Raw genomic sequence first — 110,761 nt, forward strand, 5'->3', positions numbered from 1 at the left:
CGAGGCGGTCCTGCGGTTCTGGTACGACCGGGGCGTCGCCGGGATCCGCATCGACTCCGCGGCCCTCATCGCCAAGGACCCCGACCTGCCCGACCTGGCCGAGCACCACGGGCCCGGCGAGCACCCGCACCTCGACCGCGACGACCTCCACGACGTCTACCGCGGCTGGCGCAAGGTCGCCGACTCCTACGCGGACGAGCGCGTCCTCGTCGGCGAGGTGTGGCTGGAGGACACCGAGCGGTTCGTGCGCTACCTGCGCGGCGACGAGATGCACATGGCCTTCAACTTCGACTTCATGACCCGCCCCTGGGACGCGGCCGCGCTCGCCGAGTCGATCCGCACCACCCTGGCCGCGCACGCGTCCGTGGGCGCCCCCGCCACGTGGGTCCTGTCCAACCACGACGTCACCCGCCCGGTCACCCGGTACGGCCGCGAGGACTCCTCGTTCGCATTTCTGTCCAAGCGGTTCGGCACCCCGACCGACCTCGCGCTCGGCGCCCGCCGCGCCCGCGCCGCCGCCCTGCTCACCGCCGCCCTCCCCGGCGTCCTCTACATCTACCAGGGCGACGAGCTCGGCCTGCCCGAAGTGGAGGACCTCCCCGAGGGCGCCCGCGAGGACCCCATGCACTTCCGCTCCGGCGGCGTCGACCCCGGCCGCGACGGCTGCCGCGTCCCCCTCCCGTGGGCCCCCGACGGCCTCACCTACGGCTTCAACACCACCGGCACCACCGCGTGGATGCCCCAGCCCGCCGGATGGGGCGCGCACGCCGCCGCCCTCCAGGAGGCCGACCCGGACTCCTTCCTCGCCCTCTACCGCGCCGCGGTCCGCCTGCGCCGCACCGAGCCCGCCCTCCAGGGCCCGGACTTCGCCTGGGACGACACCGCGCCCGGCACCCTCGCCTTCACCAGAGGCGCCGACGTCCGCTGCGTCGTCAACTTCGGCGCCGACCCCGTCGACCTGCCCGCCCACACCGGGGTGCTGCTCGCCAGCGCCCCGACCGACGGCGGCCGCCTCCCCGGCGACGCCGCCGCGTGGCTGCGGGTCTGACACCGCAACCCCTCCCGCACAACAGGAACCAACTAGGAGCAATGATGCAGACCTCTCGCACCGCCGCCGCCGTGGCGGCCGCCGCCCTCACCGTCGCGGGCCTCGCCGCCTGCTCGGACGACGGCCCCGACGACGGGAAGACCCACATCACCGTCACCATCGACGCCGGGCTGGAGCAGCCCGCCATCGACGCGTTCAACGCCCGCGTCGAGCAGTTCGAGGACGCCAACCCCGACATCGACGTGGAGACCCAGGAGTACACCTGGACCGCCGGGACCTTCACCGCCCAGCTCGCGGGCGGCACCCTCCCCGACGTGTTCGTCATCCCCTTCACCGACGGGCGCGGCCTCATCGAGCGCGGCCAGATCGCCGACATCTCCGCGTACACCGCCGAACTGCCCTACCGCGACGCGTTCAACCCGAACATCGCCGCCGCGGGCGAGGACGCCGACGGGAACCTGTGGGCCGTCCCGATCGCCGCCTACGGCCAAGGGCTCCACTACAACCGGACGCTCTTCACGGCCGCCGGGCTCGACCCCGACGCCCCGCCGACCACGTGGGCCGAGATCCAGACCGCCGCGAAGGCCATCAGCGAGGCCACCGGCGAGGCCGGGTACTCGGTGATGACCAACGGCAACACCGGCGGGTGGATCCTCACCACCGTCGTCGACGCGCTCGGCGGGCGCACCGAGGACGCCGGGACCGCCACCATCGACACCCCGCAGATGCGCGAGGCCCTCGCCCAGCTCCAGTCCATGCGCTGGGACGACGACTCCATGGGCGACACCCTCCAGTACGACTGGGCGGGCATCAACCAGGACTTCGCCGCGGGCCGCATCGGCATGTACGTCTCCGGCGGCGGCAACTACGGGAACCTGTTCACCCAGAACGGCCTCAACCCCGACGACTACGGCCTCACCGTCCTCCCGCTCGGCGACTCGCCCGACGCCGGGGTCCTCGGCGGCGGCACCCTCGCCGCCGTCAGCCCGGGCGCCGAGGCCGCCGAGCAGGAGGCCGCGGTCGCCTGGATCGACTTCTACTACATGGAGAAGCTCACCGACCAGGACGCGGCCGTCGCCGACGCCCAGGTCAAGGCCGAGACCGGCCAGCCCGTCGGCGCCCCCGAACTGCCCGTGTTCGACCAGGCCACCTACGACGAGCAGCAGTCCTGGATCGCCGAGTACGTGAACGTCCCCGTCGAGCAGATGGCCCCCTACACCTCCCAGGTGTTCGCCCAGCCGCTCGTCAACGAGCCCGTCACCGCCACCCAGGAGGTCTACGCCGTCCTCGACACCGTCGTCCAGTCCATCCTCACCGACGAGAACGCCGACGTCGACGCGCTCCTGGAGACGGCCCAGGCCGACGCCCAGGCCGCCATGGACGCCGCCGCGTAACCCGAAGGCAGACATGACCTCCACCGACACCCGCACCGCCGGTGTCGCGGACACCCAGGCCGGGCCGCCTCGCGCGGCCCGGCCGGGCCGACCGCGCGCCCGCCTCGCCCGCGCCCGCTCCGGGCTCCACACGCTCGTGTTCCTGGCGCCCATGCTCGTCGTCTTCGGCGTGTTCTCGTGGCTCCCCATCGGACGCGCCGTCGTCATGAGCTTCCAGCGCACCAACCTCGTCACCGACCCCGTGTTCGTCGGCTTCGCGAACTTCCAGCAGGTCTTCGCCGACCCGCAGCTGTGGACGGCGATCCAGAACACCGGGTACTTCGCGCTCCTGGCCCTGGTCTTCGGCTACCCCGTGCCCCTGGTCGCCGCGATCCTCATGAGCGAGGTCCGCAAGGCCCGCGGCCTGTTCTCCGCGCTCGCCTACCTGCCCGTGGTCGTCCCGCCCGTCGTGGCCGTCCTGCTGTGGAAGCTGTTCTACGACGCGGGGGAGGACGGCGTGTTCAACACCGTCCTGTCCTGGTTCGGCATCGGCCCCGTCGCCTGGCTCCAGGACGCCCAGATCGTCATGCCCTCCCTGGTCCTCGAAGCGACCTGGGCCGCCGCGGGCGGCACCGTCATCATCTACCTCGCCGCCCTCGTCGGCGTCGACCCCAGCCTCTACGAGGCCGCCGAGATCGACGGCGCGGGCGTGTGGCGCAAGCTCTGGCACATCACCCTCCCGCAGCTGCGCGGCGTCCTGCTCATCACCTTCATCCTCCAGATCATCGGCACCGCCCAGGTGTTCCTGGAGCCGTTCCTGTTCACCGACGGCGGCCCCGCCAACCGGACCCTGACGCTGCTGCTGCTCATCTACCGGTACGCGTTCACCAACTCCCTCGGCGGCGACTACGGCGCCGCGGCCGCCCTGAGCCTCATGCTCGCGGTCGTCCTCGCCGGGTTCTCCATGCTGTACTTCCGCCTCACCAGGAAATGGAGCAGCTGATGGCAGGCACCACCGACCGGGGCCTCCTCGCCCCCACCGACTGGAAGCGCCCCGGCGTCCGCTGGTCCACCCGCCTCCTCCACGGCGCCCTCCTGGCGGGCCTCGCCGTCGCCGGGCTCGGCCCGATGCTGTGGCTCGCCAAGGCCGCCGTCACCCCCACCCAGGACACTCTGCGCCACCCCATGTCCCTGTGGCCCAACGGCATCGACCTCGCCAACCTCACCGAGGCGTGGACCCGCGTCGAGATCGACAAGTACTTCTTCAACACGATCGCGCTCGCCGCCGGGTCCTGGGCCGTGCAGCTCCTCGTCGCCGCCACCGGCGGCTACGCCCTCGCCGTCCTGCGCCCCCGCCTGGGCCGCTACCTCTCCGGCGCGGTCCTGGCGACCCTGTTCGTCCCCAGCGTCGTCCTCCTCGTCCCGCTGTACCTGACGATCCTCGACCCGCCCGTGGTCGGCACCTCCATGCTGAACACGTTCTGGGCCGTGTGGCTCCCCGCCGGCGCCAACGCCTTCAACGTCCTGCTCATGCAGCGGTTCTTCGCGAACCTCCCCAGGGAGATCTTCGAGGCCGCCCGCGTGGACGGCGCCGGGCCCTACCGGCTGTTCTGGTCGATCGTGCTGCCCATGTCCCGCCCGGTCATCGGCGTCGTCTCGGTCTTCGCGGTCATCGCGTCCTGGAAGGACTTCCTGTGGCCGATGCTGGTCCTCCCGGACCCGGCCCTCCAGCCGCTGTCGGTGCGCCTGCCCGCGCTCCAGCAGTTCGTGGAGCTCGACGTGTTCCTGGCGGCGCTGGCGATCTCGTCGCTGATCCCGATCGCGCTGTTCCTGGTGTTCCAGCGGCTGTTCCTCTCCAGCGCCGGGCTCGGCGGCGCCGTCAAGGGCTGAGGTCGAGGGCGGGGGGGAGTACCTCCCGCCCTCACTCTCCGTGTCCCGCTTGCCCTATTGACAATGGTCTATCCCGATGTTAAAAAGATAGGACTATTTAGAGAGAGCGCTCTCTCAGCGTAGTCCCGCTGTGACACGCGCTCCTCCACGGAACGAGAGGACGCCTCCGTGAGACCACCCCGAGTCCGCAGACCCATCCGCAGAGCCCTCGCGATCGCCACCGCCGTCGTCGCGGCGGCCGCCGCGACCACGATCGGCATCGTCGCCGCGGGCGCCTCCGAGACCTACGAGCCGCAGATCCAAGAGCAGGTCTCGGCCCAGGCGCTGACCTGGAGCGACGAGTTCAACGCCGCCGCCGGCACCGCGCCGAACTCCGCGAAGTGGAACTTCGACACCGGCGGGGGAGGCTGGGGCAACAACGAGCACCAGTACTACACCAACTCCACGTCGAACGCCGCCCACGACGGCAACGGCAACATGGTCATCACCGCCCGCAAGGAGAACCCGGCCAACTACCAGTGCTGGTACGGGACCTGCCAGTACACCTCGGCGCGACTGCTCACCCAGGGCAAGTTCACGCAGGCGTACGGCACGTTCGAGGCGCGCATCCAGATCCCGAAGGGCCAGGGCATCTGGCCCGCGTTCTGGATGCTCGGCGACGACATCGGCTCGGTCGGGTGGCCGCAGTCCGGCGAGATCGACATCATGGAGAACGTCGGCTTCGAGCCGAACTCGGTGCACGGCACCCTCCACGGCCCCGGCTACTCCGGCGGCGCGGGCCCCAGCGGCACCTACACGATCGGCGAGCCGTTCGCGAACGGCTTCCACACCTTCGCCGTCAACTGGTCCCCGAACTCGATCTCCTGGTCGGTCGACGGCGTCACCTACCAGACGAAGACCACCGCCGACATCGGCGGCAACGAGTGGGTGTTCGACCACCCGTTCTTCATGATCCTGAACGTCGCGGTGGGCGGCAACTGGCCGGGCTACCCCGACGGGTCGACGCAGTTCCCGCAGACGATGAAGATCGACTACGTGCGCGTCTACTCCGGCTCGACCTCCTCGGGCGGGGCGATCACCGGCCTGGCCGGGAAGTGCCTCGACGTGCAGGGCGGCAGCAGCGCGAACGCGACCCCGGTGCAGCTGTACACCTGCAACGGGACCGCGGCCCAGCAGTGGACCGTCCCCGGCGACGGCACGGTCCGCGCGCTCGGCAAGTGCCTCGACGTCGCCAACAGCGGCACCGCCGACGGCACGAAGGTCCAGTTGTACCAGTGCAACGGGACGGCGGCCCAGCAGTGGGCGTTCTCCTCGGCGAACGACATAGTCAATCCACAGGCGAACAAGTGCCTGGACGTGCCATGGGCGAACTCCGCCGACGGCACCGACCTCCAGATCGTGACGTGCAGCGGCAACGCGGCCCAGAAGTGGTTCCGCTGACCTAGCCGACGATGAAGGGCCGGAGGGGATCCGCATTCCCTCCGGCCCTTTCCCGCGCCCCGCTAGGAGACCGGGTACCGCTCGTCGAGCGCGAGGTTGAGCTCGACGACGTTCACCGCAGGGTCGCCCATGAACCCGAGGAACCGGCCGGTCGTGTGCTCCTCGACCAGCGCCGCCACCTCGGCCTCGCTCGCGCCGCGCTCGGCCGCGATGCGCGCGGTCTGGAGCTCGGCGTACGCGGGGGAGATGTGCGGGTCGAGCCCGGAGCCCGAAGCGGTGACCGCGTCGGCGGGGACCACCGGCTCGGCCGGGGCGTCGCCCCGCACGGGCGTGATCATCGCTGCCGCGTAGTCCGCGCCGTACTCGGCGCATTCGACCTGCACGCCTTCGTACTCGGCGAGGAACGGCGCGTCGACCGTGCCGCACTCCTCGTTCAGGCTCACGACCCGGGTGACCGTGCCGCTCGTGCCCTCGGAGTAGTACACGCCCAGGACCGCGCCGACCGCGGAGTCCCCGGAGTCGGTGCAGTACGGCCGCGAGCCGTCCACGCCCTCGCGGGCGCCGACCGCGAAGGACCGCTCGCACACCTGCGTGAGCAGGCTCTTGGCGGCGTTCTCGTCGCCGTCCCAGCCGAGCGCGGGGTCCGGCAGGGCGTCCACGACGTCCTCGGGCCCCAGGTTCGAGGCGCCGGTGACGAGCGGGTCGTAGTCGCCGGTCTCGCCGACGGCCATCGACGGGCGCGACTGGAAGTACTCCAGGAGCGCGGTCCCGTCCTCACCGGTGAAGGACTGCCCGATGAGGGAGGAGCCGACGACGTTCCCGGCCTCGTCGTAGATGAGCGACCCCTCGGCCTTGTCGTCCAGGCCGGGGAGCTGCGCCACCGCGAGGACCGCGAGCGGGTAGAGGACGCCGGTGATCGCCGTGAGCACCAGCAGCGCGCGGAGCGCCGCGAGGTGGTGTGCGAGCCAGCGGGGAAGCCTAGCCATCATGCGACTCCGGGAATGAGCGCGACCAGCAGGTCGATCAGTTTGATGCCGATGAACGGCGTGACGATGCCGCCGAGGCCGTAGATCCACAGGTTCCGGCGCAGCAGCGCCGACGCGGACCCCGGCTTGTAGGCGACGCCCTTGAGCGCCAAGGGCACCAGGGCGATGATGACGAGCGCGTTGAACACGACCGCCGAGATGATCGCCGACTCCGGGCTGGCCAGGCGCATGATGTTGAGCGCGTCCAGGCCCGGGTAGATCACGGCGAAGATCGCCGGGATGATCGCGAAGTACTTCGCGATGTCGTTGGCGATCGAGAACGTCGTCAGCGCCCCGCGGGTCATCAAGAGCTGCTTGCCGATGGCGACGATCTCGATGAGCTTGGTCGGGTCCGAGTCCAGGTCGACCATGTTCCCGGCCTCCTTGGCCGCGGACGTCCCGGTGTTCATCGCGACGCCCACGTCGGCCGCGGCGAGCGCGGGCGCGTCGTTGGTGCCGTCGCCGGTCATGGCGACCATGCGCCCGGCGTCCTGCTCGCGCTTGATGAGCGCCATCTTGTCCTCGGGCTTGGCCTCGGCGAGGAAGTCGTCCACCCCCGCCTCGGCCGCGATGGCCCGCGCGGTGCGCGGGTTGTCGCCGGTGACCATCACCGTGCGGATGCCCATGGCGCGCAGCCGACTGAAGCGTTCGGCCATGCCCTCCTTGACGACGTCCTTGAGGTAGACCACCCCGAGGACCCGCGCGGCCTCGCCGTCGCGGTGCTCGGCGACCACGAGCGGCGTGCCGCCCTCGCCGGACACCCGGTCCACCAGCTCCCCGACCCGCGGGTCGGGGTCCCCGCCGGAGGCCCGGACCCAGTCCACGACCTGCGCGGCCGCGCCCTTGCGGATGCGGTGCACCCCGGCCTCCTCGGCCAGGTCCACACCCGACATGCGGGTCTGGGCGGTGAACTCGATCCACTCGGCGTGCGACAGCTCCCCGGTGGTGCGCTCGCGCAGCCCGTGGGCCTCCTTGGCGTACACCACGATCGAGCGCCCCTCAGGAGTCTCGTCGGCGAGACTCGACAACTGCGCGGCGTCGGCGAGCCGCTTGTCCGCCACGCCAGGCACCACCAGGAACTCGGAGGCGCGCCGGTTGCCGTACGTGATCGTGCCGGTCTTGTCCAGCAGCAGCGTGTCCACGTCGCCCGCGGCCTCCACGGCCCGGCCCGACATCGCGAGCACGTTGCGCTGCACCAGCCGGTCCATCCCCGCGATCCCGATGGCGCTCAGCAGCGCCCCGATCGTGGTCGGGATGAGGCACACCAGGAGCGACACCAGGACGATCCCGGTGACGCCGTTCCCGTCGATGACCGCCGAGTCCGGCGCCGCCGCCATGTAGTCCTTGGAGTACACCGCGACCGGCTGCATCGTGACGACCGCCAGCAGGAAGATGATCGTCATCGCCGACAGCAGGATGTTCAGCGCGATCTCGTTCGGCGTCTTGCGCCGCTCCGAGCCCTCCACGAGCGCGATCATCCGGTCCAGGAACGACCGTCCCGGCTCGGCGGTGATCTTGACGACGATCCAGTCCGACAGGACCTTCGTGCCGCCCATGACCGCGCACCGGTCGCCGCCGGACTCGCGGATCACCGGCGCGGACTCGCCGGTGATCGCCGACTCGTCCACGCTCGCGATGCCGGTGACGACGTCGCCGTCACCGGGGATCGTCTGACCCGCCTCCACGAGCACGTAGTCGCCGCGCACCAGCTCCGGCGCCGGGACCTCGTGCGTCTCCACCCTGGGGGAGGAGATCGCCGGGTCCTGCTTCGCGAGCTTCCGCGCGACCGTGTCGGTCTTCGCCTTGCGCAGGCTGTCGGCCTGCGCCTTGCCGCGGCCCTCGGCGATCGCCTCGGCCGCGTTCGCGAACAGCACCGTCAGCCACAGCCACACGGTGATGATCCACGCGAACACGCTCGGATCGACGATCGCGAGCACCGTGGTGAACACGGCCCCGATCTCGACGATGAACATGACCGGGTTGCGCCACATCCGGCGCGGGTCCAGTTTGCGCAGCGCCGACGGGGCGGACTTCACCCACTGCCCGGGGTCGAGCAGACCGCCCCGGACCTTCGGCGCCACAGAGGTCATTGCAGACATTGCGGGCATCTCCTATTGCAGCCCTTCGGCCAGCGGGCCGAGGGCGAGGACGGGAAGGAAGGTCAGCGCGATGAGCACCAGCGTCACGCCCACGACCATGCCGACGAACAGCGGCTTGTGCGTGGGCAGCGTGCCCGCCGTCGCCGGGACCGGCCGCTGCCGGGCGAACGACCCGGCCAGCGCCAGCACCAGCACGATCGGCACGAACCGACCGAACAGCATGCACAGGCCCAGCGCCGTGTTGAACCACGGCGTGTTCGCGCCGAACCCGCCGAACGCCGAGCCGTTGTTGTTCGACGCCGACGTGAACGCGTACAGCAGCTCCGAGAACCCGTGCGGCCCCGCCTCCTGCATCGAGTCCAGGTTCGACGGCAGCGCGAACGACAGCGCCACCCCCGCCAGCACCAGCGCCGGGGTCACCAGGAAGTACAGCGACGCGAGCTTGATCTCCCGCGCCCCGATCTTCTTCCCCAGGTACTCCGGGGTCCGGCCCACCATCAGCCCGGCCACGAACACCGTGATCACCGCGAGCACGAGGATCCCGTACAGGCCGCCGCCGACACCGCCGGGCGCCACCTCGCCGAACATCATGTTCAGCATGAGCATCCCGCCGCCCAGCGACGTGAACGAGTCGTGGAACGAGTTCACCGCGCCCGTCGACGTCAACGTGGTCGCCGCCGCGAACAGGCTCGAATCGCCGACCCCGAACCGGACCTCCTTGCCCTCCATGGCCGCCGCGACGGCCTGCGGGACCGTCCCGTCCGCCATGGACTCGAACCCGAACACCGCCGTGATCGACGCCAGGGCGAGCACGCCCATGACCGCGACGATCGCGTACCCCTGCCGGTTGTCCCCGACGATCCGCCCGAACACGCGCGGCATCGCCACCGGGATCACCAGCAGCAGGTAGATCTCGATGAAGTTCGTCCACGAGGTCGGGTTCTCGAACGGGTGCGCCGAGTTCGCGTTGTAGAACCCGCCCCCGTTCGTCCCCAGCTCCTTGATGGCCTCCTGGCTCGCCACCGCGCCGCCGGTGATCGACTGCGTGTCGCCCGCGACCGTGGCCGCCTGCGTCACGTCGGTGAAGTTCTGCACCACCCCGCCCACGACCAGGGCGATGGCCCCGAGCGTCGCGATCGGCAGCAGCACCCACACGGTGATCCGCACCAGGTCGACCCAGAAATTCCCCAGCTTGTCGGTGGCTTTGCGCGCGAACCCGCGCACCAGCGCCACCGCCACCGCGATCCCGACGGCCGCGGACACGAAGTTCTGCACCGCCAGCCCGCCGGCCTGCACCAGGTGGCCCATCGTGGACTCGCCCGAGTACGCCTGCCAGTTCGTGTTCGTCACGAAGCTGACCGCGGTGTTCCACGAGACGTACGGGTCCACGCCCGCGAAACCCAGGTTCAGCGGCAGGAACTCCTGGAGCCGCAGGAACCCGTACAGGAAGAAGACGCTCACCGCCGAGAACGCGAGCACGCTCCTGGCGTAGCCCGCCCAGTTCTGCTCGGTGCCCGGCCGCGCCCCGATGACGCGGTACACCCCGCGCTCCACCCTGGAGTGGCGCTCGCGGGTCACCACCCGGTAGATGTAGTCGCCCAGCGGCCGGTAGGACGCGGCGAGCGCGGCGACCATCGCCGCGATGAAGACGACGCCTGCGGTCGTGGAGCTCATCAGAACCGCTCCGGTTTCAGCAGCGCGACCACCAGGAAGACCCCCAGCAGCACGGCGAGGACGAGGCCGATGGCGTTGACGGCGCTCACAGCTTCTCCACCGCCTTCACCAGGAGTCCGAGGGCGATGAAGCACACCGCCGTCAGCGCCAGAAAGGCAAGATCGGGCATGGGATCCTTCTTCTCAGGAGGGGGCGCGGCACCCGCCGCACCGCCGGGACGGGGGAACGCGCACCCGGCGGAACCGAGTCAACGCCCGGCCGCGCCGATTGCACAGGGGACCTGACGCCATCGCTATGCCGCCGCCCGGCTTCTTGACGGGACGCTGACAGCGCCGCTCAGACCACCCATTCGGATCCCATCACGCCAAACGCCCCAAATCCGGAAACCAGGGCCGTAGAGTCCTCTCCATCGGCGCCTGCCGCGGCCGTCCGACCCGGTTTCCTGCCATGCGACCAGGCCGGACGGCCGCGGCGAACCCAGCGCCCCGCGTCCCCGAGGGAGTCCACATGAGGCGCACCGCCGTGCCCGCCGCCGTCGCCGTCCTCGCATGCGCCGCGCTGGCGGCCTGCGGCGCTGACTACGCGGGGAACGGCTCCTCGAAGGCACGGGCAGGCGTCACGGACGTCCAGGAGCGCGTGACCAGTGTGGACTGGGGCGCGTGCGACCTCCAAGGGATGTTCCAGGGCCGGGAGCTCGACGCGGCGCAGGCCGCGTGGGCCGAGGCCCTCGAATGCGGTGCGATCAAGGTCCCGGTCGACTACGAGGACCCCGGCGGGCTCCAGGTGCGCCTGGCGATGGTCCGCCACCCCGCCACGGCCGCCGACAAGACCGGGTCGCTGCTGGTGAACCCGGGCGGTCCCGGCGGCTCCGGTGTGGAGCTGGCCGCGCAGCCGTTCCTGCCGGACGCGGTGACCGCGGCCTTCGACGTCGTCGGGTTCGACCCGCGCGGGGTGGGCGCGAGCGCGAACCTCACGTGCGGTTCGGAGGACGCGTTCGACGCAGCTGTGACCGACGTGTACACCGACGACCCGTCCGCGATCACCGACGCCCAGGCCGAGGCGCTGAAGACCGGTGCGCAGGACTTCTCCGGCGAGTGCGCCCAGGAGGAGGACCCGGTGTTCCTCGACAACATCGGGACCATGAACGTTGCCCGCGACCTGGAGGTCATGCGCGCCGCGCTCGGCGACGACCAGCTCACCTACCTCGGGTACTCCTACGGCACCTACATCGGGCAGATGTACCTGTACCTCTACCCGCACAAGGTGCGCGCCATGGTCCTCGACGGGGTCATGCGCACCTCCGGGTCCGTGCTCGACGTCGCCGAGGGCCAGGCCACCGGGTTCGAGACCGCCTGGCGCGACTTCGCCGCGTACTGCCTCACCGTCGACGGCTGCCCGCTGTCCTCAGTCGACGCCGCCGACACCGAACTGACCGCGATCCTCACGCAGGCGCAGGAGCGCGTCGGCGGGGGCCTCACCGTCGCCGACATGCTCGACATGATCGCCCAGAGCCTCTACTCCGAGGCCAAATGGCCCGCACTGGAGAAGGTCCTCGCCGGGGTCGCCGCCGGGACGCTGGAGCAGTTCGTGCAGGACCTCCAGGACCTCGCCGGGGACGAGGGCTCGTCGCGTCCGCTGCGCCTGCCGCCGATCCCGCTGCCGCGGCGGGACTCCGACGCGGACTTCTACGGCGTCCAGTGCGCCGACCGCGACAACCCCGGCCACTTCGGGGCCTACCGCAACTCCGCGGAGGCCGCGTTCGGGAACTCGGCGCTGTTCGGCGCGGGGATCTCCTGGAGCTACCTGCCGTGCGCGACCTGGCCGGCCGACGAGCCGAACCCCTCGAAGGTCGACGGCCGCGGCGCCGCCACCGCCGTCCTGGTCGGCAACACCGGCGACCCGGCGACCCCGTACGCGTGGGCCGAGCAGGTCGCCTCGGACCTGGACGACGCCGTGCTGGTCACCTACGAGGGCTCCGGGCACACCGCGTACGCCCTGGGCCACGAGTGCGTGGACGCGCCCGTCACGGCCTACCTGATCGGCCTCACCGTCCCCGAGCAGGGCCTGCGCTGCCCGCAGGAACTCGGCTGAGACACCGCGCGACTACACTGTGGAGCGGCCGTCCGGCGCGTCTCACTCCCGGTCGTACACCGGTCGGTCACCCTGGTGCGTCTGGCAAGATGTCCCAGTCGCTCCGAGAGCCGCACGGCGGCGGGAGCGACGCCAGACCGTCGATGTGACGAAAGAAGCGCGAATGCACACTCTCCCCAGCACTGCTCGGACGGAGGCACCCGCATGGTCGACATGACCTGGTTCGAGGCGATCGTGCTCGGCGTCGTCCAGGGCCTGACCGAGATGCTGCCGGTGTCCTCCTCGGCCCACCTGCGGCTCACGTCGGCCCTGTTCTTCCAGGAGGACGCGGGGGCGTCGTTCACGGCGGTCACCCAGCTCGGCACCGAGACGGCGGTCCTGATCTACTTCTGGAAGGACATCGTCCGCATCCTCGTGGCCTGGTGGAAGGGCCTGTGGGACAAGGAGCAGCGGGGCGTGACCGACTACCGGCTGGGCTGGTACGTCATCATCGGGACGCTTCCGATCGTGTTCTTCGGCCTCATCTTCAAGGACGCGATCCGCGACGGCGCCCGCAACCTGTGGCTCGTGGCCTTCAGCCTCATCTTCTTCGGCCTCCTGCTCGCCCTCGCCGAGCTCGTGGGCCGCAAGACCCGCACGTGGGACGACTTCCGCATGAAGGACGGCCTCATCCTCGGCTTCGCGCAGGCCGGCGCGCTCATCCCCGGCGTCTCCCGCTCGGGCGGCACGATCACCGCGGGCCTGTTCATCGGCCTCGACCGCGCCGTGGCCGCGAGGTACTCGTTCCTGCTGGCGATCCCGGCCGTGTTCGGCGCGGGCATCCTCAGCCTCGGCGACGTGTTCGAGCCCGCCACCGAGGGCTCGGTGCCCTCCGGCGCGCAGATGCTGGTCGCGACCGTCATCGCGTTCATCGTGGGGTTCGGCGCGGTCCACTGGATGCTCAAGTGGGTCGCCAAGCACTCGGTCTTCATCTTCGTCTGGTACCGCTGCCTCCTCGGCGTCGCGGTGGTCATCATGCTGGAGACGGGCTTCCTCTCGGCCACCTGAGCCGCGGGACACGAGAGGGCCGGTCCGATCGGACCGGCCCTCTCTCGTACCCCGCCCTTGACGTTCTGACAAAAAAGTTGAATAATGTCAGGATGTCAGATCGAGCCGCCGCCGCGAAGGCCGCGATCACCGCGGCCGCGGGCCCGGTGTTCGCCCGCTACGGGTACCGGCGCACCACCATGGACCTCCTCGCGCAGGCCGCGGACGTCTCGCGACCCGCCGTCTACCAGCACTTCCCGAACAAGGCCGCGGTCTTCGGGGCCGTCGCCGAGCACATGACCGCCCACCTGCACGCCGCCGCCGAAACCGCTGCGGCGCAGCCGGGGACGACCGCCGAGCGGCTCTACCGCGCCCTCGCCGTCAAGCTCGACTACGCCGCCGAGACCATCGGTGCCGACTTCCGCGGCGAACTCGTCCAGGAGGCCGCGCGGATCGCCCCCGAGACCGTCACCGCCGCCGAGGCCCGCTACGCCGCGTTCGTCGCCGCGGTCCTCGAATCCGACCCCGGCCTCGACCGGCTCCCCGCCGCCGACGCGGCGGCCGTCCTGGTCGACGCCATGCTCGGCATCGCGCGCTCCGCGGGCGGCGCCGAGCAGATGCACGAGCGCCTGCGCCTCCTCGTCGACCTCACCCTCAACGGACTCCGGAAGGACTTGTCATGACCCTGCTTCTCACCCTCATTGCGGGACTGCTCGCCGGGAACGGCCTGCCGCACTTCATCAAGGGCATCACCAAGGAGGACTACCCGACGGTGTTCGGGAACGGTCCCGTCCCCAATCTCATCGCCGGATGGTCCTCCCTGACGATCGCCGCGATCGTGCTCATGCTCGCCGACCTGGGCGCGGCGCCCGTCGCCGCGACCGCCGGGATCAGCCTCGGCGTCCTCGCGATGGGCCTGTTCCACGCCCAGGTCGGCGCGTTCGGACGCTAACCGCGCCGCGTCTGTCCTCTCGACTCCGCAACGGCGAGGGCCGTGACGGACCCCAGCAGGATCACCGACCCGGCGACCGTCGCCGCCGTCAGCGGCTCGCCGAGCACGGTGACCGCCAGGACCGCGGCCGTGCACGGCTCGATGAGCATCATCACCGAGGCCGTCGCCGCCCGCACCCGGGCCGCGCCCGCGAAGTACAGCGGGTACGCCACGGCCGTGGTGAACACCGCCAGGTACGCCATGAGCGCCACGCCGTGCCAGACGTCGCCGCCCTGGGGGAGGAGCCCCTCGAACCACGCGGGCGCCAGCAGCACGAGCGCCCCGACCCCGAAGGACCACAACGTGATCGTGAACGCGTCCTCGCCGCGCTGACCGGCGGACCGGCCCAGCAGCGTCACGCCCGCGTACCCGGCCGCCGACAGCACCGCCAGGCCCGCCCCGGCCGGGTCGACGCTCGCGTCGCCGCCCACGAGGACCGTGAGGCCCGCGACGGCCCCGGCCACGGCGAGGAGCCCGCCGCGTCCGAGCCGCTCGCCGAGCCAGATGCGCGCGCCGAACGCGGTGAGCACCGGCCCGGACCCGAGTGTCAGGAGCGTCGCGACGGCCACGCCGGTGGCCTCCACCGACGCGAAGTAGGCGGTCTGGAACACCGCCATGCCGACCCCGGCGCCCACGAGGTGCCCGAGGCGCCCCCGCAGCGGCCGCACTTCGCGCGGCTGCGCCTTGGACCGGCCCGTCCGCCGGAGCGCGCAGAACGCGCCGAGCAGCACGAGGCCGCCGAGGTGGCGCCAGAACGAGACGGCCATGGGCCCGATGTCGGTGGCCGCGTAGATCAGGTCGGCGGCCGCGCCGGTGGTGCCCCAGGCGAGGCCGGTGAGCGTGAGGAACGCGAGCCCGCGCCGGGCCGACCCGGTCGCAGGGCGCGCTTCGATGACAGTGGACAAACGTCCTCCAGAGGAGAGTCATGGGAAAGGTCTCTCGTCTGCGGGCACGTCGCCAAGACGCGACCGGCCCGTGGCCGGTCGCGGAGTCGGGGGAGGCCCGCCTTAAGCGGCGGGCGGGGAGATGCCGAAGCGCATGGCCGCAACCCTACCCCGGCAGGTGCCGCCGGTAGGACCGCAGGAGCGCCGCCGCGCACACCACGCCCACGCCCACGACCCCCAGCAGCAGGCCCGCCGCCGGAGCCCCCGTCGCGGCCGCAATGGCCGACAGGAGCGCCGGGGACGCGAACCCCAGGTACGACACCGCGTAGAACACGCCCGTCAGCCCCGCGAGGTCCGCCGGGCCCGCGATCCGCTGCACCTCGAGCAGACCCGAGACCATCCCGGTCCCCATGCCCGCGCCCGCGGCCACCGCCGCGACGATCCCCAGGGGCCACGACTGCCAGTGCGCGGCCGCGGCCACCACCGCCACCCCGGCGACGATCATCGCGAGCCCGGCGAGCGCGCCGCGCGCCGAGTCCTTCTGGTCGATGTGCTTCGCCAAGGGCTGCACCGCCGCCGACGCCGCCAGCGCCACCACCGTCAGGAGCGTCGCGTAGGCGATGCCCCACCCGCGCGTCGCGTCCGCCAGGAGCACCGGCAGGTACCCGTACCCGATCGCCGAGGCCGCGAACACCCACGGCCCGGCCACGACCACGACCCGCGTGAACCGCTTGTGCCCGGCCTTGGGGACCCGCAGCTGCGCGCGCAGCGGCCCCGGCACGCCGCCCGTGGTCGCCGTCTCCGGCGCCTTGAGCACGAGCCACGCGAACGGGAGCGTCAGGGCCACATGGATGGCGAACGGCAGCTGCTCGGGCCACGGCCCCCACTGCGCGATGAGCCCGGCGACCCCGGCGCCCGCGAGCGACCCGAGCGAGAACGCCAGGGTCGCGCGCCTGGCCCCGGCGCCGGTGTCCGCCGCCGGGTCGTGCGGCCACTGCGACAGCTCCTTCATCCACGCCGAGCCCACGCAGGTCGCCGTCCCCACCGTGACCCCGGCGAGGAACCGGCCGAAGCAGATCATGAACGCCCCCGACTCGCCGAACGCGAGCGCCGTCGAGGCCGCGACCGCCGCGAGGACCCCGGCGAACATGACCGGGCGCCGCCCGTACCGGTCGCTCAGGGCCCCGGAGAGCAGGAACGCGGGGACCAGCCCGAGGACGTACACGCCGAGGAACCCGTTGACCGCGGCCGTCGAGTAGTGCTGCCGCTCCTGGTAGAGCAGCAGGAGGGGGCTGAACTGGTTCCCGGCCCAGCTGGTGAAGAACATGACGGCGAACAGGGTCCGCCACGGCCGCGTCTTCGGGGGAGCGAGCGGTTCCGGCGGCGCCGCGAGGGCGCTCACGCCAGGCCCTGGTGTCGCGAGAGGTGCAGGTCCAGGACCCGGCCGTACCCGGCGGCGTCGCCGCGGCCCAGGCACGCGGCCATCTCGCGGTGCTCGTCGAACGAGGCGTCCAGGACGACCTGGCTGCTGGAGAGCACGAGGTGCGCGAGGCGCAGCTGCCGGTCGCGCAGGAGGTCGAAGAAGTGCGCGGCGATCGGGTTGCCCGCCAGGCCGATCACGGCCGCGTGGAAGTCGCAGTCGGCCTCGACGTACGCGCCGAGGTCCCCGGCGGCCAGGGCCGCCTCCTGGCGCTGGAGCGGGACCCCCAGGGCCGCATCGATCTCAGATGCCGTCAGGCTCCGGGCGGCGACGCGGTCGACGGCGCTGCGCTCCAGGACCCCGCGCATCTCCACCACGTCCGCGGCCTCGCCGGGCGACACGGGGTTGACGGTGGCGCCCTGCCGCGAGGACAGTGTGATGAGCCGCTCGGCCGACAACCGGAGGAACGCCTCGTGGACGGGGGTGCGGCTGAGTTCGAGCTCGTCGCCGATCTGCCCCTCGGACAGCCTGGCGCCCCCGGCGAGGTCGCCGGTGATGATCCGCTGCTTGGTGTACGCGTACGCGCGCTCGGCCGCCGCCTGTCCCGTCATGGGTCAGGACGCTACCACTTGCATGCATCGTTGCATGCAACGATTCCCGGCGGCTGGGACTCAGTCCCCGTCGCGCTGGCGCACCGCGTACCCGGCGCGCTGGTTCAGGTCGCCGATCTGGCGGTCGAGCCAGTCGATCTCGGTGAGGTTGGTGGACCGGTGGATCTGCATGAGGCCCTTGCGGAACGGCGAGTCGAGCCGCTCGGGCGGGACGGGGGTCCCGTCGGCGTCGAAGAACAGCTGCGCGGGCTGGTCGAGGAACTCGCGGCGCCTAGCGAGCACGAGCGCCTGCTCCCGCGGGTTCTCCAGGTGGTGCAGGAACGCCAGCAGCACGTACCACTTGTTGTCGTCGGTGATGAACCCCGGCTCGGGGTCGCGCAGCCACCGCCGCAACTGGTCGGTGCCGATCTGCGTGATCTCCAGCATGTGCCGCGGCGCGGCCACCGACCCGGGCGCGGTGCGCCTGGTCAGGCACTGCGCGTCTTCGAGCTTCTTGATCGTCGGGTACAGCGTCCCGTCCGCGACGGGCCGCACATGCCCGGCCAGGCTCGCGACGCGGTTCTTCAGGTCGTACCCGTGCAGGGGAAAGTCCCGCAGGAATCCCAGAATCGCCATCTTCAGCATGTGTCCATTATGACACATCTATAGATATACATCGACACCGAGGTTAAAAAACCTCTTGTCAGTCAACGAAAGTGCCCGTCTCAAAGAACGAGCACGGGCTCCGCCCGCGCACTCACCAAAAAGGAAAGCCGCCCTCGAATCCCTTGCCTGAGCAGGGATCCGAGGGCGGCAGGGCCTCCGTCGAGGGGCGTCAGATGATGTGGAAGTACCAGAGGGCCAGGTAGGCGGTGGCGGCGAGGAAGGCGATGAGGGTGAGGAGGACGATCCAGCCGGCGGCGGCCTCGAAGACGCCGGGGCGGGCGGACTCGCCGGTGGCCGCGGCGACGGGCTCCCAGACGGTCTCGTCGATGATCCGCATGGGGGCGAGGGCCTTCGCGGGCGGGTACCAGGCGCGGGGCTGGACCTGGAGGGCGGTGCGGTTGGCGGCCTGGAGGCGCCCGCGCCGGTTGTACGCGAAGACGGCCACATCGGACTCGTCGGCGAGGGTCGCGAGGTCGTCGTCCAGGGGCATCGAGGTGTACAGGCGCCGCTTGCGGTCCGGGGAGCCGGTGCCGACGATCATGGGGACGTCCTCGGCGGTGACCGGCAGGCCCGGGGCCTTCACCGCTGCAACCGTGCGAGCCGACTCGACGGCGGCCTCCCACTGGGGCACCGGCAGGTAGTCGCCGTCGGTCTTGTCGAGGTGCCGCAGGTGCGCCTGGACCAAGCTGAGGAGTGCGTACGTCTGCGGCGGCACGTCGGACGGCATGTTCATGAAGTGAAGTGTCACATACGCCCGAGCCGGTCGCACCTGTCCGCGGCCGGGAGTGACCGGTTCAGAACGCCTCGATCTCGGCGCCGAGGAGCTGGAGCCGCTCGGCGAGGTGCTCGTAGCCGCGGTGGATGACGTTGACGTGCCGCAGTTCCGAGGTCCCGCGGGCCCGCAGCATCCCCAGGAGCAGCACGACGGCGGGCCGCAGCGCGGGCGGGCACACGACCTCGGCGCCGGTCCACCCGGCGGGCCCGGACACCTGGATGCGGTGCGGGTCGAGCAGGCGCACGTGGGCGCCGAGCCGGTTGAGCTCGGTCAGGTAGATCGCGCGGTTCTCGTACACCCAGTCGTGGATCATCGTCGAGCCCTCCGCGCACGAGGCGATGAGCGCGAAGAACGGCAGGTTGTCGATGTTCAGGCCCGGGAACGGCATCGGGTGGATCTTGTCCATCGGCGCCCGCAGCCGCGAGGGGTGCACCGTCAGGTCCGTGAGCCGGGTCCTCCCGTTCTCGGCGAGATACTCGGGGCCGGTCGCGTACTCCAGGCCCATCTCCTCGGCCAGCGCGAGTTCGATCTCGGTGAACTCGATGGGGACGCGGCGGACGGTGATCTCGGATTCGGTGACGATGGCGGCGGCGACGAGGCTCCACGCCTCGATGGGGTCCTCGGAGGGGGCGTAGTCGACGTCGGCGTCGATGTCCTCGCGGCCGTGGACGGTGACGGTGGTGGTGCCGACGCCGTCGATGCGGATGCCGAGGCGCTCCAGGTAGAAGCAGAGGTCCTGGACCATGTAGTTGCAGGAGGCGTTGCGGATGACGGTGACGGCGGGGAAGCGGGCGGCGGCCATGATCGCGTTCTCGGTGACGGTGTCGCCGCGTTCGGTGAGGACGATGGTGCCGGGCGGGTCGACGCGGTCCTTGACGGTGGCGCGGTAGGCGCCGCCGGAGGTCTCGACGGAGAGGCCGAAGCGGCGCAGGGCGACCATGTGGGGTTCGACGGTGCGGTCGCCGAGTTCGCAGCCGCCGGCGAAGGGGAGCTCGAACTCGGGGTAGTCGTGGAGGAGGGGGCCGAGGAACATGATGATGGACCGGGTGCGGCGGGCGGCGTCGGCGTCGATGCCGGTGAGGTCGAGGCGCTCGGGCGGGGTGAGGCGCAGGTCCTGGCCGATCCACTCGTGGTGGACGCCCATGGAGTCGAGGACGCGGAGGATGCGGTTGACCTCTTCGATGCGGGCGACTTTGCGGAGGGTGGTGGTGCCGCGGTTGAGCAGGCTGGCGCACAGGAGTGCGACGCAGGCGTTCTTGGAGGTCTTGACGTCGATCGCCCCGGAGAGGAGGGTGCCGCCGTGGACGCGGAGGTGCCTGGGCGCGTCGTCGGTGCCGTTGCAGCGGCCGGTACGCGTGTGTGCTCCTGCGGTGGCGTAGTCGAACATGCGGCCAGCGTAACGGACGTGAGTGTCCGATTAGGGGCGTTCGTGCGTGAAGGGTCCTCGGTTCAGGCGACGGGGTTGATGCCCTCGGCGGCGCGGATGCGCTCGTCGAGGAGGTCCATGACCGCGGCGACGGAGGGGCGGCGGGCGCCGCCGCGCAGGGTGACGGCGCGGAAGTGCCGGTAGGGCGTGTAGGGGCCGCCGATGGGGACGCGGACGAGGTCGAGGTGGTGGGGGAGGTCGACCAGGCGCGGGATGAGGGCGACGCCCATGCGGTGGTCGACCATGACGGCGATGACGGGCCATTCGCGGGCCTCGCCGGTGACGGTGGGCCGGAATCCTGCGTTGGAGCAGGCGGTGAGGACGTGGCGGCGGTGGATGGAGCCGGGGACGCCGATGATCCAGGGTTCGCGTTCGAGGTCGCGCAGGTCGGCCTTGTCGCCGCCGGCGGCCCAGTGGCCGGAGGGCACGACGAGGTCGAACGGGTCGTTGAACACGGTCTGGGAGTCGAAGCGGATGTCCTCGGGGGGCGGGTTGTCGGGGGTGGCCTCGACGAGGGCGAGGTCGGCGTCCCCGGCGAACAAGAGGTCGAAGCTCTCGGAGGCTTCGGCTTCGCGCAGGCGCAGTTCGAGGTTGGGGTAGCGGTCGCGGGCGGCGTCCACGAGGGGGGCGAGGAGGGTGGCGATGGCGGTGGGGAAGCCGCACAGGCGCAGGAGCCCGGACGGTTCGCCCTCGGTGGCCTGGAGTTCGGCCTCGGCGAGGCGCCACATGGCCTCGATGGCGTCGATGTGGGCGATGAGGATCTGCGCGGCCGAGGAGAGGCGCACGCCGCGCCCGACGGGTTCGAGCAGTGGCACGCCGAGGTCCTTGGAGAGCAGCCTGATCTGCTGCGACGCCGCCGAAGTCGACATGTGCAGGGACTTCGCGGCGCCGGAGACGGTCCCGTGGTGGGCGATGGCCCGCAGGACGTGCAGTCGGCGGAGGTCGATCACCGTGTGTCTCCGATCCCTTTAGCTTCTGCTTCACGATGAGTTTCGCAAACCATCGTCGCCGAAGTGTTGTAGCCCGGACGAATGGGACTCTAACCTCGATGATGAGCGTGATGCCGGCGTCTGTGCCGGCGGGTGGGCGCTCGACCCAATCTGCTTTCCGATGCCTTGTGAGGAGGACACGGTCATGCTCTGCTGCCCGTACTGCGGTTGGCCCGACGATGATCCGGTGACGACCGTGTCCCGGCACCGCAGCGCCGCCGGCGCGACGGTGTGGACGCGGTGCATCTGCGGGTCCCTCCAGACGCGGGTGCAGCGCGGCGCCGCGTCGGTGGTCTGCGCGCGGAGCAGACCGGTCGGCCGTCCGGCCGCGGCCCTGTAACGCACCTCCGCACTCCCTTCCAGCAATACCGCACGCGCCCGGTCCGGGCGTGCGCTCCTTCCTGCCTGCCTTCGTCCCGAAAAAAGGGTTTCCCATGCACGACTTCGACGTCCGCATCATGTTCCAGATCATCGGCGCGCTCCTGTACATCACGAACTTCCTGCTGCTCCAGACCCACCGCATCCACGCGACCAAGCCCGCGTCCCTGCTGCTGGTCATCTCGGCCTGCTCGATCCTGCTGACGGCGGCGATCATCGGCCGCGACTGGGGCCTGATCCTCCTGGAGGGGACCTGGCTGATCCTGGTCAGCTCCACGTTCGCCATCCGCCAGCGCGAGACGCGGCGGCGCCTGGTGCTGGAGCGCGAGGCGGTGGCGTCGGCGGTCGCGGTGGTCCGGGAGGTGCCGGTCGCGGTTCCGGCCGAGCCGGTGTCGGTGCCTGTGGTGCGCGAGCGTGAACTGGCGGGCGCGGCCGCGTAGTGTGCGGGGCCGGTTAGGCTCTGGGCGTGGCTATCCGAGTGCTCATCGCAGACGATCAGGAGATGGTCCGGGCGGGTTTCCGGGCCATCATCGACGCGCAGCCCGATATGGAGGTGGTCGCGGACGCGCCTGACGGTGTGGTGGCGGTGGCGGAGGCGCGGCGGTTGCAGCCGGACGTGTGCCTGTTCGACATCCGGATGCCGCGGCTGGACGGGCTGGAGGCGACGCGGACGCTGCTGGCGGGTCGGAACGGTGCTGGTCCGCGGGTGGTCGTGGTGACGACGTTCGACACGGACGAGTACGTGTACGGGGCGCTGCGGTCGGGTGCGACGGGGTTCCTGCTGAAGGACTCGGGTCCGACGCTGCTGGTGGAGGCGGTCCGTGCGGCCGCTTCGGGCGAGTCCCTGGTCTCCCCTTCCGTCACGGTGCGGCTCTTGGAGCGGCTGAGCGAGCCCGTGAAGGACGGCCCAGCGGCCGTGCGGGTCCTCACCGAGCGCGAGCTCGACGTGGTCGAGCTCGTGGCGCGGGGGAAGACGAACGCGGAGATCGCCGGGACGCTGTTCGTGTCGGTGTCGACGGTGAAGACGCACTTGGAGGCGGTGCGGGCGAAGCTGCCCGCGCGCAACCGGGTGGAGATCGCGGCGTGGGCGTGGGAGCACGGCGTCGTCGGTTGAGGCGGGGGTGCTGATGCGGGGTCTTGCGGTGGGGTCGTCGGTGACCGAGACGGTGGTGAACCGGTCCCGGTTCGTGTGCTCGCTGTACCGGGTGGATTCGGACGCGGAGGCGCGGGAGCGGATCGCGGCGCACCGGCGGGAGTTCTGGGAGGCGACGCACAACTGCACCGCGTACGTCCTCGACGAGGGGCGGATCGCGCGGTCGAACGACGACGGCGAGCCGGCCGGGACGGCGGGCCTGCCGATGCTGGAGGTGCTGCGCGGCCGGGGCCTGACCGATGCGCTGGCGGTGGTGACCCGGTACTTCGGCGGTGTGAAGCTCGGCGCCGGGGGCCTGGTGCGCGCGTACGGCGGGGCGGTGTCGGCGGCGGTGGACGCGGCCGGGGTCGTGGAGCTGGAGGTGTGGCCGCGGCTGCTGGTGCGCGTGGACTACGGGGTCGCGGGGAGCCTGGAGGGGCTGCTGCGGCTGCGTGAGGACGTGCGGCTCGCGGAGGTGTCGTTCACGGACGTGGTGACGTTCGACCTGGCGTGCGCGGATGCGGAGGTGCTGGCGGCGTGGGTGGCGGGCCAGTCGGCGGGTGCGGCGGAGGTGGAGCCGGCGGGTTCGGTGTGCGTGGAGCTGTAGGATCGGTGTTGTGACCGATAACAGTGCTTCGAGCCCGTACCCGAACCCGTTCATCCGCGAGCGCGCGGACCCGCAGGTCCTGCGGCACGGGGGCCGCTACTACTTCACGGCCACGGTCCCGGCGTACGACCGGATCGTGCTGCGCGGCGCCGACACCCTCGACGGGCTGCGCACCGCCGAGGAGACGACGGTCTGGGTGAAGCACCCCGAGGGCGCGATGGGCTCGCACATCTGGGCGCCGGAGCTGCACCGGGTGGGCGAGGGCTGGTACGTGTACTTCGCGGCGGGCGAGGCCGCCACCGCCACCGGGGACGTGTGGAAGATCCGCATGTACGTCCTGGAGAACCTGAACGACGACCCGCTGGCCGGCGAGTGGACCGAGAAGGGGCAGATCGCCACCCCGGTCGACTCGTTCTCGCTCGATGCGACGACGTTCGCGCACGGCGGCCGCCAGTACCTGTGCTGGGCGCAGCACGACCCGGACCTGAAGGGCTCCAACACGAGCCTGTACCTGGCCGAGCTCGCGAACCCGTGGACCCTCGCGGGCGACCCGGTGGAGGTCTCGCGGCCCGAGCTCGACTGGGAGACGGTCCGGTTCGCGGTCAACGAGGGCCCGTACGCGCTGGTGCGCAACGGGAAGGTGTTCATCACCTACTCGGCGTCGGGGACGGGCGCGGAGTACTGCGTGGGCCTGCTGTCGGCCGACGCCGACGCGGACCTCCTCGACCCCGCCTCCTGGGCCAAGAGCCCGGTCCCGGTGTTCACCACGAACGGGGCCAACGGGATCTACGGTCCCGGGCACAACGCGTTCACCACCGACGAGGACGGCCGCGACCTCCTCGTGTTCCACGCCCGCGCGTACGAGGAGATCACCGGCGACCCGCTCGACAACCCCGACCGGCACTGCCGCATCCAGCCCTTCGGCTGGCACGCCGACGGGACCCCCGACTTCGGCGAGCCGCAGCCCGAGGACTGAAGCGGCGCACCGGCGCGGACCGGGCCCCGGCCTCGGCCGGTCGGCCGAGGCGCCCGGGGTCCCTTGGGGACTACGGTGAGGGCACCAACCCCTGGAGGTGCCATGAAAGCCGTCGTCCAGGACCGGTTCGGCCCGCCCGAGCAGGTCCTCCGCGTCACCGACCTCGACCGCCCCGCGCCCGGCCCCGGCGAGGTCCTCGTCCGGATGCGGGCCACCAGCGTCAACACGCCCGACTGGATCGCTGTCGCCGGCGTCCCGTATGTGCTGCGCCTGTCGGCCCGCGCGAAAGGGGCCGTGCGCGGCACCGACGTCGCCGGGACCGTCGCGGCCCTCGGCGAGGGCGTCACCGCGCTCAGTGTCGGGGACGCGGTCGTCGGCACGAAGTGGGGCTCGGGGTTCACCACGGCGGGCACGTTCGCCGAGTACACGACCACCGCCGCCGACCGGCTCATCCCCAAGCCCGACGCGCTCTCCTTCACCGACGCCGCCGCCTCCGTCATGTCCGGGATGACCGCCTACGCGGCCATGACCGAGTCCTTCAAAGCCGCACCCGGCACACGGGTGCTCGTCAACGGGGCCTCCGGCGGGGTCGGCACGTTCGCCGTCCAGATCGCCAAGCACCTCGGCGCGCACGTCACCGCCGTCTGCGGCCCGAAGAACCTCGACCTCGTGCGCGACCTCGGCGCCGACGCCGCCCTCGACTACACCACCACCGACTTCACGGCCGGGCCCGACCGGTACGACGCGGTCCTCGACAACGTCCTCAACCACCCGCCCCGGCGGGCCCTGCGCGCCCTCGCCCCCGGCGGTGTGTACCTGCCCAACAGCATCGGGAACTCCGGCGGGCTCATCGCCGGGCTCGCGAAGATGGCGGGCGCGACCCTCCTCGGCGCCCTCGGCCGGGCCCGGGTCCGCTCGGTCGACGGGAACTTCACGCCCGAACGCCTCACCGCGGTCGCCGACCTGGTCGAGACCGGCGCCGTCACGCCCGTCATCGACCGCGTCTACCCCCTGGAGGAGGCCCCGGCCGCGGTCGCGCGCATGTACGCCCACCACGCCCGCGGCAACCTCGTCATCACCATGGGCGACTGAGGCATTCAGTCACTGGTGTCGCGGCGCAGCCGCTTGGTCTCGCCGCGGCGCCGCTTGTCCTCCAGGCGCCGCCGCTTCTGCCCCCGCGAGGGCTTCGTGGCCCGCCGCGCGGGCGGCGGCGCCGCGATCGCCCGGCGCAGCAGCTCCCCGAGCCGCTCGGCCGCGGCCTCCCGGTTGCGCAGCTGCGACCGGAACTCCGACGCCGCGATCACCACCGCCCCCTCCACCAGGCGCGACTCCAACCGCGCCAGCGCGCGCTCGTGCAGCGACTCGGGGAACACCTTCGTCGCGGCCAGGTCGAAGACCAGCTCCACACGCGAGTCGGTGGTGTTGACGCCCTGGCCCCCCGGGCCCGAGGAGCGCGAGAACCGCCAGCGCAGTTCGGCGTCGGGGATCTCGTACTGGGCGGTGACGGTGACGGGCATGGCGTGCTTCCAGATCGTGCGTTCAGGCGGTGAGGGCGGTGCGGGCCCAGCGGACGAGCATCGCGAAGATCGGCCGGCGACGCTCCATGACGGCCCCGTCCCCGGCGCCGTCGTAGTCGGCGCTGGCGATGGACCGCCCGGCGGCGAGTCCCTGGAGCATGGCGGGGGCGAGCCAACAGTACTTGGCGGCGCCCGCGGCCGCGACGGCATTCCTGACCGCCGCCTCGTCTGCGAACCCGGTTTCCTTGAGTCCTTGCAGGTAGGCGGCGGTGAGGGCGGTCTCGGCGTCGGCGAGGCGCTCGACGGGCTGGAGGCCGTCGAAGAACGTGTCGGCGATGAGGTTCGCGAGGTCCTCGCCGATCGCGCCCTGCCCGGTGAAGGCCCAGTCGAGGAGCACGAACTCGCCGTCGGGCCTGCGGCGCAGGTTCATCGGCCACACGTCCAGGTGGCAGACGGTCTGCGGCGCGGCCTCGGCGAGGGCGAACAGGCCGGTGCGCCGCTCCCACACGGTCCGCAGGCCCTCCCGCAGGTCGGCGGGCCAGTGCGCGGCCGCGATGGGGTGGTCCCAGTCGAGGGGCCCGAAGTCCCGGCGGCCCGCGTACCGGCGCAGGAACCCCCGCGAATGCCACGGCTCCACGGTTCCCTTGCGGCCCTGCACGGTCCCGAGCCGGTACGCGAACTCGGCGAGGTCCTCGACCGTGCAGTCGCGGCCCGCGGTGCCCTTGACGTGTTCGAGCCACAGCTCGACGCTCCCGTCCGGCCGCTCCCCGCACGCCAGCAAAGCCGGGGCGCCGATTCCGGCGTCGCGCCCGTACCGCTCTGCGAACCCGCTCGCATACGCGAGCGGTTCGCGGCGCCAGTAGTTCCAGTGGCCCGGGTCCTGGGAGGCCGCCCAGTGCGCCGGCCCGTCCCCGGCGGGCGTCAGGTGCTTGAGGACGGCGTCCCCGCCGGGCCCGGCGACGTGCCAGATCCCGCCGGTCGCCTGGTTCCCGGTGTTGTGCGCGAACGCCTCCACGGGACGGACGGGGGCGCCGACGGGGGAGTGGCGGGGGTCGGTGAGCACCCGGAGGATTCTGCCACCCCCGCCGCGGCGGTCAGCGGCGGTCGGAGAAGTCCTCCACGGCCATGACGGCGGTGCCGGTCTCGTCGGAGGCGTCGAGGTCGACGGTGAACAGCAGGGACCAGTCGCGGTCCCCGGCCGGGTCGTCGATCGTCTGGCGGACCGTCCAGGTCCGGCCCTCCTTGGCGATCTCCAGCAGGTCGGCGCCGCGGGCGGGCCCGGCGGTGCCGATGTCGTCGTGGGCCGCGAAGTACGCCTCCAGGGCCGTGTCCCACTTCGAGGACGGCCACCCGGTCTCCAACGCCGCGAGCGCGTCGGGGCGGTCGGCGGCGGCGAGTTCGACGTGGCGGAACGCGGCGTTGCGGACGGCGATGGTGAACGCCCGCTCGTTGTCGGTGAACGCCCGGGCGGGCCGCCCGGTGTCGATCTCCTCGTCGTCGGCGGGGTTGGTGAGCTGCTCCCACTCGTTGATGAGCGAGGAGTCGGTCTGGCGGATCGTCTCGCCGAGCCACGCGGTCAGGTCGTCCACTTCGGCGCCGCCGGTGTCCTCCGGGAGCGTCTGCACCAGCGCCTTGTACGCACTGGAGAGGTACCGCAGGAGCAGGCCCTCGGCGCGGGGGAGGCCGTAGAGGGCGATGTACTCCCCGAACGTCATGCGGCCCTCCCAGATCTCGCGGAGGATCGACTTGGGCTCCAGCTGGTAGTCCGCGGCCCACGGGTGGCTGGTCTTGTACGCCCCGAACGCCTCGTCCAAGAGCTCGGCGAGGGGCTTGGGGTAGTCGACCTCGGCGTCTTCGAGCTGGTTCATGCGGTCGTAGTAGTCGAGGCCGTCGGCCTTCATCGCGTTGATGGCCTCGCCCTTGGCCTTGCTGCGCTGCGCGGCGAGGATCTGCCCCGGGCCCTCCAGGGTGGCCTCGACGATGGAGACGACGTCCATCGGGTACGTCTCCGACTCCGTGTCGAGCAGTTCGAGGGCGGCGAGGGCGAACGGGGCGAGCGGCTGGTTGAGCGCGAAGTGGTCGGGCAGGTCCACGGTGAGCTTCACGGTCCCGCCGTCGATGACGATGATCCCCGCGTCCCGCAGCGTCCTGGCGATCGTGAGCGCGGTGCGGGCCATCTTCAGCTGGGTGGCCCGGTCGGCGTGGGAGTCCTCGATGAGGGTGCGCACGTGGTTGAACGTGTCGCCGCCGCGGCCGAGCAGGTTGATGAGCATCGCGTGGGTCATGCGCATCCGCGACGTCAGGGCCTCCGGGGCGGCCTCGGAGAGGCCGAGGAACGTCTCCTCGGACCAGCCGACGAAGCCCTCGGGGGGCTTCTTCTTCGCCATCTTCTTGCGCTTCTTCGGGTCGAGCCCGAACTTCTGCTGCGCCTTCTCGTTCTCGATGACGTACTCGGGGGCCTGGCAGACCACGAACCCCTCGACGTCGAACCCGGCCCGGCCGGCGCGCCCGGCGATCTGGTGGAACTCGCGGGCCCGCAGCCGCCGGGTGCGGCGCCCGTCGTACTTCGTCAGCCCTGTGAACACGACGGTGCGGATCGGCACGTTGATGCCGACGCCGAGCGTGTCGGTCCCGCAGATGATCTTCAGCAGACCCTGCTGGGCGAGGCGCTCGACGAGCCGCCGGTACTTCGGGAGCATCCCCGCGTGGTGGACGCCGATGCCCGACCGCACGAGGCGGGCGAGGGTCTGCCCGAACTTCGTGGTGAACCGGAACCCGCCCAAAGCGGCACTGATGGCGGCCTTCTGGTCCTTGTCCACCAGGTTCAGGGAGGCGAGGGCCTGGGCGGTCTCCAGGGCCGCGGCCTGCGTGAAGTGCACGATGTACGCGGGGGCCTTCTCGTTCTTGACGAGGATCTCCACGGTCTCGTGCAGCGGGGTCTTGCGGTACTCGTAGTGCAGCGGCACGGGCCGGGTCGCGGAGGCGACCAGGGCGGTCTCGCGGCCGGTGCGCCGCGTCAGGTCCTCCTCGAAGAACGCGGTGTCGCCGAGGGTCGCGGACATGAGCGTGAACTGGGCGCGGTGCAGCTCCAGGAGCGGGACCTGCCAGGCCCAGCCGCGGTCCGGTTCGGCGTAGAAGTGGAACTCGTCGGCCACGACCGAGTCGCAGTCCAGGGCCGCGCCCTCGCGGAGCGCGAGGTTCGCGAGGATCTCCGCGGTGCAGCAGATCAGCGGGGCGTCGGGGTTGACGGCGGCGTCGCCGGTGAGCATCCCGACGTTCTCGTGCCCGAACTGCTCGCACAGCTCGAAGAACTTCTCCGACACCAGGGCCTTGATCGGCGCAGTGTAGAACGACGTCCGCTGGTTCGCGAGGGCGTTGAAGTGCGCGGCGGCGGCGATGAGCGACTTGCCCGACCCGGTGGGGGTCGCGACGATGACGTTCTGCCCGGTGCAGATCGCCAGGAGGGCCTCTTCCTGGTGCTCGTAGAGGACGATCCCGGAGTCCTCGGCCCACTGGGCGAAGGCGGCGTAGACGTCGTCGGGTTCGGGACGGTCGGACTCGGGCAGGTAGTCGATGAGGCTCACGCGTACCAATGGTGCCCGCTCGCCCGGACCGTCCGCCAGCGGCCCCCGCTAGTGGTCGTAGGTGACCAGGACCGGCGCGTGGTCGGACCACCGCCGGTCGTGCGACGCGGCCCGGTCGACCCACGCCTTCGTGGCCTTCGCCGCCAGGCCCGCGGTCGCCACGTGCAGGTCGATGCGCCAGCCCGCGTCGTTGTCGAACGCCCGGCCCCGGTAGGACCACCACGAGTAGGGGCCCTCGACGCCCGGGTGCAGGGACCGGACCACGTCCACGAACCCGCGCGGCCCGTACACGTCGGTGAGCCAGTCGCGCTCCTCGGGCAGGAACCCCGCGGTCTTCTTGTTCGCCTTCCAGTTCTTCAGGTCGGCCTCGGCGTGCGCGATGTTCCAGTCCCCGCACACCAGCAGCTCCCGGCCGCCCGCGACCGCGGTCTTCCCGGTCGCGGTGAGGTAGTCGGCGAACGCGGCCATGAACCGCTCCTTCTCGACCTGCCGCGGCGTGTCCACCTCGCCCGAGGGCAGGTACAGGGACGCGACGGTCAGGCCCGGCAGGTCCACCTCCGCGTACCGCCCGGACCCGTCGAACTCACTGGACCCGAAGCCGATCCGCACCGCCTCGGGCTCCTCGCGGGTGAGGACGGCCACCCCGGCGCGGCCCTTCGCCGTGAGCGAGGGCGCCACGACCCAGTGCCAGCCGCCCGCGGCCGCGGCGTCGGCGGGGATCTGCGTGTCGTCCGCGCGGACCTCCTGGAGCAGCACCACGTCCGCGTCGACGTTCGCGAGCCAGTCGACCAGGCCCTTCTTGGCGGCGGCCCGGACTCCGTTGACATTGGCGGTGGCGATGGTGCGCATGCGCCCACCCTAACGCGCGCCGCCGACGCCCACCGGCAACGCCGCGACACCGTGATCACGGCCCCCGGGCCGGTCCGGGACGCCCCGGCCGGGGCGCGGGCACCCCATACACTCTGTGGCATGACACAGGCGAGGGAACGACGCGGCGCACGGGCGCGATGGGCCGCCGCGGCGCTGGCCGCACTCACGGCGGCGTTCGCCCTCCCCGGGACCGCCCACGCCGACGAGCCCGAAGCCGACGGTGTCGTCATCGTCGGCGTCCCCGGCCTCGCCTGGTCCGACATCGACGCCGACGCCACCCCGAACCTGTGGGACCTCGCCGGCACCGGCGCCTCCGCCGCCATGAGCGTGCGCACCCTCGGCTCCTGGACCTGCCCCGAAGCCGGATGGATCTCCCTCGGCGCCGGCGAGCGGGCCGGGGGCGTCGCCCCCCGCGACGCCCAGTGCTCCGCCCAGTCGCAGCTGCGGCCCCCGGTCGACACCGGCTCGGGCTGGACCGTCGAGGACTGGGACGCGTTCATCGAGGTGAACTCCGCCTACAACTACGGCGCCCGCCTCGGGTCCCTCGCCGACGCGCTCGCCGAAGCCGCCCTCGCCCAGGAGACCGCGGCCGCCGAGGCCGAAGGGGACGGCGAGCCCGCCCCCGAACCCAACCCGGGGTCCTGCGTCGCCGGGATCGGCGACGGCGCCGCGCTCGCCGCCGCCGACACCGAGGGCCGCATCACCTACTGGGCCCCGGGCCTGGACTCCCTCGCGGACGCGATGGACGCGTGCGACGTCGTCATCGTCGACCCGGGTGTCGTCATCGGCGACACCGCCGACCACGCCCCCGACACGAGCACCGACTACGACCAGCTCGGTGAGGACGACACCGAGGTCGGCACCGACGCCACCAGTGCCGAAGCCGACCCCGGCGAGATCGCCCCCGAGGCCGACCCGGTCCGCGACGCCGCCGTCACCGCCGCCGACACCGCGATCGGGCAGGTCCGCGACGCCCTCCCCGACACCTGGCGGCTCATCGTCGCCGGGGTCAGCGACGCGTCCGCGCCCGGCTCCCTCCACCCCGTCCTCTACTCCGGGCCCGGCGTCGAACCCGGCGACCTCACCTCCCGGACCACCGGCCGCGACGGGTACGTGCAGCTCACCGACCTGACCGCGACCGCGCTCGCGGTCGTGGGCGCCGACATCCCCGCCACCGTCGCCGGCGCCCCGGTCACCGTCCTCGCCGACGCCGACCGCACCGCCGCCGAAGCGGTCGCCCGCGGCGCGGACCTGACCGCCGCGTCGGCGGCGAACGCCGACGTCTCACCGAACTTCTACTGGACGCTGTCGTTCGTCGGCGTCGCCGTCATGCTCCTGGCCGCGCACCTCGCCGCCGGGCCGGACCGGTTCCGGCGCACCGCCCGCACCGTGTGCATCGCGTTCTCGGCCGTCCCGGTCGCCGGGGTCGCCGCCGGGATCCCCCCGTGGTGGCGCGCCGACCACCCCAAGCTCGCGTTCTGGGGCCTCATCCTCGCCGGGGTCGCCGTCCTCACCGTCGCCGCGTCCCTCCCCTGGACCCGCAGGGGCGTCCGGCCCGTGCTCGTCGTCGCCGGCGCCGCCGCGGCCCTGATCGCCGTCGACCAGGTCTCCGGCGCCACCTGGCCCCTGCACACCCCCATGGGCTACACCGCCCAGGCCGGCGCCCGGTACACGGGCCTGGGGAACTACGCGTTCAGCGTGTTCGCCGCCGCCGTGATCCTCCTCGTGTGCTTCATCCCCTGGCGGGGCCGCGCCCGCATATGGGGGCCGATCGCGCTCGGCGTGTGCGCGGTCGTCATCGTCGGCGCCCCGATGCTCGGCCGCGACATGGGCGGCACCCTCACCCTCGTGGCCGCCGGGATCCTCTGCTGCCTGAAACTGTGGGGCAAGCGCCTGTCCATCGGCGCGGTCCTCGCCGCCGGAGGCATCGCGTTCGCCGTGTTCGCGATCGGCGGGATCCTCGACTACCTGCGCCCCGAAGAGGACCAGACCCACCTGGGCCGGTTCGTCGGCTCCGTCCTCGACGGCACCGCCACCCAGATCCTCATCCGCAAAGCCTCCGCCGCCTGGGGCACCGTCGGCGAGTCCATGACGTGGATCTCCCTCGCCGCCCTCGTCGCCGCCGTCCTCATCTGGCGCAAGCGCGCCCCGATCCGCACCAACGCCGTCGCCGCCGCCGTCGTCGGACTGACCGCCGTCGCCGTCATCGGCGGCCTCGTCAACGACTCCGGGATGTCCGTGCCCGGGTTCACCGCCGCCCTCGGCTTCGGGCTCCTCGCCGTCGCCGTCGGCCCCCGCCACGACACCCCCGCCCTCCCCGCACCCGAACCCGCAGCCAAGGCCCCCGCCGCGACCTGACCCGCCACATGCCACACCCGCGCACCCCCGGTCCGCCCGGTCACGCACCGCAGCCGGGTAGGGTGAGGCCCATGCGCGTGGCGACCTGGAACATCAACTCGCTCAAAGCCCGGCTCGACCGGGTCCTCGCCTGGCTCGACGCCGCCGGCGCCGACGTGGTGTGCCTCCAAGAGCTCAAATGCGCCACCGCCGACGTCCCCACCGACGCGTTCACCGCCGCCGGGTACGAGACCGCCGCCTGGGGCACCGGCCGCTGGAACGGCGTCGCCATCCTCTCCCGCGTCGGCCTCGCCGACGTCCGCGAAGGCATCACCGGCCAGCCCCAGTTCGGCGGCGAGACCGAACCGCGCGCCATCACCGCCACCTGCGGACCCGTCCGCGTCCAGTCCCTGTACATCCCCAACGGACGCGACACGGCCGACCCGCACTTCCCCTACAAGCTCGCGTTCCTCCAGGCCCTCGCCGCCGACGCCGCCAAGGACGCCGCCGCGGGAGTCCCGTTCGCCGCCATGGGCGACTACAACATCTGCCCCACCGACGACGACATCTGGGACATCGACGCCTGGACCGGCACCACCCACGTCACCGCCGACGAACGCGACGCGCTCGCCGCCGTCCAGGCCGCCGGCCTCGACGAGATCCACCCCAGGGCCCTCAAATACGACCGGCCGTTCACGTTCTGGGACTACCGCAACCTCGACTTCCCCAAGAACCGCGGCATGCGCATCGACCTCGCGCTCGCCAACCCGGCGTTCAAGGACGCCGTCACCGACGCCTACGTCGACCGCAACGAACGCAAAGGCAAAGGCGCCTCCGACCACGCCCCGCTCGTGGTCGACCTCGACCTGTAAACCCACGCGCGGCCACCCCACCCCGACAGCGGGCCGCGCCCGATCCGGGAAGGGCTGACCTCCACCCGTGCGCAACAAGATCCTCTCCGCGCTCCTGCTCGTCGCGCTCCTCGCGCTGATCCCCGCACCGGCCGCGGCCGAACCCGACGAGGAGACCCTCGAAGCGGACCTCACCGAGGCCATCGCCGCCGTCAACGACGCCCAAGCGGCCGTCGACGACGCTAACGCCCGCGCCGCCGAACTGGAGACCCAGATCGCCGACACGCAGGCCCGCTTCGACGAGCTCCGCACCGACCTCGACGACTACGCCCTCTACCTCTACACCGAGGGCGACCTCCAGCAGACCAACGCGATCCTCTCCTCCAGCGACACCCGCGAGCTCATCGACGCCATGACCTACACCGGGTTCCTCGGCAACGAGCGCGCCGCGCTCCTCAACGAGGCCGGGGAGATCCTCGACCAGCTCGAAGCCGAGCAGGCCGCCCACGCCGCCGAACTCGACGACGCCGCCGCGGCCCTCAAAGACGCCGAGACCGCCCAGGAAGACCTCGAAGAGCAGCTCGACGAGCTGCGCGCCGAAGAGGCCGCCGGACCCGGCGGCGACGGCGGCGCCCCCGGCGCCGGCGACTACACCGGCGGCGACGGCGGCTGCACCGAGGACGACCCCACCACCTCCGGGTGCCTCACCCCCCGCACCCTGAACATGTACTACGAGACCAAGGACGCCGGCTTCGACCACTACGTGTCCTGCTACCGCTCCGGCGGCTCCGGCGAGCACCCCCTCGGCCGCGCCTGCGACTGGGCCGCGAACTCCTCGGGCTTCCAGGACGAGGACGCCTCCGGCTCCGACAAGGACTACGGCGACCGCCTCGCCGCCTGGTACGTCAACAACGCCTCCAACCTCGGCGTCGAGTACGTCATCTGGTACCGCCAGTTCTGGTCCCCGGGCTCGGGCTGGCGCTCCTACTCCGGACAGGACGGCACCCCCGCCGGCGACCACACCAACCACGTCCACGTCTCGATGCAGTAGGCAGCACCCATGACCGACCTGACCCGCCAGTACCTCGCCGCCGCCCGCACCGCCGCCGGGCTCCTCGCCCACCGCGCCGTCGCCGACCACTGGACCGAACCCTCCGCACTCGACGGGTTCACCGTCGGCGGCCTCGCCGCCCACCTCGCCGCGCAGATCACCTCCGGCGCCGCCGCCGTCGACGCCGACCCCGCCGGAAAACCCCTCATCGGCCTCTTCGAACGCTACGACCAGGCCGGATGGCTCGCCGCCGACATCGACAACGAGGACAACACCGCGATCCGCACCGCCGGAGAGGAAACCGGCGCCGCCGGACCCGACGCCGTCATCGCCGCCGCGGCCACCGCCCTCGGCCGCCTCGACCAGGCACTGCCCGGCCTGCCCGGCGACGCCCCCTCGGGCGACCCGCGCTGGCCCTACGCCACGACCCTCGACGACTTCCTGGTCACCCGGCTCATGGAGCTCGTCGTCCACGCGGACGACCTGGCCTACTCGGTCGGCGTCGACACCCCCGAGTTCGACCAGGACGCCTTCGACACCGCGACGTGGGTCCTGGCCCGCCTCGCGGCCCGGCGCCACGGCCGGCCCGCGCTCATCAGGGCCCTCGCCAGATCCGAACGGGCACCGGGGTCGATCAGCGCCCTCTGACCGCGCCGGGGCCGGGCGCGGTGTGCGCCACGGGCGGTGCGTATAGGGGATGCGCACGCCCCGGCACCGGGTAGGGTCGCCGCCATGGTCTCCCCGCCGGCTCCGACCGTCCGACGCGCCCTCCACGCCGCCGTGTGGCTGCTGGTGGTCCTCGCCGGGCTCATCGCTGCCGTGTGGGGCGTCGGCTGGGCCCTCGAAGGGGGCCCGCAGCCCTCGGCCGACGCCGTCGAGCAGGCCGTCCACCTCGAACTCCCCGACGGCACGGAGGTCGTGGACGCGGACCTGTCGCAGGCGCAGCCGCCGATGCCCGGCGACCGCGCCGAGGCCACCGTGCGCATCGAGCCCGACGCGTTCGGGGCGTTCATCGCCGACAACGACATGGACGCCCCGCTGCTGGCCGGGGTCACCCCGGCCGGGACGGCCTCGGGGATCATCCCGGCCGGGTGCACCGACGAGGTCTGCTACTCCGCGACCATCGTCGTCACCGACGACGCCGTCGAAGTCGCCCTCACCGTCACCCTCCTGTAGAACCTCAGGCGAACAGCGCGGGCTCGCCGCGCTCCAGGCCCAGCAGCCACTCCTTGCGCCACAGGCCGCCCGCGTACCCGGTGAGCTTCCCGTTCGAGCCGATCACCCGGTGGCAGGGGACGACGATCGCGATCGGGTTGCGCCCGTTCGCCAGCCCCACCGCCCGCACCGCCTTCGGGTCCCCGAGGTTCTGCGCCACGTCCAGGTACGACCAGGTCTCGCCGTAGGGGATGCGGACGAGCTCGGCCCACACCCGGTGCTGGAACCCGGTGCCCTCGGCCGCCAGCGGCAGGTCGAAGTCCTTCAGCTCGCCCGCGAAGTACGCCTCCAGCTGGTCCTGCGCCCTCGCGAGCACCGGGGTGGCCTCCTCGGGGCCCCAGACGTCCTTCATCTCCTCGACGCCCATGTGGACGTACGTCAGGCCCTCCTCGACCGCCGAGACCGCCATCAGGCCCAGGGGCGTCTCGAACTTCACATGCCTCGCGTCGGTGCGCATCACGCGTCCGCCTTCTCTCGTTGCGTCTCGTTCATCGTGTGGTCTGGTGTGCGGTTGGTGGGGTGCTCGGTGGAGGCCCACAGGTACTGGACGGCGTAGGCCCGCCAGGGCCGCCACGCCTGGGACCGGGCCTCCAGGGCCCGCCCGGCGCCGAGCCCGAGGGCTTCGGCGCCCTTGATGACGCCGAGGTCCTTGACGGGGAACGCGTCGGGGTCGCCCATGGCGCGCATGGCGACCATCTCCACCGTCCACGGCCCCACCCCAGGCACGGCCGCCAACTGGGCCCTCGCGGTGGGCCAGTCGGCGCCGGGCCCCAGCTCCACCGACCCGTCCGCCAGCGCCGCCGCGAGGGCGAGGACGGTGCGTTTGCGGCTGCCGGGCATCGGCAGGTGCGCGGGGTCGGCTCCGGCCAGCGCGGCCGGTTCGGGGAACAGCCTGGTCAGGCCGCCGTCGGGGTCGTCGACTACTTCGCCGTAGGTGTCGGCGAGGCGTGCGGCGATGGTCGCGGCGGAGGCGGTGGAGACCTGCTGGCCGATGACGGCGCGGATCGCGTACTCGTCGGCGTCGGCCTTCCGGGGGACCCGTCTGCCGGGGGTCTTGGCGACGAGGGGCGCGAGCGCCTCGTCGGCGGCGAGGGCCTCCATGGGGGCGTGGGGGTCGGCGTCGAGGTCGAGCATGCGCCGGCAGCGGGCGACGGCGGCGGTGACGTCGCGCAGGTCGGCGACGCGCAGCCGGGCCTCGATGTACCCGGGTCCGGGTTGCAATGCGACGATGCCGGGGCCGCCGGGCAGGCGCAGGGTCCGCCGGTAGGCGCCGTCGCGCCATTCCTCGACGCCGGGGGCCGCGGCGGCGGCGAGGTGCCCGAACAGGTTGGACGGCTCGAAGGGCTCGCGGTAGGCCAGGCGCAGGCTGATGGCCCCGCCCCCGGCCGGGCGGGTCCTGGTCTTGGCGCGCAGTTCGGTGGGGGAGCAGGCGAACACGTCGGCGACGACGCGGTTGAACGCCCGGATGGACGCGAACCCGGCGGCGAAGGCGACCTGGCCCATGGGGAGGTCGGTGTTCTCGATCAGGGTGCGGGCGACCTGGGCGCGCTGAGCGCGGGCGAGGGCGGCGGGTCCGGCGCCGACTTCGGCGATCAGGAGCCGCTCCAGCTGCCGGAGGGAGTAGCCGAGGCGCCGGGCGAGTCCGGCGGCGCCGTCGCGGTCGACGACGCCTTCGGCGATGAGGCGCATGGCGCGGGCGCACACGTCGGAGCGCCAGTCCCAGGCGGGGGAGCCGGGGGAGGCGTCGGGGCGGCAGCGTTTGCACGCACGGTACCCGGCGTCCTGGGCGGCGGCCGCGGAGGCGTAGAACCGCTGGTGTTCGCGTTTGGGTTTGACCGCGGGGCAGGAGGGCCGGCAGTAGATGCCGGTGGAGGTGACGGCGAGGAACACCCAGCCGTCGAACCGCGCGTCGCGTCCGGCGACCGCGGCCTGGAGCTGCTCCTCGTTGCCGAGTATCTGAAGATCCGCCATGCTTTAAGCGTGCCCCACGGGTCCGACAGGGTCTAGCCAGAAATCGACATCACGATTCGGGGAGCTGCAACCGGTCGACGGCCTCGCGCGAGCGCCGCGCCGGTCTGCGGTCGTACCTGGCGGTGGTGGCGGGGGAGGCGTGGCCGACGAGGGACTGGGTGATCGCCAGGTCGACGCCGGCGTCGAGGAGCTCGCCGATGAACGTGCGGCGGAAGTCGTGGGGGGTGTGGCGGCGCTGCCCGGCCTCCACGAGCCGCTTCGTCAGGAGGTCGGCGATGGCCTGCCCGGTCATGCCGGAGAGCCGGTTGCCGTCGAGTTTGAGCTTCCCGGCCTTGTTGATGGGGCAGAACAGGGCCCCGGGGGTGTTGCCGCGCACGGCCATCCACCGGTCGATGCGGGCCTGGGCGGCCTCGGTGACGTAGACGGCGCGCTCCTTGTTGCCCTTGCCGACGATGCGGATGGCCCGCTCGGCGGGGTCGTAGTCGGCCAGCCGCATCGACGCGATCTCGCTGCGCCGGCACCCCGTGGAGTACAGGGTCGCGAGGACGGCCGCGTCCCTCGCGCCGGCGGGGCCGGGGTCGGCGTCGCACGCGTACAGGGCCGCGCCGAGGGCCTCGCCGTCGACCTGCTGCCCGACCGGGAGGCGCTTGGCCTTCACCGGCTGGAGGTCGCAGGCCCGCTGGTAGTCCTCGGCGGCCATCAGGTCGAGGCGCCACGCCTCCTTCAGCACGCGCCGCAGGGCGGCGAGGTGCTTGTTGACGTACGCGCCGGACCAGCCCGCGTCGATCATCGCCGCCCGCAGGCGCGAGGTGTGCTCGTACCGGAGCAGGTGCCACGGCTGGCCCTCGCCGGAAGTGCCGGGGTCGCCGGAGAGGAGCTGCGCGATCCGGTCGAGGCACCCGCGCATCGTCCGCCGCGACTCGGCCGACCCCAACGAGTCCAGGTAGGCCCGGTACGGGTCGGCGCTGGAGGGGACCGCGACCGTCCCCCAGTCGACGCCCGACAGGTCCAGTCCCGCCAGGGCCTTCCCGGTGCCTTCCAACGATCTTCCCTCCGACGGCATGGCGTCCACCCTAGACGACGGCACCGACACCCGGGCCGGTGCGGCATGGCAGGATCGCGTCCATGAACTCGGCGTTCCACACCACGACCATCGAGGTCCACACCGGACGGCGCGAGGCCGTCCGCAACCTCACCGGCGACTGCGAGGCGTTCCTGTCCTCCATCGGCGCCCGCGAGGGCCTGCTCAACGTGTTCGTGCCCCACGCGACCGCCGGGATCGCGGTCATCGAGACCGGCGCCGGGTCCGACGAGGACCTCCTCGACGCCCTCGGGGACCTCCTGCCCCGCACCGACCGGTGGCGCCACCAGCACGGCTCCATCGGCCACGGCCGCGACCACGTCCTCCCCGGCCTCGTCGCCCCCCACGCGACACTCCCGGTGGTCGCCGGACGGCTCGCCCTGGGCACATGGCAGTCGGTGCTCCTGGTGGACACCAACCGCGACAACCCCGACCGGACCGTCCGGCTCTCCTTCCTCGGCTAAGCCGCCGCCGACAGCCGCCGCCACTGCTCCGCGTCCAGCTTCAACGCGACCCCGGCCGCGGCCTCCTCCAGCTGCGCCACCGACGACACCCCGACCAGGGGGACGATCGGCGCCTCGTGCGCGACCAGCCACGCCAGCACCACCTGGTTGCGCGTCGCACCCGTCTCCGAGGCCACCTCGTCCAGGACCGCAAGCCGCGCCTCGGTCCCCGGATGCGCGTAATGCTCCCCGAGCGGCTTCTTCACATACGCGCCCGACAGCAGCGAGGAGTACGCGAGCAGCGCCGACCCGGGCGTGTTCGCGATGAAGTCCAGGTCCGTCGGCTCGGCGTGGACGTGCCCGCCCTCGGGCAGCACCGCCCCCGGGCGCGGCTTCAGGTACGAGTACCGGTTCTGCATCGCCGTGTAGGCCGCCGCACCCGCCCCCGACGCCACGCCGAGGGCCTGCTGGACGCGCCACGCGGTGTAGTTCGAGGCCCCGACCATGCGGGCCTTCCCGGCCCGGACGGCGTCGTCGAACCCGGCGACGGTCTCCTCCAGCGGCGTGTCCCGGTCGTCGCGGTGGGCCCAGAACAGGTCCACCCGGTCGGTACCCAGCCTGGCCAGGGACTCCTCCAGCGCCGCACCGATCCTGGCCCGGCTCAACGGCTCCGAATGCTCCATCCCCCCGCCGGGGAACGAGGGCCGGCGCCCGGCCTTCGTCGCCAGCACCACCTCCTCCCGGGTGCCGCGCGCGGCGAACCAGCGACCCAGCAGCAGCTCCGACTGGTCCCCGGTCCCGTCCCCCTCCCAGAACATGTAGCAATTGGCGGTGTCGATGAAATTCCCGCCCAACTCGACGAACCGGTCCAGGATCGCGAAACTCGCCGCCTCATCCTGCTGCGTCCCCAGGGCCATCGCCCCCAGGCACAGCCGCGACACCCCGACACCGTCCGGCCCCAATGCGATCCGCTCCACAGCGGTCCCCTTCCACTCGTCGACTCACTGACACCGACGACGGTAGGACCTGGAGTGGACTCCAACGCAAACCCGCAGGCCGCACGCGTATCCTCGACCCACGTGGACACCTACACGATCGGCGAATGCGCCCGCCGCTCCGGCTTCACCATGGACACCCTCCGCTACTACGAGCGCATCGGCCTCATCGACCAGATCGGCCGCACCCCCACCGGGCAGCGCCGCTTCAACGACGACCACCTCGAATGGCTCAGCGTCCTCAAATGCCTCCGCGACACCGGCATGCCCGTCGAGCAGATGCACCGCTTCGCCACCCTCGCCCGCGACGGCGACCACACCATCCCCGAACGCATCGCCCTCCTCCAAGCCCACAAGACCGCCGTCGACGCCCGCATGGACGACCTCGCCGCCAAACGCGACTACATCCTCGGGAAGATCGACTACTACAAGTCCGTCAGCTAACCGACCGGGCCCAGCCCCACCAGGCCGCGCGCATAATTGACCGTCGACCGCTGGTACCGCGGCAGCGTCGGCGCCAGCGCCACCAGCGCCACCGACAGGCCCTCCCGGTCCCGGCCCAGCTTCGCCAGCGTCAGCGCCTCGCACATCGCCAGCGCCCCGTCATAGGAGTCCGAACCCCGGCCCTTCTCCTCCTCGATCATCACCAGAGCCTCCTCCGGACGACCCGTCTCCCGCAGCGACGACGCCATCTGGATCGACACCCGACGCCGCCGCACCCCCGACAGCCCCGCCTCCACGGCCCGGCCGTAGTAGCCCACCGCCTCCTCGGTGAACCCCGTCGAGTCGTGCGCACCCCCGACCTCGAACAACCCCACCGCCACATCGTCCGCCTCCGCAGCGAGGTCCTTCATCGCCTGCACGAACTCCTCACGGCCCATCGCATCGAGCCGCTCCCACAGCGCCGCACACCGCACTTCCCAAGCCTCATCAGTCATGGCGAGAAACATACGCCTCCCACCTCACGCCGCACCGAGCCCATCCGCCAGCGACCCCAGCAGCCCCAGGAACCGCAACCGCTCACCCGCGTCCAGCACCCCGTACACCGGCTCATCCAGCCGATCCGTCTCCACCTCGATCGCCTCCCGCTCCGCACCCGCCCCCATCTCCCGGATCCCCGCCGCCGTCAACCCCGCACCCCGCCACGCCGCACGATGCGCATCCGCCCGGTGATGCCGCAACGCCCCCAACCGCACCGACAACCGCGCCGCCGCACTCGCCCCCTCCGGCTCGAACCCCGGCGCCAGACCCAGGAACGCCGCACCACCCGACACCCGCCCCGACACCAGCAACCGACCCGCCAGAGCATTCAACTCGTCCAACGCCCCGAGCCCCGGCATCGTCGCGATCGGCCGCGCCGACCACAACCGCTCCGCCGCCTCACCGATCACCCGCAGATTCGCCAACGACACCTCCCGCCCCAGCTCCGTCAACGCCCACGACCCGTCCGCACCCCGCACCACCACACCCTGCGCCAACTCCACCGTCGGCTCCCGCACCGCATACGACATCGCATCCGCCAACGCCACCCCGGGCACCGGACCCGCCAGCAGCCCGTAGTAGTACGACGTCTCGAACCCCGGCTCCAACCCCCGCGCCCCGTACACCTCCCGCAACCCCGGCCGCGACGCCACCCGGATCGACAGATACACCCGGTCCAGCACCGGACGCACCACAGCCGCGAACGAGACCATCACACACTCCCCGGAAACGACGCCTACGATCCCCACATGATCCCACCGCCACCGCTCCCCGCACTGACCGCCGAGACCACCCGACTCGCCCACGCCCTCAACCACATCACCGACTGGCACGCCCCCACCCGCTGCACCCCCTGGGACGCCGCCGCCCTCACCGCCCACATCACCGGCGCCCTCGCCCGCCTCGACCCCATGCTCGACGCCCCCGAACCCCCGCGCGCCACCGTCACCGCCGCCGGCTACTACGCCCCCGACCACCGCTTCGCACCCGACACCAACACCACCCGCATCGACACCGCCACCCGAGCCGCCCAAGCCGGGGGACCGACACTCACCACCGCATTCGAGAACACCGCCGCCCGCATCCTCCACCGCTGCACCAGCGCACGCCCCGGCCGGCGCGTCACCACTCGCCACGGCGACCCCATGACCCTCGACGACTTCCTCACCACCAGAGTCGTCGAGACCGCCGTCCACGGCATCGACCTCGCCGACGCCACCGCGCAACCCCGCTGGACCACCCCCGAAGCCCAGCACCACATCGCCCACCTGCTCCTCGGCCACGACCACCCGACCGCGCTGGCCGCCCTCGGGCTCGACCCGCTCGCGTTCATCGCCAAAGCCACCGGACGCGACGACTTCACCGCACCCGAACGCGCCCAGGCCGACGCACTCGGCGTCACCTGGCTCACCCTCGGCTGATCAACCCACGCGCGCCCTAGCAGGCGCCGGCGTACTCCAGGAGCGACGCCTGCTCGGCCTCGTCCACGGTGAGGGACCACTCCTTCTTGACCTCGACCCACGCCCACACGTAGGCGCACCAGACGGTCTCGTCCTCGGGCATCCACTCGGCCGGGTCCTGGTCGGACTTGGAGCGGTTGGAGGAGGCGGTGACGGCGATGAGGTGCCAGGAGTTGCCGAGCCAGTTCGCGTACGACTGGCGGTCCTCGGTGGTCCAGTCGACCGCGCCGGAGCCCCACGCCTCCTTGAGCGGCACGAAGTGGTCGATGTCGAGGTCGCCGGAGGCGGTGACCGTCTCGGCGTCGTACATGGACACCCACTCGCCGGTCATGGCGCCGCCGCAGTCGGCCTCGGTGAGGCTCCCGGACCGGTCCTGGGCGACGAGCACGTCGTCGCGCGCGTCGCAGCCGTTCCCGTCCTCGTCCTTCCAGTGCGGGAACAGGGACCGGTCGTACCCCTCGTTCTGCTCCTCGGCGACGGTGAGCGCCTCGATGTCCGCGGTCAGGGCCGCCGCGTCCACCGTGACGGTGAACGGCGCGGTCGCGGAGAACTCCGCCGACACCTGCGAACCGGTCCCGTCCCCCGAGGCCGCGTCGGAGGAGGAGGCGTCGTCGATCGCGTCGGACAGCTCCTGGCAGCCGGTCGACAGCAGCAGCAGCGGGGACAGCAGCAGGGCAACACGGGAGGCGCGCATGTTCACTTGTCCTAACAGGATCGATCACGGGGCGGGCGGGGGCGCAGGTGCGCCCAGGGTGTCCGCAACGTAACACGAACGCACGCCCCGCAACAGGTCCGCCCCTGCTAGATTCCCCCGAATGATCGTATGGCTCAACGGCCCCTTCGGCGCCGGCAAGACCACGACCGCGCGCCTCCTCCAGGAGGCCCTCCCGGCCCGCGTCTTCGACGCCGAGCACGTCGGATACCTCCTGCGCGGCATCATCGGCGACCTCCCGCACACCGACTTCAAGGAATGGGCCCCCTGGCGCGCCCTCACCGTCGAGACCGCCCGCCAGGTCCTCGACTTCGCCGGCGGCACCCTCGTCGTCCCGCAGACCGTCCTCCAGCACCGGTACTGGACCGAACTCATGGACGGCTTCGCCGCGCACGCCATCCCCGTCCGCGCCTTCACCCTCCACACCGACCGCGGCACCTTCACCGACCGCGTCGAACACGACGCCGACGAGGCCACCGCCGTGCAGTGGCGCCTCGACCACCGCGGCCCCTACGAGACCGCCCTCGACACCTGGCTCGCCGACGCCACCACCGTCGTCGACAACACGCACCGCACCCCCGAGGAGACCGCCGGCGCCATCCTGGACCACCTCCAGGCGCGGACCACGCGGTAGGAAACCCCGGAACTGCCTGAAAACGTCACACCCGGGCGCGACGATGGGACCGACAGCCACAACGCACGGCAAAGGAGCCCGCCATGGCCTACCTCGTCCTCATCGGCACCCGCAAAGGACTCTTCACCGCCACCAGCGACGACCGCGTCCACTGGTCCGTCGACGGCCCCGCCAAACTCGACGCCGACGGCTTCACCGCCGTCGCCGAGATCTTCGCCGCCGCCTGCGACCCCGCCACCGGCCGCGTCCTCGTCGGCGCCAGCACCTTCTTCGGCCCCTCCATCTGGCGCTCCGACGACCACGGCCGCACCTGGGACGAACCCGTGAACGCCCCCATGGAGTTCCCCCAGGACCTCCCGTACCGGCCCCTCGACTACTCCGACACCGCCGGCATCGACCAGCCCGACTCCACCAAGACCAACACCGTCAAAAAGATCTGGCAGCTCGCCTTCGGCCCCGGCGAACGCGTCTGGGCCGGCGTCGAACCCACCAGCCTGTGGACCTCCGACGACTCCGGCCGCACCTTCGCCTTCAACCGCGCCCTCTGGGACCACCCCCAGCACACCACCTGGGCCTCCGGCGGCGCCGGACCCGCCGTCCACACCATCGTCCCCGACCCCGGCGACCCCGACGCGCTCACCGTCGCCATCTCCTCCGGCGGCATCTACCGCACCGGCGACGACGGGCGCACCTGGGACGGCATTGCCAAAGGCATCACCGTCGACTACGGCCCCGACCCCGAACCCGAGTCCGGCCAGTGCATCCACAAGGTCACCCGCGCCGCCGACGGCACCCTCTACGCCCAGAGCCACGGCCCCGCCTACCGCGCCGACGGCCCCGACGGCGGCTGGACCAACATCTCCCAGAACCTGCCCACCGACTTCGGGTTCGCGATCGTCGCCCACCCCACCGAACCCGGCACCGTCACCGCCTGGCCCGTCGGCGAGTCCATGGACCGCACCCCGCCCGGCCACCGCATCGCCCCCTGGCGCACCACCGACCGCGGCGACACCTGGACCGCCTGGGACGCGGGCCTCCCCGACGAGGACTACTTCGGCACCGTCATGCGCGACGGCGCCTGCACCGACGGCGCCGCCGACCCCGGCTGGTACTTCGGCACCCGCTGCGGCGACGTCTGGGCCGCCGCCGACGGCGGCGCCTGGCACCAGGTCGCCGCCCACCTCCCCGACGTCCTCTGCGTCCGCGCCATGGAGACCCCGTGACCACCGACGTCAAGATCCCCGCCGCACTCGCCTCCGAATGCGGCGGCGCCCGCCACCTCGCCGTCGACCTCGACGAGCACGCCACGCTCGCCGACCTCCTCGACGCCCTCGCCCGCACCCACCCGCGCCTGGCCAGACGCCTGCGCGACGAGTCCGGGCGGCTCCGCCGCTACGTCAACGTCTACATCGGCGACGACGAGTCCCGCCGCCTCCAAGGACTCGACACGCCCCTCACCGGCCGCGACGTCCAGATCCTCCCCTCCATCGCCGGAGGCTGAACACGCGAAAGGAGGGGGCGCCCCGCAAGGCACCCCCTCCAAAAACCAGGACTACTTCTGGCCGTTCACCGACACCACGTCGACCACGAACACCAGCGTCTCGTTCGGGCCGATCACGCCGCCCGCACCCGACGCCCCGTACCCGAGCTCCGGCGGGATCACGACCAGCCGGCGACCGCCGACCTTCGCGCCCACCAGGCCGTCGTTCCACCCCTGGATCACCGGGGCCGAACCCAGCGGCGACACCGTGAACGGCTGCGCCCCGCGGTTCCACGACGCGTCGAACTCCTTGCCGTTCGACCAGTTGAACCCTGCGTACTGCACCGCGACCGCGTCCCCGGCCTGCGCCACCGCACCCGAGCCCTCGACCACGTCGAACACCAGCAGCCCCGCCGGAGCCGCCGCGTCGGGCACCGTCACCTGCGGCCGCGACGCCGTGTCCGCGGACACCGACACCTCGACCCCGTCACCGATCTGCACCATTCCCGCAAACCCCTCTCGATCAGCCGCCCCAGGCGGCACCGCACAAACCCCAACAGCCTAAGCACCGCGCCCGGACCCACCGCCCAGACCCCCCGGACCCGGACCTCGCCTATCCTGAACCCCACCCGACCCGCCAGGAGCAGCCGCCGATGACCAGCAACGCCCACGACGTCACCGAACTCCTGCGCCACCTCACCGTCCAGCTCCGCCTGCTCAACCACCAGGTCTCCGACCGACTCGGCCTCCAAGACGTCGACCTCGAATGCCTCGACCTCATCACCCGCACCGGGCCCCTCACCGCCACCGCGCTCGCCCGCGCCGCCGACCTCCACCCCGCCACCGCCACCGGGGTCCTCGACCGGCTCGAAGCGGCCGGGTGGATCCGCCGCGACCGCGTCCCCACCGACCGGCGCGCCGTCCACCTCACCGCCGAGCCCGACCGCACCGGCGAGGTCCGCGCCCTCTACGAGCCCCTGCGCGGCGCCATCGCCGACATCTGCGCGGACTTCACCCCCGACCAGCTGGAGGCGGTCGCGGCGTTCCTCGGCCGGGCCGCCGACGCCGGACGCGCCGCTACCGACGACCTGGCCGCACGTCAGTAGGCCACGCCCAGGACCTTCCCGATCGACGCCGGGTCGACCGCCGCATCGAGCATCGCCGCCGCCAGGTCCGCCCGCGAGATCGTCGAACCGTTCCGCGGATTGCACCCGACCGCGGTGCGCCAGACACCCTTCGCGGGCCCGTCGGTCAGCCGCGGCGGCCGCACCACCGTCCACTCCAGACCGGAGTCGAGGACGGCGTCCTCCATCGCCGCGAGGTCCGCGTAGTGCCCGGCCAGCGCGCGCTTGACGATCGGCGTCACCAGCCGCAGCAGCGGCCCGTCCCCGGGGTCGAACCGGGGCTTGTCCGGACGCACCGCCGTCTTCACGGTGCCGATCGGCGCGGCCGACAGCACCACCAGGCGCCGTACCCCGGCCGCGCGCATCGCCGCGACGAGCGCCAGCGTCCCCGTGGTCGCGACGCCCGCATCGGCCTTGCCCGTGGCCCCGAGCGCGGAGACGACGGCGTCCGCCCCGCCCATTGCGGCCGCGAGGGCCCCGGCGTCGGGGGAGCTGAAGTCGATGCGCGCGTGGGGGACGCCGGGCGGGAGCTTCCCGGGGGAGCGGACCAGGGCGGTCACGTCGTGGCCGGACGAGCGCGCCCGGTCCAGGACCAGGCGGCCGGTCGCACCGGTCGCGGCGGCAAGTACGAGTTTCACTGGGGGTCTCCTCACCGAAGAAAGTATTACGAGAACCATACTATCCGAGTTCCGAAGCAACACGCGTGCGCGCGCACCGGCTACCCTTCACACCACCGACCGAATCCCAGCGAGGAGCCGCAGTGACCCTCCCCGTCCAGCCCCCGACCCCCCGCCCCGCGCACCCCCTCCGCCGCGCGCTCGCCACCTGGGGCGCCATCGCCGCGCTCCTGTGGGCGGTGCTCCTGGTCGACCTCGTGCTGCCCGCGCACCTGACGCAGTACGGCATCACCCCGCGGACCCTCGACGGCCTCGTCCCCGGCATCCTCGCCGCCCCGTTCCTCCACGCCGACGTTGCGCACCTCGCCGCCAACACCGTGCCCCTGGTCGTCATGGGCGTCATCTGCGCGCTGCGCGACCGCCGCGGCATGTGGACGGCCCTGGCGTTCGCGCTCGTCGTCTCCGGCCTCGGCGTGTGGCTCGTCTCCCCGGCGCACTCGGTGACCGTGGGCGCCTCCGGCGTCGCCTTCGGGCTCCTCGGGTACCTCCTCGCGCGCGGGGTCTTCATGCGCCGCATCGGGGACCTGCTCATCGCACTGCTCGTCTTCGCGGTCTACGGCTCCCTCATCTGGGGCGTCCTGCCCACCAGCCCCTACGTGTCCTGGCAGGCGCACCTGTTCGGGTTCCTCGGCGGCATCGCCGCCGCGATCACCGTCGCCCGCACCCGCCGCCAGGCGGCGCCCGCGTGAGCGCCGCCTCCGGGTTCTCCCACCGCGAGCGCGGGGACGGCACCGTCGTGATCCTCCACCGCGGCCGGGCCGCCGCCACCCTGCGCGGGGCCCGCGCCGCGAAGTTCCTCGCCGAGCTCGACGCCGGCGACCCGCAGCTCGTCATGGCCCGCTGGACCGGCGCCTACAAGTTCGGCAACGAGCGCACCGCCCGCAACCACCCCCGCAACCAGCGATAACACCGCGGGGGAGGACCCCGCGTTTGACAGTCCCATCCCCACAGCCCTATAGTGCTAACATCCTAGTGAAATAGAGAAAGTTGTGATCGACTTCCACCTCGAACCGCGCTCCGGCGTGGCCCCCTACATGCAGCTCGTCCACCAGGTCCAGCAGGCCCTCAGGCTCGGGATGCTCACCGTGGGGGACCAGCTGCCGACGGTCAAGCAAGTCGTGGCCAAAGTCGCCATCAACCCCAACACCGTCCTCAAGGCGTACCGCGAACTCGAACGCCAGGGACTCGTCGCACCCAAACCCGGGCGCGGCACCTTCGTCACCGCGACCCTCGCGGGCGACGACCTCGACGCCCACGCCGCACTCCGCGCGGGCCTCGACCAGTGGATCGCCCGCGCCCGCGCCGCCGGCCTCGCCGACGACGCGATCCGGGCCCTCTTCGACACCACCATGAGAAGGACCGCGCAGGAACCATGAACACCCCCGTCATCGCGACGAACGCGCTCACCAAGCGCTACGGGCCCCACGCGGCCCTCACCGACGTCACCCTCGACATCCCCGCCGGGCGCATCGTCGGCCTCGTCGGCCCCAACGGCGCCGGCAAGTCCACGCTCCTGGCCCTCGCCGCCGGGCTCATCCGACCCACCTCCGGCACCGTCGAAGTCCTCGGGAACCGGCCCGCCGCCGACGCCGAGCAGCTCGCCCGCGTCGGCTTCGTCGCCCAGGACACCCCCGTCTACGCGCAGCTCACCGTCGCCGACCACCTGAAACTGGGGGAGAAGCTCAACCCCCGCTGGGACCCCGGGCTCGCCGAGGAGCGCCTGCGCCAGACCGGCCTGGACCCCGCCAAGAAGGCCGGACGCCTCTCCGGCGGCCAGCGGGCCCAGCTCGCCCTCACCCTCGCCGCCGCCAAACGCCCCGAACTGCTCATCTTCGACGAGCCCGTCGCCGCGCTCGACCCGCTCGCCCGCCGCTCGTTCCTCCAGTCCCTCATGGAGTTCGTCGCCGACATGGACGTCTCCGTCGTCCTCTCCTCGCACCTCATCGCCGACGTCGAACGCGTCTGCGACCACCTCGTCATCCTCGCCGAGTCCCGCGTCCAAGTCGCGGGGGAGATCGACGACCTCACCGCCGCCCACCACCGCATCGTCGGCCCCCGCGGCAGCCTCGACGAACTCCCCGCGGGCGTCCAGGTCATCGCCGCCGAGCACACCCCACGACAGTCCACCCTCGTCGTCCACGACACCACCGGCGGGCGCCTCGACCTGCCCGGCGCCGAGCCGATCGGCCTGGAGGACATGGTCCTCACCTACCTCCACCGCGCCGAAGGCCCCGCCGCCCCGATCCTCCAGGAGACCGCCCGATGATCTGGCTGACCTGGCGCCAGATGCGCGCCCAGACCCTGTGGACCGCCGCCGTCCTCGCCGCGGCCGCCGCCTACATCCTCTACCTCGCCTGGGACATCAGGGACGCCTACCGCACCCTCGTCACCGAGTGCACCACCGAATGCGACCAGGCCGCCCACTACCTCAACGACGAGTTCGGCATGCCCCTGACACTCCTGGGCCTGCTCCTGCTCGCCGGACTCGCCGTCTTCGGCGCGTTCTGGGGCGCACCCCTGATCACCCGCGAACTCGAAGCGGGCACCCACCGCCTCGCCTGGACCCAGTCGATCACCCGCACCCGCTGGCTCACCGTCAAACTCGCCGTCGCCGGGGGAGCCGGCGTCGTCCTCGCCGGGTCCGTCACACTCCTGCTGACCTGGGCCGTCAGCCCCCTCGACGACCTCGCCGACTCCCGGTTCCACCCCATCGAGTTCGTCACGCGCAACGCCGCACCCTTCGGATACGCCGTCCTCGCCTTCACACTCGGCCTGGCGATCGGCGCACTCGCCCGCCGCACCCTCGCCGCGATGGCCGTGACACTCCTGGCGTTCCTCGGCCTCCAGCTCGTCATGGGCGGATACGTCCGGCCCCTGTACGCCGAACCGGTCACCGAGACCGTCACCATGGCCGACGCCAACACGGTCGGCCTCATCGACGGCCTCGCCCTCGACGACTCCGGCGCCACCGTCATGGGCTACACCATCCCCGGCGCCTGGGTCATCAGCGACGAGATGCCCGTGCGCATGGCCGACGGCTCCGCGTTCACCGGCGACGACGCCGACGACTGCCGGGCCGCCAACGTCCCGCCCGACGAGTGCATGTCGCAGAAGGACGCCGCGTTCGACGTCGTCTACCAGCCCGCCGACCGGTACTGGCGGTTCCAGTGGACCGAGGTCGCCATCGCGCTCGGCCTCTCCGCGATCCTGACCGGCGCCGCCTACTGGCGGATCCGCCGCGGCATCAACTAGCGATATTCCCACAAGCAACGGTGGGCGGGACCCATGTCCCGCCCACCGTCTTCTCGCCCGTTTCCCGCGCGGGGGACTAGCTCCCCGCGATGTTCACCATCCAGCCGATCCCGAACCGGTCGACCACGGCCCCGAACTCGTCGCCCCACAGCTGCTTCTCCAGCGGGATGTTCACCGACCCGCCCTCCGACAGGCCCGCGAAATACCCGCGCAGCGCATCACCGTCGTCGCCCGAGAGGCTGATCGAGATGTTCTGGCCCGGCACGTACGGCATCCCCGGCGGCGTGTCCGACGCCATGATCGTGAACCCGGCCGGCGACGTCAACTGCGCGTGCATCACCTGCTCAGCCGGGGCGTCCGGCACCCCCGAGTCGCCGAACGTCATCACGTTCAGCTCCCCGCCCAGCACCGACTGGTAGAACTCCATCGCCTCCCGCGCGCTCCCGTTGAACGACACGTAGGGATTGAGGATCGAACCCATCGCAGACTCCTTCCGCCCGATCTACCCGCCATCGTCGCAGCGCCCACCGACAACGGCAGCCGAACTGCGAACCCCGGGGGACCACCCCCTCAGGTCAACCGGAACACCAGCTTCCCCGCGAACCCGCCCGCCTCCATGAGCGCATGCGCCTCCGCGAACTCCTCCAGCGCGAACTCCCGCGCCACGTGCACCCGCAGCAGCCCCCGCTCCACCAGGTCCGACAGCGCCCCCAGTCCCGCCGCGTCCGGCTCCACCAGCTGGAACCGCGTGTCGATCCCACGCGCCACAGCATCGGGGAACGCGACGTCCCGCGTCGAGTAGTGCATCTGGAGCAGGGTCCCGCCGTCCCTGATCACCGACACCGACCGCGGCGCGACGTCGCCGCCGAGCGTGGAGAACACCACGTCCACATCGCTCACAGACGCCGTGAAGTCCTCGCTGCGGTAGTCGACCACCTCGTCCGCACCCAGGCCCAGCACGAACTCCCGGTTCCCGGCGCTCGCCGTCCCGATCACATGGGCACCCACCGACTTCGCGATCTGCACCGCGAGGTGACCGATACCGCCCGCCGCGGCATGGATGAGCACTTTCTGTCCTTTTTCGAGTCGAGCGCGGGGGATGAGCGCCTGCCAGGCGGTCAGGCCCGTCAGCGGCAGCGCCGCGGCCTCGACGTGCGACAGCGACGGCGGCTTGGGCGCCAGGTCGCGGGCCGGCACCGCCACGTACTCCGCGTGCGCGCCGGCGCGGTGCGGGAACCGGGGCATGCCGAACACCTCGTCGCCGACCGCGAACCGGGTGACGCCGATGCCGACGGCCTCCACGACGCCGGAGACGTCCCAGCCGAGCGTGAACGGCGGCTCGCCGATGTACAGGCCGTACTCGCGCGCCGCCGGGTCGACGGGGTTCAGGCTCGCCGCGTGCACCCGCACCAGCACCTCGCCGTAGAACGGCTCGGGCCGTGCGACGTCTTCAAGGCGCAGGACCTCGGTCCCGCCCAGCACCGACTGGGTCACTGCACGCATCGTCTCGCTCACAGGGGTCGCTCCATCTCCACGGGATCGGCTTCAGGATCTTCGCGAGTCTAGATCACGCCCCGCGCCCTGAACGGGCCTCGGCGGACCGATCGCGTCGAAAGGGCCACCGACCCGACGAACGCCGCTCCGGGATCTCCTGGGTCGCCACAGGGCCGCTACACATATAACTTGCGGGAACGGCACTTCTCGTGAGTTATGTATCTCAGGGCGACACGCTTATTTTCCGGTTATTTAAATATAAATAACGGAAATAAATAATGTTAGGATGTGGGCATGACGAAAACAGATACGACCAACCAGACCGCCCAGACCAACCCGAAGCTCGTGACGCTGTGCAAGCGCTGCGGCACGCCGATCCCGCAGCAGCCCGGCCGCGGCCGGCCCCGCCTGTACTGCGCCGACGGCGACTGCGCCTCCCAGGCCAAACGCCAGCGCGAACTGCGCCGCGCCACCCCGGGCCTCGAAGGTGCGCTCGCGCGGGCCGAGGAGCTGTACGAGCAGATCGACCAGTCGATGACGTCGGCGTTGGCGCCCCTCGCGGAGGCGCTGCGGGCGGAGACGGACCCGGCGGAGGTCGAGGCGCGGATCGCGGAGGTCCGGTCCGAGGCCGCCAGCGCGGTCGCGGCGGCGCGTGCGGAGCGGGACGAGGTGGCGGGTCGTGCGGCGGCGCTCGTTGACGAGCTCGCGGGTGCGGTCGCTGAGGTCGAGCGGGTCGCGGGTGTTGCGGAGGCGGCTGAGGGTCGGGCGAGGGAGGCGGTGTCGGCGCGGGTCGCGGCGGTGAAGGACGCTGAGGGTGCGCGTGTGGAGGCGGACCGGGCGTTGGGTGAGGCGCGGGCGGCGGTCGCCGAGCGTGATGCGGCCGTCGGGGATGCGGAGGCCGCGCGTGGTGAGGCGGTCGAGGCGGTGCGGGGCCGGGACGCGGCGGTGGTGGGCCGTGAGGAGGCCGAGCAGGTCGCGGTGGCGGCTCGTGGTGAGGCGGATGTGGCGCGGGAGCGTGCGGACCGGGTGGAGGCCGAGGCGGCGGAGGCGTTGCGGGCCGGTGAGGCGGCGTTGGAGCGGGCTGAGGGGCGGGTGTCGTCGGTGATGGTGGAGCGGGACCGGGAGCGGTCGCGGGTGGAGGGGCTGGTCGCGGAGTTGGCGGTGGCGCGTCGGGATGCGGAGCAGGCGGCTTCGGTTGCGGCCGAGCGTGGTGAGGCGCTGGCGCGGGTGCAGGGTGTGGTCGCGGAGGCGGTGGCGGATCAGCGGGTGCTGGCGTCGCGGTTGGAGGCGTCTGAGGCGGCCCGGGTGGAGCTGGCGGCTGAGGCGGGGACGTGGCGTGAGCGGGCGCTGGCGGCTGAGGCGCGGGTGCCGCGGCAGGAGTAGGGGTACTCCCCTGCCGGGGTCTGCGGTTTGACGGGTGGTGTCGCGGCTTGTATCTTGTGGTGGACCGCGACACTGCTTGAGGAGGTGGGACCCATGGACGTATCGATGTGGGTGCTCCCCTCTTCGCGTCGCGGCCGGGTGGTGTGATCGCTGCCGGGAGCGCCGTAGGGCACTCCTGAAGGGCAATAGCTGCCATGGACGTTTCTCAGTCCTCTGCCGGTGCGTCGCCGGATTCCTCCGACGCGAATGTCTTCGATGTGGTGGTCGCCGGGTGCGGGCCGACCGGTGCGATGCTGGCCGCCGAGCTGCGGCTGCACGGGGTGCGGGTCCTGGTCGTGGACCCGGTGACCGCACCGAAGTCGATGGTCCGCATCGTGGGCCTGCACGTCCGCAGTATCGAGCTGATGGCCATGCGGGGCCTCCTCGACCGGTTGCGCGAGCACGGCCGAGTGCGCCCCGCGGGCGGGTTCTTCGCGGGTATCCCGGGTCCGGTGCCGGAGGGCCTGGACACGGCGCACGCGTTCCTGCTGGGACTCCCCCAGCCCGTGGTCGAGCGGGTGCTCCAGGACCATGCGGTCTCGCTTGGAGCGCGGGTGGTGCGGGGGCGGTCGGTGGCCGGGTTCTCGCAGGACGCTGGCGGGGTGGTCGTGGCGTTGGACGACGGCACGTCCGTGCGGGCGCAGTTCCTGGTCGGGTGCGACGGGGCGCGGAGTGCGGTACGGAAGCTGGCCGGGGTGGGGTTCCCGGGTGAGGCGTCGCGGTCGGAGACGCTGATGGGCGAGATGGAGGTCGGGATCCCTCCGGAGGAGGTCGCGGCACGGGTGGCTGCGGTAGGGCCGGTGGCGGGGTCGTTCTGGCTCAGGCCGTTCGGTGGTGTCTACAGTGTCGTCGTCCCGGCCGCGGGGGTCGCCGGGCGCGGGAGCGAGCCGACGCTGGAGGACTTCCGGGCGCGGCTGCGTGCGGTGGCGGGGACGGACTTCGGGGTGCATTCGCCGCGGTGGCTGTCGCGGTTCGGGGACGCGACGCGGTTGGCGACCTCGTATCGGACGGGGCGGGTGCTGCTGGCCGGTGATGCGGCGCATGTGCATCCGCCGCTGGGCGGGCAGGGGTTGAACCTCGGGGTGCAGGATGCGGTGAACCTGGGGTGGAAGCTGGCCGCGCAGGTCCGCGGGTGGGCCCCGGAGGGGCTCCTCGACTCCTACGGGGCGGAGCGGCGCCCGGTGGCCGCGGCGGTCCTGGACAACACGCGGGCGCAGATGGAGCTGTCCTCCCCCGGTGCTGGTCCGGAGGCGGCGCGGCGGCTGCTGGTCGAGCTGATGCGGTTCGTGGAGGTGAACCGGTTCCTGGTGGAGAAGGTCGCGGCCTTGGACGTGCGGTACGACTTCGGGGAGGGCCCGGAGGTGCTGGGGCGCCGCCAGCGCGATGTTCCTGTCGCGGGCGGGAGTCTGTACGGCTTCATGCGGGGCGGTCGGGGGCTCATTGTGGACCGGACCGGTGGTCTGGACGCTGGGGGCTGGTCGGATCGGGTGGATGTGGTCGTTGATCCCGGTGCGGCCGTTGGGGCGGCGTGTGTGCTGCTGCGTCCTGACGGGCATGTGGCGTGGGCCGGTGGGGACCGGGTCGGTCTGGAGGGGGCGCTGGGGCGCTGGTTCGGGGCGCCCGTCGGGTGATGGGTGCCGGGGGTCCGGTACGACTCCGGGCCCCCGGGCCGGGTCACTTGCCTGCGGCGGTGCGGGCGGCCTGTTCGACTTGGGCGTGGTGGGCGGGCCAGTCGTACTGGTCGGCGGGCGGGAGGTTGGAGTTGCGCCGGTTGAGTCCGGCGGTGCCGTCGATGGTCTCGCGGACGATGTCGGCGTGTCCGGCGTGGCGGTTGGTCTCGGCGGTCATGTGGATGAGGATGCGGCCGAGGGTGACGGTCTGGCCGTCCCACCAGGGGACGTGGCCTTCGGTGTCGAGGTCGAGGGCGTCGATGGTGGCGTTGGAGTGGTCCCAGACGCGGCGGTAGAGGCCGGTGATGGCGTCGGTGGTCTCGTCGGGGGTGGCCCACATCTCGATGTTGGGGACGGATTCGATGAGGGGGAACCAGGCGGGCGGGTCGGGGAAGGGCCGGTCGAAGCAGGTGCCGAAGTACTCGACGTCGGTGGAGGCGCAGTGCTTGACGAGGCCGAGGAGGTTGGTGCCGGTGGGGGTGAGGGGTCGGCGGAGGTCGTACTCGTCGAGGCCGTCGAGTTTCCACAGGAGGGCTTCGCGGGAGCTCTGGAGGTAGTTCTTGAGGTGGTGCTTGAGGTCGTCGGTCATGGGTGCGAGTGTGCCAGCGGGGTGCGACGGGCGCATCCGGTTTGCTCAGAGGTCGAGCGGGGTGGACTCGTAGACGCGGATGTCGGCGGGGCGGGCGCGGTAGGGGTCGAGGGCGTCGGAGCCGGTGACGTGGTGGGGTGCGGTGAGGTGGGCGTCGAGGGCGGCGCGGTCGGTCCAGGCTTCGACGCAGACGAACGCGCCGGGTTCGGTGACGGACTCCCAGAAGCGGTAGTCGAGGCAGCCGGTGTCGTTGGCGAGGGTGGACTCCTGGAGGGCGCGGAGGCCGGTGCGGTAGGCGTCGCGGTGCTCGGGGAGGGACCAGACGAACGCGTGGACGGTGATCATGGGCGTGAGTGTAGAGGCGGTTTCTCGTTTGCGCGGCGGGTGGGGCGCTGCTACGGTCCGGGCGATGACTTCTCATGACGGGCCGGCGCGGTACGGCCATCTGGACTGCAACTCCCCCATCGCTGCGTGGCGGTTCGACCGCCAGGTGGAGGAGGGCGCGGCGTTCGCGCCGGAGACGATCCTCGACATCGGGTGCGGGTGGGGCGAGCTGCTCCAGCGGATCACCGAGCGGGTCCCGGGCGCGAGGGCGGTGGGGATCGACTCGGACCTGGAGCTGTTGGAGCGGGGGCGTGCGGGTGCGGCCCGGCGCGGCATCGGCGACCGGGTGGAGTTCGTGGAGTACCGGGGCGAGGACTGGACCGAGCCTGCGGACCTGGTGATCTGCATCGGGGCGGCGCACGCGTTCGGGACGAGCGCGGAGGCGGTCGCGGCGCTGGCGCCGCTGGTGAAGCCGGGCGGGCGGCTGCTGTTCGGGGACGGGATCTGGCAGCGCACGCCCACGGAGGCGGAGCTGGCGGGGATGTGGCCGGACACGAAGGCCGACGAGTGGCTGCTGCTGCCGGACCTCGTGGACGCGGCGGCGGCGACGGGTTTGCGGCCGCTGCGGGTGGAGTCGGTCGAGCAGTACGAGTGGGACGACTTCGAGTCGGAGTTCCTCATGGACAAGGAGGTCTGGTTGCAGGCCAACCCGGACCATGAGCGGGCCGAGGAGGTCCGGGCGGCCGCGGACGCGCATCGTGCCTGGTGGCTGCGGGGTCACCGGGGTCTGCTCGGGTTCGCGTATCTGACGTTGGGGCGCCGGGTAGCGTTATAGGTGTGGGCAAGGGGCCCGGACCCGGTGGGGGTCCGGGCCTTCACCATGTCCGAGGCAAGGTCGGGGCCGGGTCGGGGCTAGATCGCGGCGAGGACGCAGAGGGCGATGAAGAGGACCTGTTCGGCGGTGCGGATGCCGATGGGGGTGGCAGGCGACCCGGCGAGGGGGATGCCGCGCTTGGCTGCGGAGTAGTTCGCGGGGTACATGGCGACCAGGAGCGCGGCGAGGCACAGGCCCGCGGCGGTCGCGGTGGCGGGGACGAGGAGCCCGGCGGCGCCGGCGATCTCCAGGACGCCGGTGAGGGTCACCAGGAGCGCGGGCGCGGGGAGGCGTTCGGGGATCATGCGGGTCATGTCGGTGCGGAACTTCGGGTGGAAGTGGACGGCGCCGGTGAGGACGAACATGGCGGCGAGGCCGATGCGCAGGCACAGCTGCCAGTCGGTGAGGGCGTCGGCGCCGAGGAGTCCGGTGAGGCGGGCGAGGAGTGTGACGGCGGTGAGGGTGATGATCGGTGCCATGGGTGTGCCTTCGGTGGTGGGCGCGAGCCGGTCTTGACATTGTCAAGTTAAGGATGCGCCTGAAACTAGACACTGTCAAGTGACTGTGGTGGCGGCTACTGGCGCCGCTCGCGCCAGGCCGCGACCGCCTCGTCGGCGTCGATGAGCCCGAACCGCAGCGGCGGCCCGTCCACCGGGCCGATGAGCGCCTTGCGGATGCGCACGTTCAGCTCCTCGACCACCGCGCGCACCGCGGCCTCGTCACCGAGGGCGTCGAGGGTCGCGGGCAGATCCTCGCGCTCCTTGCCCAACCGCAGCGCGGGCGGGAGGGCGTCCAGGCCCATGCTCTCGCGCGTCGCCTGCTGGTGCAGCCACCAGTCCTCGCGCAGCGGCTGGCCGATCCCCGGCAGGGGCTTCCCCGCACCCGGGAGGTTCTTGAACTCCCCGCGCGCCTCCGCTTCCTGGATCGCGCGGTCCACTCCCCTGGCCTGGCGGTCGCTCATGGCGGCCCTCCCCTACTCCGGTCGGTACCGCCGATCCTATCCTCAAGCGGCCGAATGGAGGACGAGCGCGACCGCCGCGAACTGCGCCACGTACGCCGCCACCGTGAACGCGTGGAACACCTCGTGGAACCCGAACCACTGCACCGACGGGTTCGGGCGCTTCAGCGCGTAGACGACGCCCCCGACGGTGTACAGGACCCCGCCGGTGAAGATCAGGACCGTCGCCGCGACCCCCGCACCCGCCGCCAGCTGCGGCGTCACGAACACCGCCGCCCACCCCAGGACGATGTACAGCACCGTGTACAGCCAGCGCGGGGCGCCGTGCCACAGGACGCGGAAGACCACGCCCGCGGCCGCGCCGGTCCAGATGACCGCCAGGAGCGCGGTGCGCGCGGTCCCGTCGAGGGCGAGGACGGCGATGGGCGTGTAGGTGCCCGCGATGATGAGGTAGATGTTCGCGTGGTCGAGGCGCTTGAGCGCGGCGGTGGCGCGGGCGGGCAGGTTGGTGCGGTGGTAGAGCGCGGAGACGCCGAACAGGAGCCCGGAGGCGGCGACGTAGATGGCGGCGGTGACGCGTCCGGCGAAGGTGGGTGCGGTGGCGATGAGGGCGAGTCCGGCGATGAGCGCGAGGGGGAACGCGCCGGCGTGGAGCCAGCCGCGGAGGCGGGGTTTCGTGTCGGGGAGCGCGGGTGCCAGTGCCATGCTTCGAGGCTACGTCTGGAGGTTACCGTCCGGTAGTGCCGTTGCTCCCCCGATGCGGGGTGGGGTTAGGCCCCGTTTCGGCCGCTGAGGGGCGGTGCGGGGCTCTATGCTCCGGCGGTGGACTGGGACGGGATGTCGGTGCAGCTGATCGTGCTGGCGATGGCCGCGGTGGCGGCGCCTCTGCTGGTGGACCGCGTGGAGCGGTGGGTGCGGCTGCCGAGCGTGGTCGTGGAGATCGTCCTCGGGATCCTGATCGGGCCGCAGGTGCTGGGCCTGGTGCACACCGGGCCGCTGCTGGAGACGGTGTCGCAGCTGGGGTTGGCGATGCTGTTCTTCCTGGCGGGGTACGAGATCGACTTCCGGTCGGTGCGCGGGCGGCCCATCGCCGCGGCGTCGGCGGGCTGGGTGGTGTCGTTCGGGCTCGCGGCGGCGGCGATGTGGGCGGCCGGTGCCGGTGCGGCCGTGCTGATCCTGGCGATCGGCGTGTCCTCGACGGCGCTGGGGACGATCCTGCCGATCGCCCGCGACTCGGGGCTCCTGGCCGGGCCGGTGGGCCCGCACCTGATGGCCGTGGGGGCGGTGGGCGAGTTCGCGCCGATCGCGCTGCTGGCGCTGTTCTATTCGGAGGGGCACCACTCGGGGAAGACGACGCTGGTGATCGCGCTGGCGGGCCTGGCGATCGCGGCGGCGGCGTTGGGGTCGCTGCGCCGGTCGGCGCGGGTCGCGCGGCTGCTGTCGGCGACGATGGGGACCTCGGCGCAGCTCGCCGTCCGGTTGTCGGTCCTGGTGCTGCTGGCGGCGGTGCTCCTGGCCGCCGAGATCGGCGTCGACATCGCGCTGGGCGCGTTCGCGGCCGGGGTGTGCATGCACCTGCTCCTGTCCGCACTGGACGAACGCGAGGAGGCCCTCGTGCAGTCGAAACTGGACGGCATCGGGTTCGGCGCGGTCGTCCCCGTGTTCTTCGTCTATACGGGTGTCACGTTCGACCTGGACGAGCTCCTGGGTTCGCCCCTGGCGCTGGCGCTGATCCCGGTGTTCCTGCTCGTGTTCGCGGTCGTGCGCGGGGCCGTGACGTGGCTGTTCGCCCGCCGGTCCCTCACCGGCCGGGACCGGGGCGCGCTGGCGGCGTTCGCGGCCACGCAGCTGCCGATCGTCGTCATCGCCTCCTCCACCGCCGCCGAACGCGGCCTGGTCGAGGAGTCGGTGGCCGCGGCCATGGTCGGCGCCGCCATGGTCTCGGTCCTGGTGTTCCCGCTCGTGGGCTTGAAGTGGTCGCGCCGCGACACCGCGGCGGTCGCGGCCGAACCGATCTAGACAGCCTTGCTGAGGGGCGTCAGCGCTGCGGCGTAGGGGCGGATACGCCCGCGCTCCGATGTGCCGCCCCGCGTGCGCAGGTGAGCGTGGACGGTATGAGAAAACTCCGCCGCCCCGCGTACCGGGCCTTCGTCATCGCGCACGTCGCCTCGTCGGTCGCCTGGCTCGGGCTGAGCCTGAGCCTCCTCGTCCTCGGCGTCCGCGCCCTCACCACGACCGACCCGGCCGTGCAGTTCGCCGCCGGGACCGCCATGGACGCCCTCGCGTCCACCATCGCGATTCCGATCGGCGCCGTCGCCGTCGCCACGGGCGTGGTCCTGATGTTCGGGACCCGCTGGGGCCCTTCGCACAAGTGGGTCCTCGTCAAGCTCATCGCCACGGTCGCCGCGTTCGCCGCCACGGTCCTCGCGCTGCGGCCCGGCCTGGCGGCCACCGCCGCGACCCTCGACCCGGACGTGCTGCAGACCCTCGACGACCAGGTCATCGCCGGACCGATCGTGTCCTCGTCGATCTACCTCGGCGCGATCGTCCTCTCCTACGTCAAGCCGTGGGGACGGGTGGGCGCAGCCCGCCGCGCACCGGCCCCAGTGCGAGCGCCCGCCCGTAGTGCTCGATGAGCGCGTCCCCCTCGGCCTCCCAGGTGCGGCCGCGGACCTTCAACCGTCCGCGCCGCCCCCACTGGCGCAGCACGTCCCGCCGCCCCGCGAGCCCGGCCACGAGATCGGCCAGCGCGGCGGGGTCCCCGGCCGGGAAGTGGGTGCCGTCCACGCCCGGGTCGACCAGCTCGGCCGCCCCGCCCGCGTCGACGGCGACCACGGCGACCCCGGAGGCGTGGGCCTCCTGGATCGTCTGCCCGAACGTCTCGAACGGCCCGGTGTGCACGAACAGGTCCAGGGACGCGTACAGGCGCGACAGGTCCGTGCCGTGCAGGGCCCCGAGGAAGTGCGCCTGCGGGAGGAGCCGTTCGAGGGCCTTGCGGCGGGGGCCGTCCCCGGCGACGACCAGGCGGACCCCGGGGAGGGCGGCGACGTCAGCGAGCCAGTGCAGCTGCTTCTCGCGGGCCAGGCGGCCCACGTAGCCGACGAGGAGCTCCCCGTCGGGCACCAGCGCGTCGTGGAGCGTGGCGTCGCGGTAGGAGGGGTGGAACCGGTTCGTGTCGACCCCGTGCGGCAGGACCGCGACCCCGCCGATGCCCTGGTCGGTCAGGGACCGGGCCGTGCACTCCGAGAGCGCGAGGTTCACCGCGGCGCGGGAGTGGATCGACTTGAGGCGCTTCCACACCAGCTGCTCGAACGCCGTCAGGTGGTAGGCGCGCGTGTACGCGGGCAGGTCGGTCTGCCACACCGCGACCGCGGGGACGCCGCGCCGCTCGGCCCAGGCCGCCGCGCGGGCGGTGTACCCGAAGGGGCTGGCGAGGTGGACGACGTCGGGCCGGTGGGCGTCCAGCGCGTCGTCGAGCGCGCGGGTGGCGAGCCCGGCCCGGAAGTGCCGGTAGGCCGGCAGGCGGACCGACGGCACGTGGACCACGGGCCAGTCGAAGACCGGGCGCGGACCGGGCCCGGGGGCGGGGGCGACGACGACCGGCTCGATCCCGCGCGACGCCAGGTGGGCCGCGGCGCGCGCCACCGAGCGGGCGACGCCGTTGATCTGCGGCGGGAAGGATTCGGTGACCAGTGCGACTCTCATGACCGGAGCGTAAAGGCGCAGGTGGGCGGCGGAGGGAATCGGAAGTGTCGCGGGACTGAACCCCAGCCGATATTCACGGCCGTCACCCCCGCGGCCGATTCGTTCAAGCCCGCGCCCCCGGTCCCGCCCTAGCGTGGAGGGCATGGAACGGATCGATGCAGACGCGAGGGACCGGGCCGCGCAGTTCGTATGGCGCACCGGCAGCCTCGTGGACCAGCGCCGCATGGCGCACCACACCGGGACCGGCACGGGCGCGGAGGTGCGGGCCGCGGTCCTCGCCCACCGCACGAGGGACGGGGGGTTCGCGTTCGCGCTCGAACCCGACGTGAAGGGCCCCGACCCGCAGCCCCTCGCGGCCATGACCGCCCTGGAACTCCTCGACGAGGCCGGGGCCCTCGACGCCGCGACGGGTGCGGGCGTGTGCGACTGGCTCGCCGGTCGTACGGCACCGGACGGGGGCGTCCCCGACCTCCTCGACACGATCGCGGCCTACCCGCACCCGCCGTGGGTCCAGGCCCCGCCCCAGGACCGCGGCGGCCTCCTCACCACCGCCCGCGCCGCCGGATACCTCCTGCGCAACGGGATCGAGCACCCGTGGCTGGAGGGCGCGACCGCGTTCTGCCGGGCGAGGATCGACGCGATCGAGGCGACCCACCCGTACGAGGTGTTCAGCATCGGCGCGTTCCTCGGCGCCGCACCTGACCGGAACTGGGCCAATGGTGCCGCAGGCAGGATCGGCGAGCTCGTCCGCACCACGGGCCTGGTGCTGCTCGACCCCGCGAACCCGGAGGGCGCGGCGCCGCCTGCGGGGTACGCGCCCGGCGAGCACCACCTCGCCTGCGACTTCGCCCCCGAACCCGACAGCGTCGGCGCCGCGTGGTTCAGCGCCGACGAGATGCGTACGGCCCTGGACTTCCGTGCCGCCGAGCAGGAGGCGGACGGCGGCTGGCCGATCCACTACCGGCGCTGGCACTCGGGGATCGAACTCCAGGCCCGCCCCGGGTTCACCATCGCGGCGTTGCGGACGCTGCGGGCGTGGGAGGGGAAGGCGTAACCGGCCCGTCGGGGACGCCCCGGACCAGCGGCGCACCTGCCGGGCCAGGTGCGCCTGGTCAGCGTACCCCTCCTCGGCCGCGACCCGCGCCCACCCGCGGTCCCCCGGGGCGGTGGCGCGCCGGAACCTGAGGATCTGCTCCAGGGTCTTGGGGCCGTAGCCGAACGCCGCATCGAGGCGGCGGCGCAGCTGCCGCTCCGAGAACCCCAGACCACGCGCGAGGGCAGGGACCGAGGGCGGCTCCGGCACGTCGAGCATCGCCGCGGCCGCCAGCGCGACCGGGTCGGGCCCGAACCGCTGCGCGCGGGAGGTGAGGGCTGCGGCGAGGAGCCCGGCGGCGCGCCACGGATCAGTCTCGGCCGCAAGGAGGTCGGTGAGCGGACCGGGGTGCCAAAGGTCCGTGAGGGGCGGCTGGGCGTCGCGGACCTCGGTGGCCGGGACCGGGCCGAGGAGGACCCGGGCGGCGCCCGGGCGCAGCCGCACCCCCGCGATCACACTCCCGGGCGCGAGGGGCACGCTGCGGGGGCCGGTGTCGGGGCCGGCGGCTTCGAGGCGCCCGTCCACCCAGAGCAGGTCGGTGCAGGCGTCGGGGACGACCCGGGCGGTGGACGCGTGCGGGGTGCGGCGCACCCACAGGCACGGCGACCACCCCGCCGCGGCGGCGGGTGCGGGCCGCTCCTCGTAGGTCCCGGTGCCGCCGGGTGCGGTGTCCATGCCCCCGACCGTAACGCGCTGCACCGACATCGGCGGCGGCCTGCGCGCCAGCGTCCTGAACGACTGTGGGGCGGGGCAGTGTCGGACCCTGCGTGTAGGTATTGGAGGATGCAGTCCAGTTCACCAGGCCGCGCCTTCGCGCGCCGTGCCTCCGAACCCATGTGAAGGAGCCCCCGATGTCACTGTCGAGTGCCGACATCGCCCATCTCGAAACGGTGCTGGCGCAAGGGAAGAAACCGAAGGTGGTGTTCACCGACGCCGCCGGGCAGGTCGCCGGGCGCACCGGGAAGGTCGTCGCCCTCGACCCGGCCGGCGTCGACGACTTCGTGCAGGTCGCGTTCGGGTCCGACGAGCTGTCGTTCTCCGCGGCGGAACTGCGCCTGCCCGCCCCCGGCGAGGGGGCGCGGCGCACGCCCGCGCCGCGGCAGCGCTCCACCGCGCCGACCGGGCCCGGGCTGCTGCCCGACGATCCTCCCCGCGCGCCCGAACCGAAACCCGCACCGAAACCAGTTGTGAGCGAGAGGAAACCCGTGACCGAACCCGAGACGCCCGCGCCCGAGGCCGTGGTCAAGAAGAAGGCCGCGCGCCCGCGCGCCCAGGCCGCCAAGCACCCCGAGCTCACCGTCACGCTGACCTATGAGGACGGCGAGTGGTCCGTGGCGGCCACGCGCGGCGCCCGCACGGTCGTCAAGGGCGCGAAGGTCGCCCACACGAACGCGCTGACGATGTGCCAGGCGTCCGGTTCGGACGAGGTCAACGAGGTCGTCTCCGAAGTGGTCGAGAAGATCCGCTCCGAGGCCGCCGAGGAGGCCGCCCGCCTGCGCCGCCAGCTCGACGAGGCCGAAGCGCGCCTCGCCGAACTGAAGTAGCCGCACCCGCGGAGCCGACGGGCCCGGGACGCCTTGCGGTGTCCCGGGCCCGGCTGTATGCGGGGGCTAGTCGCGGGCGTGCTTGATGTAGATCATGACCGCTTCGCGGGTGGTCTTGACGCCCAGGGACTGGCGGGCGGCGGCGATGCGGCGGTTGGCGGTGCGCAGGGACACGAACTCCGCTTCGGCCGCCGCCGCGATCGTCGACCCGGCGGCCAGGCGCGACAGGAGCGCCCGCTGCTCGGCGTCCAAGTCGAGGCCGTCGGCGGCCTCGGCCTTCCCGGGGGTGAGCCCGAGGGGGCCGACGCGGCGCAGGTCCGCGGCGAGGTTCAGCGCCAGCTGCCCGGAGGCCACGGCGATGATCCCCGCCCCGCGGGCGGCGGCGAGGACCGCTTGGGACGCGGTGTGGTCGTCGCCGACGGTCCCGTGGCACACCAGGCGCCGGTCGGCGAGGTCCCACGCCGGTTCCAAGAGCGCGAAGCCGCGGTGCGCGGACCAGCCCGCGGCCGCGCAGCGGCGCACGAGCGTGTCGGCGTCGCCCGCGGCGGGCACGACGTGCAGGGGCACCTGTTCGCCCATCAGGCGTCACCGCCTTCGAGGGGCGCGGCCGACAGCAGCACCGCGGCCTCGGTGCGGGTCTTCGCTCCGAGTTTGCGCATGCCTGAGCGGATGTGCGTCTCGACGGTCTCGGCGGTGATCCCGAGGATCTCGGCGATCCGCCGCGACGGGTGCCCGGACGCGACGTGCCGCAGCACTTCGGCCTCGCGGTCGGTGAGCCCGCCGCCGCCGCGCGCGGAGCGGCGGTCGCGGCGCACGTCGTGGCGGCGCAGGCCCCGGCGGGCGCGCCCGGCGAGGACGATGAGGCCGTGCTCGTCGGCGATCCGCTCGGCGGCCTCCAGGGCCGCGACCGCGGCCTGCGGGTCACCGGAGTGCGCGGCGAGCGCGAGGAGGCAGCGGACCTGCTCGCGTGCGGCCAGCCCGTCCCATGCGGACGCGGCCTGCGCGAACGGCCCCGGCGCGGCCTTGTCCCACGCGGCGAGCGTCGTCGCCACCGGCGCGGGCCAGGGGATCGTGTCGGCGGCGACCGGCTCGGTCCCGGTGTCGTAGGCGATCCACCGGCCGGTGATGTGCGCGAGCCCGCCGACCAGGCCCGGCTGCGCCTCGGGGGCCTCGGGTCCCGGTTGGCCGTCGAGCCACGCGGTCTCGTGCTCCAGCCACGCGACGAGCCCGTCGAGCGCGGCGGGGGCGTCGTGCAGGCGCGACAGGCGCGCCCGCGCGGCACCGAGGGCGCCGGTGTCGGCTTCGGCGAGCGCGATCGACGCGGCGATGAGCGTGTCGGCCACGGCCGGGAGCGCGTGGTCGGCGAGCGACTGCGCGGCCGCGATCACGTTGTCCAGGCCCGTCCCGGAGAGGACGAGGCACCAGGCGGCGGCGGCGAGGAACCGGGTCTGCCACGAGTAGGCGCCGTCGGCCCCGGCCCGGTCCGCGGCCTCGTGGGCGACCGCCTCGGCCTCGACCAGGCGCGCGGCGTCGGCGAGGGCGATGACCCGCGACCACGCGCACCACGCGGCGGTCGTCGCGTCCCCCGCCGCGCGGGCGAGGGCCTCCGCCGCCGCCAGCGCGTCCGGGTCGTCCCCGGCGAGCGCCGCGGCGAGACCGGGGTGGTCCAAGGCGGGGTAGGCGGCGCGGATCTGATCGGCGAGCACGAGGCGCTCGGCCGCGGGCGCGCACAGCAGCCGCAGCTGATCGGTCTCGGGCCCCTCGGGGGCGTCGGCGAGGGCCGCGCGGGCGCGGCCGGTCTCGCCGACCGCCAGGAGCGCCCACGCGCGCACGACCGCCGTGTCCCCGGAGGCCGGGGCCCGGTCGAGGACCGCGAGCGCGGCGTTGGTGCGGCCCGCTTCCAGGGCCGCGCGGGCCGCGGGCACGGCGTGGGCGGGGTCGATCTCGGCGGCGAGCAGCAACGCCTCGGCGCGCGTCTGCGGCGACCCGTCCCCGGCGGCCGCGAGCGCGGCGGCGAGGGCGCGGCCGTCGAGCCCGGCCGCGTGCGCGTGCCGGGCGGACTCCACCCCGGCGGTGGCGTCGGCGAGGTGCTCGTGCATGGACCGGCGGGCCTCGGCGTCGAGGATGCCCGCGGCGATCTCGGCCATCCACGGCGACGCGGGCCGCAGGAACGGCCCGTCCGGGACGGCGAGCCCCGCGTCGGCCAGGACCTGCGCGCCCTCGCCCAGGAGCGAGGGGTGCGCGGGGCGGCCCAGGAGGCCCAGGACGGCGAGGGCGGTGCGGCCCGCGCGGGGCAGGTCGGCGATGGCGGCCGCGGCGGCGGAGGCGGGGTCGCCGGGCAGTCCGGGGTCCGGCTCGCCCGGACCGGTGTGCGCGGCCCTCCTGGCGAGCGCGGTCAGGGCGAGCGGGTTGCCGCCGGCGCGGGAGGCCAGCGCCGCGGCCCGGGTCGGCGGCAGCGCCGGGGCGCACTCGGCGACCAGCGAGGCCGCTTCGGCCTCGGTGAGCTCGGGGACGGGGATGACGACGGCGGCGCCGAGGAGGCGCGCGAGGGCGTCCTCGCCGAGCCGGTTGGGGGTCCGCAGGGCCGCGGCGACGGGGAGGCGCTCGGCCAGGACCGGGAGGACCGCGAGCGTCGCCGCGTCGCACCACTGGAGGTCGTCGACGACGAGCAGGCCCCCGCGGGTCCGCGAGTACACGGCCTCGGCGAGCAGCGGGAGGTCCTCGGCGGGCATCCGCGCCCGCGTCGCCCGCTCCAGGGCGAGCGCGGGCTGGCCCGAGAGCATCGCGAGGCCCCCGCCGGCGTGCACGGGCCGCTTGGAGGCGCGCGCGAGCCGCTCCAGCAGGCGGGTGCGCCCCGAGCCGGGCGGGCCGGTGACGACCACCAGGCCCGGTCCCGCCAGCGCGCCGGCCATGGCGCGCAGTGCATCGTCGCGGTTCGCGACCCCTTGGGGCGTCGAGGCGACGGGGGGCGCCAGTCCGGGGGTGGGCGGGGCGGCCAAGGGGGCTCCTTACGCTGTGGCACGAATGGGGGAGGCGGCCGGGCGGTCGCGGTTTGTAATCTCGTTGTTGTCGACGGACCGCCGACGCCTCTCATGATATTGCGGAAGCTTCGATGCCGCAGACCGGCGTCGGCGACCGGAGTGCCGCATACCGGACGGTACGCCCGGACGGACCGACGAGACTACAGGAGAGGGCGGACGCGGGGACCATGGTGGCAGGACAACTCACCACGAGCGTTGCGAGCATGTGCGAGGAACTGGCCGGCAAGGTCTCCAGCGCGTCGCGCCCCGTGGTCGAGGAGGTCGCGTCCCGGCTGGGGCAGCCCCTGCGCGTGGCCGTCGCCGGACGGTTGAAGGCCGGGAAGTCCACCCTCGTCAACGCTTTGATCGGGCGCCGCGTCGCCCCGACCGCCGCCGGGGAGTGCACGCGGGTGGTGACCCAGTTCCGGTACGGCCCGGCCGACCGGGTCGACGTGGTCGCCCGCAACGGCGTCAAGCACGCCGTGCCCCTGGACGCGAACGGGATGATCCCGACGTCGCTGCCGATCCCCGCCGACGAGGCCGCGATGATCGACGTGCAGCTGTCCTCCGACCGCCTCCGCGACCTCACCGTCGTCGACACGCCCGGGCTGCAGTCGGTGAACACCGACATCTCCGAGGCCGCCCGCGAGATGCTGTTCGCCGCCCCGATCGCCGAGGACGTCGACGACGACTCCAAGGCCGCCGTCGAATCGGCCGAGGCGATCATCTACGTGTTCACCCAGCAGGTCCGCGCCGACGACGTCGAAGCGCTCGAAGCGTTCTCGAAGGCGTCGCAGCAGCTGTCGTCCTCCCCGATGAACGCCCTGGGCCTGTACAACAAGGCCGACAAGCTCGCCCCCGGCCCCGGCCAGGACCCCTGGCCCGTCGCCGGCCCCATCGCCGGGGACCAGGCGAACGTGCTGCGCCGCGCCGTCTGCGACGTCGTCCCCGTCGTCGGCCTCCTCGCCGAGACCGCCGAGGCCGGACTGCTCACCGCCGCCGACTGCGAGGCCCTGCGGACCCTCGCCGGGCTCGGCGAGGAGAAGCGGGCGCTCATGCTCGCCTCCGCGGGGCTGTTCCTGTCCACCGAGTCCCCCGTGGACGAGCACCAGCGGCGGCGCCTGCTGGAGCGCCTGGACCTGTACGGCATCCACTTCGCGATCGCCCACCTCCAGGCCAGCCCCCACCTCGCCACCGGCGAGCTCGTGCGGCTGCTGTTCGCCGCCTCCGGGTTCCCGCGCCTGCGCACCACCCTCCACCAGATCTTCGGCGTCCGCGCCGACGTCATCAAGGCCGGATGGGCCCTCGGCCGCCTCGACGCCGCCGCCGCCTCCGGCCCGGCCGCCGACCGCGACCTCCTGCGGGGCGCCGTCGAGTCGATCGTCGCCCGCCCCGAGTACCACCGGCTGCCGCTCCTCGAAGCGGCCGCGCAGGTCACCACCGGGCAGGTCGCGCTCCCCGAGGCCATGGAGGCCGAGGTCGCCCGGCTCGCGCTCACCGACGACGCCGGCGTCGTCCTCGGCCTGCCCGGCGAGTCCCGCCCGCAGCTGCGCCGCGCCGCCATCGAAGCGGCCGCGCGCTGGCGGGCCTTCGCCAACGGCGGCGCCACCCCGTCCCAGGCCCGGGTGGCGAACGTGGTGCATCGTGGTTTCCATCTGCTGGCCCAACGCCTCGGCTGACAGCGACAAGCGTTCACACCTAAGGAGAGCAAAGTGACGAATCGACTCGGCGGACCGCTGGTGGGGGCCCTCGTCGGCCTTGCCGCCGCGGCCCTCGGCGCGGTGTTCCTCACCGGCGGCGGGTTCGATGCGCGCGTCCTGGCCATAGCCGCCGGCTCGGTCCTCGTCACCGCCGCCGTCGCCTTCATCGCCGGCAAGTCCATCACCGCCGCCGCCCCGGCGCCCCTCCAGCCCCCGGCCTTCGCCCCCGTACCCGGCACCGGCGCCGCCTCCGGCGCCATCCCCGTCAACCAGCTCCAGGACTCCGCCCGCGCCGCCCAGAACACGACCGACCGCACCGTCCTGGTCGAAGCCTGCGTGTGGATGCGGGACCGCGCCACCTCCCCCGCGCTCGCCCAGCACCTCGACGGCGCGTTCGCGAAAGTCGGCGTCGCCCAGGTGGACGCCACCGGCCAGCGCTTCGACCCCGCCGTCCACGAGGCCGGGTCCACAGTGGCCGCCCGCGGCCCCGCCGACGAGGGCATCATCGCCCGCACCGAGCAGGTCGGGTACACCGACCGCGGCCGCATCCTGCGCCACCCCATCGTCACCGTCTACCGCGGCCAGGGGGTGCGGGCATGACCGACACCGCCGCCCCCGCCGCCGCCGCGTCCTCCCCGCCGGCGAACCCCGCGCCCGCGAAGAAGGCCGCCGCCAAACCCAACCCCGCCGTCCAGATCCACAAGCTGTGCGCGAAGGCCGCGAAGGCCGGGAACGCGTCCCTGCGCACCGTCGACGCCCGCGCGGCCGCCGAGGTCGACGAGGTCGCGCGCTGGCAGCCCGACAAGCCCGTCGCCGTCGTCGTCGGCGAGACCAAGCGCGGCAAGTCGTCCCTGGTGAACGCGCTCCTGGGCATGCCGGGGCTGTCGCCGGTGGACGCGCAGGTCGCCACGACCGCTTACTTGGAGTTCGCGTACGCCGAGCAGGCGTCGGTGCGGGCCTGGCAGCCCGGCGCCGCCGACCCGATGCTCCTGGGCGTCGGGGACCTGCGGAACTGGGCGACGCGCCTGGGCACGATGCCCCCCGGGATGATCCCGCCGCGGCGGATGCTCGTGGGCCACCCGTCGGCGCTGCTCAAGCACATGTCCGTGGTGGACACGCCCGGCACCGGCGGCCTGGACCCCGACCACGCGCAGATCGCCCTCGAAGCGGTCGCCCGCGCCACCTGCCTGATCATGGTCACCGACGCGTCCTCGCCGATGGCGAAGACCGAGCTGGACTTCCTCACCGAAGCATCGAAGCGCGTCAACTTCGTGGTGTTCGCCCTGACGAAGACCGACACGTACCCGGGGTGGAAGACGGTCCTGGAGGAGAACCGGTCGCTGATCGAGGCGCACGCGCCCCGGTTCCGCAACGCCCCGCACTTCCCTGTCTCGGCGATGCTCGCCGAGCACGCCCTCAACTCCCAGGGCCCGACCCGCCAGGCCCTCGCCAAGGAGTCCGGGATCGGGCGCATGCAGCGCGCCCTCGTGAAAGTCGGCGCCGCCGGGAAGGCCCTGGTCGCGGCGAACGTCGTGCGCGCGGTGCGCACCGAGTTCTCCCGCCTCGCGGTCTCCGCGCAGGAGGACATGAAGGCGTACGACCCCGACCCGGAGACGGCGAACCGCCTCAAGGAGGAGAAGAAGTCGGCGCTGAACGCGCGCCGCACCGAGACGAAGAAGGCGAACCTCGCGCTGCGCGTGGAGACCCAGCGCGCGAAGATCGAGGTCCAGGGGCGCCTGCGCGCGCACCTCCAGGAGCTCGAAGAGGCGCTGCTGAACGAGTTGGAGAAGGCCAACAAGGCCGCGCTCGAATCGCTCCCCCAGCGCATCGACATCGCCCTCCAGGGCATCGCCGCGCGCCTGTCCGGTGAGCTGCACCAGCGGTTCGTGCTCCTCGCCGAGCGCGTCCTGCGGCAGGTGTTCACCGAGGACGAGCTCATGCAGGCCACCAACTCGATCTCCGCGGGGCTGCGCGCCGCCGCCTCCGGGCGGGCCCGGCGGGACGCGAACCAGGACGGGGCCCTGCTCATGGCGTCCTCCGCCGGTGTGGCCATGATGGCCGGTCGCGCGGTGACCGCGGGCGCGGGCATGATCGGCCTGACCGCCGTCGCCGGATCGGTCGCCTCCGTCGCCCTGACGGCGTCCGGTGTGGGCATCGGGCTCGCCGCGGCGGCGTTCCTGCTGTACCGGCGGAAGATCCAGGGCGACCGCCAGGCCGCCAAGCAGTGGGTGCAGCGCGTCATCGCCGAGGCCCGCGCGAACCTCAACGAGGAGATCGGGTTCCGCTTCACCGAAGTCGAGTTCGTGTTCAACTCCACCCTCGACGACGCCCTGGAGCGCCGCGCCGCCGAGTTCGACGCCCGGATCTCCGCGGCCGAGAACGCCGCCAAGGCCGACCAGGCCGCCCGGGCCAAGAAGCAGGCCGCTTTGAAGCAGCGCCGCGACTCCATGGCCCAGAAGGTCAAGCAGCTCGACGAGGTGCTCGCCAAGGCCCGCACCCTCGTACCAGGAGATGAGGAATCCGATGGATGAGTTCGACGAGTTCGATCCCGAAGGGGGCGAAGGCGACTTCCCCGACCTGGACGACGACGGCGAGGAGGCCCCCGGGTTCGACGAGTTCGACACCGGCGAGGTTCCCGACGAGGACGGCCTGGAGGCGTTCGCGTTCGACGACGGTGACGACGTCGACGAGGACGAGCCCCTCGACGAGGGCTTCGGCGTCGACGCCGCGTTTGGGGACGCAGGCGAGGAGGCCGACGACGACACCGCGGGCGGCGACGAGACCGCCTACGCCGCCACCTATGAGGACCTGCTCCTCGACGAGGCCGACAACCCGCCGACGTTCCCGCCCGAACTGGACCTGGACGTCCCCGAGCCCGTCGACGGCTACCCGTGGGTCGACCTCGACGCCCTCGGATCGGCCGAGGCCGAGCCGTGGGTGAACACCGTCGACGCCTCCGAGTACGCGATCGCCGACATCGACGACCCGGCCGCGCAGGCCCTGGCCCGCTTCTGGCAGGGCTAGACCGCGACCCGGCCCGGCGGGCCCGGCAGCCGCCGACCGGCCGCGACGGCCCCGCACCACCGGTGCGGGGCCGCCCCCGTTCCGCACCTGCACCCTGCCGATGCGGATCGACAAAGGTGAATGGCGGCCCTGTGCACTGTCCGAAGTCGCCACACCCGGCGCGAGTCGGGAGGAACACAATGAAACGGACGCCCCGTCCGGCCCGAGCCTGCCCGTACTAACGAGTGCGGCCGTCCGGGGAAAACCGCAGGCCCGTGCGGTGCAACGGCCCCCGGGGACGCCGCCGCGGCCCTCCACTGTGGCGCCGATCCGGGCACGGGGGTAACCCGTCCGGGTAAGACCGGGTGAATTTTCGGGACCTGCCGACACCGAAAGGGGCGAACCGGCGGTAGATTGGGGGCTCCATTACCGTCGAGTCCGACGCCCGATCCCCCTCTCCGGGCACAGGCCCGTCCCCGTACGACCGACCGGGAGCCGTGGTGAACGAACCAGACCACTACCGCGTCCTCGGGGTGAGCCCGCAGGCACCACGCAACGAGATCCAGGCCGCCTACCGGCGCCGCCTGCGCGAGACCCATCCCGACCGCGGCGGCGACGAGGGCGAGTTCCACCTCGTCCAAGGCGCCTGGGAGACCCTCTCGCACGCCGGGCTGCGCCGCGAGTACGACCTGCTGCGCTTCGGGCGCCGCGCCGCCCGCCGCTACGGCCGCGCCGCCGCCAAACCGTCGCACCGCAAGGTCCGCGGCTGGAACGTCGCGCCCCCGCCCGAACCGGTCCAGCACGCCTTCCCCGCCGAAGGCGCCCTCGTCGCCGTCCCCTGGCACGCCCGCCTGCGCCTGACCCGGCCCGTCTACCGGCCCTCCGCGTGGATCGCCGCCGCCCTGAGCATCGCGGTCGCGGGCGTGTGGGCGTTCATGGGCCTGGGCTTCCTCGGTCAGGCGTTCGCCTCCGACTCGTGGATCTTCCTGCTCCTGGCCATCCCCGTCACGATCGCCATCGCGATGATCGTCGTCGTCCAGACCAGCCGGGCCCTGCGCCGCCGCCCCGACACGGCCCCGCCCCCGCCGGCCGGGCGCCTGATCTTCGCGACCCTGTTCGCCGCCATGGTCATCGCCCTCGCCGGGCCCTCCACGCCGTGGGGCTGGGCCCTCGGCGTGTACGTCCTCGCCGGTTCCGCGCTGGCGTGGACGGTGAAGCGGGTCCGGTTCACCGTGGCGCTGCGCCGCCAGGTCGGCGCCGCACTGCGCCAGTTCAACGCGTTCGGGCCCGTCGGGACCCGCCCCAAGGCCGACCGGCTCACCGGGAAGCTCCTGCGGGAGGTCCTCACGAACCTGCCCGCCGCGCGCCTGTTCGTCGCCCTCCCCGCGGAGCCGGACACGCGCGTGCCGCACGCGATCGTGTGCGGCGACCGGATCGCGCTGCTGTGCGCGCCGGTCGGACGCGACAGCTCCGACGTGGACTCGGTGAACCTCCCCGACGCCGTCAAGGTCCTCACCGCGGCCCTCCCGGACGCGCACGTCCAGGGCTGGGTCCTGTGGCCGACGCTCCCCGAGGCCGCCCGCGCCGGGGAGGACGCGGCCGTCCACGACGTCGCGGTCGGCCAGGCCGCCGCCGACATCGGACTGTGGCTCGCCGCCGCCGGCCCGGTCTACGACCTGCCGGTCCTCCAGGCCCTCAGGATGCGCCTCGCCGCCGTCCCGGGCCCGCGCACCGGAGACCGCGCCCCGGCCGTGCGGACCTGACTCTTACGCTGCGCTTATGCGCGCTCCGTGAGCAATCGCACCCTCCACACGGGCGGGTGCGGCCAGTATGGTTCAGGCAATGGACGCCACCGCCCGCGCCGACCGGATCGTCGCCGACCGCCTCCGCGCCGCCGCCGACCGCGAACCCCTGCCCGGCCCCGCGACCGGTGCCGATGCAGTCGCGATCGCATCGTCGATCGGCGCCGGATCGCCGCACGCGGACCGGTTCACCGCCGAGGTGGCCGCGGCCGTCCGCGGCACCGCCCTCGCCCTGGAGGCCGCCCGGCCGCACCCGACCGACCTGTGGGCCGCCGCCGCAGCCGAGCACCCGGACCCGTCGGTGTGGTTCGAGCAGGCCGTGCTCCTCGGCCACCCCGTCCACCCCCTCGCGCGGTCGCGCGGGGCGCTCACCGACGCGGAGATCCGCGCGTACGCCCCCGAGCACCGGGCCCGGATCGACTTGGGCCGCTACGGGTTCGCGCGCCGCGCGACGAACCAACCGGACGCCGGGACCGAGGTCCCCCCGGTCCCGGTCCACCCGTGGCAGGCCCGCAGGCGCGGACTCGGCGCACCGGACCGGGTCTGGGCGGGCGCGGCGCCGCTCATGAGCCTGCGCACCGTCGCGACCGGACGGTGGCACGTGAAGACCGCGGTCGACCTCCAGCTGACCTCCGCCGTCCGCCACGTCTCGGCGGCCTCGATCCGCAACGGTGCCGCGCTGGCGGCGCGGCTCGCCGACCCGGCGAAGCGCACCGGCATCGCGCTGCTGCCCGAGACGGCGCTCTGGGCCCTCGCCGAGGGCCCCCGCGGCGACGACGGTCCGGACCTCGCGGTCGCCGCGACGGCCGACGGGCCCCCGGACCCGGGGCTGTCGGCCCTCGTCCGCCCCGCCCCGCACGTCGTCGGCCATCCGCGCGCCGTCCCGCTGGCCGCGCTCGCGGTGAGATGCCCCTCGGACGGGCGGCCGATCGCCGTGGCGTTCACCGGGGACGACCCCGCATCGTGGTGGGAGGCGTTCGTCGCGGTCGCGCTGGCGCCGCTGCGCCTGTTCGCAGACACCGGCGTGGCCCTCGAAGCGCACGGGCAGAACACCCTCGCGTCCTTCACCGGCGACCGGCCGACGTCCCTGGTGTACCGGGACTTCGGCGGCGTGCGGGTCCCGCCCGGGGACTGGCCCGATCTCGTCGGCGACCTCCCCGAGCCCGACCCCGAGAAGCGCCTCGTGAAGCTCTTGGCCGCGTTGTTCCCGACGACGCTGACGTCGATCGTGGACGCGTTCGCCGACTGGTCCGGGACCGACCCCGGCAAGTGGTGGTCCGCAGTGGCGGCCGAGGTGCAGGGCATGGGCCTGGAGTCGTGGATCGCCGCCGCCGTTCTGCGCGACCCCTGGCCCCTGAAGGCCACGACGGCGATGCGCTTGGCCGACAACCCGGTCGACGACATCTGGATCCGCGTCGACAATCTGCTGGCGGCGGCGTGAACCTGACCGACCAGATCCTGGCCGCGGCCTGGCGCGAAGACCTCGCCGGGCACCGCACCGGCCCCGCACCGGTCCCCGAGGGACCGTTCAACCAGCTCGAATACCCCGACAGTCCCGGCAGCGGCGACGACGGCGACCCGGTGAAGGCCCTGGAGGCGATCCTCGGCGGACCCGTCCCCGCGCACCTGGCCGCGGAACTGGAGTCCGCCAAGGGCGGCCGGGCCCTCGCGAAGACCCGCGCCGCCGCCAAGCGCAGGCATGTCGCGGCCCTGGCCGCACGGGCCGGGGCGCCGAGCCTCGCGCACCTCGTCGCCGCATGCGGCCGCGACACCGACACCGCCGCACGCCTCCTCGAAACCCTCGCGACCGACGGGCACCAGCTGCACCCGTGCGCACGGACCCGCCTGGGCTGGAACCGCGCCGACCTCGAACGGTACGACCTGGAGGCGCCCCGCCCGGTCCGCGTCCGCCTCGTCGCCGACCGCGCCGGGGTCCTGGACCGGTCCGGGGCCGACTTCCGCACCCACCCGATGCTCGCCGGCCTCGACCTGCCCGACCCGGTCGTCCCCGTCCACCCCTGGCAGCTCGAACACCGCGTGCTCCCCCAGTACGCGGACCTGTTCGCCGCCAAGCGGCTCACGGTCCTGGACGAGACGGTGCCCGCGTGGCCGACCGCCGCGATCCGCACCCTCGCCGGGCACCGCGCCCCCGGGTTCCTCAAACTCGCCATCGGCATCCACATCACCTCCACGCGCCGCGACATCTCCCCCGCGACCGCGCTCCTGGCCCCCGTCCTCTCCAAGCACCTGACCGCGCTGGACGCGGGCGGGGCGCACCGGCTCGTGCCCGACCTCGCCGGGGCGTGGCTGCCGGGCCGCCGGGACCTGACCGCCATCGCCCGCGCCCCCCTCTCCGGCACCGTCCCGGCCGGGACGGTGTGCGTGCCCGCGACGGCCCTCGCCGCCCTCTCGCCGGTGACGGGCGTGAGCATGGCCGCCGAGTACGCCGACTGGCACGGCGACCCGGCCGCGTGGCTGCGCGCCTACGCGGCCCTGTTCGTGCCGCCGGTGCTCGCCAAGGCCGCCATGGGCATCGGCCTCGAAGCGCACCTCCAGAACAGCCTGGTCGCCATGGACGGGCCCGTCCCGGTCGCGGCGGTCTCGCGCGACCTCGGCGGCGCGCGACTGCACCTGCCGGCCGTCCCCTTCGACGTGGCGCTGCCCGAGGGGAGCCCGGTGAACGCCGCCTCGATGGACCAGGTGCGCGCGAAGGTCGCGTACACGCTGTTCCAGAACCACCTCGCGGCCCTGGCGACCGCGCTGGCCCGCGACTGCGGCCTGGACGCGGGCGCGTTCTGGGCCGACCTCGCCGACCTCATCGCCTCCCTGGACCTGCCCGCGGCCGACCGCGACTGCTACCTCGCCGAGCAGCTGCCGACGAAGGCGCTGCTGTCGATGCGCCTGGACCCGGGCCGCGAGATCGAAGCCCTCGTGGACAACCCGTTGGCGCGCCGATGATCCCCGCGAAGGTCCGCGCCGCCGTCGAGGCCCTGGCCTCGCCCGCCAGCGCCTGGGTCTACGACCCGGCCGTGCTGAGTGCGCGGCTGGCGGCGGTGCGGGGGGCGCTGCCGGGGTGGACGGTCCTGTACGCGATGAAGGCGTGCGCGAACCCCGCGATCCTCGCGGCGGCGGTGCGCGGGGCGGACGGGGTCGAGTGCGCCTCCGGCGGCGAGCTCGCGGCCGCGCAGGCCGCGGGGGCGCGGCGCCTGGCGTTCTCGGGGCCCGCGAAGACCCCCGCGGACATCGCGGCCGCGGCGGCGTGTGCGACGCCCTTGACGATGCACGCCGAAAGCGTCCGGGAGCTGGAGGCCCTTGCGGCGGCGGGGTTCGCGGGGCCGGTGGCGCTGCGGGTCAACCGGGGGCGGGCGCTGCCGGGCTCGCACCAGATGACGGGGGCGCCGACGCCGTTCGGCATGGACGAGCAGGCCGCGCTCGCTGCCGCTGAACGCGGCACGGCGCTGGGGCTCGATGTGGCGGGGTTCCATCTGCACGCGGTCTCGAACTGCCTCGACGCCGACGCCTATGCCGCGCACGTCCACGACGCGCTCGACTGGGCGGTGGAGGCGGCGGCGGGCCGGTTCGGACTGCGGTACGTGAACGTCGGCGGGGGCCTGGGGGCCGATCCGCGCGGGGACGTGATCGACCTCGACGCGCTCGCCGGGGCGCTCGGCGACCGGCCGCAGGCACTCATCGGTGCGGGCGTGGAGCTGGTGGTGGAGCCGGGCCGGTACCTGGCGGCCGCGGCGGGCTGGTACATCGCGGAGGTCGTGGACGTGAAGACCGTTGCGGGGCGGGCGTTCGCGCTCGTGCGCGGCGGCACGCACCATTTCCGGCTGCCCGCGGCGTGGGGGTACGCGCACCCGTTCGCGGTCGTGCCGGGTCCGCGGGAGGGCGAGGTGCTGACCGATGTGGAGGTCAGGGTGTGCGGGGAGCTGTGCACGCCGCGCGACGTCCTCAACGGCGGCCGGCATGTGGGGTCGGTCGGGGTCGGGGACCGGCTGGTGTTCGCGGACGCGGGCGCGTACGGCTGGGAGATCTCCCACGACCGGTTCCTGGGGCACCCGGGCCCTGACATGGTTGTCATCGACTGATCGGCCGATCCGCAAACGTTCGCCTTGCGTCTACCATGAAGGACCCTGCCGTGCCCGGTCCGTCCCGACCAGGTGCGCTACCGCCTCGATCCCCCCATTGAGGAGTCCGTATGCCGAATCGGCGTTTTGCCCGGCGGACCCATCGCGACGCGGCGCGGTTCGCGGCCGCGGGCGAGCACCGCAGAGCCCTGCCCGCGTTCGCGGCGGCCGCGGCCGAGTACCGCGACCGCCTCGCGGGCCATCCGGGCGACCGGGCGTCCCGTGAGGACTTCGCCGACCTGCTGGCGTCCACTGCGTCCTCCCATGCGGCCCTGGGCGAGTACCCGGCCGCGTTCGCCGCCGAGAGGGAGCGCGCGCAGGCGGCCGAGCCGCTCGGCGCGGTCGGCGCCGCGCGGGCCAGGCAGCGCCTGGACTTCGCCGAGTCGGCGGTGCGCGCGGGGCGGCTGCTGACCGCCGCGGTGCAGGCCGACGCGGCCCTGAACGCCCTGGACGACACGGACCCGAACGACCCGGCGGCCCCGGGGTTCGCCGACCTCGCGTCGGCGCTGGCGCGGGCGGCGCGGGTGTTCGGCCGCGCCGCCGACCCCGATCTGGCGGTCGGTGCGGCGGACCAGGCGGCGCGGATGCTCCTGGCGGCGGGCCGCCAGGACGCGCTGCTGCGCGACAGCCTCCGCCTCGCCGCGGCCCTGCACGCCGCGGCCGGGCGCGGGGCCCATGCGCGGGGCGCGAAGGAGCTCCTCGGCAAGTACTTCCCCGACGCCGAACCGCTCACGGCCCCGAACCTCGTGACCCTCAGGACCGCCCTGGAGACGGCGACGGCCCGGGGCGCGTTCACCGACCCGACACTGATCCGGCGCCTGTGCCCGGACCCGGCGGGCCGCGCCGCCCCGCCGACGCCCACGGCCCGCTGCGACCTCGGCCTCGCCGCCGTCGCCCTGCACGCCGCCGAGCCCGCGGTCGAGGCGCTCGCGCGCGTGAGTCCGGGCCTGGCGTGGCGCATCGCCACCGAGGTCCACTACCTCCTCGCGGCGGCCGACCGGCACGGCGAGCGGAACCTCCACCTGAACTTCCGCGACCACGGCCCGGTGTGGGTGGCGATGCTCATGACCCTGGTCGAGGACGGCAAGCGCGGCCCGCTCATGGCCGACCTCGCCTTCGCGCTCTCGGGCCTGTGCGACCGCCTCCACACCCGGCACGCGGCCCCCGAGTACGAGCCGCTGATCCGCGCGACCCAGCGGTTCATCGCCGCCCACCCCGACCGGTGAAGGTCCTCGTGGTCGACGCGTGCTGGCGGGGCGCCCCCGGGACCGGCTCGCCGACGGCCGTCGTGGAAGACGACGGGTGCGCCGGGGCCGACCGGACGCGCGTGCCCGTGGCGGCGGGGACCTCGCATGCGGTGTTCCTCGACCGCACCGACCCGGCCGTGGTCGGCCTGCGGTTCTTCACCGCGGCCGGGGAGCTGCCCGCGTGCGGGCACGGGACCCTGGCGGCGCTGGCGGTCCTGGAGGGCCTCGACGGGCGCGACGAGTGGCGGCTGCGCGCCGGGGGCCAGGTGTTCGCGGGCGGGATCGGCACGGACGGCCCGTGGTTCGACGCCGGGACCACCAGGCACCGCACTGTCGATGCGGGACCGGCGCTGGCGGCGCTGGGCGCCGAGGCGGCGGGACCGGTGGTCGCGGCGGGGGCGGCCCGCGAGCGGCTCCTCGTCCCGGTCCGTGCGGAGGCCCTGGCGGGTCTGGCGCCGGACTTCGCGGCGCTGAAGGCGGCGTGCGACGCGGCGGACCTGCTGGGCTGCTTCGTGTACGCCGAGGTGCGGGAGCGGTGGTTCGCGGCGCGGATGTTCGCGCCCTCGATCGGGGTGGACGAGGACGCGGCGAACGCGAACAGTGCGGCGGCCCTCGCGGGTGCGCTCGTCGGTGACGTGCCGCTGCGGCTGGTGGTGTCGATGGGCGAGCCGCTGGGGCTGCCGTCGCGGATCCGCGCGGAGGCGTTCCCCGGCGGCGGGGTGCGCCTGTCGGGCCGGGTGGGTCCGGTGCGGGTGGTCTAGCGGTCGGCGCCGAACCAGCCGGGGGCGTCGAGGCGGAACAGCTCGCCGGGGGCGAGGGCCGCGAGGCCGGTCTCGATGTCGGCGAGGCGGTCGGGACCGATCCGGGCGGCCCAGTCGGCACGGACGCGCGCGAACGTGCGCGCGGACCGGTCGAGGACGTCCAGGCCCCGGGCGGTGAGGCGCACGGCCTTGCGGCGGGCGTCGGCCGGGTCGGGGGCGCGCTCAACGTACCCCTGCTTCTCCAGGGCGGCGATGGTCTTCCCGGCGGCCTGCTTGGTGACCCCCAGGCGCGCGCCGAGTTCGACGGCGGTGGTCCCCTGCGTGCCGATGGCCTGGAAGACGAAGCCGTGCATGGGCCGCAGGTCGGGGTGGCCGGCGGCGGCGAGGTCGGTGTGGACGGCGTCGACGGCGGCGCGGAACGCGGCGAACAGGCGCAGCGGGAGCTCGTGCCCGGGGGGCGGCTCAACGGGGGCCGACTCAACCACGATCGACAACCAGGTTTACTATATGGGCAACCATGTTGTCCATTCTAGGAGATAGCCCCGTGCGCATCGTCCGCAGTACCGAGACCCGCCGCACCGCCACCCCCGCCGCGGTCATGACCACCCTCGCCTCCCCGACCCTCGGCGACGCCCCGTACCCGCTGTGGCGCGTCGAGGCCGCCCCCGGCGCCGCCGGGCCCCTCCACCTGATCGACGCCGACCAGGTGTGGGCGTTCACCGCCGGGACCGCGGAGGTCGAAGTGGACGGCGAACGGACCGGGGCGGGCGCGGGCGACACGCTCGTCGTCCCCGCCAGCGCCCCGCGCCGCTTCACACCCGGCCCGGAGGGGTTCACGGCGATCGTCACCGGCCCGGCCGGGATGCGTGCCTCCGTGCCTGCGGCGCCGGCCGAGAAGATCGACCTCGCCTGGGCCGCTTAGCGACCGGCGAGGCGCTCGCGCCGCCGCTCGGCGAAGTCGCGCAGGGCCCGGAGGAAGTCCACGTGCCGGAACCCCGGCCAGTACACGTCGCAGAACGACAGCTCCGCGCCCGCCGACTGCCACAGCAGGAAGCTGGAGAGGCGCCGCTCCCCCGAGGTCCGGATGATCAGGTCCGGCCCCGGCAGGTCCGCGGTGTACCGGTGCGCGTCGATGTCGCCCTCGGTGACCCGCGCGGCGAGCTCCCGGAGCCCCCCGCCCGCGGCGGCCTCGGCCTCCAGGAGCGAGCGGACGGCGTCGACGATCTCGGTCTGCCCGTCGTACCCGATCGCCACCGTCAGGTGCGCGCCGTCGCGGTGCGCGGTGGCCTCCACCGCGCCCTTGAGGGCGCGCGCGGTCGAGTCCGGGACGGTGTCGAGGCGCCCGGCCAGGTGCAGGCGCCACGGGTTCGCGGGCTCGGTGAGCCGCTCGGCGACGATCTCCTCGACCATCGCCATCAGGTGCGCGACCTCCCCCGAGCCGCGCTTGGCCAGGTTGTCGGCCGAGGCGACGTACACGGTCACGTGCCCGATCCCCAGCCCGTGGCACCACGCGAGGAGGTCGTCGAGGTGCTCGGCCCCGTACCGGTGCCCCACCCCCGCGTCGGCGAACCCCTGCGACCGCGCCCACCGCCGGTTCCCGTCCATCGCCACCGCCACATGCCGCGGCAGCAGCCCCGGATCGAGCCGCCGCCGCAACCGCCGTGCGTACATCCGGTACACCCCTTGGGGAACGCGCATGCCCCGACCCTACCGGCCTCTCACAGCCGGGTGTCGGCGTAGCGGGTCATGGCCGCGGCGAGGAACGCGGCGTGGCCTTCGGCGACCTGTTCGCACGGGTCGCGGAAGCGGGGGTCGCCGGTGTAGAGGGCCGCGAGGCGCCGGTACGCCTCGGGGGCGGGCCGGGAGTCCCAGTGGGCCTCAACGAGGCGGTAGTGGTCGGCCACGACGTCCTGGACGGCCGCGTCCGCCGGGCCCCGGCCCTCGGCCCGGAGGGCCGCGAGCGCGGCGTTGATGCGGTCCATCTCCGCGGGGACGGCGCGGCGCTGCTCGGGGGTGAGGTGCTGGAGGGCGGTGAAGGCGCGTTCGACGACCTGCTGCGCCCACGCCTCCCGGGCCTGGGCGCGGGTGTCGGGGGCGTCGAGTCCGGTGAACCAGGTGTCGGGCGCCATGGGGCGGCCTCCTTCGAGTTGGCGGATGGTCGCCTCGACGGTGGCGGCGAGGCGGGCGAGGCGTTCGGCCTCGGCGGCGAGCTGGGCCGCGTGGCGCCGCAGTGCCTCGGCCTCGTCCAGGTCCCCGTCGAGGACGGCGTTGATGTCGCCCAGGCCGAGCCCGAGGCGTTTGAGCAGGAGGATCTGCTGGAGCCGCAGGAGTTCGGCGCGGCGGTAGCGGCGCTGGCCGCCGGGGCCGGTGCCGGCGGGGGCGAGGAGGCCGATGGCGTCGTAGTGGCGCAGGGTGCGCGCGGTGGTGCCGGCGAGGCGCGCGACCTGCGCGGTGGTCCACTCGTCCACGGGTGGTCTCCGTTCCGTCGGGTGCGGGTCCGACGGTATCGGCTGACGCGGCGTCACCCGCAAGGAAAGAGAGACGCGGGTCACCGTCAAGTGGCGCGACCATGGGGCGTCCGGTTCGTTGTTTACATGGGGCGGCATTGACCCACTCACGTGGGGCGGATTTCCCCCTGGGGTCTCCCCGCTCACGCGGGGCAGGAGAAAGAACGAGCGGCCCCCGGCTGATGCTGGGGGCCGCTTTCTGCTGCTTCGGGCTAGGCGGCGCGGATGGCGGCCTTGCGGAAGTCGCGGTTGAGCTGGCCGATGACGTCGAGGCCGATCTCCTTGGGGCACGCGGCGGAGCACTCGCCGGTGTTGGTGCACCCGCCGAAGCCGGCCTCGTCGTGGGCGGCGACCATGCCGAGGACGCGGGTGGCGCGCTCGGGCTGGCCCTGCGGGGTCAGGCCGAGGTGGGCGACCTTGGCGGCCATGAACAGCATCCCGGACCCGTTGGGGCAGGCGGCGACGCACGCCCCGCAGCCGATGCACGCGGCGGCGGAGAACGCGGCGTCGGCGTCCTGCTTGGGGATGGGGACGGCGTGCGCGTCGGGCGCGGTGCCGGTGGGCGCGGAGATGTACCCGCCGGCCTGGATGATCCGGTCGAACGCGGACCGGTCGACGACGAGGTCCTTGATGACCGGGAACGCCCCGGCGCGCCACGGCTCGACGTCGATCGAGTCGCCGTCCTTGTACTTGCGCATGTGGAGCTGGCAGGTCGTGGTCGCGGCCTGCGGGCCGTGCGGCTGCCCGTCGATGACGAGCGAGCAGGCGCCGCAGATGCCTTCGCGGCAGTCGTGGTCGAACGCGACGGGGTCCTCGCCCTCGGAGATGAGGCGCTCGTTGAGGACGTCGAGCATCTCCAGGAAGGAGGCGTCCTCGGAGACCTCGTCGAGTTCGTAGGCGACCATCCCGCCCTTGGCGTCGGCGTCGGCCTGGCGCCAGATTCGCAGCTTGAGTTTCACTTGTAGCTCCGTTGGGTGGGCTTGACGTACTCGAACACGAGGGATTCCTTGTGGAGGACCGGCTCGTCCCCGCCGTACTCCCAGGCCGCGACGTACGAGAAGTGCTCGTCGTCGCGCTTGGCCTCGCCCTCGTCGGTCTGGGACTCGGCCCGGAAGTGCCCGCCGCAGGACTCGGTGCGGTGCAGGGCGTCGATGCACATGAGTTCGCCGAGCTCGAAGAAGTCGGCGACGCGCCCGGCCTTCTCCAGCTGCTGGTTGAGCTCCTCGGCCTTGCCGGTGACCTTGACGCGCTTGTAGAACTCGTCCTTGAGGTCGCGGATGAGGCCGATGGCCTTGCGCAGGCCCTCGTCGGTGCGCTCCATCCCGCAGTACTCCCACATGATCTTGCCGAGTTCGCGGTGGAAGGAGTCCACGGTGCGGTCGCCGTCGTTGTTCAGGAAGAACGCGATGCGCTCGTCCACGTCGCGGCGGGCGGCCACCACGTCCTCGTGGGTCTCGTCGACGGCCTCGAAGGGCCCGTCGGCGAGGTAGTCGGAGATCGTGTTCGGCAGGACGAAGTACCCGTCCGACAGGCCCTGCATGAGCGCGGAGGCGCCCAGGCGGTTGGCGCCGTGGTCGGAGAAGTTCGCCTCGCCGGTCACGAACAGGCCGGGGATGTTCGACGAGAGGTCGTAGTCGACCCACAGGCCGCCCATCGTGTAGTGCACGGCCGGGTAGATGCGCATGGGCCGCTCGTACGGGTTCTCGCCGGTGATCCGCTCGTACATGTCGAACAGGTTCCCGTACTTCGCCTCGACGGCCTTCTTGCCGAGCCGCTTGATCGCGTCGGCGAAGTCGAGGTAGACGCCGAGCCCGCCGGGACCGACGCCGTGGCCCTCGTCGCACACGATCTTCGCGGCGCGGGAGGCGATGTCGCGGGGCACGAGGTTCCCGAACGCGGGGTAGCGCCGCTCCAGGTAGTAGTCGCGCTCGTCCTCGGGGATGTCCGCGGGGTGGCGCTCGTCGTGCTTGGACTTCGGCACCCACACGCGCCCGTCGTTGCGCAGCGACTCGGACATGAGCGTGAGCTTCGACTGGTGGTCCCCGGACTGGGGGATGCACGTGGGGTGGATCTGCGTGTAGCAGGGGTTCGCGAAGTACGCGCCCTTGCGGTGGGCCCGCCAGGAGGCGGTGACGTTGCAGCCCTTCGCGTTCGTGGACAGGAAGAACACGTTCCCGTACCCGCCGGAGGCGAGGACGACCGCGTCGGCCAGCTCGGTGGAGATCTCGCCGGTGACCAGGTCGCGCACGACGATGCCGCGGGCCTTGCCGTCGACGACGACCAGTTCGAGCATCTCGTGGCGGGTGTGCAGGTCCACCGTCCCGGCGGCGACCTGCCGCTGGAGCGCCTGGTAGGCGCCGAGGAGGAGCTGCTGGCCGGTCTGGCCGCGCGCGTAGAACGTGCGCGAGACCTGCGCGCCGCCGAACGACCGGTTGTCGAGCAGGCCGCCGTACTCGCGGGCGAACGGGACGCCCTGGGCGACGCACTGGTCGATGATCTCGGTGGAGACCTCGGCGAGGCGGTGCACGTTCGACTCGCGGGAGCGGAAGTCGCCGCCCTTGACGGTGTCGTAGAACAGCCGGTGGACCGAGTCGCCGTCGTTGCGGTAGTTCTTCGCGGCGTTGATGCCGCCCTGCGCGGCGATCGAGTGGGCCCGGCGCGCCGAGTCCTGGAAGCAGTAGTTCGCGACCCGGTACCCCAGCTCGCCGAGCGTCGCCGCCGCCGAGGCCCCGGCGAGGCCGGTGCCGACGACGATGACGCGGAGCTTGCGCCGGTTCGCGGGGTTGACCAGGCGCCCGGAGAAGCGCCGCTTCTCCCACCGCTCGTTGATCGGCCCCGCGGGGGCCTTCGTGTCCGCGACGGGCTCGCCCTCGCGGTAGTAGTCGATGCTCATGTCAACTCACCAAACCGAACGTGACGGACAGGGGCACGATCGCGAACCCTGCGACGATGATGACGGCGACGGCGAGCGCGATCGCCTGGGTGCGCTTGCGCCACTTCGTGGTCGGGCCCGCGATGGTCTGCACCGCCGACCAGATGCCGTGCCGCAGGTGGAACCCGAGGGCCACCAGGGCGAGGAGGTAGAACACGGTGACCGGCCAGCGCGAGGGGTCGAAGGTGGCGACCACGGCCCCGTAGGCGTCGTGGATGTCCTTGACCGGGTTGACGGTGCGCCAGGTGAGGTCGAGGAGGTGCCAGACGACGAACAGGACGATGACGATCCCGCCCAGGCGCATCGTCAGGTACGCGTTCGGGGACTCGCCCTTGGCCTTGTGGTGGTGGGCGTACTTGACCGGCCGCGCGTGGTGCGAGCGCACCGACAGGACGATGCCGGTCCACAGGTGGACGACGATGGAGGCGACCAGGCCGATGCGCAGGACCCACAGCAGCGACTCGTGGGGCAGGAGCGGCTCGCCGAACGACCGCAGGCCGGCGGCGTAGGCGTTCATCTCCTCGCGGCCCTCGAAGATGTGGAGGTTCCCGGCCATGTGGGCGATGATGAACAGCACCATCAGGACGCCGGAGACGGCCATGGCGATCTTCAGGCCGATGTTCGACCGCCAGGGCTTCCGGGCCGCTTGGGCGCGTTTCGCCGCGCGGGCGGCGGTGCGCGTTTGCAAATCCGTAGACACGACCGGATGCTAGACGCGACAGGCGTCACCGGTCCAATTCATGGCCGGACCCCGATCCATGCCGATACGTTATGGTCATGCGCCCGCAGCAGCTCCAGGCATTCCTCGCCGTCGCACAAACCCGGCATTTCACCCACGCGGCCGAAGAACTCGGTGTGACACAACCGTCATTGAGCAAGCAGATCCAGGCCCTCGAAACCGAGCTCGGCGCGCCCTTGTTGACGCGCTCGCGCGGGCGCATCGAGCTGACCGACGCGGGCCAGACCCTCCTGCCCCACGCCCGCCGCATCACCGCCGCCCACGCCGCCGCCCGCGCCGACGTCGACGACGTCCTCGCCGTCCGCGCCGGGCACCTGCGCCTGGGCGCGACCCCGTCCCTGTGCTCCTGGCTCATCGCGCCTCTGCTCACCCGCTACCGGGACGCCCACCCCGGGGTGACGGTGACGCTCACCGAGGACGGCTCCGGGCCCCTGGCCGAGCGCCTCGCCGCCGGGGACCTCGACCTCGCGTTCACCGCCGGGGACACCGGCGCCGACCCGACCCTCTCCGTCCAGCCGCTCCTGGCCGAAGCCCTCGTCGTCGCCTCCGCCGCCCACCTGCCCCCGCTCACCCGCCAGGCGTACATCGGGCTCGCGCAGCTCAGGGAGCAGGCGTTCGTGCTCCCCGCGCACGGCTACGACCTGCGCGACCTCACCATCACCACCTGCGAGCGGGCCGGATTCACCCCAAGAACCGGGGTGGACGGGGGCGCGACGGACGCCATCGCGTCGCTGGTGGAGGCGGGCCTGGGGATCGCGCTGCTCCCGGCGATGATCGCCGCGTCCCGCCCGGGGCTGCGGGCGACGCCGCTGGCGCCGCCGGGGGCGAGCCGCACGATCGCGCTGGCGTCGCGGCGGGAGGCGCCGTTGACGAAGGCCGCGGGGGCGTTCGCGGCGTGCCTGGACGAGCATCTGACGGACCTGCACGCGTGGGGGCGGCTCCCGCAGGGGATGCGCGCGGTCTAGGGGTCGGTGAAGGTGTCGCGGTCGAACATGGCGGCGGTCTGGCGCGCCGAGGGCGTCCCGGCGTCGGGGTCGGCGCCGGCGTCGATGAGGACGCTGACGACGTCCTCGTAGTTCTTGAAGACGGCGCCGGCGAGGGGCGACTGCTGGCGGTCGTTGCACCGGTCGACGGCGGCCCCGGCCCCGATGAGGGCGGTGACGGTGGGGGCGTGGCCGTGGTAGGCGGCGAGCATGAGCAGGGAGTCCCCGGAGCCGTTGGCGAGGTCGACGGGGAGCCCGGCGGCGACGAACGCGAGGAGCCGGTCGGTCTCGCCGGCGCGGGCCAGGTCGAACGCGGCCTCGGCGATGTCCTGGAATTCCTCGTCGTCGCTCATGCGCACCAGCCTTCCACACCCGCCCGCGGCCTGTGGCGCGTATCGCGCGGGGCCTCTCCAGTGGACCGGGGCGGGCCCGGTTCACCCGGGCAGGTGTCGGCCCGGGTATTGACACGGCTGCATCGGGGTGGGAAAGATTGATGCGGGCCCGCAGGCGCCTCGCTGACACGAACCGCCGCGTCGCCTCAATCGGTGGGGACAAGAACGGTGAGGACTCGGGCATGAACGAGCCGAAAATCCTAGGACAGTTCCAATTGGAACATCGGACCATCCAGGTCAGCGGCGACGACGGGAACGTCGGCACGGTCTGGCTGCAGCGGCTCCATCCGGATCCTCCCATGGCGCTGGGCTGCGTGGTGGAGCTGGACTCCTCGACGCCGCGGCTGCGCCTGTACCGGGCCGAGTGGCCCGATGCGCTCAGGGAGCAGGCGAAGGAGCAGACGATCAAGATCTGGCGGGCCGCCCGGGACTGAGCCGCGAGGCCACGGCCTCGGCTTTCGCGTCGGCTTCGGCGACCTCCGCGTCGGGGTCCGAGCGCCACGTGATGCCCCCGCCCGCCCACAGGTGGGCCCGGGTCGCGTCGAGGGCGACGGTGCGGATCGTGACGCCCAGCCTGATGCGGTCGCCTTGGATGAAGCCGAAGGCGCCCATGGCGGGGCCGCGGCCGACCGGTTCGAGCCCGGCGGCGAGGTCGAGCATGGCGAGTTTCGGGGTGCCGGTGACCGAGCCGGGCGGGCACATGGCCCGCAGCACGTCGGCGAGGCCGGTCCCGGGTTCGAGTTCGCACACCACTGTGGATTCGGCCTGCCAGAGGCGGTCCCATTGCGCGAGTGCGAACAGCCGCTCGACGGCGACGGTGCCGGGGACGGCGATCCGCGCGAGGTCGTTGCGTTCGAGGTCCACGACCATGACGTGCTCGGCGCGCTCCTTCACCGACGCCAGGAGCTCGGTGCGGCCCTCGGGGGTGGCGGGCGCGGTGCCCTTGATCGGGTAGGTCGCGGCCTTCCCGGTTTCGACGGTGAGGAACGCTTCGGGGGACCCGGAGGCGACGAGCCACCCGTCCCCGGACAGGACCCCGCCCCACGACGCGCCCGGAATGCCCGCCACGGCCGCCGCGAGCCCGGCGGGGTCGCCGGTCCAGGGGGCGCTGCGGTGGCCGACGACGTTCGCGACGTACACCTGGCCCCGCCCGATCGCCTCCTGCACGGCCACGACCGCTTTCGCGTGGTCGGCGCCCGACCACGACCGCCGCCACTCCCCCACCCTGAACGCACCGGGGGCGCGGTCGCTGCGGTCCCCGTGGGCGTAGGCCACGAGCGCGAGATCGGGGACGGCCGGCACCGGCGTCGGGGCGCCCGTCGCACCCCCCGCCATCACCGCCCCGGCCGCGGAGGACACGAGGACGGCGACACCGCAGATCGAGCCGTCCGCGTCGCCGTGCGGGGCGCCGTACTCGGCGCAGAACGCCTCGGCGAGGGCCGCGGGGTCCCCGCCGTCGCCCACGCGCCATTCGAGCCGGTCCACCTCGACCAGGCGCGCCCGGCACGCCGGATCGGCACCGGGCGGCGCGGGGGGCACGGACCGCAAGATCGACATGGACCCATTGTCGCCGCGACTCACCGGACGCGACCGGACCGAGTGGGGCACCTCACGCCGGAGCGATCGCCCCCAGGACCCCGCCCTCCGACGGCGCCGCGATGTACTCCCCGCCCGTCGCCTCCGCCAGCTGCGTCAGGTTCTCCGCGTTCGCCGCACCGAACCCGACCGTGTACACCGTCGCCGACCCCGCCATCGCCGCCAGCGCGTCCGCCGTCTCACCCACCGTCGGCAGGCTCGCGGTGTCCTCACCGGAGTTCGTCAGCACCACGATCACGTTCGCCGCCCCGTCCACCAGGTTCGCGTTCATGTCCGTGTACGCCGCCACCAGGGAGTCGTACAGCGGCGCCCCGCCCTCGAACACGGCCTCCTCCGACAGGTCGTACAGCGTCTGGGTGAGCCCGCTCTTCGCGTCCCCGGACATCTCCGCACCCTCGGACACCGACCGCCAGTTCACGTCCTCGCCCGCACCGACCCCGTACTCCCACAGCCCCGCCCGCCAGGTCGGCTCCATCTCGTCGATCATGTCGATCGCGACCCGCACGGCCGCGATCCCCGCCTCGACCGTGTCGCCCTCGTACTCGACGTTCTCCTCCATCACCGCCGAGGACCAGTCGAGCAGGAACATCACGTTCAGGTCCTGCGCCCCCGACTGCCACGCCCGCACCGCCGCACCCACGGCCTCCGGCGTCGCCTGACCCAGAGCCGCACCCGCATCGTCAATGGGCTTCAGCTCGGGGTCGGTGAACGCCCCCGACGACACCTGCCCCGACACGTACTCGCCGAAGTCCTCCGCGATCTGCGCATCGGTCGCCGACACCCACGCCGCACCCCCGAGGACCATGTACGACGCCACCGCGCTCACCGTCGACCCCGACGGCGTCACCGGCACCAGCGGATCCTCAGAATCCGACGTCGAGTTGAAGTCCTCGACCTGGTAGTCCAGCATCGTCATCACCTGCGACGCATCGGCCGCCTCGATGTACGCGTTCTTCAACCCCTCGCCGTCCGCCGCCGACGACCCCGCCTCGATCGCCGCCGCATACGCGTCCGACGCCGCCTGCGAGAACCCCCCGGCCCCGTCCGACGACGCGTTCAACAACGCCACCAGCCCCTCGGTCGACGACCGCGGATTCGCCGCCGCCAGACTGATGTCCCCCGCCGTCGCCGCCGACACCACATCCGCCCACGTCGGCGGCTCACCACCGATCCAACCCAGGTCCGTCGCCGTCGACTCCGCGACCGCCAGCACCGACCCCGCCTCACCCAGCGCCACCGGCTCCGACGACACGTACCCCGCCGTCGCCTCACTCGACGTCATCCACGACGCCCACACCTGCGCATCAGGCGCCCACGCGATCGGCCGCTTCCCGAACGACATCGCATTCCACGACCCCGTGATCCCCCGCGACGCGTCCGCAGCCGACACCTCCGTCACCTCGACCCCGACGCACTCCCCGTTCAGCTCCGGCTGCTCCCGCTCCCACTCCTGCGCCGCATCCCCCAGAGACCCGAACACACTCGGCGCCGCCGCCACCGTCACCCGGTACACCTCACCCGAGCAACCCGACCGCAACAGCGCCACGAAACCCCACGTCAAACCCGACGCCACCAGCACCGACACCAACGTGATCACGATCCACGGCGCCACCGGCATCTTCTGGCCGCCCTTCTTGCGCCGCCGCCCCGTCCGGTGGGACTTGACCTTGTGCTCAATGCCGAAAACCATGCGCTTCACTCCTGGGGGGATCGTCGGCAGCCAGTCTAGAGCCCGCACGTCGAAGGCCCGCCCACAGTAGTGAGCGGACCTCCCGTCAACCTACTCCCCGAACGCCTCGATCGGCGGACACGTGCACGCCAGGTTCCGGTCCCCCCACGCATTGTCGATCCGACCCACCGGCGGCCAGTACTTCGCCGCCGACACACCGCCCGGCCACGCCGCCTCCGAACGCGAATACGCCCGCTCCCACACGTCCGCGGTCGCGACCGCCGCCGTGTGCGGCGCCGCCCGCAGCGCCGAGTCCTCCACCGCGACCCCACCGGACGCGACCGCGGCGATCTCCGCCCGGATCGCGACCATCGCATCGATGAACCGGTCCAGCTCCGCCAGGTCCTCCGACTCGGTCGGCTCCACCATGAGCGTCCCGGCGACCGGGAACGACATCGTCGGCGCGTGGAACCCGTAGTCGATGAGCCGCTTCGCGACGTCCTCGACGGTCACACCCGACTCCTTCGACAGCTCCCGCAGGTCCAGGATGCACTCGTGCGCCACCAGACCGTGCTCGCCCGTGTAGAGCACCGGGAAGTGGTCGCGCAGCCGCGCCGCCACGTAGTTCGCCGCGAGGACCGCGGAGGCGGTCGCCGCCGTGACGCCGGCCGAACCCATCATCCGCAGGTACATCCACGGGATCTGCAGGATCCCCGCCGAACCCCACCGCGCCTGCGACACCGGACCCACCGGCCCCGAGGCATCCGACGGGTCGGAGGGCAGGAACGGCACCAGGTGCGCGGCCACCGCCACCGGACCCACACCCGGACCCCCGCCGCCGTGCGGAATGCAGAACGTCTTGTGCAGGTTCAAATGCGACACGTCCGCACCGAACCGACCCGGCTTCGCCCACCCCAGCAGCGCATTCAAGTTCGCGCCGTCCACGTACACCTGACCGCCCGCGTCATGGACCCGCGCGCACACCTCAACGATCGTCGACTCATAGACACCGTGCGTCGACGGATACGTGACCATCAGCGCCGCAAGCCGCTCCGCATGCGCCGCGATCTTCGCGTCCAGATCCCCCAGGTCCACGTTCCCGGCCTCATCGCACGCGACTACCACGACTCGCATCCCGGCCAGGACCGCGCTGGCGGCGTTGGTGCCGTGGGCGGAGGCGGGGATGAGGCAGACGTCGCGGCCGGTCTCGCCGCGGTCGTGCTGCCAGGCGCGGATGGCGAGGAGCCCGGCGAGCTCGCCCTGCGATCCGGCGTTGGGCTGCACGGAGACGGCGGCGTAGCCGCACACGTCGGCGAGCCAGCCTTCGAGCTGGTCGATGAGGGCCCGCCAGCCGCGGGTCTGGTCGGCGGGGGCGAGCGGGTGGACGTCGGCGAACGCGGGCCAGGAGATCGGCTCCATCTCGGCGGCCGCGTTGAGCTTCATCGTGCACGACCCGAGCGGGATCATGCCGCGGTCGAGCCCGTAGTCCATGTCGGCGAGGCGCTTGAGGTAGCGCATCATCGCGGTCTCGGAGTGGTGGGCGGTGAACACCGGGTGGGTCAGGTACGCGGACTCGCGCGCCAGCCCGGCAGGGACCGCGGCGGCGGCCGGTGCGGCGAGGGGGATGCCGAACGCGGCGCACACGGCGGCGAGGTCGGCTTCGGTCGTGGTCTCGTCGCAGGAGGCCGCGACGGTGTCGGCGTCCACGCGGCGCAGGTTCACGCCACGCTCGGCCGCATCGGCCACGACGGCGTCGGCGCGGCCGGGGACGGCGGCGGTGACGGTGTCGAAGAACGCGTCCGAGGCGAGGGCGATGCCCGCGCCGGTGAGCGAGGCGGCCAGGCGGGCGGCCTGGGCCGCGGCGTGCTCGGCGATGCCGCGCAGGCCCTGCGGGCCGTGCCAGACGGCGAACGAGGACGCGATCACCGCGGGCAGCACCTGCGCGGTGCAGATGTTGCTCGTGGCCTTCTCACGGCGGATGTGCTGCTCCCGCGCCTGGAGCGCGAGGCGCAGCGCGGGCTGGTCGCCCGAGTCGCGCGAGACGCCCACCAGGCGGCCCGGCAGCTGCCGCTGGAGCTGCTCCCCGACGGCCATGTAGCCCGCGTGCGGCCCGCCGAAGCCCATCGGCATCCCGAACCGCTGCGTCGACCCCACCGCGATGTCCGCACCGAACTCGCCCGGCGCCGCCAGCAGCGTCAGAGCGAGCAGATCGGCCGCGACCGTGACCAGGGCGCCCTGGGCGTGGGCCGTCTCGGCTACCGCGCTCCAGTCGCGCACCGCGCCGTCCGCGCCCGGGTACTGGAGGAGGATCCCGAAGGCGCCCTCCGGGACTCCGGCCGACAGGTCAGTCACTTGGAGGTCGATGCCCACCGGCTCGGCCCGCGTCTTGAGCACCGCGAGCGTCTGCGGCAGCACCCCGGCGTCCACCGCGAACACCTCACCCGCACCGCGCTTCGCCGCGCGGCGCGCCAGCAGCATCGCCTCAGCGGCCGCCGTCGCCTCGTCCAGGAGGCTCGCACCCGCCACCGGCAGGCCCGTCAGGTCCGCGACCATCGTCTGGAAGTTCAGCAGCGCCTCAAGGCGCCCCTGCGAGATCTCCGCCTGGTACGGCGTATAGGCCGTATACCAGGACGGGTTCTCCAGGACGTTCCGGCGGATCACCGCCGGCGTGTGGGTGCCGAAGTAGCCCAGGCCGAGCATCGAGCGCATCGGCCGGTTCAAAGCGGCGAGGTCCTGGAGCTCGGCCTGCGCCTCGGTCTCGGACACCGCGGGCGGCAGCGCCAGCCCGTCGCGCGAGCGGATCAGCGCCGGCATGCACGCGTCCATCAGCGCCTCAAGGCTCGGATACCCGACCGCCTTCAGCATGGCGTCCTGGTCGGCGGGATCGGTCCCGATATGGCGGGCGGCGAAAGCGGAACGGTCGGTCACGGTACCTCCGGTGACATGGGACGACACTGGCATCCCCTCGTCTGTCACCGGGTGAGCGGCTTCAGAGCGGCCTGTTCCGAACGGTCCTGGTACCTGAGAGTTTGAAGCGAGGGACTTGCCCCTTCGGTGCCGTGTAGCGCATGAGGCCCACGATCTCTCCCGCCCGGTTTTCCGGCTCTGCCGCCATCGTAGGTCAGGACACCCCGCGCCGGCGAACGGGCACACCCGTCGTGTGGCCCACCGCCGCCTGCTCCGGCGCGTGCAGCTGCGTCGGCGCCTTCACCGGCGCCTCACCCGGCAGCGTCGCCAACCGCCCCATCACCTCGGTCACCGTCGACCGCACCGCGATCCCGAAGACCCCCTGGCCGCCCCGCAGCAGGTCGATCACCTCGCCCGCCGACCGGCACTCGTACACCGTCGAACCGTCCGACATGAGCGTGATCTCCGCCAGGTCCTTCACCCCGCGCGAACGCAAAGCCTCCACGGCCTTGCGGATGTTCTGCAACGACACCCCCGCATCGAGGAGCCGCTTGATGACCTTCAGGACGATGATGTCCCGGAACGAGTACAGCCGGTTCGACCCCGAACCCGACGCCGCCCGGATGCTCGGCTCCACCAGGCCCGTCCGCGCCCAGTAGTCCAGCTGCCGGTACGTGATCCCCACGACCCGGCACGCCGCCGTCCCCCGCCAACCGCGGATCTGACTGGGCGGGACCACCTGGCGTCCCGAGGGTTCACTGTGGGCGTCCATGGCACGTCCTCCGAGGTCAGCGGGTGTCCTACGAGGGTGAGCCTAAACGCCCCGACCCTCCACCATGGGCTGAACCAGAGAAAACCTCGGCCGGTCCCCAGGACTCAGCGGTTCTCCTCGAAGTCCTCGGGCGTGACCTCTTCCAAGAACTCCCGGAACTTCTCCACCTCGTCCTCCTGCGTATCGGGAAGGACCACCCCGGCCTCGTCGAGCACCGCGTCGGCGCACCAGATCGGCGCCTCCGTGCGCAGCGCGATCGCGATCGCATCCGACGAACGGGAGGAGACCCGCGTGCGCCCGTCCAGGACGAGCTCCGCGAAGTAGATCGTGTCCCGCAGCTCCGTGATCTCCACCGACGTCAGCGTCACGTCCAGCGCGTCCAGCACGTCGCGGATCAGGTCGTGCGTCAGCGGACGGGAGAGCTGCACGTCCTGCTGCTGATAGGCGATCGCGGCCGCCTCCACCGTCCCGATCCAGATCGGCAGGTACCGATTCCCGTCGACCTCTTTCAGGAGCACCACCGGCTGATTGCTCGGGAGTTCCACGCGGACCCCGACCACGGTCATCATCCGCACCGGTAACGCCTCCAACGGTATCGCCGTCAAATGAAAGGACCCGCCAGGGAAGGCCCGGGCGGGTCCTGAGACTCTCAGCCTACTGCGCCGATGACGCGCGCGCTGCGCGCGCCGGGGTACGGCGCCGGGGTCAGGCGGCCGGCTTCGGACCGGAGATGAACACCAGGCGGAACTTGCCGATCTGCACCTCGTCGCCGTTGCCGAGACCGGCGGTCTCCACGCGCTCGCGGTTCACGTAGGTGCCGTTCAGGCTGCCCACGTCGCGGACGGTGAAACCCGCCGCGTCGCGGTGGAACTCGGCGTGGCGCCGCGAGACCGTCACGTCGTCGAGGAAGATGTCGGAGTCGGGGTGGCGCCCGGAGGTCGTCACCTCGGTGTTGAGGAGGAAGCGCGCACCGGCGTTCGGTCCGCGGCGGACCACGAGCAAGGCGGTGCCCGCCGGGAGGGAGTCCGCCAACCGGGCGGAGTTGAGCTCCGCGTCGACCTCGCCGCCTTCCTGCAAGGCGGACAGGTTCATCGTGGCCGTGACATCCGGCGGAGGGAACTCGTCATTCGAACGCGTCATGGGATTGCCACCTTCTAGCAAGTCTGGACCCTCTGGTCACTCCGTAAGCTTCGCATATGCTCCGGCGTCGAGCAAAGCACTGAGCGAGCCGGCATCCTCGACTTCGATGTCGAACATCCAGCCCGCCGCATAGGGGTCGCTGTTCACCAATTCCGGGGATTCCGACAATTCGTCATTGCACGCAAGAATCTTACCGGTCAAGGGAGCGTACACGTCGGAGACGCTCTTGGTCGACTCGACTTCGCCGACCACCTCACCGGCTCGGACCTCGGCACCGGCCTCCGGAAGTTGGACGAATACGACGTCGCCCAGCGCGTTCTGCGCGAACTCGGTGATGCCGATGCGCACGACATTGCCGTCGCGGACCTCGACCCACTCGTGCTCCGCCGTATAGCGCAGTTCTTCCGGAATCACCTGGTGCCCCCCTCTGCGAGCGCCCCCGCCCTGTTGCGGGGTCGGACGTCCATGACGGTATCGCCCGTCAGAACCGGCGTTGCGGCGGGGCGGCGGCCGCGTGACAGAACGGCGCTCGCAGAAGCAGCGGTGGGACCGCTACCCTGCTCACGCCGCGACCTCCGTGCGGGGACTCCCGGCCCTGAGGAGCCCGCGGGCCTGCCGCAGGTACACCAGGGCTGCGAGCCAGTACAGGCCCAGGCCCCACCAGGCGAGGGCCCAGCCGAGCGGCTTGGCCCAGAAGTCGGCCTCGGGGACGAGCCCGGCGATGACGAGCACCGGGAACGTGCAGAACACGATCGTCGTGGACGCCTTCCCGAGGAAGTGCACTTGGGGCGGGGCGTGGCCGTGCCAGCGCAGCACGATGACCATGCCGACCATGACGGCCTCGCGGGCGAGCGCGGCCAGGGTGAACAGCCACGGCAGCAGGCCCACGTAGGTGAGGGCCAGGAGCGCGGTGAGGATGTAGAGGCGGTCGACGAACGGGTCGAGGAGCCGCCCGAGCTTCGAGACCTGGTTGAGGTGGCGGGCCAGCTGCCCGTCGACCCAGTCGGTGCCCGAGCCGACCGCGAGGACGACGGCGGCCTGCCAGTAGTACTGCGTGCCCAGGAGGAGGTAGCAGAACAGCGGGATGCCGAGGAGGCGCACGGCGGTGACCAGGTTCGGCCAGGTCCACACGCCCCATCCGGCCGGTGGCGCAGCGTCGGCTGACTTGCTCAAGGCGTTCCTCTCGGCGGCGCCGGTCGCCGTGGCGGCCCGGTGCCCTGGGTCGGTCTCCTCTCGCTCGCCGGCGGGCGAGCGGTGTGTGGTCGTTTCGTTTCGCTTCGGTGGGTGTACCGCGATTCTAGCGGTAGGGGCCGACACCCGTACCGGGGAAATTCGAGCCCTTGTATGTGTTGCTGACGGGCGAAGCCCGGCGTTATCAGGAGCTGAGCCCGAGGTCGGACCGCGATTCCACAAGAGGCGGTACGCCTCGGAGTCGATATAACTCTTATGGAAAACGTGATAGGAAACAACCCGGGCCGGTCCTGTGGGACCGGCCCGGGTCTCGTCTGGAGGTGCCGGACGGGCCTACGCGGACGGCGCGCCGGGGATGAACACCTCGGGTTCTTCCTTGCGGAAGTAGGCGTTGGCGGACGGGACGGCCAGCAGGATGATCACCAGCAGGGAGCCGAGGATCGCTAGGGCGAAGGTGGCGTAGCCGACCCAGGTCGTCCACGCCGGGTAGGCGCCGGTGACGGCGTCGAAGAGCGCCTGGACGTCGAGGCCCTCGGCGTCGCCGGTGGCTTCGAGGCCGGCCTCCATGAAGGAGACGGCGAAGAACTGGGTGGCGGCGAGGAACCCGCCGCAGATCAGGACGAGCGGCTGGACGATCCAGGTGAGGATGCGGCCGACGCGGTTGCCCGCGCCGTTGAGGAACGCGAGCACCAGGATCAGCGCGGCGAACACGAACGGTCCGATCGCGTTCAGGCCGCCGCCCTCGAAGGTGGTGCCCTCGGGGAGGTCGGAGACGGCGTAGCCCTGGGCCGCGAGCTCGGCCTCGGCTGCGGACTGGGCGTCGGCGCCGTAGAGCAGGCCGGCGACGGCCTGGACGACGAGGAGCAGCGCCAGGAGGATCTGGAGCCACACTGCGAAGGTGACCGACCCGGGGCGGGTCTTGGCGGGCGGGGTTGCGGACATGCTTGCCTCCGTGCGGGTTCACGGGCGCGGCCGTGACGGCCGGACCACTGGGGGTGGTCTCCCCACGCTAGCAAGCATCGACGCCCGTCGCTGGAAGGAATACCCGTCCTTCTGCGGCAGTAGGCGCCGGAGCCCCGTGTCGGTCGTGAGGACTACTCCCCTGCGTCCTCCTCGGCCCGCTGGAGCGCCCTGCGCCGCACGGCCACCGCCGCGCCCACCAGGCACCCTGCCATCGGGACCGCCAGGAGCCACAGGGCCCACGCGGTGGCCGCGAACGCGGCGACGCCGCCCAGGAGGATGCCCGTGCCGCTCAGGTCGGTCCGGGTGCCGTCGAGGGCGCGGGCGAACACGTCCCGCCACCGCTCCCCCGGCGCCCACTCCGCGGCGGCGCGCAGCAGGACCGTCACCGCGAGGGCCGCGACGACGAACGTGGCGAGGGCGAACCCGGGGCGGCCCGGGACGCCCTCCTGCGCGAGCACGGCGAGGTTGAGGACGAGCACCAGGGCCGCGCCGACCATCGCCAGTCCGACGCGCCAGCCGTCCCGCCAGGCCGCTCGGAAGTCCGCCCAGAACGAGCCCCACGACGTGGGGTCCCCTTCGGTGTACGCCCGCAGGTGCCGGGCCGCGGCCGCCAGCGCGGCCGGGACCGTGACGACCGGGATCGCGGCGAGGGCGAACCACACGCCGGTCAGCAGGCATTCGGCGAAGAGCGCGAAGCCCTCGCCGAACGCCTGCCGCCTCGGTCTGGCGATGGCGGCCATCAGCCCTTGACCCCGGAGGTGGCGATGCCCTTGATGAGGAACTTCTGGAAGACCAGGAAGAACAGCACGACGGGGACGAGGGACAGGAGCGTCATCGCCATCATGCCGCCGTAGTTCGAGACGGCCTCGGTGTTGTTGTAGGACTGGAGGAGCCGCGGCAGCGGGAACTTCTCGATCTCGTGGAGGTAGATCAGGGGGCCCATGAAGTCGTTCCAGGAGCCGATGAACGTGAAGATCGAGGAGGTCACGATCGCGGGGCGCAGGAGCGGCAGCATGATCGAAAAGAAGATGCGGAAGTGCCCGGCGCCGTCGATGGTCGCGGCCTGGTCGAGTTCGCGGGGGATGCCGCGCAGGAACTGGATGTACATGAACACGAAGAACGCGTCGAGGGCGAGGAACTTGCCGATGACGAGCGGGAAGATCGTGTTGACGACGTCGAGTTCGGAGAAGATCAGGTACTGCGGGATGAGCATGACCTGGCCGGGCAGCAGGAGCGTCGCGATGACCACGGCGAACATGGCCTTGCGGCCGGGGAACTCCAGGCGGCCCAGGGCGTAGGCGGTGATCGAGCAGGAGACGACGATGCCGACCACGGAGAGCGCGGCGATGACGAACGAGTTCCAGAAGAACCGCCACAGGGGGACCCCGGCAAGGCCGTCGAAGGCGCTCGCGAAGTTCTCCCAGGTGATCGTGGACGGGATCGGGGACAGGTCGGTGATGATGTCCGCGTTGGGTTTGATGGACGCGGTGAGCACCCAGAACGCGGGGTAGAGCACGACGATGAGGGACGCCAGGAGGCACAGGTGCCACAGGACGGAGCGGCCCCTCTCGCCCGCGGTGCGCTGGCGGCGTCCGACGATGCGGGGTTCTTCTGCGGTCTGAGCGGTCACTTGTTGTCCTCCCCCGCGTAGTAGACGAGGTTCTTGGCGGCGCGGAACATGATCAGGGTGACCACGCCGACGGCGAGGACGAGCATCCAGGCCCAGGCGGAGGCGTAGCCCATGCGCAGGTCGACGAAGGCGAGCGCGTAGATGCGCACGGTGTAGAAGAGCGTGGACCAGGCGGGTCCGCCGGCGGTGCCGCCGATGATGAAGGCGGGGCCGAACATCTGGAACGCGTGGACGGTCTCCATGAGGACGTTGAAGAAGATGACCGGGGAGAGCATGGGGATCGTGATGTGCACGAACCGGTGCCACTTGCCGGCGCCGTCGACCTCGGCGGCCTCGTAGAGCTCGCCGGGGACCTGGAGGAGCCCGGCCATGAAGATGACCATGGGGGCGCCGAAGGTCCAGACGCTGAGGAGCACGAGCATGAGGATGGAGACGTCGGGGTTGCCGATGAACCCGCCGCCCTCCCAGCCGAAGAGGCTCATGAACTGGTCCTGGGGGCCGTCAGCGGCGAAGAGCGCCTTCCAGACCAGGGCCATGCCGACGCTCATGGCGATGAGCGAGGGCATGTAGAACGCGGCCCGGTAGAAGCCGATGCCGCGGCGCTTCTGGGTGAGGAGCATGGCGACGGCGAGGGACGCGAGGAGCTTGAGCGGGACGGCGAGGACGACGTACAGGAGCGTCACCTTGACGGCCCGCGCGAACATCGGGTCGGCGAACATGGCCCGGTAGTTCTCGAAGCCGATGAAGTCGCCGCCGAGGACGAGGTGGTAGTCGGTGAACGAGAGGTACAGCGACCACAGCATGGGGCCGACGGTGAACACCAGCGAGCCGATGATCCACGGGGTCATGAAGGTGTAGCCGGTGAGCAGTTCGCCGCGGCGCGAGAGCGAGGGGCGGCGCTTGGCGGCGCCCTTCTGCTTCTTGTTCGCCTTTGCGGGGGCTCCGGCCTCGTCTGCCGCGGGCGGTGCCGCGGTCGGAGGAGCTGTCACGGTGAGGTTCCTTATCGGCGTTGGCTTTCGGGCCGCGGGGCGGGCGTGCGCCCCGCGGCCCTCGGGTTCTACTGCTCGGCGGCGAGGAGGGTCTCGGCCTCGGTGAAGAGCAGGTCGGCGGCGTCGGCGGGAGTCATCGCCGCGTACTGGACCTGCTGGTAGATCTCCAGGAACTTCTGCTCGATCGCGCCGGTGGCGGCCGGCGGGGCGGGCGGCGGCGTGGTGAGGTACTGGGAGACGCTGGCCTCGTAATCGAGGACGGCCTGCGCGTACTCGTCCAGTTCCACGTTCTCCAGGCCCACGTTGGTGGCCGGGATGCCGCGGTTGGTGCCGAGGATCGCGATCGCCTCGGGGTCGCCGAGGAAGAAGTCGACGAACTTGGCGGCGGCTTCGGCCTGCTCGGTGGTGGCCGAGATGACCAGCTGCATCGAGGGCTTCAGGTAGAGGCCGAGGTTGGCCGGGTCGACCGTGGGCGGGGCCGCCAGGGCCAGGGTGCCGCCGTTCTCGGCAACCGTGGGCGCGAGGCCCGGCATGAAGTTGTCCCAGCTGATCTCGGAGCCGAGGACGTCCTGGACGAGGCCGTCTTCAGTCCATTCAATGGTGGTCTCCACCGGCGGGACGAGTCCGGCCTCGTAGAGGTCGGCGGTGCTCGTCCACCATTCGGTGAGCTCTTCCTTGGTGAAGTTGAGGGCCTTGCCGTCCTCGGTGTAGAACGAGCCGCCCTGCTGGCGCAGCCACAGCTCCATGAAGTGGTACTGCCCGGCCCAGTCGCCGCCGCCCCACTTGCCCTCGCCGAGGGCGGGGGTGAGGGTGGTGATGGCCGCCTTGTAGTCGTCCCAGCTCTGTCCTGCGGTGGGGGCGGCGATGCCGTTGGCCTCGAACCAGTCGGCGCGGTAGAGCAGGCCGAGGGTGTTGCCCGCGGCGGGGACGGCGACGAGCTGGCCGTCGAGCTTGGCGGTTTCGAGGAAGCCCTCGCGGAAGTCGTCGGTCTTGACGACACCTTCGAGGGGCAGGAGCATCCCGGAGCCGCCGAACTGGCGCAGGCGGGAGTAGTCCATCTGGAAGACGTCGGGCAGGTCGCGGGAGGCCATGCGGCCGGCGAGGCCCTCCCAGTAGGTCGGGAAGTCGGCGAAGTTCGCCTTGACCTTGATGCCGACGTTCTTCTCCTCGAACAGGGCGATGACGTCCTGGGTGAGGCCCGCGCGGGTCTCGTCGCCCCACCATTCGAAGCTGATCTCGATGGGGTCTTCGGCGGTGCCCGCGGGGCCTTCGTCGTCGCCGCAGGCCGCGGCGGCGGCGAGGACGGCGGCGGCCGAGGCGCCCGTGAGGAGGGATCGGCGCCGGAGGCGGTGAGGGTGGCTGATCATCGTTGATTGCTCCTTCTGAATTGAGGGGTCCCGCCGGGGCGGGCCTTCGGGATCTATTGAGTTCGCCCCGACAGTCGTCGGGTGGCTTGCTCCCAGGGGGCTTGCGTCCCTTGGGGTTCGTGGCGCCTTGGCCGCGCCGAGGCGCGGGCCGCGGCGCGGCGGGGCTCCGGTCCGGGGCCGATGAGGCCGAGGGCCTGGGCCTGGACGAGGGCGTTGCCGAGGGCGGTGGCCTCGTCGGGTCCGGCGAGCACGGGACGGCCGGTGGCGTCGGCGGTGAGCTGGCAGAGGAGGGTGTTCTTGGACCCCCCGCCGACGATGTGAACGGTATCAACCGGGTCGCCGGTGAGGGCTTCGAGCGCGTCGATCGCGCGCCGGTGCGCGAGTGCGAGGGAGTCGAGGACGCACGCGGCGACCTGGGCGGGGGTCTCGGGGACGGGCTGGCCGGTCTCGGCGCAGTAGGCGCGGATGCGCTCGGGCATGTCGCCGGGGTCGGCGAAGCGGGGGTCGTCGGGGTCGACGACCGAACGCAAGCGCTCCTCTGCGGCGGCGGCGTCGAGGAGCCCGGCGAGGTCGATGTCGCGGCCCTGGCGGCGCCAGGTGTCGACGGACTCGGACAGGAGCCAGAGCCCGGCGACGTTGCGCAGGAACCGGATCGTGCCGTCGGCGCCGCGCTCGTTGGTGAACCCGGCGGCGAGGGCCTCGGGGGTGGCGATCGGGGTGTCGCGTTCGGTGCCGACGAGGGACCAGGTGCCGCAGGAGATGTACGCGGCGCGGTCGCCCTCGTAGGGGACGGCCGCGACGGCGGCGGCGGTGTCGTGGCTGGCGGTCGCGATCACCCGGGTGGTGTCGGCGAGGCCGGTGGCCGCGGCGATCTCGGGGAGGATCGGGCCGAGGACGGTGCCGGTGGGGGTGACCGGGCCGAGCACACTGCTGAAGTAGGTCGCCAGTTCGTCGGCCCAGCTGCCGTCCGCGAGGTCGATCAGTCCGGTGGTCGAGGCGTTGGTGGCCTCGCACGACAGCTCGCCGCTGAGCCAGTAGGCGATCAGGTCCGGGATGAGCAGCAGGCGGTGCGCCGACGGGCGCAGCCGGTTCGCGAGTTCGGCTTCGAGCTGGAAGACCGTGTTGAACGGCTGCGGCTGGATGCCGGTCCGCTCGAACAGCTCGGCTTCGCTCACCGAAGCCAGCACTTCGGCCTTGGCCTTGGCGTTGCGAGCGTCGCGGTAGCAGACCGGGTTGCCCAGCAGGCGGCCGTCGGCGTCCACGAGTCCGTAGTCCACGGCCCAGGAGTCGACGCCGATGGACGCGGCGTCGCCGACGGCGCGGAGGCCGTCGAGGACGCCGGACCACAGGCCGAGCACGTCCCAGTAGAGGCGGCCGCGGACCTGGACGGCGCGGTTGGGGAACCGGGCGGCCTCGGTGAGGCGCACCTGGTCCCCCTCGACATGCGCGGCCATGACGCGCCCGGAGGACGCGCCGAGGTCGACCGCTGCCAGGACCGTCATCTCAGGAAGCCTTGCGGGTTTCCCGAGTCGACGGGGATGTGGACGCCGGTGGTCAGGCCCAGGTCGGGGCCGACGAGCGCGTAGACGGCGTCGGCGACCGAGGACGGGAGCACTTCCCGCTTGAGGAGGGTGCGGCCCGCGTAGTACTGGCCGAGGTCCTCTTCCTTGACGCCGTAGACGGCCGCGCGCTTGGCACCCCAGCCCCCGGCGAAGATCCCGGAGCCGCGCACGACCCCGTCGGGGTTGACGCCGTTGACGCGGATGCCGTGCTCCCCCAGCTCGGCGGCGAGGAGGCGCACCTGGTGGGCCTGGTCGGCCTTCGTGGCGGAGTACGCGATGTTGTTGGGGCCCGCGAACACCGAGTTCTTGGAGGCGATGTAGACGATGTCCCCGCCGAAGCCCTGGGCGATCATGAGGCGCGCGGCCTCGCGGGAGACCAGGAACGAGCCCTTCGCCATGACGTCGTGCTGGAGGTCCCAGTCCGCGGCCGTGGTGTCGAGCAGCGGCTTGGACAGGGAGAGCCCGGCGTTGTTGACGACGAGGTCGACGCCGCCGAACGCGAGCGCGGCCGCGTCCAGAGCGGACTTGATCGCGCTTTCATCGGTGACGTTGCAGGACACCCCGACCGCGACGTCCGCGTTTCCGATCTCGGCGGCCGTGGCGGCCGCCTTCTCGGCGTCGAGGTCGGCGATGACGACGCAGGCGCCTTCGGCCGCGAGGCGCTCGGCGGTGGCCTTGCCGATGCCCCCGGCCGCGCCGGTCACCAGCGCGACGCGCCCGGCGAGCGGCTTGGGCTTGGGGCGGCGCTGGAGCTTGGCCTCTTCGAGGGACCAGTACTCGATGCGGAACTTCTCGGACTCGGCGATCGGCTCGTACGTGGAGACCGACTCGGCGCCGCGCATCACGTTGACGGCGTTGACGTAGAACTCGCCCGCGACGCGCGCGGTCTGCTTGTCGGCGCCGAAGGAGAACATGCCGACGCCCGGGACCAGGACGATCGCCGGGTCCGCGCCGCGGATCGCCGGGGAATCGTCGGTGGCGAAGCGCTCGTAGTAGGCGCGGTAGTCCTCGCGGTAGGCCCCATGGCGCTCCTGGAGCTGCGCGATGACCTCGTCAAGGGGCGCGGCGGCGGCGGTCTCCACGACCAGGGGGCGGACCTTGGTGCGCAGGAAGTGGTCCGGGCAGGAGGTGCCCAGGGCCGCGAGCTCCGGCATCCGCGAGGAGGCGAGGAAGTCGAGGACCTCGGGGGCGTCGGTGAAGTGGCCGACCTGGCGGTGGTCGGTGGAGGCGAGGCCGCGGACGACGGGCGCGAGCGCGGCGGCCCGGTCCCTTCGGGCGGTCTCATCGAGCGGGGCCCACGCGGGGACCTTGTCGCCGAACGGGTCCGGCTTGCCGTGCTCGGCGAGGTAGGTCTCGCAGCCGCGGATGATCTCCAGGGAGTTCGCCTCGCACGCTGCGGAGGTGTCGCCCCAGGCGGTGATGCCGTGGCCGCCGAGGATGCACCCGATGGCCTGCGGGTTGGCGTCCTTGATCGCGGCGATGTCCAGGCCCAGTTGGAAGCCGGGGCGGCGCCAGTCCACCCAGACGACGCGGTCGCCGAAGCAGGCTTCGGTGAGCGCGGGCCCGTCGGCGGCCGTGGCGAACGCGATGCCGGAGTCGGGGTGGAGGTGGTCGACGTGCGCGGCGTCCACGAGGCCGTGCATGGCGGTGTCGATGCTCGGCGCGGCGCCGCCGCGGCCGTGGAGGCAGTAGTCGAAGCGCTCGACCATGACGTCTTCCTCGTCGACGCCGGGGTACGTGTCCACCATGGCGCGCATGCGATCCAGGCGCAGGACCGCGAGCCCGGCCTCCTTGAGGGTGCCGAGGTCGCCGCCGGAGCCCTTGACCCACAGCAGCTCGACGTCCTCGCCGGTGACCGGGTCGGTCTCGGCGCCCTTGGCGGAGGTGTTGCCCCCGGCGAAGTTCGTGTTCCGCTTGTCGGCGCCGAGGCGGTTCGAGCGGGTGATCAGGTCGTTGACGGTGCCCATGGCTATGCGCCCCATCCGGCCTGCGCGCCGCCGACGCGGGCGGCCTTGATCTCGTCGGCGTAACCGGACGCGGCGTAGGCGGCGAGCGGGTCGGCGTCCAGGCCCTTCTCGGCGCGGACCTCGGCCAGGAGCGGGCGCACGTCGGTGTTGTAGGCGTCCATGAGGACCGCGTTCGCGCCGAGCACGTCCCCGGCCTGCTGCGCGGCCGCGAGGGCGTCGTGGTCGACCAGGAGGGCCTTGGCGGTCGCCTCCTGCACGTTCATGATCGAGCGGATCTGGCCGGGGATCTTCGGCTCGATGTTGTGGCACTGGTCGAGCATGTACGCGATGCCCGAGTCCGGGAGGAGTACGTCCTGGAGGGTCAGCTCGTGGAGGATGCGGAAGAGCTGGAACGGGTCGGCGGCGCCGACCATGAGGTCGTCGTCGGCGTAGAACCGGGAGTTGAAGTCGAAGCCGCCGAGCTTGCCCTCGCGCAGCAGGAACGCCACGATGAACTCGATGTTCACGCCGGGGGCGTGGTGGCCGGTGTCGATGACAACCTGGGCCTGGGGGCCGAGCTTGAGGCAGTGCGCGTAGGCGGTGCCCCAGTCGGGCACGTCGGTGGTGTAGAACGACGGCTCGAACAGCTTGTACTCCAAAAGGAGCCGCTGGTCGGCGCCGAGGCGGGCGTAGACCTCGGCGAGGCACTCGGCGAGGCGGTCCTGGCGCCCGGAGATGGAGTCCTGGCCGGGGTAGTTGGTGCCGTCGGCGAACCAGAGCTTGAGGTCGGTGGAGCCGGTGGCGTCCATGATGTCGACGCACTCGAGCAGGTGGTCCGTGGCCTTGCGGCGGACCTTCGCGTCGGGGTGGCAGACCGAGCCGAGCATGTAGTCGTCGTCCTGGAACGTGTTCGAGTTGATCGTCCCGATCTTCACGTTCAGTTCCGCGGCGTGGCGGGCGAGGTCGGCGTAGTCCGCGGTCTTGTCCCACGGGATGTGGAGGGCGACGGACCCGGCGGCGCCGGTGTACTTGTGGACCTGCGCGGCGTCGGCGAGCTTCTCGTACGGGTCGCGCGGGACCCCCTGCTGGGCGAAGACCTTGAAGCGGGTGCCGGAGTTGCCGAACGCCCAGGAGGGCATCTCGATGCTCTGGCCCGCGAGGACCTGCTTGGCGTGCGGGGTGCGGTCACTCATTTGCCGGCTCCTTCAGCCGCGGCGTCGGCCGCGGCCAGTTGGGTCTCCAGGTTGAACACTTCGGTGAGGACGTTGAACGCGTCGTCGGCGTGGGCCCCGTCGGTGCCCTCGAAGAACGGGGCCATCGACTCCTGCCAGCGGGCGTTGACGTCGGTGCGGGCCATGGCCTCGCGGGCGGCGTCGAAGTCGGGGGTCTCCAGGTAGCCGACGAGGAGGCCGTCCTCGGACAGGAACAGGGAGTAGTTCGTCCAGCCGGTCGCGGCGAGGGCGCGGAGCATGTCGGGCCAGACGGCGGCGTGCCGCTCGCGGTACTCCTCGATGCGGTCGGGCCTGACGCGGAGGGTGAAGCACACGCGGGTGGGTGGCGCAGCGGTCACGGGGTTCCTCCCTGAAGGGTGCGGGGCTCCGGCGTGTGAACGCCGTGTTTTTGAATCGTTTCATGAACGGATTTCGATAACGTAGAACGCGAAGCAAGCGCTTGTCAAGGCACGGCCGGGAACGAATTCGAACACGGTTCGGTATATGCTCCTCAAGCTCGCCGTTCGTGGTTGAACCGTTTCAATCAGCGGGCCGCCGGTGCCCCCGCCCCCCGATAGACTCATTGAGGTGACCATGACCACCACCAGTATGAAAGACGTCGCGCGAGCGGCCGGCGTCTCGGTCGGCACGGTCTCCAATGTGCTCAACCGGCCCGAGGCCGTCGCCGAGGAGACCAGGGCCCGCGTGCTCGCCGCCATCGCCGATCTCGGCTACGTGCGCAACGACTCCGCGCGCCAGCTGCGGGCCGGGCGCAGCCGGACCGTCGCGATCGTGGTCCTCGACGTCGCCAACCCGTTCTTCACCGACGTGGTCCGCGGCGCCGAGCCGCTCGTGGAGTCCGCGGGCGGCGTGGTGACCGTGTGCGACTCCGGCGAGGACGTGCGCCGCGAGCGCCGCCACCTGGAGCTCCTGGAGGAGCAGCGGGTCCTGGGCCTGCTCATCACCCCCGTGGACGACTCGTCGGCGTCGTGGATCGAGCGGCTCACCGGCCGCGACATCCCCGTGGTCCTCGTGGACCGCGGCGCGGGCAGGCACCCGCACTGCTCGGTGGCCGTGGACGACGTCGCGGGCGGGCGCCTCGCCGCTCGGCACCTCGTGGAGCGGGGCCACCGCAAGATCGCGTTCATCGGCGGGCCCTCGGCGATCCCGCAGGTGGCCGACCGGTACGAGGGCTGCCGGGAGGTGTGCGCGGAGTCCGGCACCGAGCTGGAGGTGTTCGCGACCCCGGGCCTGAACTTCCAGGCCGGGCGCGAGGCGATCGAGGCGATGCTCGGGCGCGAGGACCGGCCCACGGCCGTGTTCTGCGCCAACGACCTCGTGGCGCTCGGCGCGCTCCAGGGGCTGACCATGCACGGCGTGAAGGTGCCGCAGGAGTGCGCGATCGTCGGCTACGACGACATCGACTTCGCCGCGGCCGCTGCCGTGCCGCTGTCCTCGGTCCGCCAGCCGCGCGCGCAGCTCGGGCGCACCGCCGCGCAGCTGCTGTTCGACGAGATCGCCGAGGGCGGCGACCACACGCACCGCAACGTGGTGTTCCAGCCGGAGCTCATCGCGCGGGCCTCGACGGCGCTGGAGCTGTAGGCCGGAACTCTCCGGCCCCCGGGACTGTACCGGTAAAGCGATCTTTGGTAGCGTCACCGCTACCGGGCCGTGTCGCGCCCGGGTTACCGCTCACCACGCAGCCTTGTCACTGCACCGTCCTTCCGGAGGCGATCATGGCCGACCACCACCGCGCACGCATCGAGTTCGACCCCCGCTTCACCGTCGCCGAGGTCCCCGACAGGTTGTTCGGGTCGTTCGTCGAGCACCTCGGCCGGTGCGTCTACACCGGCATCTACGAGCCCGAGCACCCCGCGGCGAACGCCGACGGCCTCCGCGAGGACGTCCTCGAACTCATCCGCGAGCTGGGCCCGACGATGGTCCGCTACCCCGGCGGGAACTTCGTGTCCGGCTACCGGTGGGAGGACGGCACCGGCCCCAAGGAGGACCGGCCCCGCCGCCTCGACCTCGCATGGGGCACCACCGAGACCAACCAGTTCGGCCTCGGCGAGTTCATGAAGTTCTGCCGCGCCGCCGGCGTCGAGCCGAACATGGCCGTCAACCTCGGCACCCGCGGCCTCCAGGAGGCCCTGGACCTGTTCGAGTACGCCAATCACCCGTCCGGCACGTACTGGTCGGACCTGCGCCGCTCCCACGGCGACGAGGAGCCCTACGGCATCAAGCTGTGGTGCCTGGGCAACGAGATGGACGGCCCCTGGCAGATCGGCCAGCGCACCGCCACCGAGTACGGCCGCATCGCCGACCAGACCGCGCGGTCGCTGCGGTTCATCGACGGCACCGACGACCTCGACCTGGTCGCGTGCGGCTCGTCCTCGCGCGGGATGCCGTTCTTCGGCGCGTGGGAGAACGAGGTCCTGACGCACACGTACGACTCGGTGGACTTCATCTCCGCGCACGCCTACTACCACCCGCTCGACGGGGACGTCACGAGCTTCATGGCCTCGGCGCAGGACATGGAGCTGTTCATCGACGGGGTCATCGCCACGGCCGACGCGGTGGGCGCGAAGCTGAAGAGCGACAAGAAGATCAACATCTCGTTCGACGAGTGGAACGTGTGGTACCAGACCGCGCCGACCGGCGAGCGGCCCGAGCCGTGGTCGGTGGCGCCGCGGCAGCTGGAGGACTCCTACTCGGCGATGGACGCGGTCGTGTTCGGGTCGCTGCTGATCACGCTGCTGCGCCGCTGCGACCGGGTCACCGCGGCGTGCCTCGCGCAGCTGGTCAACGTGATCGCGCCGATCATGACCGAGCCGGGCGGGCCCGCGTGGCGCCAGACCACGTTCTTCCCGTTCGCGGAGGCGTCGAAGTGGGGCCGCGGGACGGTCCTGAACGTGAACGCCTCCTCCCCCGGGTTCGACACGAAGAAGTACGGGGAGGTGTCGGCGCTGCACTCGGTCGCGGTGGCGGGCGAGGACGGGTCGGTGACGGTGTTCGCGGTCAACCGCGACCTGGAGACGCCGATGACGCTGGAGATCGACGCGTCGTCGGTGTCGGCGGCGGACGTGACGGTGTCGACGCTGACGGACGCGGACCGGCACGCGAAGAACACGCTGGACGACCAGACGCGCGTGGCCCCAGCCGCGAACGACAGCGTCGTCGTCAAGGACGGCGTGATCACCGTGGAGCTGCCCGCGATGAGCTGGAACACCATCCGCATCGCCTAGGGACGCAATGAGGGAGGCCCGGACCGCGGTCCGGGCCTCTCGTCATGTCCGGAGGAGGCCGCGGCCGTCGCGGACCTCGAAGACGAGCTGCGTCTCGGTCTGGCGGACCATCGGGTGGACGGTGATGTGCTCCAGGATGAGGTCGCGCAGGGCCTCGGGCCCGGCGACCGCGACGTGCAGGAGGAAGTCGTCGTCGCCGCCGACGTGGAAGACCGTGAGGACCCCGGGGAGGGTGGTGAGGCGGTCGTAGAGGTGGTGGACGAGTTCGCGGCTGTGGGAGCCGAGGCGGACCTTGACGATCGCGTGGAGGGGGCGGCCGAGGGCCTCGGGGCTGATGGCGGCGCGGATGCCGGTGACGACGCCGGATTCGCGCAGGGCGCGGACGCGGTAGGCGCAGGTGGACTCGGCGACGCCCGCGCGGGAGGCGATGGCGGCGTTGGTCATGCGCCCGTCCTCGGCGAGGGCGGCGAGGATCGCCAGGTCGGTGCCGTCGAGCGGGACGGGTTGCGTTTTCTTCGACCGCACGTCGGACATGTCGGCTCCTTCCGCGGAATCCGCACGGGTATCGGCCCCTGCCGGGGGTTTCCGCGGCAAGTATTGCAGCAGGTTGGGGATCTGCCTAGAGTCCGGTCATGACTTCGCCGTGGCTGCAACCCGACACGATCGCCGTTCACGCCGGCCGCGAGGACCTCGCCGGACTCGGCGTGCACGCCCTCCCGATCGACCTCTCCACCACCAACCCGCTGCCCGACATCGAGGCGGGCGGCCTCTCGTACGAGGCGATGGCCTCCGGCGGGACGCCGACCCCCGAGGGCGGCAACGTGTACGCGCGGCTGTGGAACCCCACGGTCGCGCGGTTCGAGTCGGCGCTCGCGCAGCTGGAGCGGACCGAGGAGGCCGTGGCGTTCTCCTCGGGCATGGCGGCGATGACCGCGGCGATCCTCGCGAT

Annotated in this window: 113 protein-coding genes, 2 pseudogenes and 1 riboswitch (2 of these 116 cut by a window edge); of the genes and pseudogenes, 55 read left to right on the forward strand and 60 right to left on the reverse strand. The window is 72.6% G+C overall.

What is annotated here, in order from left to right; all coding sequences use genetic code 11:
* The 5 genes from AB0A65_RS16005 to AB0A65_RS16025 form a co-directional block, all read left to right on the forward strand.
* Positions 1-1,048, forward strand: partial view of a glycoside hydrolase family 13 protein gene (locus AB0A65_RS16005; protein WP_359951911.1) — the 3' portion only. The gene continues 590 nt to the left of window position 1, outside the view; only the last 1,048 of its 1,638 coding nucleotides appear in the window; the start codon falls outside the window, past its left edge; its stop codon occupies positions 1,046-1,048.
* Between the two features lie 41 nt (positions 1,049-1,089).
* Positions 1,090-2,442 (forward strand): extracellular solute-binding protein, encoded by a 1,353-nt coding sequence (locus AB0A65_RS16010; RefSeq protein WP_359951913.1) that lies wholly within the window; start codon positions 1,090-1,092, stop codon positions 2,440-2,442.
* Between the two features lie 151 nt (positions 2,443-2,593).
* Positions 2,594-3,424 carry a sugar ABC transporter permease gene (locus tag AB0A65_RS16015; RefSeq protein ID WP_359952222.1) on the forward strand — a complete coding sequence of 277 codons (831 nt, stop codon included), beginning with the start codon at positions 2,594-2,596 and terminating at the stop codon, positions 3,422-3,424.
* Complete coding sequence (locus AB0A65_RS16020; protein WP_359951915.1) at positions 3,424-4,311, forward strand: carbohydrate ABC transporter permease; 888 nt, start codon at positions 3,424-3,426, stop codon at positions 4,309-4,311. Before AB0A65_RS16015 ends, AB0A65_RS16020 begins: the two co-directional genes overlap by 1 nt.
* Positions 4,312-4,479: 168 nt before the next feature.
* Entirely contained in the window at positions 4,480-5,751 is a 1,272-nt protein-coding gene (locus AB0A65_RS16025) for a family 16 glycosylhydrolase (RefSeq protein WP_359951917.1), read from the forward strand.
* Between the two features lie 62 nt (positions 5,752-5,813).
* Here the strand turns inward: AB0A65_RS16025 and AB0A65_RS16030 are convergent, their stop codons facing one another.
* The 4 genes from AB0A65_RS16030 to kdpF are packed head-to-tail and all read right to left on the reverse strand — an operon-like array spanning position 5,814 to position 10,638.
* Positions 5,814-6,737 (reverse strand): potassium-transporting ATPase subunit C, encoded by a 924-nt coding sequence (locus tag AB0A65_RS16030; protein WP_359951919.1) that lies wholly within the window; start codon positions 6,735-6,737, stop codon positions 5,814-5,816.
* Positions 6,737-8,875, reverse strand: a complete 2,139-nt coding sequence (kdpB, locus tag AB0A65_RS16035; RefSeq protein WP_359951921.1) for a potassium-transporting ATPase subunit KdpB — start codon at positions 8,873-8,875, stop codon at positions 6,737-6,739. The genes AB0A65_RS16030 and kdpB overlap by 1 nt, the downstream gene beginning before the upstream one ends.
* A gap of 12 nt (positions 8,876-8,887) precedes the next feature.
* Positions 8,888-10,549 (reverse strand): potassium-transporting ATPase subunit KdpA, encoded by a 1,662-nt coding sequence (gene kdpA, locus AB0A65_RS16040; protein ID WP_359951923.1) that lies wholly within the window; start codon positions 10,547-10,549, stop codon positions 8,888-8,890.
* The gene (gene kdpF / locus AB0A65_RS16045) at positions 10,549-10,638 is read right to left on the reverse strand and encodes a K(+)-transporting ATPase subunit F (protein WP_106365640.1); all 90 of its coding nucleotides are present in this window, start codon (positions 10,636-10,638) and stop codon (positions 10,549-10,551) included. The genes kdpA and kdpF overlap by 1 nt, the downstream gene beginning before the upstream one ends.
* A 418-nt stretch (positions 10,639-11,056) precedes the next feature.
* On the opposite strand from kdpF, the gene AB0A65_RS16050 reads away from it, so the two are divergent.
* The 4 genes from AB0A65_RS16050 (at position 11,057) to AB0A65_RS16065 (ending at position 14,618) form a co-directional block, all read left to right on the forward strand.
* Entirely contained in the window at positions 11,057-12,640 is a 1,584-nt protein-coding gene (locus AB0A65_RS16050) for an alpha/beta hydrolase (protein WP_359951925.1), read from the forward strand.
* Positions 12,641-12,844: 204 nt separating this feature from the next.
* The gene (locus AB0A65_RS16055; protein WP_359951927.1) at positions 12,845-13,687 is read left to right on the forward strand and encodes an undecaprenyl-diphosphate phosphatase; all 843 of its coding nucleotides are present in this window, start codon (positions 12,845-12,847) and stop codon (positions 13,685-13,687) included.
* 92 nt (positions 13,688-13,779) lie between these two features.
* The gene (locus tag AB0A65_RS16060; protein WP_359951929.1) at positions 13,780-14,349 is read left to right on the forward strand and encodes a helix-turn-helix domain-containing protein; all 570 of its coding nucleotides are present in this window, start codon (positions 13,780-13,782) and stop codon (positions 14,347-14,349) included.
* Positions 14,346-14,618 (forward strand): hypothetical protein, encoded by a 273-nt coding sequence (locus AB0A65_RS16065; RefSeq protein WP_359951931.1) that lies wholly within the window; start codon positions 14,346-14,348, stop codon positions 14,616-14,618. Before AB0A65_RS16060 ends, AB0A65_RS16065 begins: the two co-directional genes overlap by 4 nt.
* Here AB0A65_RS16065 and AB0A65_RS16070 read toward each other — a convergent pair.
* From AB0A65_RS16070 to AB0A65_RS16100, 7 genes and pseudogenes are all read right to left on the reverse strand, one after another.
* The gene (locus AB0A65_RS16070; RefSeq protein WP_359951933.1) at positions 14,615-15,562 is read right to left on the reverse strand and encodes an EamA family transporter; all 948 of its coding nucleotides are present in this window, start codon (positions 15,560-15,562) and stop codon (positions 14,615-14,617) included. The two genes, AB0A65_RS16065 and AB0A65_RS16070, sit on opposite strands and share 4 nt — an antisense overlap.
* Before the next feature lie 145 nt (positions 15,563-15,707).
* Positions 15,708-16,943 (reverse strand): MFS transporter, encoded by a 1,236-nt coding sequence (locus tag AB0A65_RS16075; RefSeq protein ID WP_359951935.1) that lies wholly within the window; start codon positions 16,941-16,943, stop codon positions 15,708-15,710.
* On the reverse strand, positions 16,940-17,572 hold the full coding sequence (locus tag AB0A65_RS16080) for a GntR family transcriptional regulator (RefSeq protein ID WP_359951937.1): 633 nt from the start codon (positions 17,570-17,572) through the stop codon (positions 16,940-16,942). The genes AB0A65_RS16075 and AB0A65_RS16080 overlap by 4 nt, the downstream gene beginning before the upstream one ends.
* A gap of 60 nt (positions 17,573-17,632) precedes the next feature.
* Positions 17,633-18,196: a PadR family transcriptional regulator gene (locus tag AB0A65_RS16085; RefSeq protein ID WP_359951939.1), complete on the reverse strand. Its 564-nt coding sequence runs from the start codon at positions 18,194-18,196 to the stop codon at positions 17,633-17,635.
* Positions 18,197-18,386: 190 nt separating this feature from the next.
* A complete protein-coding gene (locus tag AB0A65_RS16090; protein WP_359951941.1) occupies positions 18,387-18,950 on the reverse strand; it encodes a hypothetical protein in 564 nt (187 codons plus the stop codon).
* A gap of 61 nt (positions 18,951-19,011) precedes the next feature.
* A pseudogene (locus tag AB0A65_RS16095) lies at positions 19,012-20,313 on the reverse strand (UDP-N-acetylglucosamine 1-carboxyvinyltransferase); the annotation flags it as partial.
* 128 nt (positions 20,314-20,441) lie between these two features.
* Positions 20,442-21,368, reverse strand: a complete 927-nt coding sequence (locus tag AB0A65_RS16100; protein ID WP_359951943.1) for a LysR family transcriptional regulator — start codon at positions 21,366-21,368, stop codon at positions 20,442-20,444.
* A gap of 160 nt (positions 21,369-21,528) precedes the next feature.
* On the opposite strand from AB0A65_RS16100, the gene AB0A65_RS16105 reads away from it, so the two are divergent.
* The 6 genes from AB0A65_RS16105 to AB0A65_RS16130 all read left to right on the forward strand — a co-directional run bounded on the left by AB0A65_RS16105 (position 21,529) and on the right by AB0A65_RS16130 (position 25,592).
* Positions 21,529-21,747: a hypothetical protein gene (locus AB0A65_RS16105; protein WP_359951945.1), complete on the forward strand. Its 219-nt coding sequence runs from the start codon at positions 21,529-21,531 to the stop codon at positions 21,745-21,747.
* Between the two features lie 94 nt (positions 21,748-21,841).
* Positions 21,842-22,225: a hypothetical protein gene (locus tag AB0A65_RS16110; RefSeq protein ID WP_359951947.1), complete on the forward strand. Its 384-nt coding sequence runs from the start codon at positions 21,842-21,844 to the stop codon at positions 22,223-22,225.
* Positions 22,226-22,251: 26 nt separating this feature from the next.
* Positions 22,252-22,899: a response regulator transcription factor gene (locus AB0A65_RS16115; RefSeq protein ID WP_359951949.1), complete on the forward strand. Its 648-nt coding sequence runs from the start codon at positions 22,252-22,254 to the stop codon at positions 22,897-22,899.
* A 13-nt stretch (positions 22,900-22,912) separates the two neighbouring features.
* Complete coding sequence (locus AB0A65_RS16120) at positions 22,913-23,524, forward strand: YigZ family protein (RefSeq protein WP_359951951.1); 612 nt, start codon at positions 22,913-22,915, stop codon at positions 23,522-23,524.
* A 10-nt stretch (positions 23,525-23,534) separates the two neighbouring features.
* On the forward strand, positions 23,535-24,500 hold the full coding sequence (locus AB0A65_RS16125) for a family 43 glycosylhydrolase (protein ID WP_359951953.1): 966 nt from the start codon (positions 23,535-23,537) through the stop codon (positions 24,498-24,500).
* A 102-nt stretch (positions 24,501-24,602) separates the two neighbouring features.
* Positions 24,603-25,592 carry an NAD(P)-dependent alcohol dehydrogenase gene (locus tag AB0A65_RS16130; protein WP_359951955.1) on the forward strand — a complete coding sequence of 330 codons (990 nt, stop codon included), beginning with the start codon at positions 24,603-24,605 and terminating at the stop codon, positions 25,590-25,592.
* 5 nt (positions 25,593-25,597) lie between these two features.
* Here AB0A65_RS16130 and arfB read toward each other — a convergent pair whose 3' ends face one another.
* The 4 genes from arfB to AB0A65_RS16150 are packed head-to-tail and all read right to left on the reverse strand — an operon-like array spanning position 25,598 to position 30,450.
* Positions 25,598-26,017, reverse strand: coding sequence for an alternative ribosome rescue aminoacyl-tRNA hydrolase ArfB (arfB, locus tag AB0A65_RS16135; RefSeq protein ID WP_359951957.1), 420 nt, complete (start codon positions 26,015-26,017; stop codon positions 25,598-25,600).
* Between the two features lie 22 nt (positions 26,018-26,039).
* Positions 26,040-27,080, reverse strand: a complete 1,041-nt coding sequence (locus AB0A65_RS16140) for an aminoglycoside phosphotransferase (RefSeq protein ID WP_359951959.1) — start codon at positions 27,078-27,080, stop codon at positions 26,040-26,042.
* Positions 27,081-27,111: 31 nt separating this feature from the next.
* On the reverse strand, positions 27,112-29,601 hold the full coding sequence (locus tag AB0A65_RS16145; protein WP_359951961.1) for a DUF3516 domain-containing protein: 2,490 nt from the start codon (positions 29,599-29,601) through the stop codon (positions 27,112-27,114).
* A 48-nt stretch (positions 29,602-29,649) separates the two neighbouring features.
* Positions 29,650-30,450, reverse strand: a complete 801-nt coding sequence (locus tag AB0A65_RS16150) for an exodeoxyribonuclease III (RefSeq protein ID WP_359951963.1) — start codon at positions 30,448-30,450, stop codon at positions 29,650-29,652.
* Positions 30,451-30,570: 120 nt separating this feature from the next.
* On the opposite strand from AB0A65_RS16150, the gene AB0A65_RS16155 reads away from it, so the two are divergent.
* From AB0A65_RS16155 to AB0A65_RS16175, 5 genes are all read left to right on the forward strand, one after another.
* Positions 30,571-32,829 carry a hypothetical protein gene (locus AB0A65_RS16155; RefSeq protein ID WP_359951965.1) on the forward strand — a complete coding sequence of 753 codons (2,259 nt, stop codon included), beginning with the start codon at positions 30,571-30,573 and terminating at the stop codon, positions 32,827-32,829.
* Between the two features lie 71 nt (positions 32,830-32,900).
* Positions 32,901-33,680 (forward strand): exodeoxyribonuclease III, encoded by a 780-nt coding sequence (locus AB0A65_RS16160; protein WP_359951967.1) that lies wholly within the window; start codon positions 32,901-32,903, stop codon positions 33,678-33,680.
* Positions 33,681-33,747: 67 nt separating this feature from the next.
* Entirely contained in the window at positions 33,748-34,710 is a 963-nt protein-coding gene (locus tag AB0A65_RS16165) for a hypothetical protein (protein ID WP_359951969.1), read from the forward strand.
* Between the two features lie 9 nt (positions 34,711-34,719).
* A complete protein-coding gene (locus tag AB0A65_RS16170; protein ID WP_359951971.1) occupies positions 34,720-35,358 on the forward strand; it encodes a maleylpyruvate isomerase N-terminal domain-containing protein in 639 nt (212 codons plus the stop codon).
* Positions 35,359-35,442: 84 nt separating this feature from the next.
* Positions 35,443-35,886, forward strand: a complete 444-nt coding sequence (locus AB0A65_RS16175) for a hypothetical protein (RefSeq protein ID WP_359951973.1) — start codon at positions 35,443-35,445, stop codon at positions 35,884-35,886.
* A 4-nt stretch (positions 35,887-35,890) separates the two neighbouring features.
* Here AB0A65_RS16175 and AB0A65_RS16180 read toward each other — a convergent pair whose 3' ends face one another.
* The 3 genes from AB0A65_RS16180 to AB0A65_RS16190 are packed head-to-tail and all read right to left on the reverse strand — an operon-like array spanning position 35,891 to position 38,938.
* Positions 35,891-36,382: a methylated-DNA--[protein]-cysteine S-methyltransferase gene (locus tag AB0A65_RS16180; protein WP_359952223.1), complete on the reverse strand. Its 492-nt coding sequence runs from the start codon at positions 36,380-36,382 to the stop codon at positions 35,891-35,893.
* Positions 36,382-37,896, reverse strand: a complete 1,515-nt coding sequence (locus tag AB0A65_RS16185) for an AlkA N-terminal domain-containing protein (protein ID WP_359951975.1) — start codon at positions 37,894-37,896, stop codon at positions 36,382-36,384. Before AB0A65_RS16185 ends, AB0A65_RS16180 begins: the two co-directional genes overlap by 1 nt.
* Before the next feature lie 49 nt (positions 37,897-37,945).
* Positions 37,946-38,938, reverse strand: a complete 993-nt coding sequence (locus AB0A65_RS16190; RefSeq protein ID WP_359951977.1) for a tyrosine-type recombinase/integrase — start codon at positions 38,936-38,938, stop codon at positions 37,946-37,948.
* 83 nt (positions 38,939-39,021) lie between these two features.
* Here AB0A65_RS16190 and AB0A65_RS16195 point away from each other — a divergent pair, with 83 nt between their 5' ends.
* Entirely contained in the window at positions 39,022-39,441 is a 420-nt protein-coding gene (locus AB0A65_RS16195) for a secondary thiamine-phosphate synthase enzyme YjbQ (RefSeq protein WP_359951979.1), read from the forward strand.
* Here AB0A65_RS16195 and AB0A65_RS16200 read toward each other — a convergent pair.
* On the reverse strand, positions 39,438-40,397 hold the full coding sequence (locus AB0A65_RS16200; RefSeq protein ID WP_359951981.1) for an aldo/keto reductase: 960 nt from the start codon (positions 40,395-40,397) through the stop codon (positions 39,438-39,440). The two genes, AB0A65_RS16195 and AB0A65_RS16200, sit on opposite strands and share 4 nt — an antisense overlap.
* A 54-nt stretch (positions 40,398-40,451) precedes the next feature.
* Between AB0A65_RS16200 and AB0A65_RS16205 the strand changes: the two genes are divergently transcribed.
* Positions 40,452-40,859, forward strand: a complete 408-nt coding sequence (locus tag AB0A65_RS16205) for a MerR family transcriptional regulator (RefSeq protein WP_359951983.1) — start codon at positions 40,452-40,454, stop codon at positions 40,857-40,859.
* On the opposite strand, the gene AB0A65_RS16210 is transcribed toward AB0A65_RS16205, so the two are convergent.
* On the reverse strand, positions 40,856-41,353 hold the full coding sequence (locus AB0A65_RS16210; protein WP_359951985.1) for a tetratricopeptide repeat protein: 498 nt from the start codon (positions 41,351-41,353) through the stop codon (positions 40,856-40,858). The genes AB0A65_RS16205 and AB0A65_RS16210 overlap by 4 nt on opposite strands.
* A 24-nt stretch (positions 41,354-41,377) precedes the next feature.
* On the reverse strand, positions 41,378-42,109 hold the full coding sequence (locus AB0A65_RS16215) for a hypothetical protein (RefSeq protein ID WP_359951987.1): 732 nt from the start codon (positions 42,107-42,109) through the stop codon (positions 41,378-41,380).
* 36 nt (positions 42,110-42,145) lie between these two features.
* On the opposite strand from AB0A65_RS16215, the gene AB0A65_RS16220 reads away from it, so the two are divergent.
* Positions 42,146-42,817 carry a maleylpyruvate isomerase N-terminal domain-containing protein gene (locus AB0A65_RS16220; protein WP_359951989.1) on the forward strand — a complete coding sequence of 224 codons (672 nt, stop codon included), beginning with the start codon at positions 42,146-42,148 and terminating at the stop codon, positions 42,815-42,817.
* A gap of 16 nt (positions 42,818-42,833) precedes the next feature.
* On the opposite strand, the gene AB0A65_RS16225 is transcribed toward AB0A65_RS16220, so the two are convergent.
* Positions 42,834-43,550: an HNH endonuclease family protein gene (locus AB0A65_RS16225; RefSeq protein WP_359951991.1), complete on the reverse strand. Its 717-nt coding sequence runs from the start codon at positions 43,548-43,550 to the stop codon at positions 42,834-42,836.
* 121 nt (positions 43,551-43,671) lie between these two features.
* Between AB0A65_RS16225 and AB0A65_RS16230 the strand changes: the two genes are divergently transcribed.
* The 3 genes from AB0A65_RS16230 to AB0A65_RS16240 all read left to right on the forward strand — a co-directional run bounded on the left by AB0A65_RS16230 (position 43,672) and on the right by AB0A65_RS16240 (position 45,703).
* Positions 43,672-44,202 carry an AAA family ATPase gene (locus tag AB0A65_RS16230; protein WP_359951993.1) on the forward strand — a complete coding sequence of 177 codons (531 nt, stop codon included), beginning with the start codon at positions 43,672-43,674 and terminating at the stop codon, positions 44,200-44,202.
* Between the two features lie 83 nt (positions 44,203-44,285).
* The gene (locus tag AB0A65_RS16235; protein ID WP_359951995.1) at positions 44,286-45,425 is read left to right on the forward strand and encodes an exo-alpha-sialidase; all 1,140 of its coding nucleotides are present in this window, start codon (positions 44,286-44,288) and stop codon (positions 45,423-45,425) included.
* Entirely contained in the window at positions 45,422-45,703 is a 282-nt protein-coding gene (locus tag AB0A65_RS16240; protein ID WP_359951997.1) for a MoaD/ThiS family protein, read from the forward strand. The genes AB0A65_RS16235 and AB0A65_RS16240 overlap by 4 nt, the downstream gene beginning before the upstream one ends.
* Positions 45,704-45,754: 51 nt before the next feature.
* Here AB0A65_RS16240 and AB0A65_RS16245 read toward each other — a convergent pair whose 3' ends face one another.
* Entirely contained in the window at positions 45,755-46,186 is a 432-nt protein-coding gene (locus tag AB0A65_RS16245) for an FKBP-type peptidyl-prolyl cis-trans isomerase (RefSeq protein ID WP_359951999.1), read from the reverse strand.
* 149 nt (positions 46,187-46,335) lie between these two features.
* On the opposite strand from AB0A65_RS16245, the gene AB0A65_RS16250 reads away from it, so the two are divergent.
* On the forward strand, positions 46,336-46,788 hold the full coding sequence (locus tag AB0A65_RS16250) for a MarR family transcriptional regulator (protein ID WP_359952001.1): 453 nt from the start codon (positions 46,336-46,338) through the stop codon (positions 46,786-46,788).
* Here AB0A65_RS16250 and AB0A65_RS16255 read toward each other — a convergent pair.
* The gene (locus AB0A65_RS16255) at positions 46,782-47,444 is read right to left on the reverse strand and encodes an NAD(P)H-binding protein (protein ID WP_359952003.1); all 663 of its coding nucleotides are present in this window, start codon (positions 47,442-47,444) and stop codon (positions 46,782-46,784) included. The genes AB0A65_RS16250 and AB0A65_RS16255 overlap by 7 nt on opposite strands.
* 122 nt (positions 47,445-47,566) lie before the next feature.
* Here AB0A65_RS16255 and AB0A65_RS16260 point away from each other — a divergent pair, with 122 nt between their 5' ends.
* The 5 genes from AB0A65_RS16260 to AB0A65_RS16280 all read left to right on the forward strand — a co-directional run bounded on the left by AB0A65_RS16260 (position 47,567) and on the right by AB0A65_RS16280 (position 50,735).
* Positions 47,567-48,172 carry a rhomboid family intramembrane serine protease gene (locus AB0A65_RS16260; protein WP_359952005.1) on the forward strand — a complete coding sequence of 202 codons (606 nt, stop codon included), beginning with the start codon at positions 47,567-47,569 and terminating at the stop codon, positions 48,170-48,172.
* On the forward strand, positions 48,169-48,390 hold the full coding sequence (locus tag AB0A65_RS16265) for a hypothetical protein (RefSeq protein ID WP_359952007.1): 222 nt from the start codon (positions 48,169-48,171) through the stop codon (positions 48,388-48,390). Before AB0A65_RS16260 ends, AB0A65_RS16265 begins: the two co-directional genes overlap by 4 nt.
* A gap of 82 nt (positions 48,391-48,472) precedes the next feature.
* Positions 48,473-48,859, forward strand: a complete 387-nt coding sequence (locus AB0A65_RS16270) for a GntR family transcriptional regulator (RefSeq protein ID WP_359952009.1) — start codon at positions 48,473-48,475, stop codon at positions 48,857-48,859.
* Positions 48,856-49,749, forward strand: a complete 894-nt coding sequence (locus tag AB0A65_RS16275) for an ABC transporter ATP-binding protein (RefSeq protein ID WP_359952011.1) — start codon at positions 48,856-48,858, stop codon at positions 49,747-49,749. The genes AB0A65_RS16270 and AB0A65_RS16275 overlap by 4 nt, the downstream gene beginning before the upstream one ends.
* Complete coding sequence (locus tag AB0A65_RS16280; protein WP_359952013.1) at positions 49,746-50,735, forward strand: transmembrane transport protein; 990 nt, start codon at positions 49,746-49,748, stop codon at positions 50,733-50,735. Before AB0A65_RS16275 ends, AB0A65_RS16280 begins: the two co-directional genes overlap by 4 nt.
* Positions 50,736-50,811: 76 nt before the next feature.
* On the opposite strand, the gene AB0A65_RS16285 is transcribed toward AB0A65_RS16280, so the two are convergent.
* On the reverse strand, positions 50,812-51,216 hold the full coding sequence (locus AB0A65_RS16285; RefSeq protein WP_359952015.1) for a VOC family protein: 405 nt from the start codon (positions 51,214-51,216) through the stop codon (positions 50,812-50,814).
* Between the two features lie 89 nt (positions 51,217-51,305).
* Complete coding sequence (locus AB0A65_RS16290) at positions 51,306-52,250, reverse strand: NADP-dependent oxidoreductase (RefSeq protein ID WP_359952017.1); 945 nt, start codon at positions 52,248-52,250, stop codon at positions 51,306-51,308.
* 273 nt (positions 52,251-52,523) lie between these two features.
* Here AB0A65_RS16290 and AB0A65_RS16295 point away from each other — a divergent pair, with 273 nt between their 5' ends.
* Together AB0A65_RS16295 and AB0A65_RS16300 are read left to right on the forward strand one after the other, a co-directional pair.
* Positions 52,524-53,612: a hypothetical protein gene (locus AB0A65_RS16295; RefSeq protein WP_359952019.1), complete on the forward strand. Its 1,089-nt coding sequence runs from the start codon at positions 52,524-52,526 to the stop codon at positions 53,610-53,612.
* A gap of 194 nt (positions 53,613-53,806) precedes the next feature.
* Entirely contained in the window at positions 53,807-55,282 is a 1,476-nt protein-coding gene (locus AB0A65_RS16300) for an FAD-dependent monooxygenase (RefSeq protein ID WP_359952021.1), read from the forward strand.
* A gap of 43 nt (positions 55,283-55,325) precedes the next feature.
* Here the strand turns inward: AB0A65_RS16300 and AB0A65_RS16305 are convergent, their stop codons facing one another.
* A complete protein-coding gene (locus AB0A65_RS16305) occupies positions 55,326-55,910 on the reverse strand; it encodes a DinB family protein (protein ID WP_359952023.1) in 585 nt (194 codons plus the stop codon).
* 45 nt (positions 55,911-55,955) lie between these two features.
* Positions 55,956-56,255 carry a putative quinol monooxygenase gene (locus AB0A65_RS16310; protein ID WP_359952025.1) on the reverse strand — a complete coding sequence of 100 codons (300 nt, stop codon included), beginning with the start codon at positions 56,253-56,255 and terminating at the stop codon, positions 55,956-55,958.
* Positions 56,256-56,319: 64 nt separating this feature from the next.
* Between AB0A65_RS16310 and AB0A65_RS16315 the strand changes: the two genes are divergently transcribed.
* Positions 56,320-57,069 carry a class I SAM-dependent methyltransferase gene (locus AB0A65_RS16315; protein ID WP_359952027.1) on the forward strand — a complete coding sequence of 250 codons (750 nt, stop codon included), beginning with the start codon at positions 56,320-56,322 and terminating at the stop codon, positions 57,067-57,069.
* A gap of 77 nt (positions 57,070-57,146) precedes the next feature.
* On the opposite strand, the gene AB0A65_RS16320 is transcribed toward AB0A65_RS16315, so the two are convergent.
* From AB0A65_RS16320 to AB0A65_RS16330, 3 genes are all read right to left on the reverse strand, one after another.
* Positions 57,147-57,587: a DoxX family membrane protein gene (locus tag AB0A65_RS16320; protein ID WP_359952029.1), complete on the reverse strand. Its 441-nt coding sequence runs from the start codon at positions 57,585-57,587 to the stop codon at positions 57,147-57,149.
* Positions 57,588-57,682: 95 nt separating this feature from the next.
* Positions 57,683-58,069 carry a DUF1992 domain-containing protein gene (locus tag AB0A65_RS16325; protein ID WP_359952031.1) on the reverse strand — a complete coding sequence of 129 codons (387 nt, stop codon included), beginning with the start codon at positions 58,067-58,069 and terminating at the stop codon, positions 57,683-57,685.
* A 42-nt stretch (positions 58,070-58,111) separates the two neighbouring features.
* Positions 58,112-58,771 carry a hemolysin III family protein gene (locus AB0A65_RS16330; RefSeq protein WP_359952033.1) on the reverse strand — a complete coding sequence of 220 codons (660 nt, stop codon included), beginning with the start codon at positions 58,769-58,771 and terminating at the stop codon, positions 58,112-58,114.
* A gap of 117 nt (positions 58,772-58,888) precedes the next feature.
* Here AB0A65_RS16330 and AB0A65_RS16335 point away from each other — a divergent pair, with 117 nt between their 5' ends.
* Together AB0A65_RS16335 and AB0A65_RS16340 are read left to right on the forward strand one after the other, a co-directional pair.
* Positions 58,889-60,085, forward strand: a complete 1,197-nt coding sequence (locus tag AB0A65_RS16335; protein ID WP_359952035.1) for a cation:proton antiporter — start codon at positions 58,889-58,891, stop codon at positions 60,083-60,085.
* A gap of 95 nt (positions 60,086-60,180) precedes the next feature.
* Positions 60,181-60,702: a DUF2269 domain-containing protein gene (locus AB0A65_RS16340; protein ID WP_359952037.1), complete on the forward strand. Its 522-nt coding sequence runs from the start codon at positions 60,181-60,183 to the stop codon at positions 60,700-60,702.
* Here the strand turns inward: AB0A65_RS16340 and AB0A65_RS16345 are convergent.
* Positions 60,626-61,771: a glycosyltransferase gene (locus AB0A65_RS16345; protein ID WP_359952039.1), complete on the reverse strand. Its 1,146-nt coding sequence runs from the start codon at positions 61,769-61,771 to the stop codon at positions 60,626-60,628. The genes AB0A65_RS16340 and AB0A65_RS16345 overlap by 77 nt on opposite strands.
* Before the next feature lie 142 nt (positions 61,772-61,913).
* Between AB0A65_RS16345 and AB0A65_RS16350 the strand changes: the two genes are divergently transcribed.
* Positions 61,914-62,825 carry a hypothetical protein gene (locus AB0A65_RS16350; RefSeq protein WP_359952041.1) on the forward strand — a complete coding sequence of 304 codons (912 nt, stop codon included), beginning with the start codon at positions 61,914-61,916 and terminating at the stop codon, positions 62,823-62,825.
* An 18-nt stretch (positions 62,826-62,843) separates the two neighbouring features.
* On the opposite strand, the pseudogene AB0A65_RS16355 reads toward AB0A65_RS16350, so the two are convergent.
* Positions 62,844-63,569, reverse strand: a pseudogene (locus tag AB0A65_RS16355) (AraC family transcriptional regulator); the annotation flags it as partial.
* Between the two features lie 146 nt (positions 63,570-63,715).
* Between AB0A65_RS16355 and AB0A65_RS16360 the strand changes: the two are divergent.
* On the forward strand, positions 63,716-64,408 hold the full coding sequence (locus AB0A65_RS16360) for a hypothetical protein (RefSeq protein ID WP_359952043.1): 693 nt from the start codon (positions 63,716-63,718) through the stop codon (positions 64,406-64,408).
* Between the two features lie 66 nt (positions 64,409-64,474).
* Here AB0A65_RS16360 and AB0A65_RS16365 read toward each other — a convergent pair whose 3' ends face one another.
* Positions 64,475-64,987 (reverse strand): LuxR family transcriptional regulator, encoded by a 513-nt coding sequence (locus AB0A65_RS16365; protein ID WP_359952045.1) that lies wholly within the window; start codon positions 64,985-64,987, stop codon positions 64,475-64,477.
* The gene (locus AB0A65_RS16370; RefSeq protein ID WP_359952047.1) at positions 64,987-67,407 is read right to left on the reverse strand and encodes a LuxR C-terminal-related transcriptional regulator; all 2,421 of its coding nucleotides are present in this window, start codon (positions 67,405-67,407) and stop codon (positions 64,987-64,989) included. The genes AB0A65_RS16365 and AB0A65_RS16370 overlap by 1 nt, the downstream gene beginning before the upstream one ends.
* 245 nt (positions 67,408-67,652) lie before the next feature.
* Here AB0A65_RS16370 and AB0A65_RS16375 point away from each other — a divergent pair, with 245 nt between their 5' ends.
* From AB0A65_RS16375 to AB0A65_RS16420, 10 genes are all read left to right on the forward strand, one after another.
* The gene (locus AB0A65_RS16375; RefSeq protein ID WP_359952049.1) at positions 67,653-69,107 is read left to right on the forward strand and encodes a dynamin family protein; all 1,455 of its coding nucleotides are present in this window, start codon (positions 67,653-67,655) and stop codon (positions 69,105-69,107) included.
* A 33-nt stretch (positions 69,108-69,140) separates the two neighbouring features.
* Positions 69,141-69,728: a nucleotide exchange factor GrpE gene (gene grpE, locus AB0A65_RS16380; protein WP_359952051.1), complete on the forward strand. Its 588-nt coding sequence runs from the start codon at positions 69,141-69,143 to the stop codon at positions 69,726-69,728.
* Complete coding sequence (locus AB0A65_RS16385; protein ID WP_359952053.1) at positions 69,725-71,659, forward strand: dynamin family protein; 1,935 nt, start codon at positions 69,725-69,727, stop codon at positions 71,657-71,659. Before grpE ends, AB0A65_RS16385 begins: the two co-directional genes overlap by 4 nt.
* Positions 71,652-72,152: a hypothetical protein gene (locus AB0A65_RS16390; protein ID WP_359952055.1), complete on the forward strand. Its 501-nt coding sequence runs from the start codon at positions 71,652-71,654 to the stop codon at positions 72,150-72,152. The genes AB0A65_RS16385 and AB0A65_RS16390 overlap by 8 nt, the downstream gene beginning before the upstream one ends.
* Before the next feature lie 479 nt (positions 72,153-72,631).
* On the forward strand, positions 72,632-73,894 hold the full coding sequence (locus AB0A65_RS16395; protein WP_359952057.1) for a DnaJ domain-containing protein: 1,263 nt from the start codon (positions 72,632-72,634) through the stop codon (positions 73,892-73,894).
* 79 nt (positions 73,895-73,973) lie between these two features.
* Positions 73,974-75,374 carry an IucA/IucC family protein gene (locus AB0A65_RS16400; protein WP_359952059.1) on the forward strand — a complete coding sequence of 467 codons (1,401 nt, stop codon included), beginning with the start codon at positions 73,974-73,976 and terminating at the stop codon, positions 75,372-75,374.
* Positions 75,371-76,891: an IucA/IucC family protein gene (locus AB0A65_RS16405; RefSeq protein WP_359952061.1), complete on the forward strand. Its 1,521-nt coding sequence runs from the start codon at positions 75,371-75,373 to the stop codon at positions 76,889-76,891. The genes AB0A65_RS16400 and AB0A65_RS16405 overlap by 4 nt, the downstream gene beginning before the upstream one ends.
* Positions 76,888-78,024 carry a type III PLP-dependent enzyme gene (locus AB0A65_RS16410; protein ID WP_359952063.1) on the forward strand — a complete coding sequence of 379 codons (1,137 nt, stop codon included), beginning with the start codon at positions 76,888-76,890 and terminating at the stop codon, positions 78,022-78,024. Before AB0A65_RS16405 ends, AB0A65_RS16410 begins: the two co-directional genes overlap by 4 nt.
* Positions 78,025-78,134: 110 nt before the next feature.
* Entirely contained in the window at positions 78,135-79,289 is a 1,155-nt protein-coding gene (locus AB0A65_RS16415) for a hypothetical protein (RefSeq protein WP_359952065.1), read from the forward strand.
* Positions 79,286-80,071 (forward strand): PhzF family phenazine biosynthesis protein, encoded by a 786-nt coding sequence (locus AB0A65_RS16420; RefSeq protein ID WP_359952067.1) that lies wholly within the window; start codon positions 79,286-79,288, stop codon positions 80,069-80,071. The genes AB0A65_RS16415 and AB0A65_RS16420 overlap by 4 nt, the downstream gene beginning before the upstream one ends.
* Here AB0A65_RS16420 and AB0A65_RS16425 read toward each other — a convergent pair.
* Positions 80,068-80,556, reverse strand: coding sequence for a MarR family winged helix-turn-helix transcriptional regulator (locus tag AB0A65_RS16425; RefSeq protein WP_359952224.1), 489 nt, complete (start codon positions 80,554-80,556; stop codon positions 80,068-80,070). The genes AB0A65_RS16420 and AB0A65_RS16425 overlap by 4 nt on opposite strands.
* A 59-nt stretch (positions 80,557-80,615) precedes the next feature.
* Between AB0A65_RS16425 and AB0A65_RS16430 the strand changes: the two genes are divergently transcribed.
* Positions 80,616-80,993 carry a cupin domain-containing protein gene (locus AB0A65_RS16430; protein ID WP_359952069.1) on the forward strand — a complete coding sequence of 126 codons (378 nt, stop codon included), beginning with the start codon at positions 80,616-80,618 and terminating at the stop codon, positions 80,991-80,993.
* Here AB0A65_RS16430 and uppS read toward each other — a convergent pair.
* The 5 genes from uppS to AB0A65_RS16455 all read right to left on the reverse strand — a co-directional run bounded on the left by uppS (position 80,990) and on the right by AB0A65_RS16455 (position 86,210).
* Complete coding sequence (gene uppS, locus AB0A65_RS16435; protein ID WP_359952071.1) at positions 80,990-81,769, reverse strand: polyprenyl diphosphate synthase; 780 nt, start codon at positions 81,767-81,769, stop codon at positions 80,990-80,992. The two genes, AB0A65_RS16430 and uppS, sit on opposite strands and share 4 nt — an antisense overlap.
* Before the next feature lie 20 nt (positions 81,770-81,789).
* Positions 81,790-82,539 carry a TipAS antibiotic-recognition domain-containing protein gene (locus AB0A65_RS16440; protein WP_359952073.1) on the reverse strand — a complete coding sequence of 250 codons (750 nt, stop codon included), beginning with the start codon at positions 82,537-82,539 and terminating at the stop codon, positions 81,790-81,792.
* Positions 82,540-82,790: 251 nt separating this feature from the next.
* Complete coding sequence (locus AB0A65_RS16445) at positions 82,791-83,537, reverse strand: succinate dehydrogenase/fumarate reductase iron-sulfur subunit (RefSeq protein ID WP_359952075.1); 747 nt, start codon at positions 83,535-83,537, stop codon at positions 82,791-82,793.
* Positions 83,534-85,471 (reverse strand): fumarate reductase/succinate dehydrogenase flavoprotein subunit, encoded by a 1,938-nt coding sequence (locus AB0A65_RS16450; RefSeq protein ID WP_359952077.1) that lies wholly within the window; start codon positions 85,469-85,471, stop codon positions 83,534-83,536. The genes AB0A65_RS16445 and AB0A65_RS16450 overlap by 4 nt, the downstream gene beginning before the upstream one ends.
* Before the next feature lies 1 nt (position 85,472).
* Complete coding sequence (locus tag AB0A65_RS16455) at positions 85,473-86,210, reverse strand: succinate dehydrogenase cytochrome b subunit (protein ID WP_359952079.1); 738 nt, start codon at positions 86,208-86,210, stop codon at positions 85,473-85,475.
* Positions 86,211-86,287: 77 nt separating this feature from the next.
* Here AB0A65_RS16455 and AB0A65_RS16460 point away from each other — a divergent pair, with 77 nt between their 5' ends.
* Positions 86,288-87,214, forward strand: coding sequence for a LysR substrate-binding domain-containing protein (locus AB0A65_RS16460; protein WP_359952081.1), 927 nt, complete (start codon positions 86,288-86,290; stop codon positions 87,212-87,214).
* Here the strand turns inward: AB0A65_RS16460 and AB0A65_RS16465 are convergent.
* A complete protein-coding gene (locus AB0A65_RS16465; protein ID WP_359952083.1) occupies positions 87,211-87,585 on the reverse strand; it encodes an ankyrin repeat domain-containing protein in 375 nt (124 codons plus the stop codon). The genes AB0A65_RS16460 and AB0A65_RS16465 overlap by 4 nt on opposite strands.
* 254 nt (positions 87,586-87,839) lie before the next feature.
* On the opposite strand from AB0A65_RS16465, the gene AB0A65_RS16470 reads away from it, so the two are divergent.
* Complete coding sequence (locus AB0A65_RS16470; RefSeq protein WP_359952085.1) at positions 87,840-88,058, forward strand: hypothetical protein; 219 nt, start codon at positions 87,840-87,842, stop codon at positions 88,056-88,058.
* Here AB0A65_RS16470 and AB0A65_RS16475 read toward each other — a convergent pair.
* From AB0A65_RS16475 to AB0A65_RS16555, 17 genes are all read right to left on the reverse strand, one after another.
* A complete protein-coding gene (locus AB0A65_RS16475; protein WP_359952087.1) occupies positions 88,030-89,181 on the reverse strand; it encodes a chorismate-binding protein in 1,152 nt (383 codons plus the stop codon). The genes AB0A65_RS16470 and AB0A65_RS16475 overlap by 29 nt on opposite strands.
* 52 nt (positions 89,182-89,233) lie before the next feature.
* Positions 89,234-90,910 carry a hypothetical protein gene (locus AB0A65_RS16480; protein WP_359952089.1) on the reverse strand — a complete coding sequence of 559 codons (1,677 nt, stop codon included), beginning with the start codon at positions 90,908-90,910 and terminating at the stop codon, positions 89,234-89,236.
* Between the two features lie 90 nt (positions 90,911-91,000).
* A complete protein-coding gene (gcvP, locus tag AB0A65_RS16485) occupies positions 91,001-93,850 on the reverse strand; it encodes an aminomethyl-transferring glycine dehydrogenase (protein WP_359952091.1) in 2,850 nt (949 codons plus the stop codon).
* Between the two features lie 38 nt (positions 93,851-93,888).
* Positions 93,889-93,989: riboswitch (glycine riboswitch) on the reverse strand.
* Positions 93,990-94,010: 21 nt separating this feature from the next.
* The gene (locus tag AB0A65_RS16490) at positions 94,011-94,568 is read right to left on the reverse strand and encodes a MerR family transcriptional regulator (protein WP_359952093.1); all 558 of its coding nucleotides are present in this window, start codon (positions 94,566-94,568) and stop codon (positions 94,011-94,013) included.
* A 104-nt stretch (positions 94,569-94,672) separates the two neighbouring features.
* Positions 94,673-95,143: a bifunctional nuclease family protein gene (locus AB0A65_RS16495; RefSeq protein ID WP_106365715.1), complete on the reverse strand. Its 471-nt coding sequence runs from the start codon at positions 95,141-95,143 to the stop codon at positions 94,673-94,675.
* A 130-nt stretch (positions 95,144-95,273) separates the two neighbouring features.
* Complete coding sequence (locus tag AB0A65_RS16500; protein WP_106365716.1) at positions 95,274-95,708, reverse strand: FHA domain-containing protein; 435 nt, start codon at positions 95,706-95,708, stop codon at positions 95,274-95,276.
* Positions 95,709-95,744: 36 nt separating this feature from the next.
* The gene (gene gcvH / locus AB0A65_RS16505) at positions 95,745-96,122 is read right to left on the reverse strand and encodes a glycine cleavage system protein GcvH (protein ID WP_359952096.1); all 378 of its coding nucleotides are present in this window, start codon (positions 96,120-96,122) and stop codon (positions 95,745-95,747) included.
* 147 nt (positions 96,123-96,269) lie between these two features.
* A complete protein-coding gene (locus AB0A65_RS16510; protein WP_359952098.1) occupies positions 96,270-96,881 on the reverse strand; it encodes a CDP-alcohol phosphatidyltransferase family protein in 612 nt (203 codons plus the stop codon).
* Positions 96,882-97,232: 351 nt separating this feature from the next.
* Positions 97,233-97,841, reverse strand: coding sequence for a hypothetical protein (locus tag AB0A65_RS16515; RefSeq protein ID WP_359952100.1), 609 nt, complete (start codon positions 97,839-97,841; stop codon positions 97,233-97,235).
* A 152-nt stretch (positions 97,842-97,993) separates the two neighbouring features.
* Positions 97,994-98,602 (reverse strand): DUF624 domain-containing protein, encoded by a 609-nt coding sequence (locus AB0A65_RS16520; RefSeq protein ID WP_359952102.1) that lies wholly within the window; start codon positions 98,600-98,602, stop codon positions 97,994-97,996.
* Entirely contained in the window at positions 98,602-99,492 is an 891-nt protein-coding gene (locus tag AB0A65_RS16525; protein ID WP_359952104.1) for a carbohydrate ABC transporter permease, read from the reverse strand. The genes AB0A65_RS16520 and AB0A65_RS16525 overlap by 1 nt, the downstream gene beginning before the upstream one ends.
* On the reverse strand, positions 99,489-100,481 hold the full coding sequence (locus AB0A65_RS16530) for a sugar ABC transporter permease (RefSeq protein ID WP_359952106.1): 993 nt from the start codon (positions 100,479-100,481) through the stop codon (positions 99,489-99,491). The genes AB0A65_RS16525 and AB0A65_RS16530 overlap by 4 nt, the downstream gene beginning before the upstream one ends.
* A gap of 68 nt (positions 100,482-100,549) precedes the next feature.
* Positions 100,550-101,848, reverse strand: a complete 1,299-nt coding sequence (locus tag AB0A65_RS16535) for an extracellular solute-binding protein (protein WP_359952107.1) — start codon at positions 101,846-101,848, stop codon at positions 100,550-100,552.
* A 53-nt stretch (positions 101,849-101,901) separates the two neighbouring features.
* Complete coding sequence (locus AB0A65_RS16540; RefSeq protein ID WP_359952108.1) at positions 101,902-103,350, reverse strand: rhamnulokinase family protein; 1,449 nt, start codon at positions 103,348-103,350, stop codon at positions 101,902-101,904.
* Positions 103,347-105,377 carry a bifunctional aldolase/short-chain dehydrogenase gene (locus AB0A65_RS16545; RefSeq protein WP_359952109.1) on the reverse strand — a complete coding sequence of 677 codons (2,031 nt, stop codon included), beginning with the start codon at positions 105,375-105,377 and terminating at the stop codon, positions 103,347-103,349. Before AB0A65_RS16545 ends, AB0A65_RS16540 begins: the two co-directional genes overlap by 4 nt.
* 2 nt (positions 105,378-105,379) lie before the next feature.
* Entirely contained in the window at positions 105,380-106,549 is a 1,170-nt protein-coding gene (gene rhaI / locus AB0A65_RS16550; RefSeq protein ID WP_359952110.1) for an L-rhamnose isomerase, read from the reverse strand.
* The gene (locus AB0A65_RS16555; RefSeq protein WP_359952111.1) at positions 106,546-106,926 is read right to left on the reverse strand and encodes an L-rhamnose mutarotase; all 381 of its coding nucleotides are present in this window, start codon (positions 106,924-106,926) and stop codon (positions 106,546-106,548) included. The genes rhaI and AB0A65_RS16555 overlap by 4 nt, the downstream gene beginning before the upstream one ends.
* Positions 106,927-107,161: 235 nt before the next feature.
* Here AB0A65_RS16555 and AB0A65_RS16560 point away from each other — a divergent pair, with 235 nt between their 5' ends.
* Both AB0A65_RS16560 and AB0A65_RS16565 read left to right on the forward strand, forming a co-directional pair.
* Entirely contained in the window at positions 107,162-108,169 is a 1,008-nt protein-coding gene (locus AB0A65_RS16560) for a LacI family DNA-binding transcriptional regulator (RefSeq protein WP_359952112.1), read from the forward strand.
* 134 nt (positions 108,170-108,303) lie between these two features.
* Complete coding sequence (locus AB0A65_RS16565; RefSeq protein WP_359952113.1) at positions 108,304-109,812, forward strand: alpha-N-arabinofuranosidase; 1,509 nt, start codon at positions 108,304-108,306, stop codon at positions 109,810-109,812.
* A gap of 42 nt (positions 109,813-109,854) precedes the next feature.
* On the opposite strand, the gene AB0A65_RS16570 is transcribed toward AB0A65_RS16565, so the two are convergent.
* A complete protein-coding gene (locus AB0A65_RS16570; RefSeq protein WP_359952114.1) occupies positions 109,855-110,346 on the reverse strand; it encodes an Lrp/AsnC family transcriptional regulator in 492 nt (163 codons plus the stop codon).
* A gap of 98 nt (positions 110,347-110,444) precedes the next feature.
* Here AB0A65_RS16570 and AB0A65_RS16575 point away from each other — a divergent pair, with 98 nt between their 5' ends.
* On the forward strand, positions 110,445-110,761 hold the 5' end (the start) of the coding sequence (locus AB0A65_RS16575; RefSeq protein WP_359952115.1) for an aminotransferase class I/II-fold pyridoxal phosphate-dependent enzyme. The gene runs 880 nt beyond the window's last position; only the first 317 of its 1,197 coding nucleotides appear in the window; it begins with the start codon at positions 110,445-110,447; the stop codon falls past the right edge of the window.

Source organism: Glycomyces sp. NPDC047010 (assembly GCF_040644205.1).
Classification (GTDB): domain Bacteria; phylum Actinomycetota; class Actinomycetes; order Mycobacteriales; family Micromonosporaceae; genus Glycomyces.

What these genes read in the sequence shown, in the direction of transcription:
- AB0A65_RS16010 (WP_359951913.1), top strand. Translation starts at nt 1,090, where the DNA reads ATGATGCAGACCTCTCGCACCGCCGCCGCCGTGGCGGCCGCCGCCCTC.
- AB0A65_RS16015 (WP_359952222.1), top strand. Translation starts at nt 2,594, where the DNA reads ATGCTCGTCGTCTTCGGCGTGTTCTCGTGGCTCCCCATCGGACGCGCC.
- AB0A65_RS16020 (WP_359951915.1), top strand. Translation starts at nt 3,424, where the DNA reads ATGGCAGGCACCACCGACCGGGGCCTCCTCGCCCCCACCGACTGGAAG.
- AB0A65_RS16030 (WP_359951919.1), bottom strand. Translation starts at nt 6,737, where the DNA reads ATGGCTAGGCTTCCCCGCTGGCTCGCACACCACCTCGCGGCGCTCCGC.
- kdpB (WP_359951921.1), bottom strand. Translation starts at nt 8,875, where the DNA reads ATGTCTGCAATGACCTCTGTGGCGCCGAAGGTCCGGGGCGGTCTGCTC.
- kdpA (WP_359951923.1), bottom strand. Translation starts at nt 10,549, where the DNA reads ATGAGCTCCACGACCGCAGGCGTCGTCTTCATCGCGGCGATGGTCGCC.
- AB0A65_RS16050 (WP_359951925.1), top strand. Translation starts at nt 11,057, where the DNA reads ATGAGGCGCACCGCCGTGCCCGCCGCCGTCGCCGTCCTCGCATGCGCC.
- AB0A65_RS16055 (WP_359951927.1), top strand. Translation starts at nt 12,845, where the DNA reads ATGGTCGACATGACCTGGTTCGAGGCGATCGTGCTCGGCGTCGTCCAG.
- AB0A65_RS16060 (WP_359951929.1), top strand. Translation starts at nt 13,780, where the DNA reads ATGTCAGATCGAGCCGCCGCCGCGAAGGCCGCGATCACCGCGGCCGCG.
- AB0A65_RS16065 (WP_359951931.1), top strand. Translation starts at nt 14,346, where the DNA reads ATGACCCTGCTTCTCACCCTCATTGCGGGACTGCTCGCCGGGAACGGC.
- AB0A65_RS16080 (WP_359951937.1), bottom strand. Translation starts at nt 17,572, where the DNA reads ATGACGGGACAGGCGGCGGCCGAGCGCGCGTACGCGTACACCAAGCAG.
- AB0A65_RS16085 (WP_359951939.1), bottom strand. Translation starts at nt 18,196, where the DNA reads ATGCTGAAGATGGCGATTCTGGGATTCCTGCGGGACTTTCCCCTGCAC.
- AB0A65_RS16090 (WP_359951941.1), bottom strand. Translation starts at nt 18,950, where the DNA reads ATGAACATGCCGTCCGACGTGCCGCCGCAGACGTACGCACTCCTCAGC.
- AB0A65_RS16105 (WP_359951945.1), top strand. Translation starts at nt 21,529, where the DNA reads ATGCCTTGTGAGGAGGACACGGTCATGCTCTGCTGCCCGTACTGCGGT.
- AB0A65_RS16110 (WP_359951947.1), top strand. Translation starts at nt 21,842, where the DNA reads ATGCACGACTTCGACGTCCGCATCATGTTCCAGATCATCGGCGCGCTC.
- AB0A65_RS16120 (WP_359951951.1), top strand. Translation starts at nt 22,913, where the DNA reads ATGCGGGGTCTTGCGGTGGGGTCGTCGGTGACCGAGACGGTGGTGAAC.
- AB0A65_RS16130 (WP_359951955.1), top strand. Translation starts at nt 24,603, where the DNA reads ATGAAAGCCGTCGTCCAGGACCGGTTCGGCCCGCCCGAGCAGGTCCTC.
- arfB (WP_359951957.1), bottom strand. Translation starts at nt 26,017, where the DNA reads ATGCCCGTCACCGTCACCGCCCAGTACGAGATCCCCGACGCCGAACTG.
- AB0A65_RS16150 (WP_359951963.1), bottom strand. Translation starts at nt 30,450, where the DNA reads ATGCGCACCATCGCCACCGCCAATGTCAACGGAGTCCGGGCCGCCGCC.
- AB0A65_RS16155 (WP_359951965.1), top strand. Translation starts at nt 30,571, where the DNA reads ATGACACAGGCGAGGGAACGACGCGGCGCACGGGCGCGATGGGCCGCC.
- AB0A65_RS16160 (WP_359951967.1), top strand. Translation starts at nt 32,901, where the DNA reads ATGCGCGTGGCGACCTGGAACATCAACTCGCTCAAAGCCCGGCTCGAC.
- AB0A65_RS16170 (WP_359951971.1), top strand. Translation starts at nt 34,720, where the DNA reads ATGACCGACCTGACCCGCCAGTACCTCGCCGCCGCCCGCACCGCCGCC.
- AB0A65_RS16175 (WP_359951973.1), top strand. Translation starts at nt 35,443, where the DNA reads ATGGTCTCCCCGCCGGCTCCGACCGTCCGACGCGCCCTCCACGCCGCC.
- AB0A65_RS16180 (WP_359952223.1), bottom strand. Translation starts at nt 36,382, where the DNA reads ATGCGCACCGACGCGAGGCATGTGAAGTTCGAGACGCCCCTGGGCCTG.
- AB0A65_RS16185 (WP_359951975.1), bottom strand. Translation starts at nt 37,896, where the DNA reads ATGGCGGATCTTCAGATACTCGGCAACGAGGAGCAGCTCCAGGCCGCG.
- AB0A65_RS16195 (WP_359951979.1), top strand. Translation starts at nt 39,022, where the DNA reads ATGAACTCGGCGTTCCACACCACGACCATCGAGGTCCACACCGGACGG.
- AB0A65_RS16210 (WP_359951985.1), bottom strand. Translation starts at nt 41,353, where the DNA reads ATGACTGATGAGGCTTGGGAAGTGCGGTGTGCGGCGCTGTGGGAGCGG.
- AB0A65_RS16215 (WP_359951987.1), bottom strand. Translation starts at nt 42,109, where the DNA reads ATGGTCTCGTTCGCGGCTGTGGTGCGTCCGGTGCTGGACCGGGTGTAT.
- AB0A65_RS16220 (WP_359951989.1), top strand. Translation starts at nt 42,146, where the DNA reads ATGATCCCACCGCCACCGCTCCCCGCACTGACCGCCGAGACCACCCGA.
- AB0A65_RS16225 (WP_359951991.1), bottom strand. Translation starts at nt 43,550, where the DNA reads ATGCGCGCCTCCCGTGTTGCCCTGCTGCTGTCCCCGCTGCTGCTGCTG.
- AB0A65_RS16230 (WP_359951993.1), top strand. Translation starts at nt 43,672, where the DNA reads ATGATCGTATGGCTCAACGGCCCCTTCGGCGCCGGCAAGACCACGACC.
- AB0A65_RS16235 (WP_359951995.1), top strand. Translation starts at nt 44,286, where the DNA reads ATGGCCTACCTCGTCCTCATCGGCACCCGCAAAGGACTCTTCACCGCC.
- AB0A65_RS16245 (WP_359951999.1), bottom strand. Translation starts at nt 46,186, where the DNA reads ATGGTGCAGATCGGTGACGGGGTCGAGGTGTCGGTGTCCGCGGACACG.
- AB0A65_RS16250 (WP_359952001.1), top strand. Translation starts at nt 46,336, where the DNA reads ATGACCAGCAACGCCCACGACGTCACCGAACTCCTGCGCCACCTCACC.
- AB0A65_RS16275 (WP_359952011.1), top strand. Translation starts at nt 48,856, where the DNA reads ATGAACACCCCCGTCATCGCGACGAACGCGCTCACCAAGCGCTACGGG.
- AB0A65_RS16280 (WP_359952013.1), top strand. Translation starts at nt 49,746, where the DNA reads ATGATCTGGCTGACCTGGCGCCAGATGCGCGCCCAGACCCTGTGGACC.
- AB0A65_RS16285 (WP_359952015.1), bottom strand. Translation starts at nt 51,216, where the DNA reads ATGGGTTCGATCCTCAATCCCTACGTGTCGTTCAACGGGAGCGCGCGG.
- AB0A65_RS16295 (WP_359952019.1), top strand. Translation starts at nt 52,524, where the DNA reads ATGACGAAAACAGATACGACCAACCAGACCGCCCAGACCAACCCGAAG.
- AB0A65_RS16300 (WP_359952021.1), top strand. Translation starts at nt 53,807, where the DNA reads ATGGACGTTTCTCAGTCCTCTGCCGGTGCGTCGCCGGATTCCTCCGAC.
- AB0A65_RS16305 (WP_359952023.1), bottom strand. Translation starts at nt 55,910, where the DNA reads ATGACCGACGACCTCAAGCACCACCTCAAGAACTACCTCCAGAGCTCC.
- AB0A65_RS16310 (WP_359952025.1), bottom strand. Translation starts at nt 56,255, where the DNA reads ATGATCACCGTCCACGCGTTCGTCTGGTCCCTCCCCGAGCACCGCGAC.
- AB0A65_RS16315 (WP_359952027.1), top strand. Translation starts at nt 56,320, where the DNA reads ATGACTTCTCATGACGGGCCGGCGCGGTACGGCCATCTGGACTGCAAC.
- AB0A65_RS16320 (WP_359952029.1), bottom strand. Translation starts at nt 57,587, where the DNA reads ATGGCACCGATCATCACCCTCACCGCCGTCACACTCCTCGCCCGCCTC.
- AB0A65_RS16325 (WP_359952031.1), bottom strand. Translation starts at nt 58,069, where the DNA reads ATGAGCGACCGCCAGGCCAGGGGAGTGGACCGCGCGATCCAGGAAGCG.
- AB0A65_RS16330 (WP_359952033.1), bottom strand. Translation starts at nt 58,771, where the DNA reads ATGGCACTGGCACCCGCGCTCCCCGACACGAAACCCCGCCTCCGCGGC.
- AB0A65_RS16340 (WP_359952037.1), top strand. Translation starts at nt 60,181, where the DNA reads ATGAGAAAACTCCGCCGCCCCGCGTACCGGGCCTTCGTCATCGCGCAC.
- AB0A65_RS16345 (WP_359952039.1), bottom strand. Translation starts at nt 61,771, where the DNA reads ATGAGAGTCGCACTGGTCACCGAATCCTTCCCGCCGCAGATCAACGGC.
- AB0A65_RS16350 (WP_359952041.1), top strand. Translation starts at nt 61,914, where the DNA reads ATGGAACGGATCGATGCAGACGCGAGGGACCGGGCCGCGCAGTTCGTA.
- AB0A65_RS16360 (WP_359952043.1), top strand. Translation starts at nt 63,716, where the DNA reads ATGTCACTGTCGAGTGCCGACATCGCCCATCTCGAAACGGTGCTGGCG.
- AB0A65_RS16365 (WP_359952045.1), bottom strand. Translation starts at nt 64,987, where the DNA reads ATGGGCGAACAGGTGCCCCTGCACGTCGTGCCCGCCGCGGGCGACGCC.
- AB0A65_RS16375 (WP_359952049.1), top strand. Translation starts at nt 67,653, where the DNA reads ATGTGCGAGGAACTGGCCGGCAAGGTCTCCAGCGCGTCGCGCCCCGTG.
- AB0A65_RS16385 (WP_359952053.1), top strand. Translation starts at nt 69,725, where the DNA reads ATGACCGACACCGCCGCCCCCGCCGCCGCCGCGTCCTCCCCGCCGGCG.
- AB0A65_RS16390 (WP_359952055.1), top strand. Translation starts at nt 71,652, where the DNA reads ATGGATGAGTTCGACGAGTTCGATCCCGAAGGGGGCGAAGGCGACTTC.
- AB0A65_RS16400 (WP_359952059.1), top strand. Translation starts at nt 73,974, where the DNA reads ATGGACGCCACCGCCCGCGCCGACCGGATCGTCGCCGACCGCCTCCGC.
- AB0A65_RS16410 (WP_359952063.1), top strand. Translation starts at nt 76,888, where the DNA reads ATGATCCCCGCGAAGGTCCGCGCCGCCGTCGAGGCCCTGGCCTCGCCC.
- AB0A65_RS16415 (WP_359952065.1), top strand. Translation starts at nt 78,135, where the DNA reads ATGCCGAATCGGCGTTTTGCCCGGCGGACCCATCGCGACGCGGCGCGG.
- uppS (WP_359952071.1), bottom strand. Translation starts at nt 81,769, where the DNA reads ATGCGCGTTCCCCAAGGGGTGTACCGGATGTACGCACGGCGGTTGCGG.
- AB0A65_RS16450 (WP_359952077.1), bottom strand. Translation starts at nt 85,471, where the DNA reads ATGAGCATCGACTACTACCGCGAGGGCGAGCCCGTCGCGGACACGAAG.
- AB0A65_RS16460 (WP_359952081.1), top strand. Translation starts at nt 86,288, where the DNA reads ATGCGCCCGCAGCAGCTCCAGGCATTCCTCGCCGTCGCACAAACCCGG.
- AB0A65_RS16465 (WP_359952083.1), bottom strand. Translation starts at nt 87,585, where the DNA reads ATGAGCGACGACGAGGAATTCCAGGACATCGCCGAGGCCGCGTTCGAC.
- AB0A65_RS16475 (WP_359952087.1), bottom strand. Translation starts at nt 89,181, where the DNA reads ATGTCGATCTTGCGGTCCGTGCCCCCCGCGCCGCCCGGTGCCGATCCG.
- AB0A65_RS16480 (WP_359952089.1), bottom strand. Translation starts at nt 90,910, where the DNA reads ATGGTTTTCGGCATTGAGCACAAGGTCAAGTCCCACCGGACGGGGCGG.
- gcvP (WP_359952091.1), bottom strand. Translation starts at nt 93,850, where the DNA reads ATGCCAGTGTCGTCCCATGTCACCGGAGGTACCGTGACCGACCGTTCC.
- AB0A65_RS16490 (WP_359952093.1), bottom strand. Translation starts at nt 94,568, where the DNA reads ATGGACGCCCACAGTGAACCCTCGGGACGCCAGGTGGTCCCGCCCAGT.
- AB0A65_RS16500 (WP_106365716.1), bottom strand. Translation starts at nt 95,708, where the DNA reads ATGACGCGTTCGAATGACGAGTTCCCTCCGCCGGATGTCACGGCCACG.
- AB0A65_RS16515 (WP_359952100.1), bottom strand. Translation starts at nt 97,841, where the DNA reads ATGTCCGCAACCCCGCCCGCCAAGACCCGCCCCGGGTCGGTCACCTTC.
- AB0A65_RS16520 (WP_359952102.1), bottom strand. Translation starts at nt 98,602, where the DNA reads ATGGCCGCCATCGCCAGACCGAGGCGGCAGGCGTTCGGCGAGGGCTTC.
- AB0A65_RS16535 (WP_359952107.1), bottom strand. Translation starts at nt 101,848, where the DNA reads ATGATCAGCCACCCTCACCGCCTCCGGCGCCGATCCCTCCTCACGGGC.
- AB0A65_RS16540 (WP_359952108.1), bottom strand. Translation starts at nt 103,350, where the DNA reads ATGACGGTCCTGGCAGCGGTCGACCTCGGCGCGTCCTCCGGGCGCGTC.
- AB0A65_RS16545 (WP_359952109.1), bottom strand. Translation starts at nt 105,377, where the DNA reads ATGGGCACCGTCAACGACCTGATCACCCGCTCGAACCGCCTCGGCGCC.
- rhaI (WP_359952110.1), bottom strand. Translation starts at nt 106,549, where the DNA reads ATGAGTGACCGCACCCCGCACGCCAAGCAGGTCCTCGCGGGCCAGAGC.
- AB0A65_RS16560 (WP_359952112.1), top strand. Translation starts at nt 107,162, where the DNA reads ATGACCACCACCAGTATGAAAGACGTCGCGCGAGCGGCCGGCGTCTCG.
- AB0A65_RS16565 (WP_359952113.1), top strand. Translation starts at nt 108,304, where the DNA reads ATGGCCGACCACCACCGCGCACGCATCGAGTTCGACCCCCGCTTCACC.
- AB0A65_RS16570 (WP_359952114.1), bottom strand. Translation starts at nt 110,346, where the DNA reads ATGTCCGACGTGCGGTCGAAGAAAACGCAACCCGTCCCGCTCGACGGC.